Annotated in this window: 67 protein-coding genes, 1 tRNA gene and 1 riboswitch (1 of these 69 running past the window's edge); of the genes, 35 read left to right on the top strand and 33 right to left on the bottom strand. The window is 59.9% G+C overall.

The genetic code is table 11. The features are described 5' to 3' along the window. Positions 1–962, bottom strand: a 962-nt coding sequence (locus ACESTR_RS07805; protein ID WP_373179066.1) for a phage integrase SAM-like domain-containing protein, incomplete at its 3' end; no start/stop codon positions are given. 410 nt (positions 963–1,372) lie between these two features. Between ACESTR_RS07805 and ACESTR_RS07800 the strand changes: the two genes are divergently transcribed. From ACESTR_RS07800 to ACESTR_RS07755, 10 genes are all read left to right on the top strand, one after another. Further along, the gene (locus ACESTR_RS07800; protein ID WP_302576203.1) at positions 1,373–1,648 is read left to right on the top strand and encodes a hypothetical protein; all 276 of its coding nucleotides are present in this window, start codon (positions 1,373–1,375) and stop codon (positions 1,646–1,648) included. Between the two features lie 185 nt (positions 1,649–1,833). Further along, positions 1,834–4,287 (top strand): ATP-dependent Clp protease ATP-binding subunit, encoded by a 2,454-nt coding sequence (locus ACESTR_RS07795; protein WP_373179065.1) that lies wholly within the window; start codon positions 1,834–1,836, stop codon positions 4,285–4,287. A gap of 904 nt (positions 4,288–5,191) precedes the next feature. After that, a complete protein-coding gene (locus ACESTR_RS07790) occupies positions 5,192–6,496 on the top strand; it encodes an ATP-binding protein (protein WP_373179064.1) in 1,305 nt (434 codons plus the stop codon). Positions 6,497–6,599: 103 nt separating this feature from the next. Continuing rightward, positions 6,600–7,961: an MATE family efflux transporter gene (locus ACESTR_RS07785; RefSeq protein ID WP_009596313.1), complete on the top strand. Its 1,362-nt coding sequence runs from the start codon at positions 6,600–6,602 to the stop codon at positions 7,959–7,961. Between the two features lie 51 nt (positions 7,962–8,012). Continuing rightward, positions 8,013–9,650, top strand: coding sequence for a regulatory iron-sulfur-containing complex subunit RicT (gene ricT, locus ACESTR_RS07780; protein WP_373179063.1), 1,638 nt, complete (start codon positions 8,013–8,015; stop codon positions 9,648–9,650). A 242-nt stretch (positions 9,651–9,892) separates the two neighbouring features. After that, entirely contained in the window at positions 9,893–10,405 is a 513-nt protein-coding gene (locus ACESTR_RS07775; protein ID WP_373179062.1) for a hypothetical protein, read from the top strand. A 5-nt stretch (positions 10,406–10,410) separates the two neighbouring features. After that, a complete protein-coding gene (trmB, locus tag ACESTR_RS07770) occupies positions 10,411–11,160 on the top strand; it encodes a tRNA (guanosine(46)-N7)-methyltransferase TrmB (protein WP_195291714.1) in 750 nt (249 codons plus the stop codon). Between the two features lie 171 nt (positions 11,161–11,331). Next, a complete protein-coding gene (locus ACESTR_RS07765) occupies positions 11,332–11,706 on the top strand; it encodes a BlaI/MecI/CopY family transcriptional regulator (RefSeq protein ID WP_014774567.1) in 375 nt (124 codons plus the stop codon). Between the two features lie 6 nt (positions 11,707–11,712). Next, positions 11,713–11,925 (top strand): hypothetical protein, encoded by a 213-nt coding sequence (locus ACESTR_RS07760; RefSeq protein WP_373179061.1) that lies wholly within the window; start codon positions 11,713–11,715, stop codon positions 11,923–11,925. A 93-nt stretch (positions 11,926–12,018) separates the two neighbouring features. After that, on the top strand, positions 12,019–14,196 hold the full coding sequence (locus ACESTR_RS07755; RefSeq protein WP_373179060.1) for a TonB family protein: 2,178 nt from the start codon (positions 12,019–12,021) through the stop codon (positions 14,194–14,196). Positions 14,197–14,568: 372 nt separating this feature from the next. Here ACESTR_RS07755 and ACESTR_RS07750 read toward each other — a convergent pair whose 3' ends face one another. Then, the gene (locus ACESTR_RS07750) at positions 14,569–16,008 is read right to left on the bottom strand and encodes a hypothetical protein (RefSeq protein ID WP_279067095.1); all 1,440 of its coding nucleotides are present in this window, start codon (positions 16,006–16,008) and stop codon (positions 14,569–14,571) included. A gap of 178 nt (positions 16,009–16,186) precedes the next feature. Continuing rightward, a riboswitch (cobalamin riboswitch) is annotated at positions 16,187–16,402 on the bottom strand. Between the two features lie 442 nt (positions 16,403–16,844). On the opposite strand from ACESTR_RS07750, the gene ung reads away from it, so the two are divergent. Together ung and menA are read left to right on the top strand one after the other, a co-directional pair. After that, entirely contained in the window at positions 16,845–17,507 is a 663-nt protein-coding gene (gene ung / locus ACESTR_RS07745) for a uracil-DNA glycosylase (protein ID WP_373179059.1), read from the top strand. A gap of 267 nt (positions 17,508–17,774) precedes the next feature. After that, complete coding sequence (gene menA, locus ACESTR_RS07740; protein ID WP_302576188.1) at positions 17,775–18,668, top strand: 1,4-dihydroxy-2-naphthoate octaprenyltransferase; 894 nt, start codon at positions 17,775–17,777, stop codon at positions 18,666–18,668. Positions 18,669–18,864: 196 nt separating this feature from the next. Here the strand turns inward: menA and ACESTR_RS07735 are convergent, their stop codons facing one another. The 3 genes from ACESTR_RS07735 to metK form a co-directional block, all read right to left on the bottom strand. Then, on the bottom strand, positions 18,865–19,725 hold the full coding sequence (locus ACESTR_RS07735) for an RNA polymerase sigma factor RpoD/SigA (protein ID WP_009596311.1): 861 nt from the start codon (positions 19,723–19,725) through the stop codon (positions 18,865–18,867). A gap of 54 nt (positions 19,726–19,779) precedes the next feature. Continuing rightward, positions 19,780–21,252, bottom strand: a complete 1,473-nt coding sequence (locus ACESTR_RS07730; protein WP_042493122.1) for a Do family serine endopeptidase — start codon at positions 21,250–21,252, stop codon at positions 19,780–19,782. A 175-nt stretch (positions 21,253–21,427) separates the two neighbouring features. Next, positions 21,428–22,732 carry a methionine adenosyltransferase gene (gene metK / locus ACESTR_RS07725; protein ID WP_009596301.1) on the bottom strand — a complete coding sequence of 435 codons (1,305 nt, stop codon included), beginning with the start codon at positions 22,730–22,732 and terminating at the stop codon, positions 21,428–21,430. A gap of 374 nt (positions 22,733–23,106) precedes the next feature. Here metK and ACESTR_RS07720 point away from each other — a divergent pair, with 374 nt between their 5' ends. Then, entirely contained in the window at positions 23,107–23,499 is a 393-nt protein-coding gene (locus ACESTR_RS07720) for a hypothetical protein (RefSeq protein ID WP_039939510.1), read from the top strand. A gap of 105 nt (positions 23,500–23,604) precedes the next feature. Here ACESTR_RS07720 and ACESTR_RS07715 read toward each other — a convergent pair whose 3' ends face one another. From ACESTR_RS07715 to ACESTR_RS07690, 6 genes are all read right to left on the bottom strand, one after another. Further along, positions 23,605–24,177: a hypothetical protein gene (locus ACESTR_RS07715; protein ID WP_279004935.1), complete on the bottom strand. Its 573-nt coding sequence runs from the start codon at positions 24,175–24,177 to the stop codon at positions 23,605–23,607. 11 nt (positions 24,178–24,188) lie between these two features. After that, a complete protein-coding gene (locus ACESTR_RS07710) occupies positions 24,189–24,680 on the bottom strand; it encodes an RNA polymerase sigma factor (RefSeq protein ID WP_279004933.1) in 492 nt (163 codons plus the stop codon). 209 nt (positions 24,681–24,889) lie between these two features. Then, entirely contained in the window at positions 24,890–26,923 is a 2,034-nt protein-coding gene (locus tag ACESTR_RS07705) for a transketolase family protein (RefSeq protein ID WP_373179058.1), read from the bottom strand. Between the two features lie 70 nt (positions 26,924–26,993). Beyond that, positions 26,994–28,271, bottom strand: coding sequence for an ATP-dependent Clp protease ATP-binding subunit ClpX (gene clpX, locus ACESTR_RS07700; RefSeq protein WP_009597780.1), 1,278 nt, complete (start codon positions 28,269–28,271; stop codon positions 26,994–26,996). Beyond that, a complete protein-coding gene (clpP, locus tag ACESTR_RS07695) occupies positions 28,271–28,939 on the bottom strand; it encodes an ATP-dependent Clp endopeptidase proteolytic subunit ClpP (protein WP_009597808.1) in 669 nt (222 codons plus the stop codon). The genes clpX and clpP overlap by 1 nt, the downstream gene beginning before the upstream one ends. Before the next feature lie 226 nt (positions 28,940–29,165). After that, entirely contained in the window at positions 29,166–30,491 is a 1,326-nt protein-coding gene (locus ACESTR_RS07690) for a trigger factor (RefSeq protein WP_278506242.1), read from the bottom strand. A gap of 329 nt (positions 30,492–30,820) precedes the next feature. Here ACESTR_RS07690 and ACESTR_RS07685 point away from each other — a divergent pair, with 329 nt between their 5' ends. The 6 genes from ACESTR_RS07685 to ACESTR_RS07660 are packed head-to-tail and all read left to right on the top strand — an operon-like array spanning position 30,821 to position 40,728. Then, positions 30,821–31,612, top strand: coding sequence for a glutaminyl-peptide cyclotransferase (locus ACESTR_RS07685; RefSeq protein ID WP_217729346.1), 792 nt, complete (start codon positions 30,821–30,823; stop codon positions 31,610–31,612). Then, complete coding sequence (metH, locus tag ACESTR_RS07680; protein WP_373179057.1) at positions 31,613–35,224, top strand: methionine synthase; 3,612 nt, start codon at positions 31,613–31,615, stop codon at positions 35,222–35,224. A 58-nt stretch (positions 35,225–35,282) separates the two neighbouring features. Then, a complete protein-coding gene (locus tag ACESTR_RS07675; RefSeq protein ID WP_227042521.1) occupies positions 35,283–36,248 on the top strand; it encodes a methylenetetrahydrofolate reductase in 966 nt (321 codons plus the stop codon). Positions 36,249–36,253: 5 nt separating this feature from the next. Beyond that, entirely contained in the window at positions 36,254–37,366 is a 1,113-nt protein-coding gene (locus ACESTR_RS07670) for a M20 family metallopeptidase (RefSeq protein ID WP_281807845.1), read from the top strand. Continuing rightward, complete coding sequence (rnr, locus tag ACESTR_RS07665; RefSeq protein WP_373179056.1) at positions 37,363–39,594, top strand: ribonuclease R; 2,232 nt, start codon at positions 37,363–37,365, stop codon at positions 39,592–39,594. The genes ACESTR_RS07670 and rnr overlap by 4 nt, the downstream gene beginning before the upstream one ends. 3 nt (positions 39,595–39,597) lie before the next feature. Then, on the top strand, positions 39,598–40,728 hold the full coding sequence (locus ACESTR_RS07660; protein ID WP_009597748.1) for a CofH family radical SAM protein: 1,131 nt from the start codon (positions 39,598–39,600) through the stop codon (positions 40,726–40,728). A gap of 329 nt (positions 40,729–41,057) precedes the next feature. Here ACESTR_RS07660 and ACESTR_RS07655 read toward each other — a convergent pair whose 3' ends face one another. The 4 genes from ACESTR_RS07655 to ACESTR_RS07640 all read right to left on the bottom strand — a co-directional run bounded on the left by ACESTR_RS07655 (position 41,058) and on the right by ACESTR_RS07640 (position 46,579). Further along, the gene (locus tag ACESTR_RS07655; RefSeq protein ID WP_302269579.1) at positions 41,058–42,998 is read right to left on the bottom strand and encodes a glycoside hydrolase family 97 protein; all 1,941 of its coding nucleotides are present in this window, start codon (positions 42,996–42,998) and stop codon (positions 41,058–41,060) included. A 69-nt stretch (positions 42,999–43,067) separates the two neighbouring features. Further along, positions 43,068–44,630, bottom strand: coding sequence for a glycoside hydrolase family 125 protein (locus ACESTR_RS07650; RefSeq protein WP_371416332.1), 1,563 nt, complete (start codon positions 44,628–44,630; stop codon positions 43,068–43,070). A gap of 28 nt (positions 44,631–44,658) precedes the next feature. Continuing rightward, positions 44,659–45,849 (bottom strand): glycoside hydrolase family 76 protein, encoded by a 1,191-nt coding sequence (locus ACESTR_RS07645; RefSeq protein WP_279064893.1) that lies wholly within the window; start codon positions 45,847–45,849, stop codon positions 44,659–44,661. Positions 45,850–45,859: 10 nt separating this feature from the next. Then, the gene (locus tag ACESTR_RS07640) at positions 45,860–46,579 is read right to left on the bottom strand and encodes a GDSL-type esterase/lipase family protein (protein ID WP_278713889.1); all 720 of its coding nucleotides are present in this window, start codon (positions 46,577–46,579) and stop codon (positions 45,860–45,862) included. A gap of 276 nt (positions 46,580–46,855) precedes the next feature. On the opposite strand from ACESTR_RS07640, the gene ACESTR_RS07635 reads away from it, so the two are divergent. Then, a complete protein-coding gene (locus ACESTR_RS07635) occupies positions 46,856–50,914 on the top strand; it encodes a two-component regulator propeller domain-containing protein (protein WP_373179055.1) in 4,059 nt (1,352 codons plus the stop codon). A 138-nt stretch (positions 50,915–51,052) separates the two neighbouring features. On the opposite strand, the gene ACESTR_RS07630 is transcribed toward ACESTR_RS07635, so the two are convergent. From ACESTR_RS07630 to ACESTR_RS07560, 15 genes are all read right to left on the bottom strand, one after another. After that, positions 51,053–52,264, bottom strand: a complete 1,212-nt coding sequence (locus ACESTR_RS07630; RefSeq protein WP_302576175.1) for a glycoside hydrolase family 76 protein — start codon at positions 52,262–52,264, stop codon at positions 51,053–51,055. Positions 52,265–52,328: 64 nt separating this feature from the next. After that, positions 52,329–54,470 (bottom strand): SusE domain-containing protein, encoded by a 2,142-nt coding sequence (locus ACESTR_RS07625; RefSeq protein WP_130062656.1) that lies wholly within the window; start codon positions 54,468–54,470, stop codon positions 52,329–52,331. 15 nt (positions 54,471–54,485) lie between these two features. Then, a complete protein-coding gene (locus ACESTR_RS07620; protein ID WP_014774596.1) occupies positions 54,486–55,610 on the bottom strand; it encodes a SusE domain-containing protein in 1,125 nt (374 codons plus the stop codon). Between the two features lie 27 nt (positions 55,611–55,637). Beyond that, positions 55,638–57,290 (bottom strand): RagB/SusD family nutrient uptake outer membrane protein, encoded by a 1,653-nt coding sequence (locus tag ACESTR_RS07615; protein ID WP_009597876.1) that lies wholly within the window; start codon positions 57,288–57,290, stop codon positions 55,638–55,640. A 15-nt stretch (positions 57,291–57,305) separates the two neighbouring features. Then, positions 57,306–60,305: a SusC/RagA family TonB-linked outer membrane protein gene (locus ACESTR_RS07610; protein ID WP_237958743.1), complete on the bottom strand. Its 3,000-nt coding sequence runs from the start codon at positions 60,303–60,305 to the stop codon at positions 57,306–57,308. A gap of 618 nt (positions 60,306–60,923) precedes the next feature. Further along, positions 60,924–64,130, bottom strand: a complete 3,207-nt coding sequence (locus ACESTR_RS07605) for an alpha-mannosidase (protein ID WP_373179054.1) — start codon at positions 64,128–64,130, stop codon at positions 60,924–60,926. Between the two features lie 187 nt (positions 64,131–64,317). Then, on the bottom strand, positions 64,318–64,773 hold the full coding sequence (locus tag ACESTR_RS07600) for an ATPase (protein ID WP_009597832.1): 456 nt from the start codon (positions 64,771–64,773) through the stop codon (positions 64,318–64,320). A gap of 21 nt (positions 64,774–64,794) precedes the next feature. Continuing rightward, a complete protein-coding gene (locus tag ACESTR_RS07595) occupies positions 64,795–66,630 on the bottom strand; it encodes a V-type ATP synthase subunit I (RefSeq protein WP_227042527.1) in 1,836 nt (611 codons plus the stop codon). A gap of 8 nt (positions 66,631–66,638) precedes the next feature. Next, entirely contained in the window at positions 66,639–67,247 is a 609-nt protein-coding gene (locus ACESTR_RS07590) for a V-type ATP synthase subunit D (protein WP_009597838.1), read from the bottom strand. Positions 67,248–67,253: 6 nt separating this feature from the next. Next, entirely contained in the window at positions 67,254–68,576 is a 1,323-nt protein-coding gene (locus ACESTR_RS07585; protein ID WP_009597891.1) for a V-type ATP synthase subunit B, read from the bottom strand. 10 nt (positions 68,577–68,586) lie between these two features. After that, positions 68,587–70,341, bottom strand: coding sequence for a V-type ATP synthase subunit A (locus ACESTR_RS07580; protein ID WP_009597778.1), 1,755 nt, complete (start codon positions 70,339–70,341; stop codon positions 68,587–68,589). A 138-nt stretch (positions 70,342–70,479) separates the two neighbouring features. After that, complete coding sequence (locus tag ACESTR_RS07575; protein WP_009597818.1) at positions 70,480–71,313, bottom strand: DUF2764 family protein; 834 nt, start codon at positions 71,311–71,313, stop codon at positions 70,480–70,482. A 5-nt stretch (positions 71,314–71,318) separates the two neighbouring features. Further along, the gene (locus tag ACESTR_RS07570; RefSeq protein WP_014774602.1) at positions 71,319–71,933 is read right to left on the bottom strand and encodes a hypothetical protein; all 615 of its coding nucleotides are present in this window, start codon (positions 71,931–71,933) and stop codon (positions 71,319–71,321) included. Positions 71,934–72,288: 355 nt separating this feature from the next. Further along, complete coding sequence (locus ACESTR_RS07565; RefSeq protein ID WP_009597783.1) at positions 72,289–73,494, bottom strand: ROK family transcriptional regulator; 1,206 nt, start codon at positions 73,492–73,494, stop codon at positions 72,289–72,291. A 468-nt stretch (positions 73,495–73,962) separates the two neighbouring features. After that, positions 73,963–75,396, bottom strand: coding sequence for a DUF4301 family protein (locus tag ACESTR_RS07560; RefSeq protein ID WP_276720665.1), 1,434 nt, complete (start codon positions 75,394–75,396; stop codon positions 73,963–73,965). A 269-nt stretch (positions 75,397–75,665) separates the two neighbouring features. Here ACESTR_RS07560 and murB point away from each other — a divergent pair, with 269 nt between their 5' ends. The 11 genes from murB (at position 75,666) to ACESTR_RS07505 (ending at position 85,191) form a co-directional block, all read left to right on the top strand. Beyond that, complete coding sequence (gene murB, locus ACESTR_RS07555) at positions 75,666–76,679, top strand: UDP-N-acetylmuramate dehydrogenase (protein WP_302576244.1); 1,014 nt, start codon at positions 75,666–75,668, stop codon at positions 76,677–76,679. Positions 76,680–76,683: 4 nt separating this feature from the next. Continuing rightward, positions 76,684–78,027, top strand: a complete 1,344-nt coding sequence (tilS, locus tag ACESTR_RS07550; protein WP_302576243.1) for a tRNA lysidine(34) synthetase TilS — start codon at positions 76,684–76,686, stop codon at positions 78,025–78,027. A 93-nt stretch (positions 78,028–78,120) separates the two neighbouring features. Continuing rightward, positions 78,121–79,191 carry a DNA polymerase III subunit delta gene (holA, locus tag ACESTR_RS07545; RefSeq protein ID WP_227042528.1) on the top strand — a complete coding sequence of 357 codons (1,071 nt, stop codon included), beginning with the start codon at positions 78,121–78,123 and terminating at the stop codon, positions 79,189–79,191. Further along, on the top strand, positions 79,191–79,919 hold the full coding sequence (locus tag ACESTR_RS07540) for an aminotransferase class IV (protein WP_227042529.1): 729 nt from the start codon (positions 79,191–79,193) through the stop codon (positions 79,917–79,919). The genes holA and ACESTR_RS07540 overlap by 1 nt, the downstream gene beginning before the upstream one ends. Positions 79,920–79,970: 51 nt before the next feature. After that, positions 79,971–80,564 carry a DUF6549 family protein gene (locus ACESTR_RS07535; protein ID WP_302576241.1) on the top strand — a complete coding sequence of 198 codons (594 nt, stop codon included), beginning with the start codon at positions 79,971–79,973 and terminating at the stop codon, positions 80,562–80,564. A gap of 58 nt (positions 80,565–80,622) precedes the next feature. After that, complete coding sequence (gene coaD, locus ACESTR_RS07530) at positions 80,623–81,093, top strand: pantetheine-phosphate adenylyltransferase (RefSeq protein ID WP_014774606.1); 471 nt, start codon at positions 80,623–80,625, stop codon at positions 81,091–81,093. A gap of 11 nt (positions 81,094–81,104) precedes the next feature. Then, a complete protein-coding gene (gene lpxD / locus ACESTR_RS07525; RefSeq protein WP_009597825.1) occupies positions 81,105–82,139 on the top strand; it encodes a UDP-3-O-(3-hydroxymyristoyl)glucosamine N-acyltransferase in 1,035 nt (344 codons plus the stop codon). Between the two features lie 17 nt (positions 82,140–82,156). Next, on the top strand, positions 82,157–83,212 hold the full coding sequence (locus ACESTR_RS07520; protein ID WP_130063770.1) for a TlpA disulfide reductase family protein: 1,056 nt from the start codon (positions 82,157–82,159) through the stop codon (positions 83,210–83,212). Positions 83,213–83,277: 65 nt separating this feature from the next. Next, entirely contained in the window at positions 83,278–83,895 is a 618-nt protein-coding gene (gene ruvC, locus ACESTR_RS07515; RefSeq protein ID WP_014774608.1) for a crossover junction endodeoxyribonuclease RuvC, read from the top strand. Between the two features lie 42 nt (positions 83,896–83,937). After that, the gene (locus ACESTR_RS07510) at positions 83,938–84,984 is read left to right on the top strand and encodes a TlpA disulfide reductase family protein (RefSeq protein WP_130063768.1); all 1,047 of its coding nucleotides are present in this window, start codon (positions 83,938–83,940) and stop codon (positions 84,982–84,984) included. A gap of 133 nt (positions 84,985–85,117) precedes the next feature. After that, positions 85,118–85,191: transfer RNA gene (locus tag ACESTR_RS07505), tRNA-Arg, on the top strand. A gap of 238 nt (positions 85,192–85,429) precedes the next feature. On the opposite strand, the gene ACESTR_RS07500 is transcribed toward ACESTR_RS07505, so the two are convergent. From ACESTR_RS07500 to ACESTR_RS07490, 3 genes are all read right to left on the bottom strand, one after another. Next, entirely contained in the window at positions 85,430–85,849 is a 420-nt protein-coding gene (locus tag ACESTR_RS07500; protein WP_237958748.1) for a hypothetical protein, read from the bottom strand. An 11-nt stretch (positions 85,850–85,860) separates the two neighbouring features. After that, positions 85,861–86,319, bottom strand: a complete 459-nt coding sequence (locus ACESTR_RS07495; protein ID WP_130063766.1) for a hypothetical protein — start codon at positions 86,317–86,319, stop codon at positions 85,861–85,863. Positions 86,320–86,589: 270 nt separating this feature from the next. After that, the gene (locus tag ACESTR_RS07490; protein WP_130063764.1) at positions 86,590–86,835 is read right to left on the bottom strand and encodes a hypothetical protein; all 246 of its coding nucleotides are present in this window, start codon (positions 86,833–86,835) and stop codon (positions 86,590–86,592) included. A 174-nt stretch (positions 86,836–87,009) separates the two neighbouring features. Between ACESTR_RS07490 and ACESTR_RS07485 the strand changes: the two genes are divergently transcribed. The 4 genes from ACESTR_RS07485 to ACESTR_RS07470 form a co-directional block, all read left to right on the top strand. Beyond that, positions 87,010–87,255 (top strand): helix-turn-helix transcriptional regulator, encoded by a 246-nt coding sequence (locus tag ACESTR_RS07485; protein ID WP_130063762.1) that lies wholly within the window; start codon positions 87,010–87,012, stop codon positions 87,253–87,255. 106 nt (positions 87,256–87,361) lie between these two features. After that, positions 87,362–87,649: a type II toxin-antitoxin system Phd/YefM family antitoxin gene (locus tag ACESTR_RS07480; protein ID WP_130063760.1), complete on the top strand. Its 288-nt coding sequence runs from the start codon at positions 87,362–87,364 to the stop codon at positions 87,647–87,649. Continuing rightward, a complete protein-coding gene (locus tag ACESTR_RS07475) occupies positions 87,642–87,917 on the top strand; it encodes a Txe/YoeB family addiction module toxin (protein ID WP_130063758.1) in 276 nt (91 codons plus the stop codon). Before ACESTR_RS07480 ends, ACESTR_RS07475 begins: the two co-directional genes overlap by 8 nt. Positions 87,918–87,935: 18 nt before the next feature. Further along, positions 87,936–87,976, top strand: partial view of an ORF6N domain-containing protein gene (locus ACESTR_RS07470; protein WP_130063756.1) — the beginning only. 556 nt of this gene lie beyond the right edge of the window; only the first 41 of its 597 coding nucleotides appear in the window; the start codon lies at positions 87,936–87,938; its stop codon lies beyond the right edge, outside the window.

Genomic DNA, 87,976 nt, shown 5'->3' with positions numbered 1-87,976 from the left:
CCTTTGAGCGGAAAGACCCGGTCGCCTGAGAGATGCATATCCTTATAACGCTCGTAAAGCATTTCGGCAACGGGAAGCAGTTTGACACGGAACTGCGTACCTGTTTTCTGACGCCTGTCGATAATCCAGCGCTCCCCGTTATCGTCCGTATGGATGTCCGCGTGGGTGAGTTTCACTACGTCCGCATGGCTCAGGCCCGTGAAAGCACAGAAGACGAAGGCATCCCGGTTGATACCCGTTCGGTAATTGGGGAGCCTGACATCTATCACGGCTTGTAACTCCGAAGCCGAAAGGTAACGGCGTTCTGAGTATTCCGGCCTCACGTAGAAACCTGCGAAAGGATCGGCGGCAATCCAGCCGTTCTTATACGCCGTGTAGGTCATCAGCTTCAATTTCTTGAGCGTAGAATGGATCGTCCCGGAACGCATCCCTTGTACCGAGGAGAGGTAGACCACAAACTTTTCGATGAAATCCCGCTTCAGCTCTTTGAACGCAATGTCCTTGACGCGGTACTCGTATTCGAGGAAGGAGGCCAGACGCCGGCGGCGTTTGCAGTAGTCCTCATAACTGGAATAAGCGCGGTCTTTGCCCACGCGCTTGCGGAAATCTGCAAGGTATTCGTCGAAGGTCTGCAACAGCAGGCGGCAGTCGTCACCCATACCGAGGAAAGCGTTGCGGACCTTTTCGGCCGTAACGTATGAATCATGGTCGCAGAGACGTTGGTACTGCTTGCCGATATTGGTCTTGATGTTCTCCAACTTTTCATTGAGACGCTGGGCTTCAAGACTTCTGCCGGAGGCTTTGTTGGCTTTGGCATCCCAAAGGCTGGAACGAACGGAGAGTTTGCTGCTGAACTGCGACATCGTGCCATTGATGGTGATACGGCCCATGACGGGAACCTGACCGTGTTTTTCCGACTGCCTTTTTACATAGAAAAGGACTTTGAAAGTGCTGCGTTGCATAATAACTTGAACTTTGTGGATGGGTTAAACGTTAAGTCAAGTTATTTGTTATGCGGAAATCCAATGCAACAAACTGAAAACAAATGCCTTAATGCAAACAAAAGCATTTCGGGCAGGTAACGGATAAGTAACAAAACTCACCGTCAAACCTGCCCGATTATGCAATTTTATTGCTCGGAACAGATGCAGAACAGAGAATTAAATACCTGTAAACAAGATATTTACTCTTTTCTGCATTTTCTCTTACCTACAAATACCGAACCAAAGACTGGACCGACGTTTCGAACGACGATTACTGGGGCGGCGTATCGGGCAAGAAAACCATCTACGACCCCTGTCCCGTCGGCTACAAGGTGCCGACCTGCGACAAGGACGGAAATACGCCCTAGGCGTAGCTGGTTTACGCCGACATGACGTGGGACGACACCAACCACGGCGCCACGCAAAACGGCCAGTGGTTCCCCGCCGCCGGCACGCGCGTCTACGCATCGGGCGGACTCGACCATCAGGAGCTGAATCCCTACGGCGGCATGTGGATCGGCACCGCGGGAAAAGCCAGCGCCAACATCGAGGAATACCCCGAACTCTACGGCCAGTACATGTTCATCGTCAACGGCAAACGGACCTTTAAAGTGAGCAAGGACGCCCGTTCGCAAGACATGTCGATGCGCTGCGTAAAAGAGTAAAAACCCTTTCTGAACACGATACGGACCGTTTCGGGCAGAAACGGTCCATGTTTTTTCAGGGGCAAGACGTTCAGAGACAGCCGAATATGGAAGGCCGAATAACTTAACATAATATTTACTACATGTACGTCGTTAGTTAGTCGAAGAATCAGAAGTTGAAATTATTAATTTTATGACGACGCAACATGCAAATCAAGATCTCGAAGACGCTCGAGGCTATCATAGCCCGGGCGGCATTTAATACGACCAAGGCCGGTCTCGACCACTCGCTCAAAGACTTTCTCACGCTGGAACTGCTCCGCGAGGAGGGATCGCTCGCCTACCAGCTTTTATCCTCCCGTCTCAAGGACTGGGAGCTCTACCAGATACGCCTGCGCATCGAACGCGAAATGCTCGCCGGGCAGCAGAGCACGACCCAATCCCCCGAAGAGTTCTACCGTGCCTTCACCGAAGAGCTGCGGGCCTGTTCGGGCGCCGCACGGAGCGTTTCGACGGCCCACGCGCTGCGGGCCATCGTCGGCGACCGCACGACGGCAACCTCGCGCGTACTGGAGATGTACGGCATAACGGGTACGGTGGTGGACGAAGACCTCAAGAAGTTCGCCGTGGGCGACGACTTCCGCACCGAAATTCAGGTGCACATGCTCGACTTCAACGAAGAGAACAAGCCCGAAGAGAAAACCTCGTCGCACCTGCTCGACAAATTCGGCGTGAACCTCACGCGCATGGCCCGCGAAGGTAAAATCGACCCCGTCGTGGGGCGCGAGCAGGAGATCGAGCGCGTAGTCCAGATTCTTTCGCGCCGCAAGAAGAACAACCCGATCCTGATCGGCGAAGCCGGCGTGGGCAAGAGCGCCATCGTCGAGGGACTGGCCCTGCGCATCGCAAGCGGCGAAGTGCCCTACACCATCGCCGACAAGACGCTCTTCTCGCTCGACGTCTCGTCGCTGGTGGCCGGCACGAAATTCCGCGGCGAATTCGAGGAGCGCATGCAGCAGCTGCTCGACGAACTGCGCAAGGCGAAGGATACGATCATCTTCATCGACGAGATCCACACCATCGTGGGTGCAGGCTCGACGCAGGGCAGTCTCGACACGGCCAACATCCTCAAACCGGCGCTGGCGCGCGGCGAACTGCAGACCATCGGAGCCACCACGCTCGACGAGTACCGCGAGAACATCGAGAGCGACTCGGCCCTCGAACGCCGCTTCCAGAAGGTCGTGGTGGAGCCTACTACGCCCGATCAGACGCTCCAGATCCTGCGCAACATCGCGCCTCACTACGAACGCCACCACAAGGTGCGCTATACGGAGGAGGCCTTGCAGGCGTGCGTGACCCTCACGGGCCGCTACATCACCGACCGCTTCTTCCCCGACAAGGCCATCGACGTCATGGACGAAGCTGGCTCGCGCATACACCTGCAGTCAGCGCGCGAACCGGCCGAGCTGCGCGAAATGGAGACGGCGCTCACCGACGCGCAGCGCGAACGCCGCGAAGCGGTCGAAGCGCTGGTCTACGAAAAAGCCGCCTCGGCGCGGATGCGCGAAATCGCGCTCCGCTCCAAACTTGGCGAAACCAGAGCCGAGTGGAAGCGGTCACTGGAGACCAATCCCGTAGAGGTCACTGCGGAACACATCCAGCAGGTTATCACCTCGATCACGGGTATTCCCGCCGAACGGATATCGGGCGGCGAGATGACGCGCCTGCAGATGCTCTACGACCACCTCGCACGCCGCGTCGTGGGACAGCAGGAGGCTGTGGAGAGGATCGCCCGCACGATCCGCCGCTCGCGCGCCGGACTCAAGGACGAAAACCGCCCGATCGGCGTCTTTCTCTTCGTGGGTCCCACGGGCGTGGGCAAGACCCTGCTGGCCAAGGAGGTCTCGAAGTGGCTGTTCGACGAGCACCGGGGCCTGATCCGCATCGACATGAGCGAATACGGCGAGAAGCACAATGTCGCGCGTCTGATCGGATCGCCTCCGGGATACGTCGGTTACGGCGAGGGCGGCCAGCTCACCGAAGCGGTCCGCCGCCAGCCCTACTCCGTGGTGCTGTTCGACGAGATCGAGAAGGCGCACCCCGAAGTCTTCAACTCCATGCTGCAGATCTTCGACGAGGGACACCTCACCGACGGTTCGGGCCGCAGGGTGGACTTCCGCAACACGATCATCATCATGACCTCGAACGTCGGGTCGCGCAACGTGGTCCAGAAATCGGTGCAGGTGGGTTACAGCACCGTCTCGAAGAGCGCCACGGCGGTCGCCGCCCCGCAGTGCGAGTACCGCAAAGCCCTCGAACAGACCTTTGCGCCGGAGTTCCTCAACCGCATCGACGACATCGTGCTGTTCCGCACGCTGGAGCTCTCCGACGTGGAGCGGATCATCGAGCTGGAGCTGCAGGGACTCTTCGAGCACACGCGCCGGCTGGGCTACAAGGTGAAGATCACCGACGGAGCCAAACGCCGTCTGGCAGCCATGGGCTACGAATCGCGCTACGGCGTACGTTCGCTCAAGCGCACGCTGATGGACAACGTCGAGGAACCGCTCTCGACCCTGATTATCGACGGCAAGTTGCACGAAGGCGACACGGTCGTCGTCGAATCGGACAAGCCGCACGGCGTCCGGATACGCGTGGCATGACAGACGGTCGATTTCCCATCTTCCCGTTGAAAGAGACCGGTTTGAAACCGGTCTCTTTTCTTATTCCGCCACTTTTTTATTCCATAATTGCCTGAAAGATTATTTTTCAACTAAATTTGTCCGGATTTAATACAGTTTCATAACACCGACATGCGTCAGATGCTCCTGAAAGCCCTTGCGTCAGGGCTTATTATGTCCTTGTTTCCATTCGCCGCGATATCGGCGCCCGCCGGGCCGTCACACGCCGACAGCCTGCTCAGGCTTTTATCCAAGACACACGATGCCGTCGGCCGGGAACGGATATACGTCCAGCTGGCCGACCTGAGCGGAGACAGTCTCGAACTCGCAGCGCCCTATTGGGACGCGGCGCTCGCCGAAGCGCGGAAATCCGGAGACCTCTACGGCTGCAAGGACGCGCTGGACTTTCTGGTACGCAAATTCGCAGGCCGGGACTCGCAGCGGGCCGAGAAATACATCGCCCTTGCGGACAGCATTCTTCCGGGACCGCGCCACGCCCTGTTCCGCTCGTCGCTCTACGCCTACTACATCTGGAAGCTGATAAACGACAACAATGCGGTCGAAACCGTAAAACACGAACTCGACAGACTCAAGACCAAAATCCACAACGAACTCTCGCCCGAAGAGCGCATCGAATGGGAATTCCTGACGGGACTCTCCCTAGACTTCTCGTCGCTGGCGACCGAAGCCTACGACAACATCGGCAAGGCGATCCCCTATGTGGAGCAGGCATTGAAAAAACTCGAAGCTTATCCGTTGGAAGAGCGTCTCCACATGGAGCGGATCTGCCGCGACGAGCTTTCCGAACTCTACATGCTCAGCAAAGACAAACGCGCCGAAAAGCAGATCCAGCAATGTATCGGACCTGCACCGCGCATGGCTGGCGATGGACGACCGCTTCGAACGCCCCCACCGCGACACGACGGGTTACATGATGCGCGCCTACTCGAAGATGCTCTATCTGCGCGAGCTGATCTCCAAAGAGAAGGCCAACGAATATTACGGGAAATGCATGGAGCTGGCCCGCGCCAGAGGCGATCTGGCCGAGATTTACAGCACCAGCGCCCGCTACTACCAGTACATGGGGGAATACGAGCGGGCCGTGGCCTACATCGACTCGGCCGTAACCGTCTACAAGCGCAACGGCACAAAAGCGGATTTCGCCTCCATATACGCAGTGCAGTCGTGGCTCTACGAGAATCTGGGCGACTACAAAAACGCCCTCGAAGCGCTGCGCGAATCCAATACGATCCGCCACAACGACCGCGTGGAAGAGGCGCAGAACAGCCTCGCCGAGATGCAGACCCTGTTCGAAGTGGGACAGCTGGAACTTGAAAAATCCCGGCTGGCCAACCGCATGAAATTCATCGCCCTGCTTGCCGGCGGGGTGCTGGTGCTGCTGCTCATCGGCTGGAGCGTCTACCAATACGTCATGGTCCGACGGCTGAAACAGATCAGGCGGCAGCTCACCGACGCCAACCAAGAGATAACCCGCCAGAGCCGCCGCGCCATGGAGAGCGAAAAGATGAAAACGGCCTTCATCAACTCCATGTGCCACGAAATCCGCACGCCGCTCAACGCCATCAACGGATTTTCGGAACTGCTGCTCGATGACACCCTCGACGCCCATACGCGGCGCGAATTCCGCGAACAGATACGGACCAACACGACCGCGCTGACCACCCTGCTGGAAAACATGCTCGAACTGTCAAGTCTTGTCAGCTCCGAAGCACCGCTGCCGCAGACCTACACCGATATCGGCCTGCTATGCGCCGAACGGCTGGAATACCAGAAACGGCAGTCGAACAACCCGCAGGTGGAGTATATCTTCAAGGGGGGGGGTGAAGGTCCCTGCATCATTCCGACCAACGTCTTCTACATGACCCGCGTGATCGACAACCTGCTGCAGAACGCCGCCAAATTCACCGCCGCAGGCTCCGTCACGCTCTCCTGCGAGAAGGATGACAGCAAACGCAGACTACGCATCCGCGTGGCCGACACAGGCATCGGCATCGACCCCGACAAGCGGGAGTGGGTATTCGAACGCTTCGCCAAAGTGGACCCCTTCAAACCGGGTTCGGGCATCGGGCTTTATCTCTGCCGCCTGATCGTCACGCGGCTCGGAGGCGAAATCCGCGTCTGCCCCGAATACCGCGCAGGCTGCTGCATCGATATCGTCCTCCCCTGCTGATGCTTAAATCCGCCCCTTCCGGGCGGATTTTTCGTATCGGACGGGGCTGCGGATTGCAATCCGGAGTTAATTAGCTATCTTTGCATCCTAAATCCGGAACGCAATGTACAGTTTCTCGACTTATAAAGATCAATACAAGTCCAATCTGAAACTGGCCCTGCCCGTCGTACTGACGCAGCTGGGCCAGATTCTCACGCAGGTAGCCGACAACCTGATGGTCGGCCGCTACGGCGGCGACGACCCCGTGCCGCTGGCCGCCGTATCGTTCGGCGGCTCGGTATTCTTCATCCTCTTCATCGCCGCCATCGGCATCGCGCTGGGCATGACGCCCCTCGTGGGCGAGCTTTACGCGCAGGGCGACCGGGAGAAGTCGGCGGGGCTGCTGCAGAACGGCATCCTGTTCTACACGCTGCTGGGATTCGCAATGGCGGTCGTCCAATACTCCGTCATCCCGCTCATGTACCGCCTCGGCCAGCCCGTAGACGTGGTCGATGCGGCCATCCCCTATTACCGCATGCTGGTCTTCAGCATGCCGTTCGTGATGCTTTTCTTCGCCTTCAAGCAGTTCCTCGAAGGCGTGGGCAACACCAAGGTCGAGATGGTCGTGACGATCGTCGCCAATCTGGCCAACATAGGCTTCAACTGGGTCTTCATCTACGGACGCTTCTCGCTTCCCGAAATGGGCGCCGAGGGCGCGGGTCTGGGCACGCTGCTGTCACGCATCATCGCCCCGATCCTGATGGTCGGCTACTTTTACAGCCGGGAGCGCTACCGCGGCTACCTCGACGGATTCTCGCCCCGCAACTACTCGTGGGCCACGGTGAAAAAACTGCTGCACATGGGACTTCCGATCTCGATGCAGATGTTTCTCGAAGCTTCGGCGTTCGTCGGTACCGGCATCATGATGGGCTGGTTCAACAAGGAGACCATGAGCGCCAACCAGATCGCCGTCACCATCGGCAACTGCGCCTTCATGATTGTCATGTCGATCGGCGCCGCCACCACCATCCGCGTGTCGCACTGCTACGGCGCCCGCAACATCGGCGAGCTGTCGCTGGCGGCCAAGGCGTCGTATCATCTGGTGCTGGCGTGGAACGCCTTCGCGGCGCTGGTCTTCATCACCATGCGCAACGTCATTCCGACCTTCTTCACCACCAATGCCGAAGTGATCGCCATCGCCTCGCAGCTGATGGTCTTCGCCGCGCTGTACCAGCTTTCGGACGGCATTCAGAACGTCTCGGTAGGCATCCTGCGCGGCATTCAGGACGTGAAGATCATCATGCCGATCGCCTTCGTCTCCTACTGGCTGCTCAACCTGCCCGTGGGCTACCTGTTCGGCTTCACGCTCGGCATGGGGCCGTCGGGACTTTTCCTCGGTTTCTCTTTCGGGCTGTCGGCCGCCGCCGTGATGATGATCCTCCGCATACGACGCAGCATACGACGCTTGTACCTCAGCAGCAATTAAAAATTAAAAAATTCAGAATTTTTGCGTATCTTTACGCAAATTATACCCTCCATGGATACCGAAAAACAACATACGAAAGCATTCAAACCCGAAATAGGCCGCGGCTGCTCCTTCTGCAACTGCGGTTCGGAATGCGAAGCCAAACTCTGCGACGGATGTTTCAAACTCCACGAGACCGCATGGCTCGAAGAGTACCCAGAAAACCTTCCGACCGACATCGTCGAAGTGCGTTTCAAGAACACCCGCCGCGCATTCTACCAGAATGTCAACAACCTGCCGCTCAAGCGGGGCGACATCGTGGCGGTCGAAGCTTCGCCCGGCCACGACATCGGCATCGTTTCGCTCACGGGCGATCTGGTGGCGCGCCAGATGCGCCGCACGGGATTCAACCCCTTCAACGGCGAATTCAAGAAGATATACCGCAAAGCCAAGCCCTACGACATCGAGAAGTGGCAGGAAGCCATCGAACTGGAACACGAGACGATGATCGCGTCGCGCCAGATCGCGGCCGACATGGGACTCAACATGAAGATCGGCGACGTGGAGTATCAGGGCGACAAGATCAAGGCCATTTTCTACTATATCGCCGACGAACGCGTGGACTTCCGCGAACTGATCAAGGTCTTCGCCGAACGGTTCCACATACGTATCGAGATGAAGCAGATCGGCGCGCGGCAGGAGGCGGGACGCATCGGTGGACTGGGTGCCTGCGGACGCGAGTTGTGCTGCGCATCGTGGATGTCGAGTTTTTCGAGCGTCACGACCGGCGCCGCCCGCGTACAGGAAATTTCGCTCAATCCCCAGAAACTCGCCGGACAGTGCTCGAAGCTCAAGTGCTGCATGATGTACGAGTACGACACCTACGTCGACGCCCGCAAGGAGTTCCCGCGTCTGCGCGAACCGCTGCAGGCCATGGACGGCGAATACTATCTGGTCAAGAACGACATTCTGGCCGGCACGATGACCTTCTCGTCGAGCAAGGATGCGATGGTCAACGTCACCACGCTCTCCATCGCGCGCGTCAGGGAGATCGTCTCGCTGAACCGCGCCGGCAAGAAGGTAGACCGGCTGCAAGCCGCCGAGGACATAGCCCCGGCGGCAGAAGAGCCGACCTACCGTTCGGAGGAGGACAGCATCACCCGCTTCGATCAGGCCAAGCGCCGCAGCAAGCGGAGCCGCGGCAAAGGAAGCCGGCAGAACGGACAGGATTCACAGGAAGCGGGACAGCAGGCCGCAGGCCGGCAGGAACAGCCCGATCAGCAGGGCCGGCAGCAGGAACGCCGCCCGCGGCGCAACGACCGTCCCCGCAACGGCGAAGGCCGCAACAACGAGGGCCGCAACGGAAATCCGGACCGCCGCAGCAACAGCGAACGCCGTGACGGAGAGAACCGCGAAAACCGCAACGCCAACAACGGAGGCCGCAGAGGCAGCGCCGGCAGCGAAAACCGGAACGGCGAAAACGGCGACACCCGCAACGGCAACAACAACGAAGCCCGCAACGGAAATGCGAACAACGGCAACGGCGCCGAACGCCGCGAAGGCAGCAGCCGCGGCCGGAACAACAACCGCAACCGCCGCCGTCCGAACAACGACCGTCCGCGCGGCGAAGGCAGCGAAAACGGCAATAACGGCGGCAACGGAAACAACGGCGGCAACGGAAACAACGGCGGCAACGGCGCAAACGAATAACGGTGCAACGGACGGCAGGTGACATAACGGCACGCTGCGGAGCCGTATCCCCATATGGGGCAGACCGGATTAGACCGGACCGCACTGCCGATCCATGCAGGCAAGAGACCGGCAGGCAAGATCGCACGGACGCCGATCCCTACGGAACACTCCCCGGCGCAGACGGCCGCACGACCCTCCCGATCGAGGGGCGGAAACGCTCCGACGCGGATATTGCAGCCGTAAAATTCGCCGGAGCGGCAATGCGCCCGCCGGGTTCCGTAGCCGCAAAAATGCTCCGTACGGCAGCCTGCCTGTCCGGTCCGGGAGCGATACGCCCGATGCGCGCGGCTTGCCGCACGGCGCTCGCCGCCGCGGCACTTCTCGCCGCAGGCTGCATGTCCCCCCACGGAGCCGTTGCGACCGACGTCAATTCGGCGTCGTGGAGCGATCCCGCCCCGCTCACCCTCGCCAACGCCGATACGACGACGCTCCGCGACGTCAACCTTTTCCTGCGCTGCAACGACCGGTTCGCGGAGGATTCGCTGACCGTCCGCATCCGGGTGCGCACGCCGGACTCGCTCCAACACGAAGAACCGTTCGTGATGGTCATTCCCCCGGCACATACTCCGGCCGCGATCTCGCGCGAAGCCGACATCCCCTACCGCCGCCGCGTACGGTTCGACCGTACGGGCGACTACCACCTGACAATCACCCCCTGCCGCCCCGTCGAAGGCGTCGAAGCGGTAGGCATCCATATCGCAAAAAGCCAATAGAGACAATGGGCAAAGATAAACTCCGCAGGTTCCGCGAGAACCTGACTTTCGACTGTTTCGTACAACCCGAATTCGACGAGGTATTCCACTGCGACCATCCCCTCAAAGGGCGCTGGCGCAGCGACTTTTTCCGCAACGACAACCCCATCGTGCTGGAGCTGGGCTGCGGCAAGGGCGAATACACCGTGGCGCTGGCCGAACACGACCCGTCGCGCAACTATATCGGCATCGACATCAAAGGCGCCCGCATGTGGCGCGGCGCAAAGAGCGTCACGGAGCGGAAAATCGCCAATGCGGGCTTCCTGCGCACGCGCGTGGAGTTCATCAACGGCCTGTTCGCCGAAAACGAGGTGGACGAAATCTGGATCACCTTTCCCGATCCGCAGCTCAAAAGCCGCCGGGCCAAGAAGCGTCTCACCTCGCCGCTGTTCCTCGAATACTACGCCCGGCTGTTGAAACCCGCAGGGTGGATCAATCTCAAGACCGACTCGAAACACCTGTTCGCCTATACCAACGAGGTCGTTCGCCGCTACTCCCTTCCCTGCGAGGTTTCGAACCCCGACATCTACGGTTCGGGGTATGCCGACGAGGTGCTTTCGGTCAAAACGGCTTACGAGAAACGTTTTCTCGAAATGGGTCTTCCGATCACCTACACCCGTTTTTCGCTGGCCGGACGGCACGAATTCCCGTGGTTCGACTGGGAGGAGGACGAAAAGGAGGAAAAGGACAACGAACAGGAGCGCCGGATACACTGACCCCGCTTCCAGCCTGACGGCCCGCCTATCCTTTATACAGCCGCTCTTTTCTCAATTAAACATAGGTAAAGAACTTTTTCGCATCAATCTACTAATTTTTTAGATATAAAACTTGCATATCTAAAAAATTAGTAGTAAACTTGCATAGGAACTGAAAAAGCGCTTTTTACCATGGAGAAAAAATCAACGGAACTCACACGCGGCGAAGAGGAGATCATGCAGATACTCTGGCGTCTGGGGGATGCGGTGGTCAATGAGATCATCGCCCAGACCGAGGAGCCGCGGCCCAAGTACACGACCGTCGCCACCTTCCTCAAGATTCTGGAAAACAAAGGTTTCGTGGGACATACACCCGAAGGCAAAAGCCACCGCTACTACCCGCTCGTCGGCCGCGAGCAGTACGCGCGCGGCGTCATGTCGTCGGTGCTGACCTCCTATTTCGACGGCTCGCTGGCCCGGATGGTGTCGTTTTTCTCGCGGAACGAAGACATTTCGGTCAAGGAGATGGACGAGATTCTCGAAATCATGCGGAACGCAAAAAAATAACGCGCCATGAAACGGCTTCTGCTCTTCCTGATTCTCCTGCTGGGCCACGCGGCCCGCAGCAAAGGGCAAACCTCCGGTCCGCCGCAGGACGGCATGCGGCACGCTGCCGAAACGACTTCCGAGACGAATGAGACACACCGGTGCGGCGGCATTCAGGCCGCAGCAATACGACCGTCAAAACACACCGCAGCCGTCCCTGCCGCAGCGCCCACCCGATAAACCGCCAGCCGCAGCGACACGTCCGAAAACAGCGTACGCCAACCGACGATAAACGCCCGAAACACAAGCACACGACCAGTCAAATCACTGACAATGAAACCCGCAATCATCTACATGCTCGAAGTGCTCGTCTGCAGCGGAGTCCTGCTGGCGGCCTACGCCATCCTGCTCGAACGCCGGGTAAAATTCCGCTGGTGCCGACTCTACCTGCTCCTGACGACCTTCGCCGCGGCCCTGATTCCGCTGCTGCGGATTCCCGTATGGCCGGGGCGCATCGTCGCAGCCGTACCCGCCATCTCGCCCGACCTCCCCGTCTGGACGGGCGAAGTGCTTCCCGACGAGGGCGGAGGTTTCGCCGTAACGCCCGAAAGTCTTTGTCTGGGGCTTTATCTGCTGGGAGCGGCCCTGATCGCCGGCGTCATGGTATGGCAAGTCATCCGCATCCGCCGGCTGCGGCGCGGCGCCGAAATTTCCCGGACCGGCGACTATACGCTCGTCCGCACACGGCAGGAAATCGCTTCGTTCTCCTTCCTGCGCACCATTTACGTCTGGGACAAAACGCCTGCCGGGGAGCTGGCCGCCATTCTGGCCCACGAGTCGAGCCACATCGCCCACCGCCACTCCATCGAACGCATCCTGATGGAGCTGATGAAGGCCCTTCTATGGTGGAACCCCTTCGCATGGATCGCCGCACGGCGGCTGACCGAGGCCGAAGAGTTCGAGGCCGACAACGACGTGCTGAGCAGCGGTTACGACCGCGCCGAATATATGCAAACCATCTTCAGGCAGCTTTTCGGTTATAGTCCGGAAATAGCCAACGGGCTGCGCAACTCCCTAACTAAAAAACGCTTTAAAATGATGACCATGCAGACAAAAAGCAGGCACTGCCTGCTGCGGCTGGCAGGTACGCTGCCCGCCGTGATAGGATTGTTGTGCGCATTCGGTTTCACCACGCGCGCAGCGGTGATCGTCGCCCCGACGGCCGCAACCGCAACGACCGAAGAGCCGGCCGACATACGAACCGCGGCCGACGCGATGCAGAAGCAGGACAAGACCTGCACGGCAACGCTCACGGTGGTGGATGAAAAAAGCAAACGCCCGATCGAAGGAGCGCTCGTACAGGCGGCCGGCACCCCAAAAGGCACCGTCACCGGCAAAGACGGCCGGGCCGTGATAACGGTCCCCGAAGGCAGCGAACTCAAAATCAGCTATATCGGCTACGAGCCCCGGACCATCGGCGTAAAAGACGAAAACCCGGTCGTCGTATCCCTGATACGAAACCCCAAAGCAGGCTTTACCCCCACCGACGACCTGCCCGACGCGCCGCAGAAGCAACAGCAGGAGCAGGTGACCGTCAGCGTCGCCACCTACAAGGACAACGCCCCGCTCGCCGGTGCGCTGGTCAAGGTCAGCGGTTCGCAGATAGGTGCGGTCAGCAACGCCGAAGGCTTGGCCGCATTACAGGTACCGGCCAATTCGGCTCTTGAAATCAGCTACATAGGATGCAAACCGCATATCGCACAAGTCGGCGACAAGGCGCGTCAGATGTTCATGTTCGACATGCAGGCCGAAACGGCCGGAACACCAGAGACACCCGGCACATCCGAGTCGCTCGCAACAGCGACCGCAACGGACAAACCGCTCTATATCGTCAACGGAATCGAAACGAAGGAGATCGGCAAACTCGATCCCGACCGGATCGAGCGCATGAGTGTCCTCAAGGACAAAGCCGCCACCGCACTCTACGGCGAAAAGGCCCGCAACGGCGTGATAGTCATCACGCTCAAAGGAGCGGATATAGAACCTGCTACGTCCGAAAGCAACGGCAAGAGGGATGACGCCGAACAAACCGCGGCAAACGCCATCGCGATTAAAAACGGCAAAACCGAAAAGGAAGAGGCGTTCCTTGTGACCGAAACGATGCCTCTCTTCCCGACCGAAGATCCCGCCGCCCCGTACGGCGACCTCGGCAACTTCCGGGCATGGGTGCAGAAAAACGTAAAGTACCCGGCCGAAGCTTTCGAAAAGGGGATCGGAGGACGTGTCGTGCTGTCGTTCGTCGTCGAGAAGGACGGCTCGGTAAGCAGCATCGAAAAGCTCCAATCGCCCGACGCGTCGCTTTGGGAGGAGGCTCGCCGCGTCATCGCCTCTTCGCCCAAGTGGAAACCCGGCGAACAGCGCGGACAGATCGTGCGCGTGAAATATACGCTCCCCGTGGACTTCCGTCTTACGAAAGCGTCAGATACGCCGGCCCCGGAATCCGGAAAGTAGTTTTTCAACCGGCTCCGACCAAGCAGACTGCGCGGCGCCATAACCCGGATTCCCCAAACCGATCGGCCCGGATTCCCCGAATCAACCGGCTCCACGAATCGGCCGCCCGGCCTGCTTTTCCCAAGCCAAGATCCCGCGGACCGGCATCCGATCCGGATTTTCAAGCCCCCGCCGGCAGTCCTCAGAGACTGCCCCGGCTTTCCCAAGCCACCGAACCGACCATAAGCGGAAACGGCGTCCACCCTGAGTTCAGTGGACGCCGTTTTTATCGGCCTGCCGGACCGCCGAATAGCGATACCTGCGAGACCGCCCCGGCCGCTCCGGACTTTTCAGCCCTATCTCCGAACGGCTCTGCGACTCCGCCGCTCCGGATTACTCCCTGCAACAGCGAACGTTATAGCCGTATGCCGCATCGGATTTCGAAGAAGACTGCGGCTGGAGCAGTTTGCCCGTACTGAGCTTTTTCGAAATATAGAAACAAGAGATCGTGTTTCCCGAACGATAGTTGGACCAGTAATGCCCCGTACGGGTCGTAGCGAGACCGGCGAGATTGCCCTTGTCGCGGTTACGGTAACCCGACGTCGGGTACCAGTCCCTCAGATCGCCGAAAATGTAGGTCATGCCGTACTTCTCCCCATCCCATTCCGAGGTTCCGTCCACATAGCGGTCCTGATCGTCCGCAAAATCGTCCCACGTATCGCGGTCCGGCACCTTATACCCCACGGGGCACGGATCGTAGCAGGTTTTCGCGGTATTCCACAAATCGGCGCGGGGCTTGGCCAGCCAGTCGTAAACTCCGGTCGCACCCTTGTTCGAAAGGAACGAAAGCGGATGCGCCGCGGCGTATTCCAGTGTCGAAACGGCCGCCCCGCTCTCCTGCTTCCACGCATGCGTATCGGCGAAGGCCGGATTGACGACCGAATTTTCCGCCGCCTGCGCAAAAGCAGTCGCCGAGGTTTCGGTGGCCGTACCCCCGCAGAACGGGTCCTTGCGGCCCCACTGGTAATAGAGTCCGTAAGCCTCGGCCGATCCGGGCGTCGTGCCGACGGCTCCCAGCGAACGGTCCAACAATACGCGGCCGTTGGCATAGGTCACCATCCGAGGTTCCGGCGTGAACCAGAGATGCCAGCTCCACACGATCTCCCCCGCGGCATCCGCAAGCGCGATGACGGCATTGCCCTTCGCGGCGCCTGCCGCCGTAAAGAAGATGCGGCCTTTTCCGGCATCGAGCGAAACGGCCGAAATTTCCTGTTCCAGCCCTTTCGTCACCCAAAGCCAGTCGGCTTTCATGCCGTCGGCAAGCGCGATCGCGGCATCGTCTCCGCTGCCGTTGCCGCGCACCGTAGCGTCGAACATATACTCGCCGGCCTCGCTGACGATATAGCAGTTGGCGGTTCCGTCCCGGCTCAGGTCGATGGCCGTCACCGGCGCCTGCACGGCCGTCAATGTCGGCGTAGTCGCACTCCACGGCTTGCCGTTGCGGTCGGTGACGGTCAGCGTCACGGCCGTTTCCGACGGAGTTGCGGACGCCGTAACATCGAGCGCGCCTGCGTAGGCATCCCCCTCGCGCCCGGCAGAGACGACAACCGTCCAACCGGAGAGGGCCTCATCAGGCTCGGCGGCGAAAGTCAGCCCCTCCAGATCGTCGCCCGTCACCGTGAAGGCGAGCCGCTTCTGCTCCCCGACCGTAAATTCGACGGGATTCTCCCCGGCGAACGAGATTTTCAGTTCGACCGGTTTCTGTTCCGGTTCGTTGTCGTTACAGCCCGATGCAAACAGGGCCAGCAAACATCCTAAGATCAGTTTTTTCATCTTTTATCCGTTTTTGGTTGAACACTGTTCCGTTCCGGCGGACCGCAAAGATGAAAAGGCACACTCCGACGCACACGCAACAAAGCGCGCGCAGTCCGGCATCCGAGGTTGTTTTCGACACACTCAATACGTTCGGTTGAAAATGACCCAAGACCTGCTCCATTCACCGTAGAAGCGAAATCCGTATAATCGCGACGGCAGGTCTTCTGACTCGCCCTTCTCTCCGGCGCCTTCCCGGTCCGCGGAGGACCAGTGGCCAAGAATGCCGGAAAATAACTTTCAATCAAGAAAGCCGGGCACACAGCAACGGGAATTGTTACCGATTCTCACGGTATTCCCTTTTAATTCCCGGCGACCGCAAAGGGACCGGGAAACCGTAGCGAAGACAAAGGTAGCACAATCCCTCAAATAAACAAAAAAACCGCAGCCGGAATTCGGGCTGCGGTACAAATCCCCTCCGTACCGTCAGCCGCCGGGTCCGAGCGGCGCCATGATCCGCCGGACCTGTCCGGTGTTGTCCATCACGCCGCAGCGGAATCCGGCACGCGGTTGTCGGCCGGCGGGTCCGAATCAGGGCCGCGCCCTGCGCACGGTCGAATGCCTTCGGCACGTAACCGCCCCCGATCACCGGCATCGAGACCTGCGCCAGCCCCAAGCCGTCGCCGATCATATAAATCAGCGTCACGGCCCCCTTCGGCGGTTTTTCCGCATCCGCGCACGCCGCAGTCAGCAGGCAAAGCGCAAAAAACAAAACCCCTTTCCTTATATCGGCAGCGAAAACAGCTGGAATTTGCCGACTTTTTACTACATTTACACCACTTTAACCACCTTGCAACATGGATGTAAAGATCGCCCCCGACTGGAAAGAGCTGCTCGCTCCCGAATTCGAAAAACCCTACTTCGCCGACCTCACGCAGTTCGTACGGCAGGAATACGCCACGCGGCGCATCTATCCGCGCGGCAGCAACATCTTCCGCGCCTTCGACAAATGCCCGTTCGACAAGCTGAAAGTGGTCATCATCGGTCAGGACCCCTACCACGGGCCCGGACAGGCCAACGGACTCTGCTTCTCGGTAGGCGACGGCCTGCCGTTCCCGCCCTCGCTGCAGAATATCTTCAAGGAGGTCGCCGACGACACCGGAACGCCCCCTCCCGCGACGGGCAACCTCGACCGCTGGGCCGAGCAGGGCGTACTGCTGCTGAACGCCGTGCTGACCGTCCGCGCACACGAAGCGGCGTCGCACGCGGGCCGCGGCTGGGAAACCTTCACCGACGCCGTGGTACGCACGATCTCCGAACGCAAACAGGGCATCGTTTACATGCTTTGGGGCAGTTACGCCCAGAAGAAAGGCGCCATCGCCGATCCGCAGCGGAACTTCATTCTCAAGGCCGTACACCCGTCGCCGCTCTCGGTCTACCGCGGATTCTTCGGTTGCCGCCACTTCTCGCGCGCCAACGAATATCTCCGCAGCATCGGCAAGGAGCCGATCGTGTGGTGAACCGTCGCCTGCCGGTCCGGTCTTGCCGGTCGTCGTATCGGTCGTCGTATCGGTCGGAAGTTTCCGCCACCTCAGGCGGCGCGGGGACTTCGGCCTGCGCCAATCCGGGATCGCCTGACTACGCTCTGCCCCGGAACAAGCGCCGGAGTAGCGCCCGTACCCGGCCCGGCAATCAGACATATACGACAACCGGAGCCGCAAAACGGTTATCCGACCAAACAATACAGCAATAAAACCACACGCAGCGCATAAGTCCGTTCCGGAAACATGAAAACACGAACAGCCACCAATTCGTTTCGGGCATGGATGCTCGCGGCGCGGCCCAAGACGCTGACGGGAGCCGCCGTACCGGTGATGCTGGGCTGCGCTTTAGCCGCTTCGGACGGAGATTTTCACCTGCTGCCCGCCGTGTTGTGCCTGCTGTTCGCCTTCCTGATGCAGATAGACGCCAACCTCATCAACGACCTCTGGGATTACCTCAAAGGCTCCGACGGCAAAGACCGGCTGGGACCCGAACGGGCCTGCGCGCAGGGCTGGATCACACCCCGCGCCATGCGTCGCGGAATCGCCCTGACGACCGCGGCCGCCTGCATCACGGGCTGCGGACTGCTCTTTTACGGCGGCTGGTGGCTGATCGCCGTCGGCGCGCTTTGCGTCGCATTCGCATTTCTCTACACGGCGGGCCCCTATCCGCTGGCCTACCACGGGTGGGGCGACCTGCTGGTGCTGGTTTTCTTCGGATTCGTCCCCGTCGGCTGTACCAGTTACGTTCTCAGCGGCAGCTGGACATGGCAGACGGGCGTCATTTCGGCGGCCTGCGGACTGGCGATCGACACCCTGCTGACGGTCAACAACTACCGCGACCGCGAACAGGACGCCCGCAGCAGCAAACGCACGCTGGTCGTCCGGCTGGGCGCACGGGCCGGCAGCAGGCTTTATCTGGCACTGGGATTCGCAGCCGCAACGCTCTGCCTCCCGCTGCTCTGCGACGGCCGCATAGGAGCGGCAGCGCTTCCCCTGCTCTACCTCGCACCGCACACGGCGACATGGCGGCGCATGGTGCGGATCGGCCGCGGCCGGGAGCTGAACGCCATTCTGGGCGCCACGTCGCGCAACATCCTGCTCTTCGGAATACTGCTCTCGATCGGGCTGCTGCTGTAAAGACGGTCCCGAAGCGCACACAGCGCAACCCGCGGCCCCGAAGCGCCCCCCACACACACCACGCACCAATAGCATCGCCGCACCGAAACGCATACGGCAGGCCAGCCGCTCACAACAGCACTAAACAAAAAAAGCCGTCATTTTTGACAGCTTTTTCACTCACACGACCCGACCGGGCCGGATATGTCGCCGGGCGTCAGCCCAGATACGATTTCAGCAGTTTGCTGCGCGACGAGTGGCGCAGGCGGCGGATCGCCTTCTCCTTGATCTGGCGCACGCGCTCGCGCGTCAGGTCGAACTTCTCACCGATCTCTTCGAGGGTCATCTCCGAAGTGCCGATGCCGAAGAAGTACTTGATGATGTCGCGTTCGCGGTCCGTGAGGGTTTCCAACGCGCGGTCCACCTCGGTCGAGAGCGACTCGTTGATAAGTCCGCGGTCGGCGTTGGGCGAATCGGGATTGACCAGCACGTCCAGCAGCGAGTTGTCCTCGCCGTCGGCGAACGGGGCGTCCACCGAGACGTGGCGGCCTGCCACGCGCAGCGTGTCGGTGACCTTCTCCTTGGGAAGCTCCAGCTCCGTGGCCAGCTCTTCGGGCGACGGGGTGCGCTCGTGCTCCTGCTCGAAGCGTGCGAACGCCTTGTTGATCTTGTTGAGCGAACCCACCTGATTGAGCGGCAGACGCACGATGCGCGACTGTTCGGCCAATGCCTGCAGGATCGACTGACGGATCCACCACACGGCGTACGAGATGAACTTGAAACCGCGGGTCTCGTCGAACTTCTCGGCGGCCTTGATCAGACCGAGGTTGCCTTCGTTGATCAGGTCCGGGAGGCTGAGTCCCTGATTCTGATATTGTTTGGCGACGGAAACCACGAAACGCAGGTTGGCTTTGGTCAGCTTTTCGAGGGCTTCCTGATCTCCTTTCTTAATCCGTTGGGCGAGCTCCACCTCCTCTTCGACCGTGATAAGCTCCTCCTTGCCGATTTCCTGCAAGTATTTGTCCAGCGAAGCGCTCTCGCGGTTGGTGATGGATTTTGTAATCTTTAATTGACGCATATATCTATTAACCTTCCTAAATAAAATTCTACATTACAACCCGCCCGGACCGCACTACTCCACGAGCGTGTAGCTCGCAGCGCGGCCGTTGGGATAAATACCGTCGATCGAGCGGACCTTCTCGTCCATACGCTGCATGTCCGCAACCGAATAGACCGGACGATCGTTGATATGGGTAATCACAAATCCCTGTTTGACACGGGCACGGGCCAGAATTCCGTCGGCCTTGATGCCGACCACCTGCACGCCGCCCTTGATATCGAGCTCACGGCAGAGTTTGGTGCCCGCATCGGCGAACTTACCGCCGAGAACCTCGACGACATCGACGTCCTCTTTGGTCATTAATTCCGTTTTACCCGCTTTATTACGCAAAGTAACCTCGATTTGTTTCACTGCGCCGTCTCTTTTTACCGACAATTTGACCTTATCGTTGGGTCGGCGGCGTCCGATCTGCTCGGAAAGGGTCGCATTGTCGTTGATCTTCACCCCGTCGATGTCCAGAATCACGTCGCCCTTGCGGATGCCGGCCTCCGAAGCCGAACCGCCCTCGACTACGCCGGCGACATAGGCGCCGCCCAGCTCGGTGATGCCCAGTTCCTTGCCTTCACGGTCGATAAAGTCCTGATCGACAATCGCAAAACGGATGCCGAGCAGTGCGCGCTGCACGATGCCGAACTCCTTGAGGTCCACGACCACCTTGCGCACGATCGATTCGGGAATGGCGAACGAATAACCGATATAGCTGCCCGTCTGCGACTTGATGAGGGTGTTGATGCCCACCAGCTCGCCGTGCGTGTTGACCAGCGCGCCGCCCGAATTGCCGGGATTCACGGCCGCGTCGGTCTGGATAAAGGCCTCGATGCGGAAATCGTTGGGAATAACCCCCAGATTACGCGCCTTGGCGCTCACGATACCCGCCGTAATGGTCGATTGCAGGTCGAACGGCGAACCGATCGCCAGCACCCACTCGCCCAGACGCAGCGCATCGGACGATCCGAAAGCCAGCGTCGGCAGGTCCGAAGCCTCGATCTTCAGCAGCGCGAGGTCCGTGGCCGAGTCCTTGCCGATCAGCTTGGCGTCGAACGAACGGCCGTCGTTGAGCTTCACGCGGAGTTTCGAAGCCCCGTCCACGACGTGGTTGTTGGTCACCACGTAACCGTCGGCCGAGATGATGACGCCCGAACCTCCGGCGCGCTGTTCGCGGAACTGCGGTCCCTCGTCATACCCCTGCGGGATGCCGAAGAACTCCAGAAAGGGATCGTACCCCCGGCGGCGCGGCATCTCGACCTGCTGCACGGCTTCGATATTGACCACGGCCTTCACCGCATTCTCGGCGGCGTACGTCAGGTCGGGGTACTGCTCGGCCTGATACGAGGTGAACTGCGTCCCCAGCGCGGGCGTGCGTTCCACCTCGCGCTCGATATATTGTACGGAGCCTTCGCGGCCCCCGGCTACTGCCCATGCCGTAAGTCCGCCCGCGGCGGCCGATACGGCGACTGCTCCTAAAATCAAAAATGCCTTTTTCATAATTCGATAACAAGTGTTTAAATTCAATTACTCGGAGGCAATTTATACCATAAGCTTCATCAGGTTTTATTACGATTCGTAGGACAAACGAAAGGGAACGCCCGGTTAGTATGCCCGCTTACACAAAAATCGGGACATCCGCGACGGACATCCCGATTTTCTGCAACCCGGACCGTTACAATCCGAACTCTTTGCGAATCAGCTCCACGGCATCGAGCTTCTCCCAGCCGAAGAACTCGATCTCGCGTTCCGTTTCGCGGCCGTTCTCCCAGACCTTCACCCGCTCCGTATAGGGACGGTTGCCGAAGTGACCGTAGGAAGCCGTGGCCTCGAAGATGGGGTTCTTCAGGCCGAAACGGCGGACAATGGCGGCGGGACGCAGGTCGAAAAGCTTGCCGATACGGCGTGCGATCTCGCCGTCGGTCATCCCCTCCAGCGCGGCGGGACGCGGCGAACGGTAGGTATCGACGTAGATCGACAGCGGCTGCGCGATGCCGATGGCGTACGACAGCTCGACCAGCACTTCGTCGGCAACGCCCGCGGCGACCAGATTCTTGGCGATATGGCGGGCGGCGTAGGCCGCCGAGCGGTCCACCTTCGAGGAGTCCTTGCCCGAAAAGGCGCCGCCGCCGTGCGCGCCGCGACCGCCGTAGGTATCGACGATGATCTTGCGGCCCGTAAGCCCGGTGTCCCCGTGAGGGCCGCCGATCACGAACTTGCCCGTAGGATTGACGTGCAGGATATAGTCGTCGCCGATCAGCCCGGCCAGCTTGTCGCCGGCGCGCTCCAGACGCGCCTTGACGCGCGGAATGAGGATCGTGCGCACGTCCTCGCGGATCGTAGCCTGCATCCGCTCCTCGGCCTCCTTCTCCGTCAGCCCGTTGCCGGGCAGGATGAACTCGTCGTGCTGGGTCGAAACCACGATGGTATGCACGCGCAACGGACGGTTGGTCTTCTCGTCGTACTCGATGGTCACCTGCGACTTGGAATCGGGACGCAGGTAGGTCATCACCTCCCCTTCGCGGCGGATGACGGCCAGCTCCTTGAGGATCACGTGCGAGAGGATCAGCGTCGCCGGCATCATCTCGCGGGTCTCGTTGCAGGCATAGCCGAACATGATGCCCTGATCGCCCGCGCCCTGCTCGTCCTCCTCGGCGCGCACAACGCCCTGATTGATGTCCGACGACTGCTCGTGGATGGCCGACAGGATGCCGCACGAGTTGCAGTCGAACTGGTATTCGCTCTTGGTATAGCCGATGCGGTCGATCACGCGGCGCGCCACGCCCTGCACATCGACATACGCTTCGGAGCGCACCTCGCCCGCCACGACCACCAGTCCCGTGGTGCAAAGCGTCTCGCAGGCGACTTTCGAATTGGCGTCACGACGCAGGAATTCGTCGAGAATGGCGTCCGAAATCTGATCTGAAACTTTATCGGGGTGTCCTTCGGACACCGATTCCGATGTAAACAAAAAGCCCATTGTTATACATTTAATTATGAGACCGCGCCTCCGGCCGGAGTGCCGGCATGCGGAAAGCCGCTCTCGGTTAATAAAAAAATAAAACGTATAAAATGGGAAAAATTGGCTGTTGGAATAAAAAATAAGCTGTTTTAGCGATTTTTTATTGTGGTTGCAATCAGTCAAATCTTTCCACATTTCCCCGCGTTACAAACGGGAGTGCAAAGATACGAAGGAATTTCGGAATATGCAAAAAACAGTTTGTTTTTGCGCCCAGCATGCACTATCTTTGGCCCGGTATTGGATGGGATGCGTCCCAGCAACCCGCAAAACCCGTTTTGCGATTGCGCCCGACTTTTACTATCTTTATACCCGTCGAATTCAACAAACCGTACATGAAACGATTCTTACTCGCCGCATGCATGCTTCTGGCCGCTGTCGGATTTTCGTCCTGCGAAAACGACGACGACGATCTCTACGACACACTCACGGGCCGCGTATGGGCCGGAGACCTCGGATTCTATCAGGACGGCTATGCGCTGGACAGCTACGTTTACTTCGGGGCCGACGGCTTCGGAAGCGACGAACTCCGTTACGCCGACAACGGACGCCTGCTCGACACGCTCAACATCCAGTGGGACGCCTACGACGACACGGTCTACATCGACTACGGCCGGGTCGATCTGCCGCGCGAACTGCGCCGGGTCCACATCCGCCGCGGCATGCTGACAGCCGATCTCTACATCGGAGGCCGCTATTACGACCGGATCACGCTCTACATGCAGTAATACAGCGGCACCTATTATTATATAGCGCTCCCCGAATCCTTGCGGAAATCCGGGGAGCGTTTGTGTGGAACGGCGGGTGCAATTCCTGCTGCGGAAGGTTCCGGGTTACTCGTCCGTCTCCCGCAAGGCGGCGCGCAGGGCGTTGATGTCACCCATCATCCGCAGGAAGATACGCACGCCGAGGGGCAGTCCGACAATCAGTCCGGCCACGAAGCCGTAAAACACATAGGGCGAAGTCAGGCTTCCCATGTAAAATCCCAGCAAGATCAGCTGCGGCACACCCAGCGCGATACCCGCGCCCACGCCCCAGAGGAAGCAGGTGCGGAACCGGAGTACGGCGGCGCAGGTTTCGCGCACGGTCCTATTCCCCGGCTCGATCCGCGCCAGCAGCACCAGCAGCGCGATCTGCCGCGCCAGCATGGCGAAGATAAAGAGCGCCAGCGTCGCCTTGACAGCCGTTCCGGGGTCCGCTTCGCCCGTACGAAATAGATTGGCGAAACAAAGCGGCAGCGCCGCCAGCAGAAAGATTCCCAGCCGTATCGTACGCGCCAGCCGCTGCTTGGCCGAGGTGATTTTTCCGGCCGAGACCTCCGCCGTCAGCCGGTCTATTTTAGTGTCCGCACACGACAGACGTCCGTCCAGCTCGTGCCATTTGGTTTTCAGTTCGTCGAGTTCCATATTCGGGAAGTTTAATGATTTGCCTGTTCACGCAGTTTCAGCTTGATGCGGTGGAGCTTCGAAGCCACGTTGTTGCGCGTAAGCCCCGTGATCGCGGCGATCTCCTCGTAAGGAAGCTCGTCGAGCCACAGCATCACGACCGCCTTTTCGAGCGCATCGAGCCGGTTTATCAGCGCATACAGTTCCCGCAACCGCTCGCCGCGTTCGGAATCTTCGTCGGCTGCGCCCAGCAAGTCGGTCAGCGGCAGCCGGCCCGTATGGCGGCGATTGCGGCGATAGTACGAAATGCAGGTGTTCAGCGCGACGCGGTAGACCCACGACGAGACTTTGGCCCGGCCTTCGAATCCGTCGAACCCCCGCCACAGGTTAATCAGCACCTCCTGATAAAGATCGTCGAAGTCGTCGCTGTCCATGGCATAGAGATAACAGACCTTGCCGACGATGCGGCGATGCTTCCGGACGAAGGTCTCGAATTCATACTGTTTGGTTCGCTGTAGACTCATTGCTGAAACTGTTTTTCCCATTAGACGCCGCCGGAGCCGAAAAGTTGCACGGAGAATAAAAAAATAATACGACGCAACTCATCCGACAAAAAAATCCCCGAAGCGACACTTCGGGGATTTCATCCATTATCGGGTATCGTTATTTTCCAAGCAGCTTCTTGACCTCTTCGGCCGGAAAAATCCGTTGCCGAAGAGTCCAAACGTCCAGACTACTTTCCGAGCAGTTTCTTGACCTCTTCGGCTACGGTCTTGCCGTTGTAACCGAACTTCTCGTCGAGAACCGTATAGGGAGCCGAATAGCCGAAGTGATCCAGACCGTGGATCATACCTTTCTCGCCCACAAGACCCATCAGGTTCACAGGAAGTCCCGATGTCAGGCCGTAGCGCACCACGCCCACCGGAAGCACGCTCTCCTGATACGAACGGGGCTGGTCGCGGAAAAGGCCCTCGCTCGGCACGTTCACCACCCGAACGGCGATACCCTCGGCGGCAAGCAGTTCGGCGCCCTCAACGAGCGTCGAGACCTCCGAGCCGGTGGCGACCATCACAACTTCGGGCTTGGCCGAATCAAGCACCACGTAACCGCCCTTGGCGACCTGTGCGGCCTCCTCGCGGCGGCTGGCGCCCAGCGCCGGAAGGCTCTTGATGTTCTGACGCGACAGCACCAGCGCAACGGGCCGCTGCTCCTCGACGGCCAGCTTCCACGCCATGACGGTTTCATCGCCGTCGGCCGGGCGCAGCACGACCATCGAACGTTCGTCGTGGTGGTTTCTGAGGTGTTCCATCAGGCGGATCTGGGCTTCATGCTCGATCGGCTGGTGCGTAGGACCGTCCTCACCAACGCGGAACGAGTCGTGCGTCCAGATATAGATCACGTGCAGGCGCATCAGCGCCGAAAGACGCACTGCCGGTTTCATGTAGTCCGAGAAGACGAAGAACGTGCCGCACGCAGGAATCACACCCCCGTGCAGCGCCATGCCGTTGGCCACGCAGGCCATCGTCAGTTCCGAGACTCCAGCCTGAAAGAATTTGCCGCTGAAGTCGCCCTTCGTGAAGGCCTTGGTCTTCTTGAGGAAGCCGTCCGTCTTGTCCGAGTTCGAAAGGTCCGCAGAAGCCACGATCATGTTCTCGATCGTCTCGGCGAAGACGCCCAGCACCGCAGCCGATGCCGCGCGCGTCGCCACGCCGGCCTTCACCTCGATCGACTTGTAGTCGATTTCGGGCAGGCTCCCCGAAAGGAACATATCCAGTTTGCGGGCTAGATCGCCGTGTTCGGCGCGCCACGTCTTCTCGACCTCGGCCTGACGCGAGGCCCATGCGCGCAACGCTTCGCGGCGCTCGGAGAACGCTTCGCGACTCTCGGAGAAAACGGCGAACGGATCGTTCGGATCCCCGCCCAAATTCTTCACCGTAGCGGCGAAGTCGGCACCGGCGGCCGTAAGCGGCTGCCCGTGGGTCGAAACCTTGTCCTCGAAGCTCTCGCCGGCGGGGCCTTTGGCGCCCTTGCCCATGACCGTGCGGCCGATGATGAGCGTAGGACGCTCCGTCTCGGAGTTCGCGGCAACGAGCGCCTCGCGGATTTCGTTGATGTTATGTCCGTCCACTGACAGCACGTTCCACCCCCACGCCTCGTACTTCATGGCCACGTTCTCGGTCATAACCTCATCCACCTTCGTAGAAAGCTGGATGTTGTTCGAGTCGTAGTACATGATGAAGTTGCTCAGGCCCAGATGGCCGGCGATACGGCCCACGCCCTGCGAAATCTCCTCCTCCACGGCGCCGTCCGAGATGTAGGCGTAGGTCTTGTGCGCCATCCACTCGCCGAAGCGGGCAGCCATGAACCGTTCCGCGATGGCGGCGCCCAGCGCCATGGCATGACCCTGTCCGAGAGGGCCGGAAGTGTTCTCGACACCGCGCGCGAAGTCTGCTTCCGGGTGACCCGGCGTCACGCTGCCCCACTGACGCAGAGACTGAAGGTCTTCGGTCGTATAGTACCCGGCAAGAGAAAGCGTAGAATAGAGCATCGGAGACATGTGGCCCGGATCGAGGAAGAAACGATCACGGTAGGGGTAAGACGTATTGTCCGGATCGTACCGCAGAAATTCGGTATAGAGCACCGTCATGAAGTCGGCGCCGCCCATAGAGCCGCCGGGGTGTCCCGATTTGGCTTTTTCGACCATGGCGGCCGACAAAATGCGGATATTGTCCGCTACACGCGTTAGTTTGGAATTGGTAGATGACATGAGTATTTAAAGTTTTAAAGTCTTTGTATTAATCAGCGTATCTTCTGCCACAAAAGTAATAAAAAAGATACTACCCAACTTGTTTAAGCTCTAAAATATTTGCTTTTTCTATCTTTTTCTTTGCATATGGCAACGTCACGACGAATTTCCGCGTGTCGGTCGAGGGCAGGTCGAACATCGTGTCCATCATGATCGCCTCGCAGATCGAACGCAGGCCGCGGGCGCCGAGTTTGAACTCGACGGCCTTGTCCACGATGTAATCCAGCACCGCGTCGTCGAACGTAAGCTTGACGTTGTCCAGCTCGAAAAGCCGCTTGTACTGCTTGACGATGGCGTTTTTCGGTTCGGTGAGAATCGACCGCAAGGCTTCGCGCGAGAGGGGCTGCATGTAGGTCAGCACCGGAAGACGCCCCACCAGCTCCGGAATCAGTCCGAACGACTTGAGGTCCTGCGGCGTGATGTACTGCATCAGGTTGTTGCGGTCGATGCGGTCGGCGCGGAGCCGTCCGTACCCCATGGCGCGGGTGTTCAGACGCTGGGCGATCTTCTTCTCCACGCCGTCGAACGCGCCGCCGCAGATGAAGAGGATGTTGCGCGTATCGACCTGAATGAATTTCTGTTCGGGGTGCTTGCGCCCGCCCTGAGGGGGCACGTTGACCACGGTTCCTTCGAGAATCTTCAGCAGGGCCTGCTGCACGCCTTCGCCCGAAACGTCGCGCGTGATCGAAGGGTTGTCGCCCTTGCGGGCGATCTTGTCAATCTCGTCGATGAAGACGATGCCCCGTTCGGCCTGCTCGACGTTGTAGTCGGCGACCTGCAGCAGCCGCGAAAGGATGCTCTCGACATCCTCGCCCACGTAGCCCGCCTCGGTCAGCACCGTGGCGTCCACGATGGTGAAGGGCACCTTCAGCAGTTTGGCGATCGTGCGGGCCATCAGCGTCTTGCCCGTACCCGTGGGTCCCACCAGCACGATATTCGACTTGTCGATCTCTACCTCGTCCTCCTTGGGGGCGTAGAGCAGCCGCTTGTAGTGGTTGTAAACGGCCACGGCCATATAACGCTTGGCGTCGTCCTGACCGATGACATACTGGTCGAGGAAATCCTTGATCTGGGCCGGCTTGAGCAGCTCCTCCATCTTGAGCGGCGCAGCGGCGGCGCTGCCGCCGCGCTCCGAAGCCACGTCGTTCTCGACGATGATCCGGTAGCCGTTCTCGATACATTTGTTGCAGATGTTGGCGCCGTCGATGCCCTGAAACATGATCTCCACGTCGCTGCGCTTGGCGCCGCAGAACGAGCAGCAGTCGCCGCCCGCCCCGTTCTTATGGTTGTTGCCTTTTCCCGATGCCATTATTTCCCGCGTTTGGATAATACTTCGTCGATCAGCCCGTACTCCTTGGCTTCGCGCGCCGAGAGCCAGTAGTCGCGGTCGGCGTCCTTCTCGATCTTCTTGAGCGCGACGCCCGAATGGGCCGAGAGAATCTCGTACAGCTCGCGTTTGGTCTTCATGATCTCGCGTGCCGTGATTTCGATGTCCGAGGCCTGTCCCTGCGCACCGCCCAGCGGCTGGTGGATCATCACCCGCGAATGGGGAAGCGCAGAACGCTTGCCCTTGGCGCCCGCCGTGAGCAGCACGGCGCCCATCGAAGCGGCCAGTCCCGTGCAGATGGTCGCCACGTCGGAATTGACCAGCTGCATCGTGTCATAAATGCCCAGTCCGGCCGAAACCGAACCGCCGGGCGAGTTGATATAGATCTGAATGTCCTTTTCGGGATCGACCGATTCGAGGAACAGCAGCTGCGCCTGAATGATATTGGCCGCGTCGTCGTAGATCGGCGCGCCGAGGAAGATGATGCGGTCCATCATCAGCCGCGAGAAGACGTCCATCGTGGCGATATTCAGCTGACGCTCTTCGATGATCGTAGGCGACACGTAGGCGCCGCTGACCGACTGGAAATCGTGCAGTTTCAGCGAACTGATCCCGCAGTGTTTCCGTGCGTATTTTTCAAATTCTGACATAATAAATTATCGTAATTGTTATCGTTCGTTATCGTTTGTCGCTATCGTTTTTACCGCCGGCCGGCAGCCCGGCATCTCTTATTCGCGGCCCACGGCCGGCTCCGGGCGGGAGCTGCGGGCGGCGGACTGTCGCCGAAACGGCGTTTAAAGCTGTATATCGTCAAACAAAAGGACTTTGCAAACATCACGCCTGCAAAGTCCAAAGATAATCTTTTTTCGGCAAATACTAAAGCGCCTTGGCCAATTTGGCGAAATCGTCGGCAGATACGGCTTTTTCCGTCACCTTGATCTTCGACTTCACATCCTCCACGACCTTCACTTCGTACAGCTTCTCGTAGATCTTCTGTCCCTGATCCTTGTCGGCGAGGATCTTCTCGGCATAGCCGGCCAGCATATCTTCGGGAGCCGACGGCATGCCGTACTGCGCGAACTGCGCGGCGGCCAGCGCCTTGGCTTCCGCGAGCGCCTCGTCCTTGGTCACCGTGATATTGTCCTGCTTGATGAAGTGCTTCTGCAGGTAGTTCCACGTGAACATCTTCAGGAACTGGTCGAAGTCCTTGTCGATGTCCTCCATCGAGAATTTGCCTTCGTTGATCGTATACAGCCAGCGTTTGAGGAACGATTCGGGCATCTTCAGACCGGCTTTCTGCACCAGATAGTCGCGCAGCTGGAGCGTGAAGAGGTAGTCGCTTTCGCGGCGCAGCTCCGGCTCGATGCGCGCGTCGATGAACTTGTCAAGTCCGGCCTCGTCCTTCACTTCGCCGCCGGGGAATGCCGTCTTGAAGAACTCCTCGTTCAGCTCAGGTTCGGCGAACTTGCGGATCTTGGTGATTTCGAGCGTGAATTCGGGTTTGATGCCCTCCAGCTCGTTCTCCTTGACCTGCAGCACGGCGGCGCGCTGCGACGGGTTCTTGTAGAGTTCGTTGACATTGACTTCGGTCTTGAAGCCCACCTTCTTGCCGATGAAAGGCTTGCGCTCCTCCTCCGACATCGAGATCAGGCCCACGTAAGCGTCCGCCACGTTCATCTCGCCGTTGTCGAGCGTGACCGACAGCGCCTCGTCCGAAGTCACCTCGTCGGCATCGACCAGACGGCCGTACTGACGCAGGTAGTTGGCGCGGTAGTCGTCGTGCATCTTCTTGTCCACCTTGATCTTGCTGTAGGTCAGCTTATCCTTGTCCGAAAGTTCGAGTTTTATCTCAGGAGCCTCGCCGATTTCGAACACGAATTCGAACTCCTTGCCGTTCTCGAAATCGAAATCGCCCTGCTCTTCCGAAGGAATCACGTCGCCCAAGTAATCGATGTTCTCCTTCTGGAGATACTCGAACACCGAGTTCGAGGCGGTGCGGTAAGCCTGCTCGGCCAGCACGCCCTTGCCGTACATCTTCTTGACGAGGCCCATGGGCACCATGCCGGGGCGGAAACCGGGAATATTGGCCTTGCGCCTGTATTCGCGCAACTCTTTCTCGACGGCTTGGCCGTAATCCTCTTCGCCCACCGTTACCTTGAGCAGCGAATTGTTCTCTTCGCGTTGTTCTCTTACGATCTTCATAATGAATGCTTTCTATATTGTTATTGTCTTATTTCCGAAATCGGCTCGCAAAGATAGCGATTTTCGCGGACAAACCAATATTTTTTCTAAAATATAGTGTATTGCAGCCGGCGGCGGCAAACTCCGCAAAGGCTGTTTTCGGAAAATGCGCAGGCATCCGAAAACGCGGGTAAATGCAAAGATAGTCAAAAAATTCGTCATATGGCGGGTTTTTCCTATCTTTGCGGAGGATAAACCTCCGCTCAGACAGGCGGCGTCCGGCCCGGCCGAATAAATTCGCTTCCGTTTCCGGCTCGCGCTGTCTTTGCTGACGAATTCACAAGAAAGAGATGAGAAAGTTCGCTACCGTTCTGCTGTCGGGACTGCTGCTGGCTTCGTGCGGCGGCAATCAGGTCCGGGCCAAACGCCCCGCGGCGCCGGCGGAACCCAAGGAATACACCTACGGCGTCCGGGCGGTCCACCCGCACCCGGCGACCAGCTATACGCAGGGCCTGCAATACGCCGACGGCCGTTTGTGGGAAGGCACGGGCCAGCACGGCGAATCGGTCGTGCAGACGCTCGACCTCGCGACGGGCCGCGCGGAGGTCTTCGCACGTCTTCCCAAGGAGGACTTCGGCGAAGGGATCGCCCTCTTGGACGGCAAGGTCTACCAGCTCACGTGGCAGTCGAACAAAGCCTATGTCTACGACGCCCGGACGGGAGAGAAAATCAGGGAGTTCCGCTATCCCGGCGAGGGCTGGGGCCTCACGACCGACGGGAAGAAGCTCTACATGTCGGACGGCACGGCAAACATCTACACGCTCGACCCGGCCACCTTCAAACGCGAAAAGCGTACCACGGTGACGCTCCGGGGCGAGACGCTCAACTTCCTCAACGAGCTGGAGTGGATCGACGGCAAGATATGGGCCAACGTCTACACCACCGACCAAATCGTCATCATCGACCCGGCGACGGGCGCGGTGGAGGGGATCGTCGATCTGACGGGGCTGCTGCCCGAAGAGGACGTGACTCCGGCGACCGACGTGCTCAACGGCATCGCATACGACGCGGCCGGAGGGCGCATCTTCGTCACGGGCAAGAACTGGAACAAACTGTTTGAAATCGAAATCAGAGAGAAATAAATGGCCGACATATACGAACAACTCGAATCCTGCATCCTGCTGCTCGACGGCGGTTTCGGCACCATGGTCCAGCAGTACGGACTGACAGAAGAGGACTACCGGGGCGAACGGTTCCGCGAGTGGCCCGCGCTGCTCAAGGGGTGCAACGACCTGCTGGCCCTGACGCGGCCCGAAGCGGTGCGCGAAATCCACGTCAAATACCTGCAGGCGGGGGCCGACATCATCGAAACCGACTCGTTCAACGCCAACGCCGTATCGCTGGCCGATTACGGACTGGAGGCGTATGCCTACGAAATGTCGCGAGCGGCGGCGGCCGTGGCCCGCAGCGCGGCCGACGAATTTACGGCCCGCAACCCGCAGAAACCCCGCTTCGTGGCGGGTTCGATGGGGCCCACCAACCGCACGGCCTCGATGTCGGCCGACGTGGCGAACCCCGCGGCCCGCGAAGTGACTTTCGCACAACTCGTCGAAGCCTACACCGATCAGGCGCGGGGACTGCTGGACGGCGGAGCCGACATCCTGCTGGTCGAGACCATCTTCGACACGCTCAACGCCAAGGCGGCCCTCTACGCGATCGACGCGCTGGCCGAAAAACTCGGCCGCACGATCCGCGTCATGGCGTCGGGCACGCTGGCCGACGCCAGCGGCCGCACCCTGTCGGGACAGACCGTCGAGGCCTTCTGCACCTCGCTGTCGCACGCGCAGCTGCTCTCCCTCGGCCTGAACTGCGCCTACGGAGCCAAACAGCTGCTGCCCTACCTCGAACGGCTGGCCGAAACGGCCCCGTTCCGTATCTCGGCGCACCCCAACGCCGGACTTCCCAACGTCATGGGCGGCTACGACGAGACCCCGGAGATGTTCGCCGAGGACGTGGGCGAATACATGCGCCGCGGACTGGTCAATATCGTCGGCGGATGCTGCGGCACGACGCCCGCGCATATCTTCGAACTTTCGAAAATCGCCTGCAACTATGCCCCGCGCCCCGTTCCGGCGCCGCGCCGCGTCACGACGCTGAGCGGACTGGAGCCGCTGCGCATCGCGCCCGAAACCAATTTCGTCAACGTCGGCGAGCGCACCAACGTCGCAGGCTCGGCCAAATTCGCCCGCCTGATCCGCGAGGGCAATTACGAAGAGGCCCTGTCGGTAGCCCGTGCGCAGGTCGATGCGGGGGCGCAGATCGTCGACGTCTGCATGGACGACGGCATGATCGACGGCGTCGAAGCCATGCGCACATTCCTCAACCTGATGGCCTCGGAGCCGGAAATCGCCCGCGTGCCGACGATGATCGACTCCTCGAAATGGGAGGTGCTCGCGGCGGGTCTGGAGGTCACGCAGGGCAAGGCCGTGGTCAATTCGATCTCGCTCAAGGAGGGCGAAGCCGAATTCCTGCGCCGCGCACGGGAGATACACCGCTACGGAGCCGCCGCGGTGGTGATGCTCTTCGACGAGCAGGGACAGGCCGACACCTGCGAGCGCAAGATCGAGGTGGCCTCACGCGCCTACCGCCTGCTGACCGACGCGGGATTCCCCGCCGAAGACATCATCTTCGACCCCAACATACTGGCCGTGGCGACGGGAATTCCCGAACACGACGGCTACGCCAAAGCCTTTATCGACGCGACGCGCTGGATCAAGGAAAACCTGCCTTACGCAAAGGTGTCGGGCGGCGTGTCGAACCTCTCGTTCGCCTTCCGCGGCAACAACGCCGTGCGCGAAGCGATGCACTCGGCGTTCCTCTACCACGCCATCCGCGCGGGCATGGACATGGGCATCGTCAACCCGCAAATGGTGAAGATATACAGCGAGATCGAACCCGAACTGCTCCAACGCGTCGAGGACGTGATCCTCTGCCGCCGGGCCGACGCCGCCGAACGGCTCACCGAATATGCGCAGCAGGTGCGCGCCACGGCCCAGACCCAGCCGCAGGTCCCCGACGCATGGCGCGCGGGAACGCTCGCCGAACGGATCGGCCACGCCATGCTCAAGGGCGTAGCGGACTACATCGAGCAGGACGCGCTGGAGGGCTACGAAGCCCTCGGAACGCCGATGGCCGTGATCGACACCCTGCTGATGCCCGCCATGGAGCGGGTCGGCACGCTCTTCGGCGAGGGCAAGATGTTTCTGCCGCAGGTCGTGAAGACCGCCCGCGTGATGAAGCGCGCCGTGGCGGCCCTGACCCCCTACATCGAGCAAGGCGGCGCCCAGACCCCTCACAACGCGGGCAAGGTGCTGATCGCCACGGTCAAAGGCGACGTACACGACATCGGCAAGAATATCGTGGCGGTCGTGATGGCCTGCAACGGATACGAGATAAAGGACCTCGGCGTGATGGTCGAGTCGCAGCGGATCGTCGAAGAGGCCGTGGCGTGGGGCGCCGACTGCATCTGCCTGAGCGGCCTGATCACCCCGTCGCTCGACGAGATGGCCCACGTCTGCGAGGAGCTGGAACGCCGCGCGCTGCGCCTTCCGGTCATCATCGGCGGCGCGACGACCTCGGACCTGCATACCGCCGTGAAGATCGCCCCGGTCTATTCGGGATTGGTGATACACTCGCCCAACGCCAGCCGCAACAGCCAGATTCTGGCGCAGCTGCTCGGTCCCGACGGCCAGCTGTACGCCGACAAGGTCCGCGCCGACCAGCAGGCGCTGCGCAGCGACTACCTGCGCGCCGAACGCACCCGGAACCTGATTCCGATCGTCGAGGTCCGCAAGACCCGCAAAGGCGCCGCCCCGCACCTGCCCGTCGAGCCGCTGCACCCCGGCCGCATGGTCTTCCCCGACTTCGACGTCGCCGACGCCGAACCCTATATCGACTGGAGCTTCTTCTTCGCGGCATGGGGTCTCAAGGGACGCTATCCCGAAATCCTCGACCACCCCGAAAAAGGCGCCGAAGCGCGCAAGGTCTTCGCCGACGCCGAGGCCCTGCTGGCCCGCATCCGCGACGAGCGGCTGCTCACGCTGCAGGCCGCCGTGGGGATCTTCCCGGCGCGCGCAGAGGGCGACGACATCTGGATCACCGACCAGAAAGGCCGCGAACGCCGGCTGGCGATGCTCCGCAACCAGACGCGCGGGGAGGAGAACCGCTCGCTGGCGGACTGCATCGCGCCGCAGGGCGACTGGATCGGCTGTTTCGCCGTCACCGCCGGCATCGGACTCAGGGAGCTCTGCGAAAAATTCCGCGCCGAGGGCGACGACTACGGCGCCATCATGGCCAAACTGCTGGCCGACCGGCTGACCGAAGCCTTCGCCGAAGCCGTGCACACGTTCGTGCGGCGACAGATGTGGGGTTACGAAACGGGCGAGCCGCTCACGCCGCAGCAGACCGTCCGCGGCCAGTACCGCGGCCGCCGCATGGCCTTCGGCTATCCCGCGTCGCCCGACCATTCGCTCAAGCGCGAGGTCTTCGACCTGCTGTCGGTCGAAATGACGACGGGCATGAAGCTCACCGAGAATTACATGATCGATCCCGGCGAAGCGCTCTGCGGACTGATGTTCGCCGACGCCGACTACTTCTCCGTGGGCACGATCGACACCAAGCAGCTGCTCGACTACGCCCGGCGGCGCGGCATGGAGGTCGAAGAGATCAAGAAACTGATACCCAATAATATTTAACGCGCGGGAACGCCCCGGCGGCCCCGCCCGCCGAACCAAAGCAACAACAGACCGAACCATGAATGTTCTGGACATAATCAATACGGCCATCGCCGAACACCGCACGCGCTTCGCGTTCGAACTGCTCCCGCCCCTCAAGGGCGACGGCATGGGCGGCGTATTCGCGGCCATCGACCGGCTCATCGGATTCGACCCGGCCTACATCAACGTCACCTTCCACCGCGAGGGAATCAAGCAGTCCGTGCGTCCGGACGGAGGCATCGACTGGCACGTGGTGCGCCGCCGTCCCGGCACGGTGGGCATCTCGGCCGCCATTCAGAAGAAGTACGGCGTCGAAGTCGTGCCGCACCTGATCTGCGGCGGACAGTCGAAATACGACATCGAGGACGCGCTGATCGACCTCGACTTCCTCGGCCTGCACAACGTACTGGCGCTCAGGGGCGACAAATCGCAGAACGAAAAGTTCTTCATGCCCCACCCGCAGGGCCATTCGCACGCCGTGGACCTCGTGCGGCAGATCGCGGCCATGAACCGCGGCGAATTCGTGGACGGCGAGGTCGAGGAGTGCCACCACTCGAAATTCTCGATCGGCGTGGCCGGCTACCCCGAAGGGCACGAAGAGTCCCCCTCGCCCGAAGCCGACATCGCCGCCCTCAAGGCGAAGATCGACGCCGGAGCCGGGTACATCGTCACGCAGCTCTTCTACGACAACGCCCGCTTTTTCGACTTCGTGCGCCGCTGCCGCAAAGCGGGCATCGCGGTGCCGATCATCCCCGGCATCAAACCCCTCTCGACGCTGCGCCACCTGACGCTGCTGCCGCAGATCTTCGGCTGCCGCATTCCCGAAGAGCTGGAACGCGAAGTCCTGCGCCACCGGGAGGACCCGAAGGCGATCCGCGAAGTCGGCACCGAATGGGCCGTCGCCCAGAGCCGGGAGCTGAAACAGGCCGGAGTCCCCGTACTGCACTACTACCCGATGGGCAAGGCCGACAATATCATCAAGATAGCAAAAGCGATATTTTAACTCAAATGAATCCCATCCAATTCCGCCGTCACCTGCACATGCACCCCGAACTGTCGTTCAGGGAGCACGACACGGCGGCCTTTATCTCCGCCCGGCTCTCGGAGCTGGGCATCGAGCACCGTCCCATAGCCGAAACGGGCGTGCTGGCTAAGATCGAAGGCCGCGGCAAAGCCGACCCCAAACGCCGGGCCGTGGTACTGCGCGCCGACATCGACGCCCTGCCGATCGACGAGCGGAACGACTTCGACTGGAAATCCTGCAACCAAGGGGTCATGCACGCCTGCGGCCACGACATGCACGCCGCGGTGCTGTTCGGCGTGTTGCAGCAGCTGGCCACCGAGCCGGATTTCCGCGGCACGATATTCGGGCTGTTCCAGCCGGGCGAGGAGTGCAATCCGGGCGGTGCGTCGCTGGTGCTGGCCGAAAATCCGTTCGAAGGCTACGACGTCCGGGCCGTGGTCGGCGAACACGTCGAGCCGCAGCTCGAAGTCGGGACGCTCGGATTCCGCGCCGGCAAATACATGGCCGCAAGCGACGAACTGCGCTTCACGGTGCACGGGACGGGCGGCCACGGGGCCATGCGCCCGCAACTCAAGGATCCGGTGGCGGCCGCCGCAGAGTTCGTGACGCGGCTCGTGGCGCTCAACCACGAAGAGTGCGTGCTCTCGATCGGCCGCGTGGAAGCCGGGGGCGCCACCAACATCGTGCCCGATCAGGTCTATCTCGAAGGCACGCTTCGCACCTTCGACGAGCGCGAGCGCGAAATCATCCACAAACGCATCCGCAACTTCGCCGCGGACATCGACAAGCGCCACGGCGTGCGGACCGACGTCGATATCAGCCGGGGCTACCCCTGCGTGGTGAACGACGCCGCGCTGGTCAAGCATGCGGCGGCGCTGGCCGCGGAAGCCGGACTGCGGGTCGAAATGCTGCCGCTGCGCACCACGGCGGAGGATTTCGGCTTCTACTGTACCAAATATCCGTCGCTGTTCTACCGGCTGGGCGTGGGCGCCGCGGCCGGACGGCCCCATACGGCGACGTTCAACCCCGACGAAGGGGCCATCGACACGGGCATAGACTACATGAAACGTCTCGCCCTCCAAATTCTGAAGAAATGAAAAAGCAATCACAAAAGAACCGTCCCGCAAGGGGCGCGAAAAACACGGATCGGGCGGCAGTCATCCTGAGTCTCTTCCGTGAATTCCCCAATAATAAATTCTCGCTCAAACACCTCGCGTCGGCTTCGGGCGGCGCGACGAAAGAGGGACGCCGCGAGACGTTCGAAATACTGGGACGCCTGCACGACGAAGGCATCGTCGAAGAGTGCGCCCGCGAGAAATACCGGCTCACGCACAAGCACCTGCCCCACTTCGAAGGCATCGCCGACATGACGGCGAGCGGTTCGATATACGTACGGGTCGAGGGCGAGGAGAACGATATTTTCGTCAACCAGCGCAACACGGCCAACGCCCTGAACGGCGACCGCGTGGAGGTGGTGGCCATCCACCGCGGCCGCGACGGGAAATTCGAAGGCGAAATCACGCGCATCGTCGAACGCAGCCGCAAACCCTATGTCGGCGTGGCCGAGGTGGGCGCGCACCAGATCTTCGTGCGGGCCGACTCGCGCCGCATGCCGATGGACATCTACCTCTCGAAAAAGCAATACCCCGACGTGAAAGACGGCGAAAAGGTCGTGGTCAGCATCGCCGACTGGGCCGAAGGCAGCAAAAGCCCCGTGGGCGAGCTGGTCGAACGGCTCGGCATGGCGGGCAACAACGACACGGAGATGCACGCCATTCTGGCCGAATACGAGCTGCCCTACCGCTTCGACCCCGAAATCGAGCAGGCAGCGGAGGCCATCGACGGCAGCATCACCGCCAAGGAGATCGCGGCACGCCGCGACTTCAGGCAGGTGACGACCTTCACGGTAGACCCGGCCGACGCCAAGGACTTCGACGACGCGCTTTCGGTGCGCAGGGTCCGGGACGGCATCTGGGAGATCGGCGTGCATATCGCCGACGTGACCCACTACGTGCGCCCCCAATCGACGATCGACGACGAAGCCGTCGAACGCGGCACCTCGGTCTACTTGGTGGACCGCACCGTGCCGATGCTGCCCGAACGGCTTTCGAACGAGCTTTGTTCGCTCCGCCCGCACGAGACGAGCCTCTGTTTCTCGGCGGTCTTCACCCTCAACGAGAACCTCGACATCCTCGAAGAGTGGTTCGGCCGCACGGTGATCTATTCCGACCGCCGCTTCACCTATGCCGAGGCGCAGGAGGTGATCGAGACGGGCCGCGGCGACTACGCCGAAGAGATCCAGACACTCAACCGGCTGGCGCAGGCGCTTCGCCGGCAACGGTTCAAGAACGGCGCGATCAGCTTCGACCGCGAAGAGGTGAAATTCAAACTCGACGAGACAGGCAAACCGCTGGGCGTCTATTTCAAGGAGCAGAAGGAATCGAACCAAATGATCGAGGAGTTCATGCTGCTGGCCAACCGCCGCGTCGCGGAGTTCTGCGGCAAACGCAAGACCGACAAGGGCCGCACCGTCGAACGTCCGATGGTTTACCGCGTCCACGACTCGCCGAGCGAGGAGAAGCTGGACCACTTCCGGCAGTTCATCCTCCGCTTCGGACATATCTTCAAGGCCACCAAGGGCCGCGCCGTAGCCAAGGAGCTGAACAAGCTTTTCGCCCAGATCAAGGGCACGACCGAGGAGAACGCCGTATCGACGATGGCCGTGCGGTCGATGGCCAAGGCGTATTACACGACCGACAACATCGGCCACTACGGACTGGCATTCCCCTATTACACGCACTTCACCTCGCCCATCCGCCGCTACCCCGACATGATGGTCCACCGCCTGCTGGCGCGCTATCTCGCCGACGGCAAGGCGGCCGACAAGGCGATGCTCGAAGATTTGTGCTTCCGCGCTTCGGAACGCGAAGTCATCGCCGCCGAAGCCGAGCGCGCGTCGATCAAGTACAAGATGGTCGAATTCATGAAGGAGCGCATCGGCGAAGAGTTCGAAGGACATATTTCGGGACTCACCGAGTGGGGCATCTATGTCGAGCTGGACGAGACCCATATCGAGGGCATGTCGTTCCTGCGCGACATCGACGGCGACTTCTTCCAGTTCGACGAGCCCAACTACCAGATCATCGGCCGCTCGACGGGCCGCCGCATGACGCTGGGCGACGCCGTGCGCATCCGCGTCAAACGCGCCGACCTGCAGAAACGCCAGCTCGATTTCGAGGTGCTGCTCGACGGACTCCGCACCCCGGCGCCCGCCGAAGGGCAGAGACCGCAGGTACGCCGCAGCAACCGCCGCAAAAACCGATAGGCCGTGCAGCGCATCTACGACAAATGCCGGCGGCGGGAGCCGCTCTCGCGCGAAGAAGCCTACCGGCTCTACGACGAAGCCCCGCTGCAGGAGCTGGCGCTGGTGGCCGACGAGGTGCGCCGCGCCGTGGTTCCCGATCCTCAGGTCGTGACGTGGCAGATCGACCGCAACGTCAACATCACCAACGTCTGCATTTCGGGCTGCAAGTTCTGCAACTTCCACTGCAAACCCCACCAGACCGACCGGGCGTTCATCACCACGATGGAGCAGTACTGCGAAAAAATCGACCGCACGCTCCGTCTGGGCGGCGACCAGCTGCTGTTGCAGGGCGGCCTGCACCCCGGACTGAAGATCGACTTCTACGAACGGCTGTTCAGCGGGTTGAAATCGCGCTACCCTTCGCTGCGGCTGCATGCGCTGGGCGCGCCCGAAGTGGCGCATATCGCCCGCATAAGCGGGCTGACGACGCTCGAAACCCTGCGCCGCCTGATGGCCGCGGGACTGGATTCGCTGCCGGGCGCAGGAGCCGAGATGCTCGATTCAGACGTGCGCCGGGCCATCTCCCCCGCCAAACCTTCGGTCGAGAAGTGGCTCGACGTGATGCACGAAGCCCACTGCCTGAATCTGCCGACCTCGGCGACGATGATGTACGGGCACGTCGAGACGCCGCACCAGCGCATCGACCACCTGCTGCGCATCCGCGACCTGCAGACCCGCTGTCCCGAAGGCAATTACGGCTTCATCGCCTTCATCCCGTGGATTTTCCGTTCGACGGGCACCGAGCTGGAACGGCAGGGCGTGGAAACCCGCTTTTCGCCGCTCGAATACCTGCGCATCATCGCCGTGAGCCGGCTGATGCTGCACAATATCCCCAACATTCAGGCTTCGTGGCTCACCGTGGGCAAGGCCACGGCACAGGCGGCCCTGCACAGCGGAGCCAACGACATGGGGTCGATCATGATCGAAGAGAACGTCGTATCGTCGGCCGGGGCGCACAACAGTTTCGACGCCGAAGGCATTCAGTCCGCCATCCGCGAAGCGGGCTTCATCCCGCGCCTGCGGGACCAGCTCTACCGGATGCGGGAATATGCGCCGCAAACCGGGGAACTTGCGACATCGCTTCAAGACGCCTAACGGCGCATCACGCCGCAGTGCCCAAGCACCTGCCGCGGCGCAGTATACACCACCGCAACGGCAACAGCCGCACTATTATACGGCGCGGCCACAACACAATGCGGTCGTATCCGGTACGCGCCCGCAGCATCTGCAAGTCGCCGCAAAATGCGTCCCGCGGCAACGCATGCCTGCAAAACGAATCGCCGCAGAACGCGCACACACTACAAAGTAAAAGGAGATGCTTTTCGGCATCTCCTTTTTCATAATCCACGTCTCCGGACACGGAGCCAAAGCCCCGCAACCGCCATAAGACCAAGTGCAGGAAAGGCTTGAAAAATCCCGCCCCGCTACTCGATCACGGCCGCCCAGCCGCCGTTGCGAACCATCTCCACTTTCACGACGGTCGAGGCGTCCACCTCGCGCACCCGTTTTCTGTAGTCCGTGGCCTGCAGGTCGGCGTTCACCCCGTCCTCGAACGAAGTCATCGTAAAGGTACGGCCCGCAGGCAGGAAGTCGAGCGCGATTTCGGTCGTATAGGGCCGGTCGTTCGTAATGCCGCCCACGTACCACTTGTCGCCCTTGCGGCGCGCCACGACGACCTCCCGGCCGCATGCGGCGTGCAGGACGCGCAGGCTGTCCCACGTGGTGGGAACCGCGGCGAGAAACTCCGTGCAGGGATGCTCGCGGCGGTAGAGCACCGGATTGTCGGCGAGCATCTGCAGCGGGCTTTCGAAAACCACGTAGAGCGCCATCTGGTAGGCGCGCGTACCCGTTCCCATCGGATTGGCCCCCGTCGAACGGTTGTCTTCGGGCTGCGCCGAGAACATCGAGCCGGGCGTGAAGTCCATCGGTCCGACGGCATTGCGGATAAAGGGCAGCCAGTTGCTGTTTTCGGGCTTGCAGCGGGCCCCCTGCTCCATGCCGAGCACCCCTTCGTAGGTGAGCAGGTTGGGATAGGTGCGGTAAAGCCCCTTGGGTGTATAGGAGCCGTGCATATCGACGAAAAGGCGGTGCCGGGCGGCACACTTCATCACCCGTTCGTAATAGCCGACCATCCACTGGTCGCTACGGTCCATGAAGTCGATCTTCACTCCGGGAATCCCCCACTCCTCCAGCGTCGCGAAGAGCCGGTCCATGTCCTTCTCGACCGCCAACCACGTCAGCCAAAGTACGATCTGCACGTTGCGCTCCCGGCCGTAGGCGATCAGCTCCTGCAGATCGAGATCGGGATTGGGATGGAAGACGTCGGTCGTCGAAGCCGACCAGCCCTCGTCCATGATGATGTAGGGAATACCGTATCGGGCGGCGAAGTCGATGTAGTAACGGTAGGACTCGGTATTGCGCCCGGCCCGGAAATCGACGCCCGTCAGGCGCATGCCGTTCCACCAGTCCCAGCTGACCAGCCCCGGTTTCACCCACTCCCAGTCGGCGTCGGCCGCAGGTTCGGCGAGCAGCCAGACCAGCTCATTCTCCAGCAGGGCGGCGTCCTTTTCCGCAACGACCGCCACACGCCACGGGAAGGTGCGCGTTCCTTGGGTGCGGGCGATATACGGCTCCTCCGCGACGATCTTCAGATTGCGGTCGCCGGCGGGGGCATACTCCTTGGGCACACGCGGAAACAGCGATTCGAAGCCGCCCGCGCCGTCGCCCCGGACGAACATGCAGGGGTAATCGCGCACGCCGGATTCGGCCAGCAGCACTTTCTTACCGCCGGGCATACCGACCAGCACAGGCAGGTAGCTCATACGGTCCGCCGAATCGTATTCCGCCGTCGCCACACGGGTATAAGGCTCCTCGTACATCGACCGGAAACCGTCCACCTCGGAAAGCCACGCTTCGCTTCCGGCGGGAAATCCCAGCCGGCACGCCTCGCCCATGACCTCAACTTCGCCCGGAAGCGACGTCACGAAACGGTAGGCCGCACCGTCGTCGAACAGCCGGAACTCCACGGCGTAACCGCCTGCGAAATTGAGCCGCACGGCGTTGTAACGATTGCGCACAGAAGCGTTCTTGGTCGGATTGCGCCGTTCAAGCACCTCGTCGGCCGACGAACGCTTCACGCTCCGCAGGCGGGGCTTTTCGCCCAGCGTCCTGTCGGCAAGCGTCAGCGACAGCGTACAGTTTTCCAATATTTTGTCCTCCCCGGACCAAAGGCCATAAGTGATCCGGTCCGCGACATCGACCGCAAGTCGGAGATTTCCGCCGGGCGACGCGGCCTCGACGGTTTTGGCTTCGGCGGCGCAGGCCAGCGTCAGCGCGCACAACAGCGTGAATAATCGTTTCATCATCATTCGGGATTAGCGGAGCGTCATAAAAAAAGAGGGCCGCAGTCAGACCGCGGCCCTCCGTAAATTAACCTATTTAACCTCTATCGAATTCAGCAGATCGGTCTTGCCCTCGTTCACCAGCTTGAGAATCAACTCGCCGAACAGCGTGTTCTGCCATGCGAACCACGAGCGGGTGAAGTCCGCGGGATCGTTCACGTTGAACGACTCGTGCATGAAGCCCGTTCCGGCGTCGGTGGTCATCAGCATCTCGACGCAGCGTTTGATCTCGGCGTCGTCCTGCGACGTGAAAGCCTTCATCATGATGCTCATCGGCCATGCCATGTCGTAACCGATATGCGGACCGCCGATGCCCTCGCCCGCCGTACCGCGGAAGAAGTAGGGGTTCGCCTCGCTCCACACGAAACGGCGCGTATTCTGGTAGATCGGATCGTTCACATCCATATCGCCCAGATAAGGCATCGCCAGCAGGCTCGGCACGTTGGCGTCGTCCATCAGGAAGCGGTTGCCGAAACCGTCCACCTCGAATGCGTAGATCGTGCCGAATTCGGGATGGTTGTAAGTCGCATACTTCTTGAGCGCGGTCTCGACCTCGGCGGCCAGCGCGGTGCACTCGGCGGCCAGCGCCGGCTCGTCGTTCACCTTGGTCAGAATCTCGGCGGCCTTGCGCAGCGAAGTCACGGCGAAGAAGTTCGAAGGTACGAGGAACAGGAACGTCGTGGCGTCGTCCGAAGGACGGAACACCGAAGCGATCAGCCCCACGGGGTTCACCGGATTGCCCTTGCCCGCATTGCAGACCGTGTCGAGCTGACGGTCGGTCACACGCATGAAGGTGTAAGGACCCAGTCCCTCCTTGCGCTGCTGCTCGCGGAAGGTCTTCAGGATATTCTTGATGGCGGCCATCCAGTGCTCGTCGAAAACCGAAGCGTCGCCCGTCGTCAGCCAGTACTGATAAGCCAGCCGCAGCGGGTAGCAGAGCGAGTCGATCTCCCACTTGCGCTCGTGGAGTTCGGGGCGCATCTCGGTCTGGTCGCTCATCCACTGGTGGTCGGGATTCGGATCGTAGGGATCGAGGAATGCGTTGGCGTAGGGATCGAGTTCGATGCACTTGAACTGGCGGCGGATAACGCCCGCCAGCATGCTGCGCAGGTGCTCGTCCTTATTGGCCAGCTGGAGATAGGGCCACACCTGCGCACCGGAGTCGCGGAGCCACATGGCATGGATATCGCCCGTGTAAACGATCGTATCGTCCTTGCCGTTGGCGTCCTTGCGGGCGCGGACCGTCGTGTCGAGCGTATTGGGGAAGCAGTTCTCGAACATCCACGCCAGCTTGGCGTTGGTCAGCACGCCCTTGATGCGGGCGATCTCCTGTTCCACGGCTTCTGAGCGGAACAGACGTTCGGCTTCGGCGGGACGGTTCGTCGCGGCATATGCGGCCGGCGTCTGCGCTTTGGTCTTCTTGCCGGGCTTGGCCATACGCGTATTGTCGGCAGGCATCGGAGCTGCGGCTTCGCGCGCAGCGGGCTGCGGGGCTTCGGCGGGAGCGGAAAGGCTCACCGTGCGGGCCGAGACGCCCTCTGCGGCGCACACCACGGCGGCCGCAAGGCAGATGTTAAGGATTTTCTTCATTTTCATTTTGTTGCAATGTGTAAGTTGAGTATGGTTATTTTGTCTGATCCAGTTTCACGCCGCTCATGCGTCCGTACATCTCGGCCATGGCACCCTGCGTCAGCAGCCACTTCTCGGACTGCTTGTCCGCCCCCGTAAAGTCGGTCTCGAACAGCCCCTGCGCATCGCGGGCATGCTCCCACGCATAGTCGAGCGTGCGCTGCACGTCGCCGAGGTAAGCCGCATTGCCGTCGATGGCGTAGAGTTCGGCCAGTCCGCGCACCATCACCGCCGAGAACCACACGTTGCCCTTGTTGATGATGCGGAAGGTCTCGCCGCCTTGGGGCGTGAACTCCCCGAAGAAGCGGTCGTAGCAGGCGGCCGCCGTACGCTGAGCGTCTTTCAGGTAGCTTTCGTCGCCCGTCGCCTTGTAGAGCAGCGCCCCGGCCTGCACCATCTGTCCGCTGTTGTAGGCGAACTTCGCGCGGCCGATCTTGCCGTCGAGGCCGATGTTGTCGAAATAAAGGCCGTCTTCGGGATCGAGCAGGTGTTCCTTGGTCCAAGCGTAGAGCGCCTTGCCCTGCGCGAGATAACGTTCGTCGCCCGTGGCGGCGTAGAGTTTCAGCGCGTAGACCGTACCGGGCGCGTTCGAGCAGGTATTCTTCGAATGTTTCTGCTGTTCGCACCAGTAGATGCCGCCGCCCAGCACGTCGTCCGTGCCGCTCTCGATGAATTTCCAGATCATCTCGGCTTCGGCGAGGTACTTTTTGTCGCCCGTGGCTTCGTAGATATCGCAGAAATCAATGCCCAGCCAGACATTGTCGTCGTAAAAGCGGTCCGAAGCGGAGGCCGTATTGATATAGGAGGCATAGGCCGCGGGCATGCGCGTCGTGTCGAGGTATTCGGCCAGCCCCGGCAGTACGCGCCCGTCGAGCACGCTGCGGTACGACGCGTCGGCTTCGAGAATCGTATTCACGGCCGAGAGGGTTCCCGAAAAGGGCCAGAGGTAGGAATAGGGATTGGGGCGCGCCTGATCCGCCGAAGCGAGGTAGCTCGCCGTATAATCCACATTGAACGGATAGTTCTCGCGCAGCAGGCGGTTTTCGGCCACGCCGTAATGCGCGTATATCGAATCGAGCGTCGCCTTTGCGCGATCGAGATTGCGGGCGTCGCACGCCGCGCCGCCGTTGTTGCAGCAAGCCGCGAAAACAGACGCGGCAAAAGCCATAATAAGCAGTTTCTTCATCGTTTATCGGTTATTTTGCAGGCAATACGGTTATATACCATGTTTTCTGAACGCCGAGCGCCCGGTTGATGCCTTCGACGACCAGCGACTCCATCCGCAAATAGCCGGAAAGAACCGGATGACAGCCGTCTTGGGAGAGCTCTTCGGACATTCCGCCGCTGCCGTTATCGAGCGCCCGATGGTAATCCACATAGGGAATCTTCTGCTCCGCGGCATAGCGTTCCAGCATCGTATTGAGTCGTCGGACCTCCTCGGCAGGCTCCATTTCGGGCCGCCACGAGAAGCGGTCGCAGGGCAGCAACGAACAAAGCACCACCTTGATCCCGTTGTAGCGGGCCAGATCGCACATCGAGACGATGTTGCCGAAGACGTTTTCGAGTTCTATGGGGCCGTTGTTCCGCGCGATGTCGTTGATGCCCGCCAGAATGACCACGACTTGGGGTTTCAGGTCGATCACGTCGCTGCGGAAACGGGCGAGCATCTGGACGGTCGTCTGCCCGCTGATACCGCGGTCGAGGAAACCGTTCTGTTCGAAGAAATCGGGATCGACGCGAATCCAGCTGTCGGTGATGGAATTGCCCATGAAGACCACCTCGACGGGCCGGTCCAATACGGCATTCTGAAGTTCATAACGTCCGTACTGCGCCCAGTCCACCGGTCCATCGGCACGAAGCGCCGCGACGGAGAAAAGAGCCAGCGACAAGAGTACGATTTTTTTCATGCAGGTCATACGGGTTTCGGGTTTTCGCTAACAAAATTAGAAAACGCCGGGGAATCGGCAGTCCGTATCCATGAAGAAATAGTACAGATACGTGCCAAACACTCCTGAACAGGCATTTCCGCGCTTCCGGCCCCGCATATCGGGGCGTCGGGTCCGGTTTTGCAACCGCAAAAATACGATTTTTGTCTGTTTTCTGGACTTTTCGACACAATATTTATCCGATTTAAGCCGTATTTTGCATAAATTTGCACAAAAGAGTTCAAACCTACCTAACCGACAGTTCCCATGACACGAAAAACCGGTCTCGTCTGGCTGCTCCTGCTGTTCTGTACGGCAGTCCGCGCCAGCAACCTGCGGCAGATATCGAGCCGCGAAGGGATATCGAACAACGCCATACTTTCGCTGGCTCAGGACAAACACGGATTCATCTGGGTCGGAAGCTGCGACGGCCTGAATATGTGGGACGGAGAACGGATGCGGCTCTTCCCGAACGACTGGGGCGGAGAGACTCCGCTGTCAGGAAATCTCATCGAGGAGATCGCCGTCACCACGGACTCGCTCTTCTGGATCCGCACCAACTACGGACTGGATCTCTTCGACCCCGACAGCAAGCGGGTCGAACGCCATGCGGACTTCCAAGGAATGTACAAAATCGTGACACGGCGCAGCAACGAGGTGCTCGTCGTCACGCAGGACAACAAATTCAGCTGTTACGACCCGGCGGCGCGCCGGTTCAGCTCCGTACAGCCCATGCCCGGCATCGACTACGCCGACATCCTCGACATGCAGCTGGACGACGACGGCGCCCTGTGGGTATTCTCCCGCAAAGGAATCTTCCGCATACCGGTCGCATTCCCGGACAAAAACAACGACCGAATCGGCATCGGACAGCCCGAACGGTTCCCCACGGTCTCGAATCCCGAATACGCGTTCGCCGAAAACGGCAGCGGCTTCTTCATCGACGAAAATCACATATTCTACGAATTCGACATCCGGGAGCGCCGCCTGATCTACATCAAGGAGATGAACGACGAGATGGCGCGCATGGGCAGCGTGTCGAGCATCGTCCGCGACGGCGGCGACTACATCGTCTCGTTCTATACCAACGGCGTCATACGGCTGCGCACCACGCCCGAACAGAGCGTGAAATACGCCACCGAGCACATCAACATCCCCTGCGGCGTCTTTTCGCTGCTGCGCGACGCCCGGCAGGAGATCGTATGGATCGGCACCGACGGACAGGGACTCTACCAGCATACGCGCAACGCCACGGCGTTCCGCTCGATCACCTTCAACCAACTGCCCTACAACCTCTCGAAACCCGTCCGCGCGCTCTACATCGACGACGAGCGGACGCTCTGGGTCGGAACCAAAGGCGAAGGCATCCTGCGCATCGCCGACTTCTACGACCGCAAGGAGTTCACCCCGGCGCACGTGCAGCAGCTCACGGCCGACAACAGCGAGCTGCTCGACAATTCGGTCTACGCCTTCGCCCGCAGCAGACGCAACCTGCTCTGGATCGGCACCGACGGCGAAGGACTGAACTACTATTCGTACGACGACCGGCGCATCCGCACGCTCCGCACCCCGGCGCCGCTCAAATACATACACGCCCTGTACGAGACTTCGCCCGACACGCTGTGGGTGGCCACGGTGGGCTGCGGCGCATTCCGCGTGACGCTGGGCGGCACGGCGTCGCAGCCCTCGATACGCGGGGTCGAGCAACTGCATTTCAACGACGAACTGGAGATCAAGAACTTCTTCTTCACGCTCTACCCCGAAAACGGCTCGGCAATGTGGTTCGGCAACCGCGGCGGCGGCGCGGTCCGCTACGACATCGCCGGCGGCGGCAGCGAAGTCTTCAAGTTCGACGCGGGGCGCAGCGCCATCGCCAACGACATCTTCGCCATCCACCGCAGCGGCGACGGCACCATGTGGTTCGGCACAAGCGGCGGGCTGATCGAATTCCGGCGGGATTCGACCTCGCACGTTCCGGGCATCCGCAACACCGTGCACGGCATTCTCGAAGACCGCAAGGGTGACCTCTGGCTGAGCACCAACCGCGGTCTGGTGCAGTACTCGCCCCACACGGGCTACGTGGTGACCTACGGCTATTCGTACGGACTGAACACCATCGAATACAGCGACGGGGCCTGTTTCGCCGACCCGCGGACGGGCACCCTCTTCTTCGGCGGCATCGACGGACTGGTGACCATCGAGGATACGGGCTTCCGCGAGCAGGAGTACAATCCCCCGATGCTGTTCCGCGACATCCGGCTCAACGACGGCATCCGCAACATCGGCGACATGCTCTCCCGCGACGGCGTGCTGACGCTCAGACACGGACAGCGCATCTTCGAGATCACGGTCTCGGCGCTCGACTACGTGAACGGCAGCAACTACAGCTATTACAGCCGTCTGGACGGCTACAACGACCAGTGGACCGGCGCGTCGTCGCAACTCTCGTTCGCCGACCTGCCGGCCGGCACCTACCGGCTCGACGTGCGTTACCGCAACAACATCACCGGGGCCGAAAGTCCGGTCTATTCGCTGCCGATACGTCTCAAACCGGCGTGGTATGCGACCGCGGCGGCCAAATGTCTCTACGTGCTGTTGCTGCTGGCCGTAGTCGGGGGCGTCATCCGCCATTACCTGCTCCGCTACCGACGCCGTCGCGCCGAGAAACTGCAGCGGCTCGAAATCCGCCGCAAGGAGGAGGTCTATGAATCGAAGATGCGCTTCTTCTCGAACATCACGCAGGAGCTGTCAATGCCGCTGACGATGATCTCGGCCCCCTGCCAGCAGATACTCGCCTACCGCAAGGCGGACCCCTATGTGCTCAAATACGCGCAGACCATACGGCAGAACGTCTCGAAGCTCCACGACCTGATCTACATGCTCCACGAGTTCCGCGGCATCCGCACGGGGCAGAACGACGAAAGCGAAAACATCGAGCTGGTTCCCGTGGCCGAAATCGCGCAGAGCATGGTCGAGACCTTCGGCGAATATTCGCAGCAGAACAGCATCCACTGCCAGCTGGACATCGAGCGCAACCTCGTGTGGCCGACCGACCGCGACGGACTTTCGACGATCCTCAACACACTGCTGTCCAATGCCTTCAAGCATACGCCCTACAACGGCGCCGTAAGTCTCACGATCCGCAGCGACAACGGCAAGCTCCTCATCTCGGCCTCCAACGACAGCGTGGGCGTCAATCTCGAAGACATCGAAGCGATTTTCGACCGCTACCGCGTACTCGACTATTTCGAACGCAAGAGCGAGCGCGGTCTCTCGTTTCAGGGCGACCTGCGTCTGGCGATCTGCCACAGCATCGTGGTCCGCATGCAGGGCGAAATCAAGGTCGAAAGCACTCCCAACGCGCAGACGACCTTCACCGTACTGCTGCCGCAACTGAAAGTCACGGCCGAAAACACCCCGGCCGCCGACAACATCGTGCCCGCGTCCAAAGAATACGGACTGCCCCTGCCGACCGTGACGCGGCGCGAATTCCCGTTCGACAAAAACCGCAGGACGGTGTTCATCGTCAACGACAATTCGGAGATCATGAATTTCGTGGCCGAGCTTTTCGCCGCGGACTACAACATCAAAATGCCGTCGGGCAAAACCGAGATGATCGAGCTGCTGAAACAGATGCACCCCGACATCGTCATCTGCGACGCCCTCTCCGAGCAATCCGACTGCCTGTCGCTCATCCAGTTCATCAAGCAGGGCAAGCTGACCTCGCACATCCCGGTCATCCTGCTCTCGACGGCCCAGCAGATCGACGAGCGCATCAAGGGCGTGGAGTCGGGCGCGGACATCTGCTTGACGCTTCCGTTCAACGTCGAATACCTCAAAGCCGTGGCGGAGCAGCTGCTCCGCCGCAACCGGTCGCTCAAGGACTATTACAAGTCCTCGATCAGCGCCTTCGAGCTTTCCGACGGGCGCATGCTCCATCAGGACGACAAGGAGTTCATCGACCGGATGCTGAAGATCATCAACGACAACATCTCCAACACGGAGATCTCGACCAAATTCATCGCCGACGAACTGGGCGTGAGCATCCGCAACCTCTACCGACGGCTGGAGGGCATCCTCAACCAGACGCCGACCAACATCATCAAGGAGTACCGGCTGGCCAAGGCTGAACAGCTGCTCACGACCACGAAGCTCTCGATCGACGAGATCATCTACAAGGCGGGCTTCGTAAACCGGGGCACCTTCTTCAAATGCTTCTCCGCCAAATACGGCTGCACGCCCAAAGTCTACCGCAAGGAGAAACTTTCGCAGATCCGGCAAGAGGTGGGCGAAGAGAGCGAAGATGCCGCAGACCGGTCGGCGTAACGTCCGGGGACGTCCGGCATAACAGCCGCCACAGTCACGACACGGAATCCGGCATAACATCCGGCGGAGCATATCAAACGAAGAAAGAGCGGGCCGAAACCCGCTCTTTCTCTTTGCCTGTCCTGAGGACCTTGCGCCCTACTCGATCAGCAGCGCCATGGCCTCGATCATCGTCGAAGCGCTGACCTGCTCGTTCAGACGGCCGTCCCACGAAGATCCCGGCTCGCCCCAAAATCCGCCGAAGAACCACTTCGATCCCTCCGACTTGTCCACGCCGTCGCGCCAGCAGACCAGCCCGTTGTAGATCAGGAACTCCTCGATCTCCCGGCGCAGCCCCGCATCGGCCTTATCGACCGAAGCGTCCTTCCAGACGTTCATCGCATAGCGGACGAAAATCCCCTTGAAAAGCGCATTGTCGCCCGAACCTTCGTTGTTCAGCACCCCGTTGGTCACCATCGACTTCATGGTGTAACGCGCCGCGCGCGCGGCGTCGGTCATGTATTTGGCGTCGCCCGTGGCCTTGTAAAGCTCGTGCGCGGCGCCCATGAACGTACCCTGATTATAGGTCAGCGCGCCGCCATTGATCACGCCGTTCTTCATGTTGTCGGACACGGCGCCCGTCAGCGGATTGTAGAGCGTCGAGCTGAGCCAGTTGTAAATCTTCTTCGCATCGGCCAGATACTGATCCCTCTCGGCTCCTTCGGGGCTGTTGGCCCACAGGCGCATGGCGCAGAGGGCGCCCGGACCGTTCGAGCAGGCGTTCTTGCTGTTCTCGGCGTCGAAGCTCCAGCGGATGCCGCCGCCGTTCTCGTCGTCGGTCCAGCGGGCGATCACCGTCTCCTCGTAGGTCTTGCGAGCGGCGGCGAGGTACTTCTGTACTCCGGTAGCCTCGTACATGCGGATCAGCGTCAGGATGATCCACTCCGAGTCGTCGGTGTAGGCATTGCCGAAACCGTAAGTTCCCCAATAGCTGTTGCCGTAGTTGTTGCCCTTGTTCTCGTACCATTTGGACATGTAGCCGGCATAGGTGTCGCGGCGGGCGTCGCCTTCGGGAATACGCAGGTAAGCGTCTATGAGCACGTCCATCGCATGAGCCTGCGGCCAGTAGCAGTAGGTCGATTCGTTCGTGCGGTCCTGATCGGTATACCAGAATGTGCCGCGGTCGGTATTCATGAAATTCTCGATCAGCTTCTCGTCGATCTTGTCGGCATGGGCGGTCCAGTCCTCCCCGTAAGCGGGTTTGAGCTTCTCGGCCGGATCCACCACCTCTTTGCCGTAGTATTTGTCGTCCACCTCGCAGGCCCCCAGCAGGGTCGCCGCGGCGGTAAGCGCTAAAATGTATTTTTTCATAAGTCTGTCGTTTTTTACCGGGGGGGGGCACGCCTTGCGGAGCGCGCCTCCCCCGGAGAGTTGGTTAATCCAGATACTCGATATAGTTGTAGTAGTGCTCCGTATCGGGACTCATGTTGAGCTTGATGTTCACCCGCTTGGAGTCGTTGCCGCGGTAGGCGTGGAGCATCTTGAACGCGCCGGCATCGTCGCCGTTCACATCGGCGATCGGCCAGAATACGCGGAAGCGCGAATCGTTCTCGGCAGGCTTGGAATTCAGGTCGCCCGTCATGCCGGGATTGGCGCCGAACTTCGTCTTCACGCCGTCCACCTCGGCCCAGAAGAAGTAGCGGTCGTCATCCCAGTCCCTCAGGTAGGGCACCACGCCTGCGGCATACCAGATGCCGTTGCCCTGATAAGGCAGCTTGATCTGCTTCTCGGTATGCTGGGTCTTGACGTTCGGCGAGAGGTAACGCATGTTCTCGATCTTCTGGAGCTTCGCCGTGCCTGCGCCGAAGTCGAGCAGGATGTAATAGATGGCCTCTTCGGACGAAACGACGCTTGCGTCGCTCTCCCGGATCGCACCGCCTTCGACGACGAACTTGCGCGCATCGGCCGTATCGCCGTCGGTGAAGTTGTACCCTGCGGCGTCAGTCGTCAGCTTGGTGAAAATCTCGAACTTGCCCGCGCCCAGCGCCTTGAGGGCCTGATAGCCGGAACCGAACTCCGAAGCGGCGCCCGTGATGTAGGCGGCGGTCGGAATACCCTTCATGCGGGTAACCGTGAGTTTGCGGCCGGAGGAGAGCGCCGTCCACGAAAGCAGTTTGCTCTCTACGGCCCAGTACAGGTCGCCCGTGCCTTCGGCGGCAATGCCCGCAGCATCGGCGATCGACTCCAGCTCGGAGAAGGAGACGTCCACGGAGCCGTTATACTGCGCCTCCTTGCGGCCGACGGCCTTTTCCAGCGCAGCGTCCGAATAGAAGACCAGCGTATAGCTCGTCAGCTTGCCCGCAGGGTCCGAATCGGGAAGCTTGTTCCACGCGAAGGTCAGCTTGGCGCCCGCCTGCGCATTCAGCACGACGGAGGCGTTGTCATCGGGCGAGATCAGCGTCACGGGAGTGGCTTCGGGCGCGAAGTCGAATTCGTAACGGTGGTAGTACGCCTCGGCTTCGGGCGAGCAGTCCACGACGATCGTGCAGGTGACGTTCCTCAGCACGGCGATATGCTTGAAGGAGTAGTCCCACTGATTGATATTGCCCGTTTCGCGCATTGACAGCCTGTACTGCGGCCCGGTCAGGCCGGAGGGCATGTCCGAATCGCTCATATCGCTCGACGAGTAGCCCCAGATGTAATCCGTGCCGTCGATCACCGCGTCGAAACGGTAGCGGTTGTCACCGTCCCAAGTGATCTGACGCTTCCAGACGCCGTTGCCGGCATATTCCATCACGGCATCGGGATCGGGCGTCCAGCACCAGTGGTATTTCACGCTTTCGATCTTTTCCATCTTCACGGTACCGGCCTTGAAATCGACCAGTACGCGGTAAACGCCGTCGCCCGTGCCTGCGGCGTCGGCGCCCTCGGTCAGGCGGCCTTCGGCAACGCCGAACGTACGCTTGCTGCCCGCCGCATTGCGGTTGATGAAGCTGAACGAGCCGGTGAATCGGGTGTAAATCTCGAACTTGCCGTCGCCCAGCTCGCGCATCTGTTTAGCCGCGGCGGGATCCGTGCCGAACTCGGAGCCTTCGCCCGTCACATAGAGGTGGTAGGGCGCGTCGATCGAAGCATAACGCTTGACGGTGAGTTTGTGCGGCTCGGCCGGCGAAAGCTGTTCGGCTCCGCCCAGTCCGGCGCTGACCGTCCAATAGAGGTCGCCCGCAGCGTCAGGCTCGATGCCGGCGTCGCCGGCAATCGCATTGAGCTGACTGTGGAGCATTTTCAGCGAGGACTTCTGACCGTTGTTGTCGGCCAGATAACGGCCGATCTCCTTTTTGGCCGCATCGAGGAAAACCACGGTGTAGACGGGAGTTCCGACCTTGGAGACCTCCCATTCGAAATAAAGGTTGGCATCGGCCTGTTCGATCAGATCGAGGGCGTAGCCGTCCGACGGATAGAGCAGTTTTTCGACCGCGCTGAAGCCGGTATCGTCATATTCCGTATGCTCGGTACAGGCCGCCAGTGCAAAACCCGCGAGCAGCAGAACAACCAGTTTATTCAGTATGTTTTTCATAGGTTCAATTATTTTTTAGCCGACGATCTCGATTACATGCGTACAATTCTCCACGTCACCGGACATAATCAGGGTGATATCGACTTTCTTACCGTTAAAATCGCTGTGGAACTTAAACTTTTCGGGACCATAGGCATCCCCGGTAAACAGATTCTCGGTCAGGATGTAATACTCCGCACCGCTCAGCGCGCTGGGGCTGCTGTCGTTGCCTTTCGTACCGGCCCATACATACGTAACCCCGTCGAAAACCGGATGGAAGTTGTAACGCTGGTCGAGTCCCCAGCTCTCTTCCCTGAATTTGACGTTGTAATCGGAGAATTTCCAGCAGCCGTTGCCGATATACTCCATATTGCCGTTGTCTTCGGTGCGCGGTGCGAAATTGAATTCCACGCGGTCTATATGCTCGAAGGTGATTCCGCGGACATTGAGGTCGAGCTTGATGCGGTAGACACCCGATCTGTCGATCGTGGCGGGTTCGGCGCTCTGGTCGTTCAGCGCTCCGTTCACCACCGTATAGGTCGTGCGGTCGTCGCCCTTCGAGCTGACGAACGTAAAGCCCTTGCCGGCTTCGAGCTGCTGATAGAAGGTAAACTCGCCGTCGCCGGTCTTGCGGCCGACACAGGCATTCTCAAGATCGCTGCCGCCCTCGGTGGCTTCGCCCGTGAGGAACAACTGGTCCGGAATCACATTGAAGCCCAGCAGACGCGTCAGTTCCAACCGGCGGGGCGTCGCAACCACAGGCGCGGTATCCACGCCCCGGCTCGACACGACCGACCAGTAGACGGCTCCGTCAGCCCCGACGTCGATGCCCGCGGCATTGGCGATGCGGTTGATCTCCTTGTGGACAATATCCACGCTGGTCGACGAACCGGCGTCACAACGGTAAACGATCTCGCCGCCGGGCTTGCCGAAGAAGACCACCTCGTAATGGGGAAGCTGTCCGTCGGCAGCCAGCGCCGGCTCCCACGAAAAACGGAGCGTCGCCGTCGAAGCGCTCTGCAGCTCCACGTAATAGTTGTCGGCCGGCAGCAGCAGCGTCTGCACCGGAGTGACGCCTCCGGGCTTGTACTCCAAGTCTTCCGAGCAGGAGATGCCCGTAAGGACGAGGGCCGCCATCAGTATGTTCAATATCTTTTTCATTGTTTTCGATACTTTTTTGATTGACGATTAATAACCCGAATTGTTGGGCAGCAGCGTCGGCACGAGCTGCGTTTCGGAGAGCGGAAGCGACCAGAGGATGTCCCGGCTGGAATTGAACTTGAATTCGTCGATCTGACGGCCTCCGTTCAGCTCCTTGGCGCCGTAGACCGCACCGTTCAAAAGGTCGATGACGCCCTGCGACTTGGAGTCCTTGTAATTGATCCAGCGGATCAGGTCGAAGTAGCGCAGTCCTTCGAGCGCCAGCTCGACACGGCGTTCGTCGCGTACGATCTGGGTGTAATCGCCCGACGAGGGGAAGTCGGTGCCGCTCAGCCCCGCACGCTGGCGGATCGGCTTGATCGTCTCGTTCCACACCGCGGCGTCCATCTCGTTCAGGTACGCCTTCGCCTCGGCGTACATCAGCAGCACGTCGGCATAACGCATCATGATGATATTGGTCCACATTTCGAGGTTCTTGCCGTGGGTCGTATCGAAATACTTGCGGGTGTAGAAGCCCGTAGGCGAACCGTTGTCCGTACCGGCCTTGTCATTGCCCGAAGTCACGTTGATCGTGCCTTTGGTCACGTATTCGCCCTTATCGTTGCGGTCTTTCCACACATAGCCGTTGTAGACGACCGTAGCGGTCAGACGCGGATCGCGGTTCGCATAAACGGTCTTGTCCGCGGGAACCGAGCCGTCGGCATTGAGGTAGCTGTCCACCAGCGCGCGCGTCGGAGCCTTCTGGCAGAGGTTGGCGCCCATCGTCAGGGGAACCATCGAATAGAGCGTGGACCACTGTTTGTTCAGCTCGACGGCGGCATAGTCGAGGATCACCTCGCTGTTGTATTCGGCGGCCGAGGTAAAGAGGTATTCATAGGCCGGAATGCCGTCGCCGGACCCTTGGGTCAGCAGGCTGTAGGTGCCGTAGGTGCCCTGCTCGTGGATGAGCTTGTCGCAGATATCGGCGGCCTTGCGCATGTTGTCCGAAACCGAATTGCCGGTGCGCTGCACGTTCTCGTACATATACATACGCGCCTTGAGCACCATGGCGGCGGCTTTGGTGATGCGGCCGTTGTCGTCGGCTTTCAGTTCGTCGCGGGTGGGCAGGTCGCCGACGATCTCGTCGAGTTCGCGGTGCAGCGCACTCATCACCTCCGGATAGGGAGTGCGGGAGACGCGGCGCGACTCTTCGAGCGAAATATCCTGCAGGAAGAAGGGAATGTCGCCGTAGAAATTGGCCAGACGGAAATAGAGGAATGCACGGATAAAGCGGATCTGCGCCTTCATCCCGGCGAGCCGTTCGGGGTCCATGCCCGGCACCTCGTCCACGAAATTCATAAAGACATTGCAGGTCTTGACACCCTCGAACACCCATTTCCACTCGCTGCGGAACAGTCCCGTGTTGGGCGTCGCCTGCCCCATGCGGATCGTGCGCGTATCGGGATTGCCGCGCTGTTCGTACAAGTTGTCGCTCAGGGCTTCGTCCTGCCAGATCTTGTCGTGGCCGAACATCTGGTTGTAGGCCATGTTGAGCACCATGTTCGCACGTTCGGGCGAAGTCCAGAAAGCCTTGTCGGTAAACTTGTTGGTAGGCTCCTGATCCAGATCGTTGCAGCCTGCGAGCAGCATCGCTCCGGCGGCGAACGTCACGGTGATATATTTTAAAATCGTCGTTTTCATAGTTTTCGCCTTTATTTAAAATGTGATGTTCAGACCGGCGCCGAAGTAACGCAGGTTCGGGTAGTTGCGGCCTGAGTTGGCACCGCCCGAATTCATGTTCGAGCCGAACTCCGAAGATTCGGGGTCGATGAACGAACAGTTGCTGAACGTAAGCAGGTTCTGGGCGTTGAAGTAGATCTTAAAGCGCTTGACGCCGAATTTCATCGAAATCCGTTCGGGAAGCGTATAACCCAGCTGGATGTTCTTCAGGCGCAGGTAGCTGCCGTCGAACATGTAGAGGTCCGAACCCATGCGGTAGTTGTTCTGGTTCGAGGGGTCCGAAATATCGGTCAGACGCGGCCAGCGGGCGTCGGTGTTGGTCGGGGTCCAGAAGTCGAGCTGGTGTTCGTACATCGTGTAACCGTAGTTGGAGTGGAACGGCTCGATCAGCTCGCCGCGGACCATCATGTCGCGCTTGAGAACGCCCTGCAGGAAGATCGAGAGGTCGATGCCTTTCCATGCGACGTTGTAGGTGAAGCCCAGCGTGTAGCGCGGGAAGGCGTTGCCCAGATAGTAGCGGTCGTTCTCGTCGATGGTGCCGTCGCCGTTGCGGTCCTTGAATTTCACGTCGCCCGGCTTGACGCTCTTGCCCGTCGGCACGGCCGAATGGGCGATTTCGTCATAGCTCTGGAAGAAGCCGTCGGTCTTGTAACCGTAGTAGGAGTTGAACGGCAGCCCCTCGCGGGTGATGCGCCAGAACTCCTCCTGTCCGGAAATATCCTCGAAGCCCTCGTATTTGAGCACCTTGTTCCACGAGTCGCCGATGTTGAACTGGAAGAAGTGCGACCAGTCGCGTTTCTTGAGCGCATAGCTGAGCGTCAGCTCCCAGCCCTGCGTGCGCATCTCGCCGGCGTTGTAGTTCTGCAGCTCGGTGCCCAGAATCAGCGGGGTCTGGGGCTTGACCAGAATGTCGGTCGTATGTTTGTTGAAGTAGTCGAAGCCGAGGTTGAGCTTGCCCCGGAAGAACGAGGCGTCGAAACCGACGTTGAAGGTCTTGGACACCTCCCACTGCAGGTTGTCGGTACCGAGCTGGAAGCCGGCGCCGCCGACGCCCACGTTATTGAAGGCATAGGTGTTCGAATAGACGTTGTAGGTGGTGAAGTACTGGTAGTCGCCCACCGACTGGTTGCCCAGCGTACCGTAGGAACCGCGGATCTTCAGGTCGCCGACGTTGTCGCGGTAGCTCTCCATGAAAGCCTCCTGCGAGAGACGCCAACCCAGCGACACGGAGGGGAAGAAGCCCCAGCGCAGGTCGGAACGGAATTTCGAGGAGCCGTCGTAACGGAACGAGAATTCGGCGTAGTAACGGTTGTCGTAGTCATAGGCTGCGCGGCCGAAAACGGAGGTGAGGCTGGTGCGGGTCGTGTTTTCGGGCGTCACCGAAGACCGGCCGTCGCCCGAAATGACAGCCTCGGTGCCGTCGCCGTTGATACCCAGATCGGGGTCGGCCCATTTGAAGGAGATCTGGTTCGCTTCGGAGGTGTAGGACTCGTTCGAGGCGCCTAACAGGGCGGCCACATGGTGCTTGCCGAACGTACGGTCGAAGTCGAGCATCAGCTGAGAATTGATCAGGTAGGCGCGTTTGTTCCAGTCCTCCGACTTGTTGTCGTTGTTGGCCGAACGGCCTTCGCCGACCGGATTGCCCGCAGCGTCGGTATTGTAGAACATCACTTCGTGCGTCCGCGTATAGCGGTGGTCGGCGAAGATATCGGCACCCAGCACGCCGCGCAGTTTCAGCCCGTCGATGATCTTCACCTCAGCCGACAGGTTGGCGTTCACATAGTCGTTGCGGTACTTGTTGTAACCGCCCTCTTCGAGCAGGCCCAGCGAGTTGCGGTCGGTCAGTTTGTCGTTGAGCAGGTATTTGCCCGTCACGGGATCGTACTGACGGTAATAGTAATAGGTGGGAATACGCATCGCGTTGGCGATGGTCGAACCGTCGGTCGTCGTCTTGCTGTTCTCGTGCGAATAGGAGAGCAGGGCCGTTACCTTCACGCGCTTGTATTCGGTGGTGATGTTCGTACGGAAATTGTAACGCTGGCGGCCGTAATCGGGACCTTCGAAGTTGCTCTCCTGATCGTAATAGCCTGCCGAAATCATATAGGTCGTATTGGCGCCGCCGCCCGATACGCTGACGTTGTAGTTCTGCTGCATGGCCGTCCGCAGAATCTCGTCCATGTAGAACGTGCCGTTGCCGTGCGCCTTGAGGTCGCGGATCTGTTCGGCGGTAAAGGCGGGAGCCAGCCCCGAATTGGCTTTGGAAATGTTGAGCAGCGTGGCGTTCTGCCAGCCTTGAACGGGCGTGTAGAGCACTTCGGGCTGCTGCCAGCCGACCATAGCCGTGAGTTCGACGGTCGGAGCCTGATTCAGCTTGCCCTTCTTGGTGGTGACCAGCAGGACGCCGTTGGCGGCGCGCGAACCGTAAATGGCGGCCGTACCGGCATCCTTCAGCACCGAGACGTTCTCGATGTCCGAGGGATTGAGCTTGTTGAAGCTGGCGTTGTCCGACACCAGACCGTCGATGACGATCAGCGGTTCGTTGTTGTTCATCGTACCGATACCGCGGATGTTGATGTTGAGCTGGTTGTCGGCCGGGTCGCTGCTTCGCTGCTGGATGACGAGGCTGGGCGAAGTGCCCTGCAGCGCCTGCGTCAGGTTGGCGACGGAACGTTCGGTGATGGCTTCGGACTTGATCTGGTCCACGGCGCCCACCGCACGGCGGCGGGTGGTGGTGCCGTAGCCGATGACGATCACTTCGTCCATCAGCTGCGCGTCTTCCTTCAGCGTCACGTTCAGCAGCGTGCGGTTGGCCACCGGAAGCGTCTGCGTCTCGTAGCCGATGAACGAGAAGTCGAGTTCGGCATCGGCGGCGCACTGGATCTGGTATTCACCGTCGATACTGGTCGAGGTTCCGACCGAAGTACCCTTGACAATGACGGTAACGCCGAGCAGCGGCGCTCCTGCGGCGTCCTTCACAACGCCCTTGACGGTGACCTTGGATGTCTGGGTCAGGGGGCTGGCATTAACGGTTGCGGCTGCAAACCCAAGGGGGGGGGGTAATCAGCAGCACCAAAACCGTCAGCATGATTTTGTGCCCAAAATTGGTCATAGATATTGTTTTTTGGTTTAGTTAAAATATACTCCCCGCACCCGGTGACGCGGATGCGGTTCATGGATTCAGAAAACGGGAAAATAACAGGATAAATTACGGGATTCCGCAAAAAAATCGACGGAAAGGATCAGACAGGAGTTTTTTTCCATAGGCTAATCTGGTTTTAAGTTTTAGGTTAAACGGTTGGTTTTTCGTGAAAACAAAGTTGAGAAATAAGATGCGGACCGAAAAATATACGGACGGCAAATTTCTCCGCCGTACATGATCCGGTACTATTTTGTCACAAAATTGTATTTTCCGATCCGGGACACAAACGTACTCCCGGCACCGTCCCGCACCCCCGATCGGCGGTTTTCACGCCGTTTTATGACAATTCGGGCACAAAACCATACAAACCGCGTCACAACGCCGTCCTGACACAAAAACTCCGGCCCGGCTTTACAGCCGGGCCGGAGCGCCTAATTATACCACTTAAAAACTTGTTACTTCACATCCGGACGGATGAAAGTGCCGCTCACCGGAAGCACGTCGTCGATGCCGTTGTCCGAAACCGTCATGGCGAATACCGCCACGTTCTTGTTTTCGGGCAGCGTCACCGTCCGCGCACCTTCGGGAATATCGAGAGAAACCATATACATGTAGGAGAAGTCGTAAGGCAGGTTGCCCACGTCGCCCTGATGGCGGTGCGTGCCGATATGCGCGATCGTCGCATCCTTGAGGAACGCTTCGCTGTGTCCGCGCCAGCCCCACTGTCCGTAGAAGCCTTTCCAAAGCGGCACATAGACGGCCTGCTCGGAGTCGCCCACCTTGAAGAGGGCCTCGCACTCCTTGTCCGAAGCGGCCACCAGCATGTAGAGTTTCTTGTAACCGCCTTCGGGCAGTTCGATCTCCTGACTGCGGCACGTCACGGCGTCCTTGACATTCTCCTCGCCCATCACGAACCGGACGCCGTTGCAGGTCAGCTCGGCAGGAATCAGCTCGGCGGCGAAGCTGCCGCGCTGGTTGTCGAAACGGTAGTAGGTATAGAACTCGTCGGTCGTGAAGGCCACCGTGTTGTAAGGCAGCGTCACAGGCGCGCTCTTCACCTCGAACGCGGACTTCTGCGCAGGAGCGGCCAGCCGCACGCGGTAGGTTTTGGGAGCGAATTTGCCGGCCGAAACGATCAGCGAACGGCCCTCGGTCTCGGCTGCACCGATCTTCTCCTCGATGCCGTTACACTCCTCGGCCGAGAGAATCTGAGCCGGGAAGGTGATGCGGGCGTTCTCGACGGGCTTGCCGGTCAGCTCGTAGCAGCGCACGATATATCCGTCGCCGTCCTCGGCCTTCTTCAGCGCACGCACGCCGATCTGCGGAGTCGAGGACTCCAGCATCGAGAAGGTGCGGCCCAGCGATCCCGCATGTTTGGGAGCCACGTAAGCCACGAGCGGCAGGTTGAGCTGCTCCGATGCGGCCACAACACCGCTGCGGTCGGTTCCCTTATGTCCTACGATCGAATAGGTGAAGTGATTGACGCCCAGATCGAGATCGCGCTGGTGCGGGTAACGTTTTTCGGTCGAGGGAGTGTGGATCAGCGTCAGACGGATCGTATTGTCGGCGGGCTTGTCCCAGCCGTATTTGCAGTCGTTGAGCACCGAGATGCCGTACGAACCGTCGGCGTCGGTCAGGTCGGCCCACTTCAGAGCGGGCACTTCGTATGCCGTGGCCGTGTTGTTGCCGCGCTCGATAAAACCGATGCCGAGGTCGTAAGCGGCTTTCGCGTTGCTCACCGACATCGGGAACTCGGCTTTGAGCAGCGTATTGCGGCTGTTCCAGTCCACCGTCGTACGGATGTCGATGCGATCGTCCTGCGCACCGTCGGTCAGCGTAATGTACTGCGTGAACTTCGAATCGCCGTACGTGCGCTCCACCTTGAGCGAAGCGCGCACGGGCCCCTCTTCGCCGACGGATACCGAAACGTTGTCGGTAACGGCGCGCGGGGTCTTGTCCACGACCTCCTTCAGCACCTCCCATGCGGGCCATTCGTTCGACGGATTGCCTTCGAAAATCGCCAGACGGAAGGCCTTGCCCTGCTCGACCAGTTCACGGCCGTAACGCTTGTCCACGAGCGACGCGATGTCGCCGTTCCTGTCGAGCGTCACCTTGTAAACGGCGTTCTCGATCGTATTGCCGTTCACTTTCAGCGCCGACGATCTGGCGGGCGATGCCGGACGGACGTCGTAGACGGCATACCCCACCGACTTCACGTCGGCGGCGAATGCGATCACGGCCTTGTCGCCCTCGCGGCTGAGAATCTGCGCGGCCACGCGGCGGCCGTCGGGACCGTATACGGCCACGCCCTTGGCTTTGGCGGCGAGCGGAATCTCGGCCTCGACAACGGCTTTGACGGGATAGGTCACGGCGTTGTAGACCACCACGGGCGTACCCTTGACGCGCGTATCGAGCGAATAGCTCAGCGCGCCGACCGCCGAATTCATCACGTCGCCGCCCTGCCGCAGGGCGATCAGCTCGTCGTTCCACGACCACGTATAGGCCTCAGGGATACTCGTACCCGTCAGGTCGTCATGGAACTGGTGCCAGATGAAACGCTGCCAGATCTCGGTGAGTTTCCGCTGGTCGTAAGCCAGCGCACCGAGCCAGTCGGCGGCGACCGAAGCACGCTCGGCGGCGCCGGTCAGCTCCTCGTTGCGGCGGTTGTAGTATTTCATGGCGGTCTGCGAAGTATAGCAGCCCGTAGCGTGCACGTCCATCAGCAATTCGCCGTCGAAAGAGGGCAGCTCGGCTTTGCGGCCGAGGTAGGCCTTGAACAGGTCGTCGCTCGTGGCGCTGATGATCTCGATCGGGGCGTTCGGGTCGTTGATCGCCTTGGTCAGACGGCGGCAAGTGGTCACCGTACCGCTGTTGCCCTTGTCGCCGACCCCTTCGCCGCCGCCGGCATAGTAGCGGAAGCAGGTGTTGTCATAACCGTGGGCGGCGCGCTCCATCAGGCGTTCATTATACTGCACATTCTCAGGAAGTTCCGAGTTATAGCCGCCCGTATCGAAGGCTGCGATCACCGAACTGCCGTCGATGCCGTACCACACGCCCCACGAGAAGGGATTCTTCTTGTGGTAGGGAGCGTCGTAAAAGTCGTGGTTGCGCCAGCTGAGCTTCTGCGTGGACATGCCGATCAGGCCGCTGTGGGCCGCGATCGTCGGCAGCGTATAGCCGAAGCCGAAGCAGTCGGGCAGGAAAATATCGGTCGAACGCACGCCGAACTCCTTTTTATAGAATTCCTGTCCGAGCAGGATGTTGCGGAAGAACGACTCGGCCGAAGGCATGTTGGGGTCATTGGCGTCCCACGACGCGCCGGCGATATGCCACTGGCCCGAAGCGATGTATGTCTTCATCCGCTCGTAATGCATGGGATAGTACTCCTTCATCCACGAATAGACGACGCCGCCTTCGAAGCTGAAGCGGTAGTCGGGGAAGCGTTCCATGAGGTAGAGGTTCTGGAACAGCGTGCGGGGGATGTACTCGCGGATGGTCGTCTGCACGTCCCAGTTCCACTGGGTGTCGAGATGGGCGTCGCTGACCATGTAGGCCTTGTAGGTCTTGGGCGCCACGGACTTGCCGTCGGTCTGCTGCGCCGAAGCGCCGCCTGCGGCAAAGCACAACGCGGCCAAGGCCAGCATAAATCGGTTCGGTTTCATATCTGTCAGGGTTTAAAAGATTTTGAGTTTTCACAAAATTACGTAAAACAGCCGAGAGTACAAGTACTATTTTATGCAATAAATGTATTATTTTACGATCGGGAACCGCTTCGGGCAGCATTTTCAAAAAAAACGGGGCGGAACATCGCACCCGACGTTCCGCCCGTGAGAAATTCCGCGCGGCAGATCAGATAGCGCCCGCGATGAGGAACACGGCGGCTACCGTAAGAATGGCGTACAACTCAGGGAAGGCGGCCAGAATAAGCGTCTTACCCATCACGTCGTGGCCGTTGCCGATAGCGGCGATACCGTTGGCGCAGACCTTCGACTGGAAGTACGACGAAGCGAGGCAGACAAGACCCGTCAGCAGACCGGCGCCGAAGATGGCGGCACCCTGCAGCAGCGTCATCGAATCGGTCAGGAAGCCCTTGATGATGAAGTAGCCCACGAAACCGTAGAGACCCTGCGAACCGGGAATGGCCGAGAGGATCATGTAGCTACCGAAAGCGCCGCCGTTTTTCTTCATGGCGCCCACCGACGCCATACCGGCGATCGAAGTACCGATACAGCTCGCTACGCCCGAAAGGCCCACCATCAGCGCTACGCCGAGATAGCCCAAAATAATTGCAGTTGTTGATTCCATAATTGTAATTTGTTTTAGTTGTTATTTGTTTTCCGAATTTTCGATTTTGCGCAGGGGATCGAACGAACGCATCGACATCTCGAAACCTGCATTTTTATAGAATTCGACGAACGTCAGACGCATCGGGTGCACGAACGACGAAATGGTGGACATGAAGAGGTTGATGCCGTGGCCGACGAGCAGAATCGGAATCATGATCAGCAGCCGCACGACGATGCCCGAACCTTCGGGCACGAAGCCGTCGGCCAGCGCATTGAACACCGTGGCGAGGATGCCGCCAGAGAGTCCGATGGCGAACAGACGGATGTACGACAGCACGTCGGAGAGGATGCCCGTCAGATTATTATAGGTATCCCACAATCCCAGACCGAAGTTCAGCAGCGGATTCTTGCCCGGCGAATTGAAGAACAGCATCAGCACCGCACCCACGCCGAGCGTCGCATAGAACGCGGGCGACGAGGTGGTGTAGAACGGAATCACCCATTCGGGATTGAGCAGCGGCAGACCGCCGGCGATGCTTCCGCCGAGGATCACCAGCAGCCAGCCCAGCGTACCGAGCGAATAGCGGAATCCGACGGTAGCCGAGATCATGACGACCTTCAGCATCATGCCGAAAACGATCTGCACCACGCCGATCGCCAAGGCGATCGAGAAGAAGCTGCCTTGGAAGTCGAAGAACGGGACCGAAGGGAAATACTCCTTGAGATTCATGCCGAACACCGAACCGCAGGCCAGTCCCACGACGACCGTCGTCAAGCCGCACAACGTGGCGAACCACGCGGCCTGACGCATCATGCCGGGTTGCCGGTTCTTGGCCAGCATCCACGTCCCCAGCAGGGCCAGAATGGCGCCGTAACCGGCGTCGTTCAGGCAGATGCCGAAGAAAAGCATGTAGAACGGCGCGAAGAAAGGCGTCAGGTCCATCGTGCCGTACTTCGGGCGGGCGTACATGTCGCCCACCAGCTCGAAAATGCGGGCGAACCAGTTATTTTTCAGTTTCACGGGTGTATCGTCCTCAGGAGTCGGATCGCCCTTGAGGTACACGACGTTGGGATACTGCTCCAGAAGGGCATCGACCTTGTCCGAAGTCTCCTTCTCGGCCCAACCCTCCATGACGACCAGCGTTCCGTCGGCCGCCTGCTGCGCCGTGGCCTTCACACGCACGCCCTGCAGCTGTTCCTTCAGCGAGGCGGCATGCGCCGCGAGCAGCTTCTCCGAAGCCGCGACGCGCGAGAATTCGGCGTCGAGGGCGCTCAGCTCCTTCCGGGCTTCGGCGATACGACGTTCCGCTTCGCGAATGTCCATCGACGGGGTTTTCATCTCCTGCGCGTCGAGCGTCACCTCCTCGCCGGGAGCCGCCACGACGACGAAATAGACCGTCGATTCGGTGCGGTTGATCGGCGCGATGGTATAGCGTTCCGCCCATTGGGCCTCGAACTTGTCGTAATTGCTCTTCGGCGTGAAGAAATATCGCAGCACGATACCCTGCTCGGCGAGCAAGCGAGTTCTCTCAGGCGAGAATTCTCCCCACGGACGCAGTTCGTCGGCCGTTTTTTCGAGACGGCCGATCTCGGCGTGGAGCGCCGTTGCCTGCTGATGCGCCGCGGCATAGTGTTCGTAGGCCTCGGCGCCGGTTGCAAACGGCTTCGCACCGGCCTTGCAGCGCCCCTCTTCCGCGCGGAAGTTGCGCAGGAATTCGAACGCCTTGGCATGTCCTTCGATGTCGAGCAGCAGCTGGCGGTCCTCCTCGGAGGGTTCCCAGCCCGTGGTGGTGATGTCCACCAAGCCGAGTTCGCGCAGCTTTTCGATAAAATCCTCGCTTTGCGCCGCATAGAGCACAAAGTCGTATTTCGCCATTTTCGCTATCATAACGTCGCGCCCTCCCCGGCCTGCTGCTGTTTGGTTTTCACGATCTTCTGGGCCGACTTGGAGAGGTTCTCCTCGTCCTCCATGAAGCGTTTGATCTTACGTATGGCGTCCTCGTATCCGGGTATCTGCACCTTTTCATACAAGTTCACCTTCTGAGTGGTTTTACGGCGTGCATAGTCCAGCAGCTCCATCTTGCGGTTGTAGACCTCGAACTCGATACCCAGCTGCGCCATGCGCTTCAGAATATCGACTCCGTCGGCGAACCAGACGGGCGACGAGAAAAGATCGTAGGGTTTCACCTCGAATTTCACGTCCTGCAGGACCGGCGTACGCACACCTGCGATTTTCTGTACCGAAAGTTCCACATCGGCGATACGCAGGAGGTCACAATCAAACTCTCCCCATAGCGACACCATGTAGTCGTACTCGGCCTTGAGCCGGTCGAGCCGACGGCGGTAATCGCCTGCGGAGTCCTTCGCCTTCTTCACCTCGGAGCGCAGGGCCGACTCCTTACTTTTGATCGTAGGGAGCGCCTTCTGCCGCATTTTCAGCTGCTTGCCGAGGTCGCCGAGCGAGGTCTTGTTATATTGAAATTTGATTGCCATCGTACGTTACGCTTCTTTCCAGTACTTTTTGATGAGTTCCTCCTTGATAGCGACCTCCTCCTTGGAGAAATACTTCGCAAAGAGTCCCCACGCCGTGTCGAGCATCTCGGTGATGCCGATATTGACGTCGATCGAGAGCAGTTTCTCCGAGTAGTCGAACGCGAATTTCAGCGTACGTTCGTCGTAATCCGAGAGGTCGAAACCGTTTTCGAGCTTGGTCTTGGCGTTGGCGGCATCGGCATACAGACGCACGCAGGCGTTCATCACCTGCGGATGGTCCTCGCGGGTCTTCTTGCCGATAACCAGCTGCTTGAGACGCGACAGCGAACGGAACGGGTCCACGATGACCTTGCCCGTATCGGAGTCGTTGCGCAGGAACAGCTGACCCTCGGTGATGTAACCCGTATTGTCGGGAATGGCGTGCGTGATGTCGCCGCCCGAAAGGGTCGTCACGGCGATGATGGTGATCGAACCGCCGTTGGGCAGCTGCACGGCCTTCTCGTAGATCTTCGCCAAGTCCGAATAAAGCGAACCGGGCATCGAGTCCTTCGACGGAATCTGGTCCATGCGGTTCGACACGATAGCCAGCGCATCGGCGTAGAGCGTCATGTCGGTCAGCAGCACCAGCACCTTCTCGCCCTTGTCCACGGCGAAGTATTCGGCGGCGGTCAGCGCCATGTCGGGAACGAGCAGACGCTCCACGGGCGGGTTCTCGGTCGTATTGACGAACGACACGATGCGGTCCAGCGCACCGGCGTTCTCGAAGACGGACTTGAAGTAGAGAAAGTCGTCGTTGGTGAGTCCCATGCCGCCCAGAATGATCTTGTCGGCCTTGGCGCGCAAAGCCACGTTGGCCATCACGGCGTTATAGGGCTGGTCGGGGTCGGCGAAGAAGGGAATCTTCTGCCCCGTAACGATCGTATTGTTGAGGTCGATGCCGGCGATACCCGTGGCGATCAGCTCCGAAGGCTGGATACGCTTGAAGGGGTTCACCGTCGGGCCGCCGATCTCGCGCGGCTCGCCCTCGACGATCTCACCGCCTTCGAGCGGCTCGCCGTAGGCGTTGAAGAAGCGGCCCGCGAGGTTGTCCGACACGCGCAGTTTCGGGGGTTCGCCGTGGAAGACGACCTCCGAATCGGTGGCGATGCCCTCGGTTCCGGAGAACACCTGCAACGTCACGTTCTCGCCCATAATTTTCACCACCTGCGCCAGCTTGCCGCCCACGGTAGCCAGTTCGTCGTTGCCGACGCCCAGCGCCCGGAGCGTCACGGTCGCCTTGGTGATGTTGTCAATCTTGGTATATATCTTCTGAAAAGCTCGTGTTGTCATGGTCTAAAGCTTATTTGATTTTTTCACTCACATACTCCTCGATCTGCTTGCGGTAGCCTTCGAACTTCTCCGACTGCCACTCCGAGTAGTTCATCTGACGGAAGAGGTTGATAAGGCCCTTGAAGAACTGCGAGCACTCCTCGAAATCGGCGAAAGCGAAATCCTTCCGGCAGATGTCGAGCACCATTTTATACATCATCTTCTGACGTTCGAGCGGACAGTTGGCGTCGATGTCGTCGAAAGCGTCCTGCTGCAGGATCACGAAGTCGAGCAGCTCCGATTTCCAGAAACGTTCGTGATACTCGACCGGAACGCCGTCGTCGCCGAGAATGTTGATCTGGTCGTTGGCCTCCTTGCCGCGCTGCACGAGGGTCTTGCCGGCATAGACGAGGTCCACCCAGTCCTTTTCGATATGCTCGTCGAGGTATTCGCGGATTTCGGGATATTCGAGGTATTTCGAATAGGATTCGAGCGGGTCGATGGCCGGGTAACGCTTCGAGTCGGCGCGGCCCTGCGAAAGCGCATAGAAGCAGCGCGCGGCCTTCTTGGTCGATTCGGTCACCGGCTCCTTGAGGTTACCGCCCGCAGGCGACACCGTACCGAGGAAGGTCACGGAACCCGTCTGGCCGTTGTTCAGTTTGACCAGACCGGCGCGCGAATAGAAGTTGGAGATGATCGCCGAAAGGTCCATCGGGAAGGCGTCCTGACCGGGCAGCTCCTCCAGACGGTTCGACATCTCGCGCAGCGCCTGCGCCCAGCGCGAAGTCGAGTCGGCCATCACCAGCACCTTGAGTCCCATCGAGCGGTAGTATTCGCCGATGGCCATGCCGGTATAGACCGACGCCTCGCGCGCCGCAACGGGCATGTTCGACGTATTGCAGATGATGATCGTACGCTCCATGAGCTTGCGGCCCGTATGGGGATCGACCAGTTCGGGGAACTCCTTGAAGATTTCGACCACCTCGTTGGCACGCTCGCCGCAGGCCACCATGATGATGATGTCGGCGTCGGCCTGCTTGGAAATGGCGTGCTGGAGCACGGTCTTGCCGGCGCCGAAAGGTCCGGGGATGAAGCCCGTACCGCCTTCGGCCATCGGATTGAAGGTGTCGATGGCGCGAACGCCCGTCTCCATCATGCGCGACGGACGCGGCTTCTCGACGTAGCAGCGCACGGCCTGCTTCACGGGCCATTTCTGAACCATCGTGACCGCATGTTCGCGGCCCTCCTCGTCGGTCAGGACGGCGATCGTGTCCGTCACCTTGTATTTCCCGGCCGCCGCCACGCTCTTGACCGTATAGTTGCCGGCCATGGTAAAGGGCACCATGATCTTATGGCTCACCCACTGCTCCTTGACTTCGCCCAGCCACGACGCGGCGGTCACCTTGTCGCCCGCCTTGGCCAGCGGAGCGAATTCCCACTCGGCGTCGAAGTCGATCGGATCGGTGATCGAACCGCGCTCGATGAACAGCCCGTCCATCTTTTCGAGGTCGTTCTGCAGACCGTCGTAGTTGCGCGACAAAAGTCCCGGCGCGAGCGTCACTTCGAGCATATGTCCCTCGAACTCGACCTTGTCGCCGATCTTGAGTCCGCGGGTGCTGTCAAAAACTTGGACATAGGCGCTGTCGCCTACGACCTTGATGACCTCGGCCATCATCTTGGTATCTCCCGCATAGACATAGCAGATCTCGTTCTGGCCTACTGCTCCGTCGGCCTTGACGATGACGATGTTGGAGATGATACCATTTACACGTCCTGTAGTTTTCATGAATATTCGTTTAGTTTCTTATTTTCATTTTTCCGGTCGCGGACCGCATTTCCGCACTTCCCGGCCGCTCCGCATCCCTCCTGCCGGAGAGACCGGTCCCGGTCCGGCGGCGCGCCGCCCGCATGTGCCGCGCGGCGGCTATATCCTGTTCACCAGCTCCCTGCCGTCCAGCTCGGCCATCAGGCGGTCGAACATTTCACGACCGCGCACGGCGTCCAGTTGCGTCCAGCGGGCCACGATATTGACGCGCGCCAGATAGGACAGAATGGTATTGATGTCGAAATAGTCGAACGTCGCCAGCTCGGTGGCCTCGTTCCAGCGGATCAGGTCGATCTTGTGCTCCTTCTCGACCAGATTCGCCTCGTCGTTCACGGCGGCGATCACGGCGTCGATGTAGGGCAGTTCGCCCCGCAGACCGAAATCGGCGGCCGAACTGCGCTCCAGCTGTTCGACCACGTCGCCCCCGCCTACGGTCACCTCCTCGACCGGACGGCCCGCGGCACGGGCCGTCACGGCGGCCGTCACGTTGCGCAGGGTGCGGTCGAACTCCGACCACTCGCGCAGGAAGCGGCTCTTGGCACGGCTGCAGGTGGCGTAATAGGCGTCGAACAGCGCGGTTTCGAAACGCTGCGCCGTATCGACCTCCTCGGCGTCCTCCCCTTCGGGATCGGCATAGGCGCGCAGCACGCGGCCCACGGCGGAGGGCAGGCGCTTGGGAGCCTTCACCTCCTCTTCCAGCTCCTCGCGCGTGAAGTTGCCCAGCGGATTGTGCGCCGAGCGCCCCGCGCGCAGCGAAGCGATATTCTCACAATCGTAGTAGCCGTACAGCAGACGCACCTGAGCCGCATCCGAAGCCGAAACGCCGTCGAGAATCTCCCCGACGATGGCTTTGGCGTCGAAACCCTTGGTGTCGGCGTCGAGGGAGTACTCCTTCAGTCCGGCTACCAGACAATAATATTCCGTTGCGAACATACGCGTTATGCCTTAAAAAGCATGTCCGAAACCTTCTCGCGCAGGTATTCGCCCAGCAGGGCGTCGAAATCGGCGTCGGAGAACGAGATGTAGTAACCGCCCTCCTTGGCGCCGACCTTGAAGCCCGTCTTCACCTCCTTGGAATAACCCACTTCGATACCGGCGGAGAGCAGCTCCTGAGCGCTCTTGCCGAACGCCTCGTCGAGCTTGGCGCGGTCGGCTTCGGGCAGCAGCGCCTTCAGCTCCACCTTACCGGCGTCGGCGCCGTTCCAGTTCTTGGCCACGGACAACAGCATCTCCTTGATGAAGGCGGGATCCATGACGGCCTCCCTGACGCCTGCGGCCGTGCTCTTGGCAACGATCATCGCGGCGATCTCCGATTTGATCTTCGCGGCGGCCTGCTTGCCGGCGAGCGAGATTTCGGTCATCGTGTTCTTCTCGACGTCCTCGGCCTTGTCCTGCGCCTTCCTGACGATATCCTCGGCCTGAGCACGGGCTTCGGCGACGATCTTAGCCGCCTCTTTCTTAGCCTCGGCGACCAGACGGTCGGCTTCGGCGCGTCCTTTCTCCAGCCCCTCGTCGTAGAGCTTCTGAGTCAACTGTTGAAGTTTGTTTTCCATAGCGTTATTTAGTTTTAATTATTGTTTTTCATTTTAGCGATACAAATATATAAAAGTTTATAATACAAACAGCGGCGCACCGCGACAATTTGTCCTTTTTTGACAAGAATAGAGAACAAAAGGAAGAAACACGCACCGCAGAACCCCTTGGAATTCAAGCTCCGAACCCCCTCTCCGCGCAATTCGCATACCGAAATCGCACCCTTCCGGAAGGGGCTGCTTCCGGCCTGCCCCCGTCTCTTCCGCCGCGGAACGCCGCAGAGCGCACTGCCCGGCGACGCACCGCTGCGGATAACGCCGCACGCCCCCGGAAACAGCGGGTTTCCGGGGGCGTGCACGAGAGCGAACAGAGGCGTCAGAACAGGCCGAGCGACTTGCTTCGGGCCAGCAGGCAGGCACCCATCACGCCGGCGCGTTCTCCGAGCGACGAAAGCTTGATCTGCGTATCCTTGTTGACCAGCATCAGCGAGTATTTGTTGATGGCGTTGCGCACGGGCAGCATCAGGTACTCCTTGGCCACCGAAAGCGTACCGCCGATAACGATCACCTCCGGATTGAACATGTTGATAAGCCCCGCGATGGCCTTGCCGAGCGTGTGCCCCACCGACTCCAGAATCTCGATGGCCAGCACATCCTCCTTCAGCAGCGCGGCCAGAATATCGTTCAGCGTGATCTCCTCGCCTTTTTTGTATTTCTCGGAAAGCATCGACACGCGTCCCTCCTTGAGTTTCTCCAGAAAAATCCGGTGCATGGCCGAACCGGAAGCCCCCGTCTCAAGACAGCCGCGTTTGCCGCAGCGGCAGATGATCTCGTTGTCGAGCAGCGGGAAATGGCCGAATTCGCCCGAAAAGCCCGACTTGCCGTAAAATATCTTGCCGTCGATGATCATCCCCAGCCCCAGTCCCCAGCTGGCGTTGATGTAGAGCATCGTCTTCTCGGAGTGGGCGTCGCCGTACATATATTCGCCGTAAGTGGCGGCACGGGTGTCGTTCTCGATGTAGACCGTCGTGCCGAGACGCTCTTCGAGCAGCATCGTCAGCGGCTGTTCCTCGACGAAGAAATAGCTGTAACTGTATCCGGTCTGCGAATTGACGCGGCCCGAAATATTCACCCCGACGGCCAGCACCTTGTCGCGGGCGATCTTGCGCGCACGGATGAAATTCTGAATCACGTCGCAAAGACGGTCCAGCGAACGGGGATCGTTGTCCATCAGAAAATCGACCGTCGTTTCATCGATCAGCTGTCCCTTGAAATTGATGACGGCCATCATGACCGAATCCTTGCGCAGATCGACGCCGACGAAATACCCGGCATAGGGATTCAGGCCGTAGATATTCGGCCGTCGTCCGCCGGCCGTCCCCTGCTCGCCGAAGTTGTGGACGAAACCTTCGTCGATCAGCTCCCCGATCAGTTTGGTTACGGTCGGCACGCTCAGATTCACGGCCTTGCTCAGATCCGTAATGCTCGAATCCCCGCAGAAGATATACTGGCAAATGATCTGCTGTTTGAGAATCGCGTTTTTATTGCCTTCCGTCGCCTGTTTTAAAAACGAACTGGTCATACCGTATCTTTTTGTGTGATTTCAATATTAATTGTGTAAAGGTAGCAATAAATCACGACCCGGCAAACCCGATACAAAAGAAAATAGCTTCGCACGCAGGTCATAACCCATTTTTTCAAAAGCCGCCCGCGACACGCACTCCAAGCACCGACCAAAAAGACAATAAAATACGACAAAAAGACAATTCCGCCCGATTCATAATAACAAATCTTACGATAACGCCGATTCGCAAACAATTCGTTTACAAACGACTTCCGTCCGAGAAGCGTCTCCCCCACCGCCGCATGCGGCCCGCGGCAGAACGCCGCGGGAAAACCGGGAAACCGGGAAAAACACCGAACACCCCGGAAAAAGCCGAGCACCCTTAACATCCCAAAAAAGCAACACACGCCTAACAATCCCGAAAAAGCCCGACAAAAAACCGGATGCCGCATGATGCGGCATCCGGCCTTGTCACACACCCCAAGATTACTGATGCTGGGGACGCAGCAGGTCCTGCACCACTTTGACGGGCGAGAAGGTCGTAATGGGCACGTCCACGAAGACCGTATTCCACTTGGCCATGGCACCGTTCCACAGGCCGGGAAGTTCCTGCGCGCGCAGATCGCGGCCGCCGCTCGACTTCGACGAAATGAAGCCCGTCGAAGGATCGGTGTACCTGCGCAGGTCGAAGCGGACGCCTTTCGAATTCTTCATGCCGCAGACCAGATCGACGGGATTGAAGTGCGTGGCCGACCGCATCAGCGGCAGGTCGTCGGGGCCGATCTGGCTCGATTCGGCGATCTGGAGCGACTGCGTGCCGTCGGGGTTTCCGACCCAGAAAGGACCGCCGCCCGGTTCGCCCTCGTTGCGGACCATGCCGCAGACACGGATCGGACGGTCGAGCACGGCGCGGAGCATGGCCGAATCGTAACTGCCGGGCAACTTCACGCAGAGCCGCTTCTCGATGAATTCGACGATCGGCTCCAGCTCGGCGCCGCCGACTTCGAGCGCCTTGAGGTATTCGAACGCACGCTCCTGAAGGTCGAGCAGGATGCCTGCCAGCACCTTCTTGTAACGGATCGTATCGCCGCGCTGCGCATCGGTGGTGACGTTGTCGATGTTCTTGATGAACACCACGTCGGCGTCGATCTCGTTCAGGTTTTCGATCAGCGCGCCGTGGCCCGCAGGGCGGAACAGCAGCGTACCGTCGTCCTGCCGGAAGGGCGTGTTGTCGGGATTGACGGCGATGGTGTCGGTCGAGGGTTTCTGCACCGAGAACGAGATGTCGTAACGGATGCCGAAACGCTTTTCGTAAACGGGCACCTTAGCGGCCAGCAGCTCCTGAAATCCTTCGATATGTTCAGGAGAAACCGTGAAATGAATCTTCGCCACGCCGTTCGCGGCCGCATAGACCGCCCCTTCGACCAGATGTTCCTCGACCGCCTTGCGCGCGCCTTCGGGATAGGCGTGGAAGGTGACGAGTCCTTTGGGTTTGCGGCCGTAGCCGAGTCCTTCGTTCACGATGGCGCTGACGATCGTCCGGTCGTCTGCGCCGGCCGGAAGCAGGGCCTTCAATTCGGGCCAGAAGGCGAACTTTCCGATGTTTTCGAGCAGGGTGTCGATCCCCTTGCCGCGCTTGCCGTCGTTCACGAACTCGAAAAGCTCCTTGAACATACGCGTCGCGGCGCCCGACGCGGGCACGAACTTCACAACGGACAGTCCGGCGGCGGCCCGCTCGTAACGTTCGGCGGCGGCAGCGGCCTCGGCGTCGCTCAGCGTCAGCACGCCGTCGCCGGGTGAGGCGGCGCGCACAACGTTGAGAAAAGGAAATCCGCGGCGGAAATTCTCCAGCTGCAACTCGACCGCTTCGGGGGTCAGTCCGTGTTTTTCGATCTGCTGTAAATCTTGTTGAGTAAACATAGGTATTCAGGTATTTTGTTTTTTACGGTTCGTGGAAACATCTCACCAAAATTACTAAATTATTTCTAACTTTGCGCAAGATTGCACATTTTCCGTACCCGCGACCGCACCGGACGACGCAGTACAAGGAGCCGGAGAGGGACAGACACCCCGCCCGGAGCGCCGCAAGGACCGCTCGCCGGAATCCGGGACGGGCGCACGGAGAACATTATGCGCCCGACGCCCGCCGACACAACCGGGCGAACGACAAACAAACAGAAACAGACGGCATGATCCGAGAATTCCACCAAATCGACCTGAGCGGACGCAACAGCTTCGGCGTCGGACAGCAGGCGGCGCGTCTCGCCGAATTCGAGACCGAAGAGGACCTGCGCACGATCTTCAGCGGTGGCGTGCCCGAACGCTGGGCGGTGCTGAGCGGCGGCAACAACATCCTCTTCACGCGCGACTACGACGGACTGCTGCTGACGCCCGTCGCCCGGCAGATCACGCCCCTCGGCGAAGAGGGCGACACGGTCCGCGTGCGGGCCGATGCGGGCGTCGAGTGGGACGACCTCGTGGAATGGGCCGTGGAACGCGGCCTGTGGGGAATCGAAAACCTTTCGCTCATACCCGGCAAGGCGGGCGCGGCCCCGGTGCAGAACATCGGCGCCTACGGCTGCGAAGCCAAAGACGTGATCGAGCGGGTGCACATGTTCTGCACCGACAACCGCTCGGCAATGGTCATCGACGCCGGACACTGCTGCTTCGGCTACCGCGAAAGCATCTTCAAGCACGAACTGCGGGGGCGCGTCATCATCACGGCCGTGGACATCCGGCTTTCGCACACGCCGCGGCCGCGGCTGGGCTACGGTGACGTGGAGCGTGAGGTCGAAGCCCGCGGCGGAGTCACGCTGCGCAACATCCGCGAAGCGATCTGCGCCATCCGCCGCGCCAAGCTTCCCGATCCGAAGGTGACGGGCAACGCGGGCAGCTTCTTCAAAAACCCGGTCGTGGACGAGTGCGTGGCGCGGCAGCTGCAGGCCCAGTGGCCCGACATGCCGGTTTACCCGGCGGCGGGATGCGCCGGCAGGGTGAAGCTGGCGGCCGGATGGCTCATCGACAAGGCCGGACTGAAAGGCTACAAGTGCGGAAGAGTCGGCGTCCACGAACGGCAGGCCCTCGTGCTGGTGAATCTGGGCGGCGCGACGGGCGGCGAAGTGATCGACTTCGCCCACACGGTGCAGATGCGCGTTCACGAAAAATTCGGCATAGAAATAGACACCGAGGTCAATATATTTTAATCGTATGGCACTTTTAGAGGCTTTCCGCAAATACATCGCCGACAACGATCTGGCGACGCACGACGACCGCATTCTGCTGACCGTTTCGGGCGGCGTGGACTCGATGGTCATGCTGTCGCTCTTCACGCGCAGCGGCTACCGGGTCGGCGTGGCGCACTGCAATTTCCAGTTGCGGGGTGCGGAAAGCGACGAGGACGAGGTGCTGGTGGAGGAAGAGACGCGGAAATACGGCGTCGAATTCTACAACAAACGCTTCGAAACGGCGGCCGAGATGGAGCGCACGGGCGAGTCGATGGAGATGGCCGCCCGGCGGCTGCGCTACGCATGGTTCGACGCCCTGAGCCGCGAACACGGCTACACGGTGGTAGCGATCGCCCACCATGCCGACGACTCGATCGAGACGTTCTTCATCAATCTGCTGCGCGGCACGGGCCTGCGCGGGCTGACGGGCATTTCGACGCAGGTCGGCAAGGTCGTCAGGCCGCTGATGTTCGCTTCGCGCAAGGAGATTCTGGAGTACGCCGTCGCCAACCGCATCCCCTTCCGGGAGGATTCGTCGAACCGCTCGACCAAGTACCTGCGCAACAAGATACGGCTGGGCCTGATTCCCCGCATCCGGGAGATCAACCCCAAGTTCACGAGTCTCATGCGCCGCAACATCGCACGGCTGACCGACGCCCAACTCTTCATCAACCACGGCATCGAACGCATACGCGGCGAAGCGGTGACCACCGAGAACGGACTGGACACGATACACCTCGACCGCATCGACCCGGCGTTCCCGCAGGAGTTCGTCATCTACGAGCTGCTCAACTCGGCCTACGGATTCAAGGGCGACGTCATCGACTCGCTCTGCCATTCGCTCAGGCACGGCATGACGGGCCGCCGCTTCTACTCGCGCGAGCGGGTCGCCTACGTGGACCGCGGCACGATCGTCGTGGCCCCGATCGCCCCCGGCGACGCATGTCTGGTGACCGTCGAACGGGGCGTGCCGCGCAGTTACTGCGGCAATTCGGCGCTCTATTTCGAATACTGCGACATCGACGCGATCAAGAACTTCGGCGTGCCGGAGCACATCGCGCAGGTCGATGCCGACCTGCTGAAATTCCCGCTCACGCTGCGCCGCTGGCGCGAGGGCGACTGGTTCATTCCCTTCGGCATGGCGGGCCGCAAGAAGGTGAGCGACTTCCTGATCGACGCCAAGGTCTCGATGCCCGAAAAAGAGCGGCAGTTCGTACTGCTGTCGGGCGACGAGATCGTATGGCTCGTCGGCCGCCGCATCGACGACCGCTACCGCCTGACGCCCGACACGGAAAACGTGCTGCGCATCACCAAAGAGATTGTATAACACGACCGGGAGCGGCGATTCAGCCCCTTCCGCCGCGGGGATGGCGGAAACGCCCCGCCCCGCATCCGGCTCGGCCGGACCAATGACTGAGATATGGCCAAAAGCGCACTGAAATTCAAAGATTCCGTCGCCGCATACGAAAAGCTGGCGCAGGAGATCGCCGCACGGCGGTTCGCCCCCGTGTACCTGCTCATGGGCGAGGAGAGCTACTTTATCGACGCCATCGCCGAGCGGCTCGCGACGACGGTGCTCGGCGAAGCCGAACGGGCTTTCAACCAGATCACCGTCTACGGCAAGGACTCCGAGGCGGGGCAGGTCATCAACCTCTGCCGCCAGATGCCGATGATGGGTTCGTATCAGGTCGTCATCCTCAAGGAGGCGCAGCAGCTGCGCGGACTGGACAAACTCTCGCTCTACACGCAGAAACCCTCGCCCACGACGATCCTCGTGATCTGCCACAAGGAGAAGAACGCCGACAAACGCTCGGCATTCTACAAGGGCTGCGCCGCCAACGGAGCGGTGCTCGAATCGGTGCGCCCGCGCGACTACGAAATCGCCTCGTGGCTCCAGCAGTTCATCGCCAAAAAGGGACTCGCCATCGACGCCAAGGCGCTCTCGATGCTCACCGACCACCTCGGAACCGACATTTCGAAAATCTCGAACGAGCTGGGCAAGCTGGTCGTATCGCTGCCCGAAGGGACCAAGCGCATCACCGACGCCGACATCGAGGCCAACATCGGCATCTCGAAGGATTTCAACAACTTCGAGCTATGCAAGGCCGTAGTGACCAGAGACATGGCGCGCGCGCTGATGATCGCCGAGCACTTCGCCCGCAACCCCAAGGACAACCCGCTGCTGGTCACCGTGCTGGCGCTGTTCGGCCAGTTCAAGGAGCTGTTCATCGTGAACTACCTGCGCTGGACGGCGCGCCACAAGGGCATGCCCTTTCCCTCCGATGCCGAGCTGATGCGCATCCTCAAGAAAAACAACGTCTACGTACTGGGCGAGATCAAGCAGAACGCCGCCAACTGGGACAACCGCAGGGTATTCAACATCCTCGGCCTGCTGCGCGAATACGACGCCAAGAGCAAGGGCATGAACGCCGGCGGAGCGTCGGACGGGGAGCTGCTGCGCGAACTGCTGCTCAAAATCTTCCTACTCTGATGCAAGAGGTCTACCTATACCAGACCGTTCACATCCTCGGCGGCAGGTCTCTCCACCTGACGGCGCATCTGGCCGTGCTCGACCGCTGGTCGCGCGAGCTTTTCGGCCGGCCGGCAGGCTTCCGCCAGCAGCCCCTCGCCCGGCAGATCGAAGCACTCGCGGCGCAGACGGCGCCTGCGGACTGCGACCTCTCGCAGTTCGTGCGGATCGTCGTTCCGGCATCGGGCGATCCCGCCTTCCGGCTCGAATCCGCAGGCATATCGCTCTACCGGGGATACGACCTGCGCAGTCTGATGCCCGACGCCGCGACGCTGCAATACGACATGCCGTTTCCCGAAGCTCCGACTTCGGCGCGCGAAGCCGCCGCCGGACTGGCCCGCCAGCAGGCCCGTCTGCACGGCGCATCGGTCGCCGTGCGCTGCGACGGCGACGGCATCGTCCGCACGGCCGACGACGCCCCGCTGTTCGCCGTGCGGGGCAAAACGGCGTTCGTCTCCCCGGCGGAAGCCTGCGTCGAACGGGAATTGGGCCTGCGGGCCGTCGAGGCGGCGGGACTCGAACTGGAAGAGCGCCCGGTAATGCGCGACGAGCTGCCGCGCTTCGACGAACTCTTCTACGTCGATCACCGGGGCGTCACCGCCCTCGCCCACTGCGACGGACATCCCTGCATGGCGATTCTCGCGGAACGGGTCGCCCAATCGCTCGGCGGGCTGTTTCCGAAAATGTAGAAACCGAACGGGTCCGGCCCGCGCTATCTTCGCCGGAAAACCCGTTTCACCATGAAAAAATACCTGTTTCTTTACGCCGTCGCCGTGACGGCTCTGCTGGTATGCGGCTACGGCCGCTACCGCCGCGAAAACCGCCGCCTGACCCAGAACCAACACGCCCTTGCGGCCGGCATCGAACGCTACCGCACGCGTCTGGGGCAAGAGGCGGCATCGGTGCAGGCCCTGCGTCTGCGCTGCGCCGAATTCGAAGAGCTGCGGGCCGCAGACGCCGCCGAAATCCGCCGGCTCGGAATCAAACTCCGCCGTCTGGAAGCCGCGGCCCGGACAGCCACGGCCACGAAGGTCGAGATACGGACCCCGGTGCGCGATACGGTCGTCGTGCGGCTGCGCGACACGCTCGTCGTCCGCGACACCCTGCAGCTGTTCCGCTGGCGCGACGCGTGGGTGCGTGTCGAAGGCGCCGTCACCGCCGACTCGGTCCTGTGCCGCGTGGAGAGCGCCGACACCCTGCGGCAGGTCGTACACCGCATTCCGCGGCGTTTTCTCTTCATCCGCTGGGGCACGAAAGCCCTGCGGCAGGAGATCGTCCCGTCGAATCCGCACACGCGGATCGTCTATTCGGAGTACGTAAAAATCGAACGGTAGGACAAAATATCGGGAAAAGATAACTCCCTATTCCCAAATATTATTACCTTTGTCCGATATGGAAAGGACTGCAATCTTCCCCGGATCGTTCGACCCGTTCACCCGCGGCCATGCCGCGCTGGTAGACGAAGCGCTCAATCTCTTCGACCGCGTGGTCATCGGCATCGGCAACAACACCGCGAAAACGGGGCTGCTGACCGTCGCCAACCGCAAGCGGCTGATCGACGACCTCTACGCCGGCAATCCGCGCGTCGAAGCCCATATCTACACGGGGCTTACGGGCGAGTTTGCCGAGAAGGCCGGCGCCTGCGCCATCATCCGCGGCGTGAGGAACACCACCGACTTCGAGTACGAGCGCACGATGGAGGCGACCAACCACCGCATCTACCCCGACATCACGACCGTAATGCTCTTCACCCCCTCGCCCGTGGCCGACATATCCTCGTCGACCGTGCGCGAGGTGCTTTCGTTCGGCCGTTCGGTGGAGGAGTTCATGCCCAAAGGAATCGACATAAACAAATACTTATAAACAGAATCGTTATGATGGAATTCACGGCCGAAATGATCGCCGGATTTTTAGGCGGCGACATCGTCGGCGACAAAGAGACGAAAGTACACACCGTATCTTCGATCGAGGAGGGCAAGGCGGGCTCGCTGACCTACCTCACCAACCCCAAATACGAAACGTTCCTCTACAGCACGGGCGCATCGATCGTGCTGGTAAACCGTTCGTTCGAACCTTCGCAGCAGGTCTCGGCCACGCTCATCAAGGTGGACGACGCCGCCGCCTGCGTGCTCAAACTGCTCGAAATGTACAACGCCGCCAAGCCCCGCCGCAGCGGCATCAGCAAGCTGGCTTCGGTCGCTGAAAAGGCCGAGGTGGGCGCCGACTGCTACATCGGGGATTTCACGGTGGTCGAAGCGGGCGTGAAAATCGGCAAAAACTGCCAGATCTATCCGCAGGTTTACCTCGGAGCGGGGGTTACGGTGGGCGAAGGCACGATCCTCTACCCCGGAGTCAAGGTATACGAAGGCTGCCGGATCGGCCGCAACTGCATCCTGCACGCGGGAGCCGTGGTCGGCGCCGACGGTTTCGGCTTCATGCCCAACGCCGCGGGCGGTTTCGACAAAATTCCGCAGCTGGGCAACGTGGTGATCGAAGACGACGTAGAGATCGGGGCCAACACCTGCATCGACCGCGCCAAGACCGATTCGACGGTGATCCGCCGGGGCGTCAAGCTCGACAACCTGATTCAGATCGGACACAACGTCCAGATCGGCGAAAACACCGTATCGTCGGCCCAGACCGGCATCGCCGGCACCTCGCGGGTGGGGCGCAACTGCTTCCTCGCCGGACAGGTCGGCATCGCCGACCACGTGAACGTCGGCGACTTCGTGAAGATCGGTTCGAAGAGCGGACTGGACAAGGACGTGCCCGACGGCGAAGTGCGCTTCGGCTACCCGGCGCTGCCCGGCATGCAGTACCACCGTTCGGCGGCGGTCTTCAAGCGGCTGCCCGAACTGGAAAAACTGGTGCACAATCTGGAAAAACAGCTGGCAGAACTCAAAAAATAAACCAATATTCTTGCACAATGAAAAAAGCATTTCTCTTCGCAGCTTCCGCAGCCGTGCTGTGCAGTTGCAGCACGCAGCCCAAATACGTCGTCGAAGGCGACATCGCCGGGCTCGAAGGCACCGTCTACCTGTTCCAGCAGGACAGCCTGATCGACTCGGCCGTCGTGAAATCGGGTAAGTTCCGCTTCAGCGGTCCCGCCGGAGCGCCCGCGATGCACGACCTGCTCGACTCGCGCGACGGACAGCCGCAGGCGTTCGCCATGCAGCTCATCCTCGAACCGGGTACGATCTCGATCAAGAGCGACGCCGACGATCCGCAGGTGCGCCACACCACCGGCACCCCGGCCAACGACGCCGCCGAAGCCTACACGGCCGCCAGCCGCGCGCTGATCACCGAGTACCGCGACGCTGCGACCACCGACCAGCGGCGCGAAGCGATCGAAGAGGAGTTCGAGCAGCTGACCCGCACCTCGGTAGAGGCCAACCGCGACAACTTCTTCGGCGTCATGCTGATGCCCAACATGGCCTACGAGCTTTCGGGGCAGGAGATTCTCGACCAGATCGCCAAATTCTCGCCCGAAATGCAGCAGACCAAAGAGCTGACGGAGCTGAAAGCCACCGCCGAGCAGAAAAAGCGCACCGACGTGGGCCAACCCTACATCAACATCCTGCAGAGCGACGCCGAGGGCCAGATCGTCACCCTGACTTCGGTGATCGAGAATCCGGCCAACAAATACACGCTCGTGGACTTCTGGGCTTCGTGGTGCGGTCCCTGCATGGGCGAAGTTCCCCACCTGAAAGAGACCTACGACAAGTTCCACAAGAAGGGCTTCGAAATCTACGGCGTGTCGTTCGACAACAACCGCGACAAGTGGCTCGCCGCCGTCAAGGACAACGGCATGAAGTGGATTCAGGTCAGCGACCTGAACGGTTTCGACAATCCCGCAGCGAAGGATTACGCCGTTCAGGGCATTCCCTCGAACTTCCTGGTCGACGCTTCGGGCAACATCGTCGCCAAGAACCTGCGCGGCGAAGACCTCTACAAAAAGGTCGAGGAGCTGCTCGGCAAATAACCACCGCCGTACAACCTGCCCCTCCGAACTGCGACACGCCGTCCGGAGGGGCTTTTTCGAACGATATGACCCCAACGGAAAAATACCGCATCATGGGCATCGACCCCGGCACCAACTACATGGGTTACGGCGTGCTGGAGATCGACGGACGCAGCGTGCGCTCGGTCGTCTTGGGCGACATCGACCTGCACAAGCTTTCGGATCCGTACGTCAAACTGCGCTATATCTTCGAACGGGTCGGGGCGCTGATCGACCAGTACGCCCCACGCGAAGTGGCGCTCGAATCGCCGTTCTTCGGCGAGAACGTGCAGTCGATGCTCAAACTGGGACGGGCACAGGGCGTGGCCATGGCAGCGGCGCTGAGCCGCGGCCTGCCCGTTTCGGAATACGCCCCGATGCGCATCAAGCAGAGCATCACGGGACGCGGATCGGCCGCCAAGGAGCAGGTCGCCGCCATTGTCTGCCGCATCCTCTCGCTGGAACAGCCGCCCAAGCGGCTCGACGCCACCGACGGCATGGCCGTGGCGCTCTGCCACCACTTCACGATCTCCAATCCGCTCAATGCCGCGATGGGCAACGAGCGCGTCAAAGGATTGGGCGGCGGCAAGAAGGCCGTATCGAAAGGCGGCTCCCAAAGCTGGGAGAAATTCCTCAGGGAGCACCCCGACCGGGAGATCAAGTAACCGCACCGCAAACCCTAATTTTCGACAGCAACCGAACGATATATGAAGAAAATCCTTCTCACGGCTTCGACGGCCGCCCTCCTCTGCGGATGCGGCGGTCCGAATTACTCCATCACGGGCAACGCAGGACTCGAACCGGGCGACTCGGTATTCCTGATCGGCAGCGGCCGTACGGAACTGGCCGCCGGCATCGTATGCGCCGACAGCACGATCCGGCTAAAGGGTCGTGTCGCCGAACCGGAGATCGCCCGGCTGGCCGATCAGGAACGCATCCCCGTCGGCACCGCCGTCATCTTCCTCGAACCGGGCGAGATACGTACGGTTCCGACGGACGACAGACGGGTTTACGCGGTATCCGGCACGCCGCTGAACGACAGAAAACGGGAGTTCGACGAGCGAATGGCCGACTTCGACCGCAAATTCCGAGAACTTCCCCTCAACGCACCGGCCGACTCGCTCTATGCGGATTACAACAAGCTGGTTCCGGAGAGCATCGAAGCCAATCTGGACAACCTTTTCGGGGCATACCTCTTCTCCGTCTACGAATTCGACGGCAACGACATCGCCGCAGCCAAAACCCGTCTGAAGCAATTTCCGGCCGCCGTGCAGGCCCACCCCATCCTGCAGCGAATCGCCGAAAAAGTCGCAGCGACCGAAAACACCGAGATCGGCAAACCCTACATGGACCTCACGCTGCCCGATGCCGCAGGCGAACCGGTGGCGCTTTCGGGGATCGTCGGCAAAGGCCGCTGGGTACTGCTCGACTTCTGGGCGACGTGGTGCGCCCCCTGCTGCCGGGAAATCCCGCACCTGCGCGAGGCATACGCCGCCTGCAAAAGCAAGGGATTGGAAATTTACGGCGTCTCGCTCGACAACGACGCCGCCAAATGGAGAACGTTCGTGGCGGACAACGATATGCCATGGATCAATGTGCTGGGCGTGAACGCAGACAAGCGAAGCGATGCGGCCGCCATGTACGGCATTTCGTCGATTCCCGCGAATTTTCTGATCTCGCCGAAGGGGATTATCGTTGCCAGAGACCTGCGCGGCGAAAACATCAAGGCCCGGTTGGAGGAAGCAATGCGTTGATCGTCAGCGGACAAACCCCTGACAATCGGTCCGATGCGCCGGCATGCAATTTTTCAGGGCATCTTTTTTCACAAAATTACGCCCAATAATTTGCGAGTTTCGGATTTTCGCCCTATATTTGCACTCGCAATTCGGCACCGTAGCTTAATTGAATAGAGCATCTGACTACGGATCAGAAGGTTACAGGTTTGAGTCCTGTCGGTGTCACTCTCAAAATCAACCACTTACAGCAATGTAGGTGGTTTTTTATTTTTGACCCGGTACACAATTTAAACACAACTTGGCCGATTCTTATTCGGTTGAGGTCATCGACATCACAACATTTGACGGACGGAAATTTCCGCCCGTCGGTATTGTCCCCATTATTTAACGGAAAGTATCCGTATTTCGACAAAAAGGGGTAGCCGCAAACGGCCGCCCCTCTACCCGGTTAATTGATCGCCCGTCAGTCGGTCAATAGCTGCAACGCCTCGGCAATGTCGGGGCACTCGTTCCCATTTTGGTTCCATACATCGACCACGGTAATAGAATCGCCATCAGTATCGGCCCGATAGTCGATAAAGGCAACATATCCGCCGTGTATGATTTCGAAACCCTCGCTTACTCCGTTGCAGTTGGCGGAAACATATTCTCGAATCAAGCCCGCCAGCGTGTTAACATCTGCGGCGATAACGTTTTCACGGTCGTAATTCGTAAAGTTGTAGGATTTATTCACCGAAGGGTCGAACGTCGAAAAATCGCCGTCTTTGGCCCATTCCCGGACGGTATAGCAACCGTTTGGCAGGTAGTACGCCCGGCGGATGGCCTCGGCCTCGGTGGGGAATGTCCCCAGCCGATAGCCGCCGTAAAGAAGTTCGTAAAACATGATCGGCAATATTATTCGTTGGTCCCGGTCCCCTCGATGGCCTTTGAACCCCGCAACAGGGTTTCGGTCATTAGTTTTTCCGTCTCAAACATACGTTTCAACGTTTCGTAATTTTTTTCGAGTGCGTCGTATGCGAATTTCGACACCTGCGGATGTTCGGGGCGGTTCGTCTTTTCTTTCGTTGTTATGGTTCGGTAAAAATCACAGGCCGTCATCAGCAGCGTAACAGCGAGCCGCAGATCACGCAAATCATCGGCGGGGTCATATAAATCCGGGTCCGTGTATGTTTCCTTCAGTTCTTCCAACATTTCAACATTTCGGACCGCTTGTATATCTCGGATCAGATATGCGTAATCGGAATAACGGCGCATTACAGCGTCGATAACATCGATACCGTTGGCGTGATCGAAAACGCGGTCCGCGGCGTCCTTAAACAATACTAAAGGCATTTCGAGGTTTTGAATGTCCATAACTTTGTAGGGGTTAAAATGGTTATTGTTATTTGTTTCGGGTTCCGCCTCTCCCTGATCCCGGCGGCCGGATTGCCGCCGGGGTGTCCTGCCGTGGTGCTATGCACCCGCGAAGGTAAGAGAGACGCGGTATATTAATCATTTGTCAAGTAGTGCTATTATTCGCTCTATACACGCCGCCTGCTCGTCGAGCATCTGCGTTAATCTGTCAACGATCTGTGTTGCTTCGTTCATAGGTTTATCGAGGTTATGCGAGAATCTCGCTATTTCTTAATCTCCGCAATATTGACCCTGTGCGCCGTAATAATTGGCGGCGGCGGTCATTGGTATCGGACAATATTCCGAAGTCGGCGCGGTCGCCAACGTGCGGCCCTCGATCCGGGCCGTCATTATCATTTGTTTCTCATTGCGCCAGGCTTTACGCAGGCAGGCCGAAAAGGTCATCGACGGCTGCGACTTTTTCAGATACCAGGCGTTGCGGACAATCTTCGACAGGTTATAAGTTGCTACTTTCATTACTTATATACTTTTTATGTTTATTTCCACACTACAAATATACAGCAAATGTTTATACGCTCCAAATATTTCAGCAGAAAAATAGACACCAAATATTTATTTTTACACACAACTATACATTTTACGTTGCTTTGATTATCTTTGCAGTTGTAGAACAAATAACGTATTGCGTATATGGAATTGCGAATTAAGGACGTATGCCGGGAAAAGGGCATAACACAAAAAGAGTTAGCCGGATTATTAGGCGTATCTGAAATGACATTGAGCCGGGCAAGCAAGGGAAACACCTCTCTTGACCTATTAGACCGAATGGCCGTCGCTCTCGGTGTATCGGTTCCGGAGCTTTTCGCCCCTCAACCGACGAACACGATCACCTGCCCGCATTGCGGCAAACTTATCAAAGTGGAGAAAGGGGAATAAAGATTACGCCCGGTCTCCGAGCATATACTAATGTAAGAAAATCGGCGTTTTATTTGCGGGTACTGCTTTAAGTACTTATATTTGTACACACCAAACCAGCAAAGCCATGAGAACAACAAATTTTACAGACTTGCGGAACAACTTAAAAAAGTATTTGGACGCAGTTACAAACGATTCCGACACGGTTATAATAAACCGGGACGGCGGTACGGGCGCCGTGCTTATATCACTGGACGAATATAACGCCATAAAGGAGACCGAATATATAATGACGTCGCCCGCGATGATGGAAGCAATCCGCGAGGGCGAACGCGATATAAAAGAAGGACGTTTTGTCTCCCAGCAACCCGGCGAAAGTATTTCCGATTTTCTGAACCGTATCGCCAATGTATAAAATAGTATTAACCGAACAGGCGCAAACGGATTACGCCTATTTTGTGAAGAGCGGACAAGCTCACACAGTAAAAAAAATAGCTGCAATCCTGGAAGACATCGCCGCGCACCCATATACGGGGATCGGAAAACCGGAAGCGCTTAAATATGAGTTGTCGGGTATGTGGTCGCGCCGGATCAACGCAGAACATAGAATAATATACAAAGTATTGGGCGAGGTCGTAGAAGTACAAATAATGTCTATGCGCTACCACTATGTGAAAGCATAAATATCAACAATACCGACTATGGAACTGCAACCCATTCAAAGTAAGATATACGAAATCCG

It is taken from the genome of Alistipes sp. DJF_B185, assembly GCF_964250025.1.
GTDB lineage: Bacteria > Bacteroidota > Bacteroidia > Bacteroidales > Rikenellaceae > Alistipes > Alistipes finegoldii.
This window is presented reverse-complemented; position numbering and strand designations above follow the sequence as displayed.

Bases quoted from the DNA above. Each gene is read 5' to 3' on its own strand.
- ACESTR_RS07650 (WP_371416332.1), bottom strand. From the start codon at position 44,630: ATGAAAATGAAGAAAATCCTTAACATCTGCCTTGCGGCCGCCGTGGTG.
- ACESTR_RS07510 (WP_130063768.1), top strand. From the start codon at position 83,938: ATGAAGAAAATCCTTCTCACGGCTTCGACGGCCGCCCTCCTCTGCGGA.
- metK (WP_009596301.1), bottom strand. From the start codon at position 22,732: ATGGGCTTTTTGTTTACATCGGAATCGGTGTCCGAAGGACACCCCGAT.
- ACESTR_RS07670 (WP_281807845.1), top strand. From the start codon at position 36,254: ATGAATCCCATCCAATTCCGCCGTCACCTGCACATGCACCCCGAACTG.
- ACESTR_RS07760 (WP_373179061.1), top strand. From the start codon at position 11,713: ATGAAACGGCTTCTGCTCTTCCTGATTCTCCTGCTGGGCCACGCGGCC.
- ACESTR_RS07750 (WP_279067095.1), bottom strand. From the start codon at position 16,008: ATGAAAAAACTGATCTTAGGATGTTTGCTGGCCCTGTTTGCATCGGGC.
- ACESTR_RS07775 (WP_373179062.1), top strand. From the start codon at position 9,893: ATGCGCCCGCCGGGTTCCGTAGCCGCAAAAATGCTCCGTACGGCAGCC.
- coaD (WP_014774606.1), top strand. From the start codon at position 80,623: ATGGAAAGGACTGCAATCTTCCCCGGATCGTTCGACCCGTTCACCCGC.
- ACESTR_RS07485 (WP_130063762.1), top strand. From the start codon at position 87,010: ATGGAATTGCGAATTAAGGACGTATGCCGGGAAAAGGGCATAACACAA.
- ACESTR_RS07720 (WP_039939510.1), top strand. From the start codon at position 23,107: ATGAAACGATTCTTACTCGCCGCATGCATGCTTCTGGCCGCTGTCGGA.
- ACESTR_RS07560 (WP_276720665.1), bottom strand. From the start codon at position 75,396: ATGTTTACTCAACAAGATTTACAGCAGATCGAAAAACACGGACTGACC.
- ricT (WP_373179063.1), top strand. From the start codon at position 8,013: ATGGATACCGAAAAACAACATACGAAAGCATTCAAACCCGAAATAGGC.
- ACESTR_RS07570 (WP_014774602.1), bottom strand. From the start codon at position 71,933: ATGGAAAACAAACTTCAACAGTTGACTCAGAAGCTCTACGACGAGGGG.
- ACESTR_RS07635 (WP_373179055.1), top strand. From the start codon at position 46,856: ATGACACGAAAAACCGGTCTCGTCTGGCTGCTCCTGCTGTTCTGTACG.
- ACESTR_RS07790 (WP_373179064.1), top strand. From the start codon at position 5,192: ATGGACGACCGCTTCGAACGCCCCCACCGCGACACGACGGGTTACATG.
- ruvC (WP_014774608.1), top strand. From the start codon at position 83,278: ATGACCCCAACGGAAAAATACCGCATCATGGGCATCGACCCCGGCACC.
- holA (WP_227042528.1), top strand. From the start codon at position 78,121: ATGGCCAAAAGCGCACTGAAATTCAAAGATTCCGTCGCCGCATACGAA.
- ACESTR_RS07500 (WP_237958748.1), bottom strand. From the start codon at position 85,849: ATGTTTTACGAACTTCTTTACGGCGGCTATCGGCTGGGGACATTCCCC.
- ACESTR_RS07575 (WP_009597818.1), bottom strand. From the start codon at position 71,313: ATGTTCGCAACGGAATATTATTGTCTGGTAGCCGGACTGAAGGAGTAC.
- rnr (WP_373179056.1), top strand. From the start codon at position 37,363: ATGAAAAAGCAATCACAAAAGAACCGTCCCGCAAGGGGCGCGAAAAAC.
- tilS (WP_302576243.1), top strand. From the start codon at position 76,684: ATGGCACTTTTAGAGGCTTTCCGCAAATACATCGCCGACAACGATCTG.
- ACESTR_RS07595 (WP_227042527.1), bottom strand. From the start codon at position 66,630: ATGGCGAAATACGACTTTGTGCTCTATGCGGCGCAAAGCGAGGATTTT.
- ACESTR_RS07535 (WP_302576241.1), top strand. From the start codon at position 79,971: ATGAAAAAATACCTGTTTCTTTACGCCGTCGCCGTGACGGCTCTGCTG.
- ACESTR_RS07675 (WP_227042521.1), top strand. From the start codon at position 35,283: ATGAATGTTCTGGACATAATCAATACGGCCATCGCCGAACACCGCACG.
- ACESTR_RS07735 (WP_009596311.1), bottom strand. From the start codon at position 19,725: ATGCGTCAATTAAAGATTACAAAATCCATCACCAACCGCGAGAGCGCT.
- ACESTR_RS07710 (WP_279004933.1), bottom strand. From the start codon at position 24,680: ATGAGTCTACAGCGAACCAAACAGTATGAATTCGAGACCTTCGTCCGG.
- metH (WP_373179057.1), top strand. From the start codon at position 31,613: ATGGCCGACATATACGAACAACTCGAATCCTGCATCCTGCTGCTCGAC.
- clpX (WP_009597780.1), bottom strand. From the start codon at position 28,271: ATGGCATCGGGAAAAGGCAACAACCATAAGAACGGGGCGGGCGGCGAC.
- ACESTR_RS07580 (WP_009597778.1), bottom strand. From the start codon at position 70,341: ATGAAAACTACAGGACGTGTAAATGGTATCATCTCCAACATCGTCATC.
- ACESTR_RS07800 (WP_302576203.1), top strand. From the start codon at position 1,373: ATGACGTGGGACGACACCAACCACGGCGCCACGCAAAACGGCCAGTGG.
- ACESTR_RS07620 (WP_014774596.1), bottom strand. From the start codon at position 55,610: ATGAAAAAGATATTGAACATACTGATGGCGGCCCTCGTCCTTACGGGC.
- ACESTR_RS07705 (WP_373179058.1), bottom strand. From the start codon at position 26,923: ATGTCATCTACCAATTCCAAACTAACGCGTGTAGCGGACAATATCCGC.
- murB (WP_302576244.1), top strand. From the start codon at position 75,666: ATGATCCGAGAATTCCACCAAATCGACCTGAGCGGACGCAACAGCTTC.
- menA (WP_302576188.1), top strand. From the start codon at position 17,775: ATGAAAACACGAACAGCCACCAATTCGTTTCGGGCATGGATGCTCGCG.
- ACESTR_RS07755 (WP_373179060.1), top strand. From the start codon at position 12,019: ATGAAACCCGCAATCATCTACATGCTCGAAGTGCTCGTCTGCAGCGGA.
- ACESTR_RS07645 (WP_279064893.1), bottom strand. From the start codon at position 45,849: ATGAAGAAACTGCTTATTATGGCTTTTGCCGCGTCTGTTTTCGCGGCT.
- ACESTR_RS07590 (WP_009597838.1), bottom strand. From the start codon at position 67,247: ATGGCAATCAAATTTCAATATAACAAGACCTCGCTCGGCGACCTCGGC.
- ACESTR_RS07795 (WP_373179065.1), top strand. From the start codon at position 1,834: ATGCAAATCAAGATCTCGAAGACGCTCGAGGCTATCATAGCCCGGGCG.
- trmB (WP_195291714.1), top strand. From the start codon at position 10,411: ATGGGCAAAGATAAACTCCGCAGGTTCCGCGAGAACCTGACTTTCGAC.
- ACESTR_RS07640 (WP_278713889.1), bottom strand. From the start codon at position 46,579: ATGACCTGCATGAAAAAAATCGTACTCTTGTCGCTGGCTCTTTTCTCC.
- ACESTR_RS07730 (WP_042493122.1), bottom strand. From the start codon at position 21,252: ATGAAAAAGGCATTTTTGATTTTAGGAGCAGTCGCCGTATCGGCCGCC.
- ACESTR_RS07490 (WP_130063764.1), bottom strand. From the start codon at position 86,835: ATGAAAGTAGCAACTTATAACCTGTCGAAGATTGTCCGCAACGCCTGG.
- ACESTR_RS07625 (WP_130062656.1), bottom strand. From the start codon at position 54,470: ATGAAAAACATACTGAATAAACTGGTTGTTCTGCTGCTCGCGGGTTTT.
- ACESTR_RS07480 (WP_130063760.1), top strand. From the start codon at position 87,362: ATGAGAACAACAAATTTTACAGACTTGCGGAACAACTTAAAAAAGTAT.
- ACESTR_RS07565 (WP_009597783.1), bottom strand. From the start codon at position 73,494: ATGACCAGTTCGTTTTTAAAACAGGCGACGGAAGGCAATAAAAACGCG.
- ACESTR_RS07715 (WP_279004935.1), bottom strand. From the start codon at position 24,177: ATGGAACTCGACGAACTGAAAACCAAATGGCACGAGCTGGACGGACGT.
- ACESTR_RS07585 (WP_009597891.1), bottom strand. From the start codon at position 68,576: ATGACAACACGAGCTTTTCAGAAGATATATACCAAGATTGACAACATC.
- ACESTR_RS07685 (WP_217729346.1), top strand. From the start codon at position 30,821: ATGAGAAAGTTCGCTACCGTTCTGCTGTCGGGACTGCTGCTGGCTTCG.
- ACESTR_RS07785 (WP_009596313.1), top strand. From the start codon at position 6,600: ATGTACAGTTTCTCGACTTATAAAGATCAATACAAGTCCAATCTGAAA.
- ACESTR_RS07655 (WP_302269579.1), bottom strand. From the start codon at position 42,998: ATGATGAAACGATTATTCACGCTGTTGTGCGCGCTGACGCTGGCCTGC.
- lpxD (WP_009597825.1), top strand. From the start codon at position 81,105: ATGATGGAATTCACGGCCGAAATGATCGCCGGATTTTTAGGCGGCGAC.
- ACESTR_RS07605 (WP_373179054.1), bottom strand. From the start codon at position 64,130: ATGAAACCGAACCGATTTATGCTGGCCTTGGCCGCGTTGTGCTTTGCC.
- ACESTR_RS07475 (WP_130063758.1), top strand. From the start codon at position 87,642: ATGTATAAAATAGTATTAACCGAACAGGCGCAAACGGATTACGCCTAT.
- ACESTR_RS07540 (WP_227042529.1), top strand. From the start codon at position 79,191: ATGCAAGAGGTCTACCTATACCAGACCGTTCACATCCTCGGCGGCAGG.
- ACESTR_RS07600 (WP_009597832.1), bottom strand. From the start codon at position 64,773: ATGGAATCAACAACTGCAATTATTTTGGGCTATCTCGGCGTAGCGCTG.
- ung (WP_373179059.1), top strand. From the start codon at position 16,845: ATGGATGTAAAGATCGCCCCCGACTGGAAAGAGCTGCTCGCTCCCGAA.
- ACESTR_RS07765 (WP_014774567.1), top strand. From the start codon at position 11,332: ATGGAGAAAAAATCAACGGAACTCACACGCGGCGAAGAGGAGATCATG.
- ACESTR_RS07690 (WP_278506242.1), bottom strand. From the start codon at position 30,491: ATGAAGATCGTAAGAGAACAACGCGAAGAGAACAATTCGCTGCTCAAG.
- ACESTR_RS07520 (WP_130063770.1), top strand. From the start codon at position 82,157: ATGAAAAAAGCATTTCTCTTCGCAGCTTCCGCAGCCGTGCTGTGCAGT.
- ACESTR_RS07495 (WP_130063766.1), bottom strand. From the start codon at position 86,319: ATGGACATTCAAAACCTCGAAATGCCTTTAGTATTGTTTAAGGACGCC.
- ACESTR_RS07630 (WP_302576175.1), bottom strand. From the start codon at position 52,264: ATGAAAAAATACATTTTAGCGCTTACCGCCGCGGCGACCCTGCTGGGG.
- ACESTR_RS07615 (WP_009597876.1), bottom strand. From the start codon at position 57,290: ATGAAAACGACGATTTTAAAATATATCACCGTGACGTTCGCCGCCGGA.
- clpP (WP_009597808.1), bottom strand. From the start codon at position 28,939: ATGTCAGAATTTGAAAAATACGCACGGAAACACTGCGGGATCAGTTCG.